Source organism: Rhodobacter capsulatus, from assembly GCF_052363175.1.
GTDB classification, from domain to species: domain Bacteria; phylum Pseudomonadota; class Alphaproteobacteria; order Rhodobacterales; family Rhodobacteraceae; genus Rhodobacter; species Rhodobacter capsulatus_D.
On record NZ_CP198946.1, the window covers coordinates 1,526,700 to 1,638,946 of the forward strand.

At 65.3% G+C, this 112,247-nt stretch carries 100 protein-coding genes, 1 other RNA gene, 3 pseudogenes and 1 CRISPR repeat array (2 of these 105 cut by a window edge); of the genes and pseudogenes, 54 read left to right on the plus strand and 50 right to left on the minus strand.

Annotation, left to right across the window (positions count from 1 at the left end):
* Together tnpC and ACTTAI_RS08550 are read right to left on the minus strand one after the other, a co-directional pair.
* Positions 1-945: the 5' portion of an IS66 family transposase gene (gene tnpC, locus ACTTAI_RS08545; protein WP_444455306.1), read on the minus strand. Its footprint begins 900 nt before the window's first position; only the first 945 of its 1,845 coding nucleotides appear in the window; it begins with the start codon at positions 943-945; its stop codon lies beyond the left edge, outside the window.
* A 115-nt stretch (positions 946-1,060) separates the two neighbouring features.
* A complete protein-coding gene (locus tag ACTTAI_RS08550; protein WP_444455307.1) occupies positions 1,061-1,288 on the minus strand; it encodes a hypothetical protein in 228 nt (75 codons plus the stop codon).
* Positions 1,289-2,230: 942 nt separating this feature from the next.
* Between ACTTAI_RS08550 and ACTTAI_RS08555 the strand changes: the two genes are divergently transcribed.
* Positions 2,231-3,502 carry a Shedu immune nuclease family protein gene (locus tag ACTTAI_RS08555; RefSeq protein WP_444455308.1) on the plus strand — a complete coding sequence of 424 codons (1,272 nt, stop codon included), beginning with the start codon at positions 2,231-2,233 and terminating at the stop codon, positions 3,500-3,502.
* 139 nt (positions 3,503-3,641) lie between these two features.
* Here the strand turns inward: ACTTAI_RS08555 and ACTTAI_RS08560 are convergent, their stop codons facing one another.
* The 5 genes and pseudogenes from ACTTAI_RS08560 to ACTTAI_RS08580 form a co-directional block, all read right to left on the minus strand.
* Positions 3,642-5,582, minus strand: a complete 1,941-nt coding sequence (locus ACTTAI_RS08560) for a DUF3732 domain-containing protein (protein ID WP_444455309.1) — start codon at positions 5,580-5,582, stop codon at positions 3,642-3,644.
* Entirely contained in the window at positions 5,579-6,109 is a 531-nt protein-coding gene (locus tag ACTTAI_RS08565; protein ID WP_444455310.1) for a three component ABC system middle component, read from the minus strand. Before ACTTAI_RS08565 ends, ACTTAI_RS08560 begins: the two co-directional genes overlap by 4 nt.
* Before the next feature lie 2 nt (positions 6,110-6,111).
* Positions 6,112-7,323 carry an ABC-three component system protein gene (locus ACTTAI_RS08570; RefSeq protein WP_444455311.1) on the minus strand — a complete coding sequence of 404 codons (1,212 nt, stop codon included), beginning with the start codon at positions 7,321-7,323 and terminating at the stop codon, positions 6,112-6,114.
* 126 nt (positions 7,324-7,449) lie between these two features.
* Positions 7,450-7,665 (minus strand): annotated as a pseudogene (locus tag ACTTAI_RS08575) (pirin family protein); the annotation flags it as partial.
* 275 nt (positions 7,666-7,940) lie between these two features.
* A complete protein-coding gene (locus ACTTAI_RS08580) occupies positions 7,941-11,021 on the minus strand; it encodes a beta strand repeat-containing protein (protein WP_444455312.1) in 3,081 nt (1,026 codons plus the stop codon).
* Between the two features lie 431 nt (positions 11,022-11,452).
* Between ACTTAI_RS08580 and ACTTAI_RS08585 the strand changes: the two genes are divergently transcribed.
* The 5 genes from ACTTAI_RS08585 (at position 11,453) to ACTTAI_RS08605 (ending at position 19,809) form a co-directional block, all read left to right on the plus strand.
* Positions 11,453-12,703, plus strand: a complete 1,251-nt coding sequence (locus ACTTAI_RS08585; protein WP_444455313.1) for an MgtC/SapB family protein — start codon at positions 11,453-11,455, stop codon at positions 12,701-12,703.
* A 165-nt stretch (positions 12,704-12,868) separates the two neighbouring features.
* Complete coding sequence (locus ACTTAI_RS08590; protein WP_444455314.1) at positions 12,869-14,083, plus strand: DUF4236 domain-containing protein; 1,215 nt, start codon at positions 12,869-12,871, stop codon at positions 14,081-14,083.
* A gap of 404 nt (positions 14,084-14,487) precedes the next feature.
* Positions 14,488-15,048 carry an ImuA family protein gene (locus ACTTAI_RS08595; protein ID WP_444455315.1) on the plus strand — a complete coding sequence of 187 codons (561 nt, stop codon included), beginning with the start codon at positions 14,488-14,490 and terminating at the stop codon, positions 15,046-15,048.
* A complete protein-coding gene (locus tag ACTTAI_RS08600) occupies positions 14,990-16,462 on the plus strand; it encodes a Y-family DNA polymerase (protein WP_444455316.1) in 1,473 nt (490 codons plus the stop codon). The genes ACTTAI_RS08595 and ACTTAI_RS08600 overlap by 59 nt, the downstream gene beginning before the upstream one ends.
* The gene (locus tag ACTTAI_RS08605; protein ID WP_444455317.1) at positions 16,459-19,809 is read left to right on the plus strand and encodes an error-prone DNA polymerase; all 3,351 of its coding nucleotides are present in this window, start codon (positions 16,459-16,461) and stop codon (positions 19,807-19,809) included. The genes ACTTAI_RS08600 and ACTTAI_RS08605 overlap by 4 nt, the downstream gene beginning before the upstream one ends.
* A gap of 432 nt (positions 19,810-20,241) precedes the next feature.
* Here ACTTAI_RS08605 and ACTTAI_RS08610 read toward each other — a convergent pair whose 3' ends face one another.
* The 6 genes from ACTTAI_RS08610 to ACTTAI_RS08635 all read right to left on the minus strand — a co-directional run bounded on the left by ACTTAI_RS08610 (position 20,242) and on the right by ACTTAI_RS08635 (position 22,918).
* On the minus strand, positions 20,242-20,520 hold the full coding sequence (locus tag ACTTAI_RS08610; RefSeq protein ID WP_444455318.1) for an SH3 domain-containing protein: 279 nt from the start codon (positions 20,518-20,520) through the stop codon (positions 20,242-20,244).
* Positions 20,521-20,582: 62 nt separating this feature from the next.
* Positions 20,583-20,930, minus strand: coding sequence for a thiol-disulfide oxidoreductase DCC family protein (locus ACTTAI_RS08615; protein ID WP_444455319.1), 348 nt, complete (start codon positions 20,928-20,930; stop codon positions 20,583-20,585).
* A gap of 213 nt (positions 20,931-21,143) precedes the next feature.
* The gene (locus tag ACTTAI_RS08620; RefSeq protein WP_444455320.1) at positions 21,144-21,818 is read right to left on the minus strand and encodes a hypothetical protein; all 675 of its coding nucleotides are present in this window, start codon (positions 21,816-21,818) and stop codon (positions 21,144-21,146) included.
* A gap of 6 nt (positions 21,819-21,824) precedes the next feature.
* Positions 21,825-21,897: hammerhead ribozyme type II (locus ACTTAI_RS08625), an RNA gene on the minus strand.
* Positions 21,897-22,178: an HU family DNA-binding protein gene (locus tag ACTTAI_RS08630; RefSeq protein ID WP_444455321.1), complete on the minus strand. Its 282-nt coding sequence runs from the start codon at positions 22,176-22,178 to the stop codon at positions 21,897-21,899. The genes ACTTAI_RS08625 and ACTTAI_RS08630 overlap by 1 nt, the downstream gene beginning before the upstream one ends.
* A gap of 89 nt (positions 22,179-22,267) precedes the next feature.
* Positions 22,268-22,918 (minus strand): DUF3164 family protein, encoded by a 651-nt coding sequence (locus ACTTAI_RS08635; protein WP_444455322.1) that lies wholly within the window; start codon positions 22,916-22,918, stop codon positions 22,268-22,270.
* Between ACTTAI_RS08635 and ACTTAI_RS08640 the strand changes: the two genes are divergently transcribed.
* Positions 22,905-23,351: a hypothetical protein gene (locus ACTTAI_RS08640; protein WP_444455323.1), complete on the plus strand. Its 447-nt coding sequence runs from the start codon at positions 22,905-22,907 to the stop codon at positions 23,349-23,351. The two genes, ACTTAI_RS08635 and ACTTAI_RS08640, sit on opposite strands and share 14 nt — an antisense overlap.
* Positions 23,348-23,656 carry a hypothetical protein gene (locus ACTTAI_RS08645; RefSeq protein ID WP_444455324.1) on the plus strand — a complete coding sequence of 103 codons (309 nt, stop codon included), beginning with the start codon at positions 23,348-23,350 and terminating at the stop codon, positions 23,654-23,656. Before ACTTAI_RS08640 ends, ACTTAI_RS08645 begins: the two co-directional genes overlap by 4 nt.
* A 439-nt stretch (positions 23,657-24,095) precedes the next feature.
* Here the strand turns inward: ACTTAI_RS08645 and ACTTAI_RS08650 are convergent.
* The 3 genes and pseudogenes from ACTTAI_RS08650 to ACTTAI_RS08660 all read right to left on the minus strand — a co-directional run.
* Positions 24,096-24,420 (minus strand): annotated as a pseudogene (locus tag ACTTAI_RS08650) (transposase); the annotation flags it as partial.
* A complete protein-coding gene (locus ACTTAI_RS08655) occupies positions 24,341-25,003 on the minus strand; it encodes a hypothetical protein (protein ID WP_444455830.1) in 663 nt (220 codons plus the stop codon). The pseudogene ACTTAI_RS08650 and the gene ACTTAI_RS08655, both read right to left, overlap by 80 nt.
* Positions 25,004-25,297: 294 nt before the next feature.
* Positions 25,298-26,281, minus strand: coding sequence for a helix-turn-helix transcriptional regulator (locus tag ACTTAI_RS08660; RefSeq protein WP_444455325.1), 984 nt, complete (start codon positions 26,279-26,281; stop codon positions 25,298-25,300).
* A 100-nt stretch (positions 26,282-26,381) separates the two neighbouring features.
* Between ACTTAI_RS08660 and ACTTAI_RS08665 the strand changes: the two genes are divergently transcribed.
* From ACTTAI_RS08665 to cas2e, 9 genes are all read left to right on the plus strand, one after another.
* The gene (locus tag ACTTAI_RS08665) at positions 26,382-27,011 is read left to right on the plus strand and encodes a WYL domain-containing protein (RefSeq protein WP_444455326.1); all 630 of its coding nucleotides are present in this window, start codon (positions 26,382-26,384) and stop codon (positions 27,009-27,011) included.
* 45 nt (positions 27,012-27,056) lie between these two features.
* Complete coding sequence (gene cas3 / locus ACTTAI_RS08670) at positions 27,057-29,561, plus strand: CRISPR-associated helicase Cas3' (protein WP_444455327.1); 2,505 nt, start codon at positions 27,057-27,059, stop codon at positions 29,559-29,561.
* Between the two features lie 79 nt (positions 29,562-29,640).
* The gene (gene casA, locus ACTTAI_RS08675) at positions 29,641-31,110 is read left to right on the plus strand and encodes a type I-E CRISPR-associated protein Cse1/CasA (protein ID WP_444455329.1); all 1,470 of its coding nucleotides are present in this window, start codon (positions 29,641-29,643) and stop codon (positions 31,108-31,110) included.
* Positions 31,107-31,577: a type I-E CRISPR-associated protein Cse2/CasB gene (gene casB / locus ACTTAI_RS08680; protein WP_444455330.1), complete on the plus strand. Its 471-nt coding sequence runs from the start codon at positions 31,107-31,109 to the stop codon at positions 31,575-31,577. Before casA ends, casB begins: the two co-directional genes overlap by 4 nt.
* A 47-nt stretch (positions 31,578-31,624) precedes the next feature.
* Positions 31,625-32,710 (plus strand): type I-E CRISPR-associated protein Cas7/Cse4/CasC, encoded by a 1,086-nt coding sequence (gene cas7e / locus ACTTAI_RS08685; protein ID WP_444455332.1) that lies wholly within the window; start codon positions 31,625-31,627, stop codon positions 32,708-32,710.
* Positions 32,710-33,393, plus strand: coding sequence for a type I-E CRISPR-associated protein Cas5/CasD (gene cas5e / locus ACTTAI_RS08690; RefSeq protein ID WP_444455333.1), 684 nt, complete (start codon positions 32,710-32,712; stop codon positions 33,391-33,393). The genes cas7e and cas5e overlap by 1 nt, the downstream gene beginning before the upstream one ends.
* Complete coding sequence (cas6e, locus tag ACTTAI_RS08695; RefSeq protein ID WP_444455334.1) at positions 33,390-34,061, plus strand: type I-E CRISPR-associated protein Cas6/Cse3/CasE; 672 nt, start codon at positions 33,390-33,392, stop codon at positions 34,059-34,061. Before cas5e ends, cas6e begins: the two co-directional genes overlap by 4 nt.
* On the plus strand, positions 34,058-35,053 hold the full coding sequence (gene cas1e, locus ACTTAI_RS08700; protein ID WP_444455335.1) for a type I-E CRISPR-associated endonuclease Cas1e: 996 nt from the start codon (positions 34,058-34,060) through the stop codon (positions 35,051-35,053). The genes cas6e and cas1e overlap by 4 nt, the downstream gene beginning before the upstream one ends.
* Entirely contained in the window at positions 35,050-35,331 is a 282-nt protein-coding gene (gene cas2e / locus ACTTAI_RS08705; RefSeq protein ID WP_444455337.1) for a type I-E CRISPR-associated endoribonuclease Cas2e, read from the plus strand. The genes cas1e and cas2e overlap by 4 nt, the downstream gene beginning before the upstream one ends.
* 88 nt (positions 35,332-35,419) lie before the next feature.
* Positions 35,420-36,790: direct repeats of the CRISPR family, unit length 29 nt; unit sequence CTGTTCCCCGCCCACGCGGGGATGAACCG.
* Positions 36,791-36,880: 90 nt separating this feature from the next.
* Here cas2e and ACTTAI_RS08710 read toward each other — a convergent pair.
* Positions 36,881-37,021, minus strand: a complete 141-nt coding sequence (locus tag ACTTAI_RS08710; protein WP_444455339.1) for a hypothetical protein — start codon at positions 37,019-37,021, stop codon at positions 36,881-36,883.
* Between ACTTAI_RS08710 and ACTTAI_RS08715 the strand changes: the two genes are divergently transcribed.
* Complete coding sequence (locus ACTTAI_RS08715) at positions 37,020-37,202, plus strand: hypothetical protein (RefSeq protein ID WP_444455340.1); 183 nt, start codon at positions 37,020-37,022, stop codon at positions 37,200-37,202. The two genes, ACTTAI_RS08710 and ACTTAI_RS08715, sit on opposite strands and share 2 nt — an antisense overlap.
* On the opposite strand, the pseudogene ACTTAI_RS08720 reads toward ACTTAI_RS08715, so the two are convergent.
* Positions 37,125-38,099, minus strand: a pseudogene (locus ACTTAI_RS08720) (IS256 family transposase); the annotation flags it as partial. The gene ACTTAI_RS08715 and the pseudogene ACTTAI_RS08720 sit on opposite strands and share 78 nt — an antisense overlap.
* Positions 38,093-38,218: a hypothetical protein gene (locus ACTTAI_RS08725; RefSeq protein WP_444455342.1), complete on the minus strand. Its 126-nt coding sequence runs from the start codon at positions 38,216-38,218 to the stop codon at positions 38,093-38,095. The pseudogene ACTTAI_RS08720 and the gene ACTTAI_RS08725, both read right to left, overlap by 7 nt.
* Before the next feature lie 400 nt (positions 38,219-38,618).
* On the opposite strand from ACTTAI_RS08725, the gene hutW reads away from it, so the two are divergent.
* The 4 genes from hutW to ACTTAI_RS08745 all read left to right on the plus strand — a co-directional run bounded on the left by hutW (position 38,619) and on the right by ACTTAI_RS08745 (position 45,054).
* Positions 38,619-40,013, plus strand: coding sequence for a heme anaerobic degradation radical SAM methyltransferase ChuW/HutW (hutW, locus tag ACTTAI_RS08730; RefSeq protein ID WP_444455343.1), 1,395 nt, complete (start codon positions 38,619-38,621; stop codon positions 40,011-40,013).
* Positions 40,014-40,024: 11 nt separating this feature from the next.
* A complete protein-coding gene (gene hutX, locus ACTTAI_RS08735) occupies positions 40,025-40,522 on the plus strand; it encodes a heme utilization cystosolic carrier protein HutX (protein ID WP_444455344.1) in 498 nt (165 codons plus the stop codon).
* A complete protein-coding gene (locus tag ACTTAI_RS08740; protein WP_444455345.1) occupies positions 40,519-41,430 on the plus strand; it encodes an NAD-dependent epimerase/dehydratase family protein in 912 nt (303 codons plus the stop codon). Before hutX ends, ACTTAI_RS08740 begins: the two co-directional genes overlap by 4 nt.
* A gap of 156 nt (positions 41,431-41,586) precedes the next feature.
* Positions 41,587-45,054 carry an EAL domain-containing protein gene (locus ACTTAI_RS08745; RefSeq protein ID WP_444455346.1) on the plus strand — a complete coding sequence of 1,156 codons (3,468 nt, stop codon included), beginning with the start codon at positions 41,587-41,589 and terminating at the stop codon, positions 45,052-45,054.
* 96 nt (positions 45,055-45,150) lie between these two features.
* On the opposite strand, the gene ACTTAI_RS08750 is transcribed toward ACTTAI_RS08745, so the two are convergent.
* Positions 45,151-45,699: a flavodoxin gene (locus tag ACTTAI_RS08750; RefSeq protein WP_444455347.1), complete on the minus strand. Its 549-nt coding sequence runs from the start codon at positions 45,697-45,699 to the stop codon at positions 45,151-45,153.
* A 306-nt stretch (positions 45,700-46,005) separates the two neighbouring features.
* Here ACTTAI_RS08750 and ACTTAI_RS08755 point away from each other — a divergent pair, with 306 nt between their 5' ends.
* The 5 genes from ACTTAI_RS08755 (at position 46,006) to ACTTAI_RS08775 (ending at position 49,730) form a co-directional block, all read left to right on the plus strand.
* Positions 46,006-46,491 carry a hypothetical protein gene (locus tag ACTTAI_RS08755; RefSeq protein ID WP_444455348.1) on the plus strand — a complete coding sequence of 162 codons (486 nt, stop codon included), beginning with the start codon at positions 46,006-46,008 and terminating at the stop codon, positions 46,489-46,491.
* 1 nt (position 46,492) lies between these two features.
* The gene (locus ACTTAI_RS08760) at positions 46,493-46,849 is read left to right on the plus strand and encodes a hypothetical protein (RefSeq protein WP_444455349.1); all 357 of its coding nucleotides are present in this window, start codon (positions 46,493-46,495) and stop codon (positions 46,847-46,849) included.
* Complete coding sequence (locus tag ACTTAI_RS08765; RefSeq protein ID WP_444455350.1) at positions 46,846-47,100, plus strand: hypothetical protein; 255 nt, start codon at positions 46,846-46,848, stop codon at positions 47,098-47,100. The genes ACTTAI_RS08760 and ACTTAI_RS08765 overlap by 4 nt, the downstream gene beginning before the upstream one ends.
* A gap of 21 nt (positions 47,101-47,121) precedes the next feature.
* On the plus strand, positions 47,122-49,248 hold the full coding sequence (locus ACTTAI_RS08770; RefSeq protein ID WP_444455351.1) for a heavy metal translocating P-type ATPase: 2,127 nt from the start codon (positions 47,122-47,124) through the stop codon (positions 49,246-49,248).
* A gap of 95 nt (positions 49,249-49,343) precedes the next feature.
* A complete protein-coding gene (locus tag ACTTAI_RS08775; protein WP_444455352.1) occupies positions 49,344-49,730 on the plus strand; it encodes an HMA2 domain-containing protein in 387 nt (128 codons plus the stop codon).
* 869 nt (positions 49,731-50,599) lie between these two features.
* On the opposite strand, the gene ACTTAI_RS08780 is transcribed toward ACTTAI_RS08775, so the two are convergent.
* The 10 genes from ACTTAI_RS08780 to chvE all read right to left on the minus strand — a co-directional run bounded on the left by ACTTAI_RS08780 (position 50,600) and on the right by chvE (position 61,967).
* Positions 50,600-51,451, minus strand: coding sequence for an SMP-30/gluconolactonase/LRE family protein (locus ACTTAI_RS08780; RefSeq protein ID WP_444455353.1), 852 nt, complete (start codon positions 51,449-51,451; stop codon positions 50,600-50,602).
* Positions 51,448-52,059: a 2-dehydro-3-deoxy-6-phosphogalactonate aldolase gene (locus tag ACTTAI_RS08785; RefSeq protein WP_444455354.1), complete on the minus strand. Its 612-nt coding sequence runs from the start codon at positions 52,057-52,059 to the stop codon at positions 51,448-51,450. Before ACTTAI_RS08785 ends, ACTTAI_RS08780 begins: the two co-directional genes overlap by 4 nt.
* Complete coding sequence (locus ACTTAI_RS08790) at positions 52,056-52,958, minus strand: 2-dehydro-3-deoxygalactonokinase (RefSeq protein ID WP_444455716.1); 903 nt, start codon at positions 52,956-52,958, stop codon at positions 52,056-52,058. Before ACTTAI_RS08790 ends, ACTTAI_RS08785 begins: the two co-directional genes overlap by 4 nt.
* A complete protein-coding gene (locus ACTTAI_RS08795) occupies positions 52,958-54,469 on the minus strand; it encodes an aldehyde dehydrogenase (NADP(+)) (protein ID WP_444455355.1) in 1,512 nt (503 codons plus the stop codon). The genes ACTTAI_RS08790 and ACTTAI_RS08795 overlap by 1 nt, the downstream gene beginning before the upstream one ends.
* A 9-nt stretch (positions 54,470-54,478) precedes the next feature.
* Entirely contained in the window at positions 54,479-55,390 is a 912-nt protein-coding gene (locus ACTTAI_RS08800) for a Gfo/Idh/MocA family protein (RefSeq protein WP_444455356.1), read from the minus strand.
* Positions 55,391-55,401: 11 nt separating this feature from the next.
* On the minus strand, positions 55,402-57,144 hold the full coding sequence (gene araD / locus ACTTAI_RS08805) for an L-arabinonate dehydratase (protein WP_444455357.1): 1,743 nt from the start codon (positions 57,142-57,144) through the stop codon (positions 55,402-55,404).
* A 9-nt stretch (positions 57,145-57,153) separates the two neighbouring features.
* Complete coding sequence (araD1, locus tag ACTTAI_RS08810) at positions 57,154-58,143, minus strand: AraD1 family protein (RefSeq protein ID WP_444455358.1); 990 nt, start codon at positions 58,141-58,143, stop codon at positions 57,154-57,156.
* Between the two features lies 1 nt (position 58,144).
* Positions 58,145-59,338, minus strand: a complete 1,194-nt coding sequence (gene mmsB, locus ACTTAI_RS08815; RefSeq protein WP_444455359.1) for a multiple monosaccharide ABC transporter permease — start codon at positions 59,336-59,338, stop codon at positions 58,145-58,147.
* Between the two features lie 9 nt (positions 59,339-59,347).
* Positions 59,348-60,868, minus strand: coding sequence for a multiple monosaccharide ABC transporter ATP-binding protein (gene mmsA, locus ACTTAI_RS08820; RefSeq protein ID WP_444455360.1), 1,521 nt, complete (start codon positions 60,866-60,868; stop codon positions 59,348-59,350).
* 64 nt (positions 60,869-60,932) lie between these two features.
* A complete protein-coding gene (gene chvE, locus ACTTAI_RS08825; RefSeq protein WP_444455717.1) occupies positions 60,933-61,967 on the minus strand; it encodes a multiple monosaccharide ABC transporter substrate-binding protein in 1,035 nt (344 codons plus the stop codon).
* Positions 61,968-62,141: 174 nt separating this feature from the next.
* On the opposite strand from chvE, the gene ACTTAI_RS08830 reads away from it, so the two are divergent.
* Positions 62,142-63,092, plus strand: coding sequence for a LysR family transcriptional regulator (locus tag ACTTAI_RS08830; protein WP_444455361.1), 951 nt, complete (start codon positions 62,142-62,144; stop codon positions 63,090-63,092).
* A 60-nt stretch (positions 63,093-63,152) separates the two neighbouring features.
* Here ACTTAI_RS08830 and ACTTAI_RS08835 read toward each other — a convergent pair whose 3' ends face one another.
* Positions 63,153-63,506: a cupin domain-containing protein gene (locus tag ACTTAI_RS08835; RefSeq protein ID WP_444455362.1), complete on the minus strand. Its 354-nt coding sequence runs from the start codon at positions 63,504-63,506 to the stop codon at positions 63,153-63,155.
* 190 nt (positions 63,507-63,696) lie between these two features.
* Here ACTTAI_RS08835 and ACTTAI_RS08840 point away from each other — a divergent pair, with 190 nt between their 5' ends.
* From ACTTAI_RS08840 to ACTTAI_RS08850, 3 genes are all read left to right on the plus strand, one after another.
* On the plus strand, positions 63,697-64,269 hold the full coding sequence (locus tag ACTTAI_RS08840; RefSeq protein ID WP_444455363.1) for a GNAT family N-acetyltransferase: 573 nt from the start codon (positions 63,697-63,699) through the stop codon (positions 64,267-64,269).
* 689 nt (positions 64,270-64,958) lie between these two features.
* Positions 64,959-68,633 carry a vitamin B12-dependent ribonucleotide reductase gene (locus ACTTAI_RS08845; RefSeq protein ID WP_444455364.1) on the plus strand — a complete coding sequence of 1,225 codons (3,675 nt, stop codon included), beginning with the start codon at positions 64,959-64,961 and terminating at the stop codon, positions 68,631-68,633.
* Positions 68,634-68,708: 75 nt separating this feature from the next.
* Positions 68,709-68,954 (plus strand): hypothetical protein, encoded by a 246-nt coding sequence (locus tag ACTTAI_RS08850; RefSeq protein ID WP_444455365.1) that lies wholly within the window; start codon positions 68,709-68,711, stop codon positions 68,952-68,954.
* 159 nt (positions 68,955-69,113) lie between these two features.
* Here the strand turns inward: ACTTAI_RS08850 and ACTTAI_RS08855 are convergent, their stop codons facing one another.
* The 8 genes from ACTTAI_RS08855 to ACTTAI_RS08890 form a co-directional block, all read right to left on the minus strand.
* On the minus strand, positions 69,114-69,716 hold the full coding sequence (locus ACTTAI_RS08855; protein WP_444455366.1) for a GntR family transcriptional regulator: 603 nt from the start codon (positions 69,714-69,716) through the stop codon (positions 69,114-69,116).
* A gap of 41 nt (positions 69,717-69,757) precedes the next feature.
* Positions 69,758-70,486 (minus strand): methyltransferase domain-containing protein, encoded by a 729-nt coding sequence (locus ACTTAI_RS08860; protein WP_444455367.1) that lies wholly within the window; start codon positions 70,484-70,486, stop codon positions 69,758-69,760.
* Positions 70,483-71,079 (minus strand): pimeloyl-ACP methyl esterase BioG family protein, encoded by a 597-nt coding sequence (locus ACTTAI_RS08865; RefSeq protein WP_444455368.1) that lies wholly within the window; start codon positions 71,077-71,079, stop codon positions 70,483-70,485. The genes ACTTAI_RS08860 and ACTTAI_RS08865 overlap by 4 nt, the downstream gene beginning before the upstream one ends.
* The gene (bioA, locus tag ACTTAI_RS08870) at positions 71,079-72,347 is read right to left on the minus strand and encodes an adenosylmethionine--8-amino-7-oxononanoate transaminase (protein ID WP_444455369.1); all 1,269 of its coding nucleotides are present in this window, start codon (positions 72,345-72,347) and stop codon (positions 71,079-71,081) included. Before bioA ends, ACTTAI_RS08865 begins: the two co-directional genes overlap by 1 nt.
* A complete protein-coding gene (gene bioD / locus ACTTAI_RS08875) occupies positions 72,347-72,964 on the minus strand; it encodes a dethiobiotin synthase (RefSeq protein ID WP_444455370.1) in 618 nt (205 codons plus the stop codon). The genes bioA and bioD overlap by 1 nt, the downstream gene beginning before the upstream one ends.
* Positions 72,961-74,094 (minus strand): aminotransferase class I/II-fold pyridoxal phosphate-dependent enzyme, encoded by a 1,134-nt coding sequence (locus tag ACTTAI_RS08880; RefSeq protein WP_444455371.1) that lies wholly within the window; start codon positions 74,092-74,094, stop codon positions 72,961-72,963. The genes bioD and ACTTAI_RS08880 overlap by 4 nt, the downstream gene beginning before the upstream one ends.
* Positions 74,091-75,038 (minus strand): biotin synthase BioB, encoded by a 948-nt coding sequence (gene bioB / locus ACTTAI_RS08885; protein WP_444455372.1) that lies wholly within the window; start codon positions 75,036-75,038, stop codon positions 74,091-74,093. Before bioB ends, ACTTAI_RS08880 begins: the two co-directional genes overlap by 4 nt.
* 526 nt (positions 75,039-75,564) lie before the next feature.
* Complete coding sequence (locus ACTTAI_RS08890) at positions 75,565-76,038, minus strand: Lrp/AsnC family transcriptional regulator (protein WP_444455373.1); 474 nt, start codon at positions 76,036-76,038, stop codon at positions 75,565-75,567.
* Between the two features lie 518 nt (positions 76,039-76,556).
* Here ACTTAI_RS08890 and ACTTAI_RS08895 point away from each other — a divergent pair.
* From ACTTAI_RS08895 to ACTTAI_RS08905, 3 genes are read left to right on the plus strand one after another with little or no spacing between them, the layout of a single operon-like run.
* Entirely contained in the window at positions 76,557-76,811 is a 255-nt protein-coding gene (locus tag ACTTAI_RS08895; RefSeq protein WP_444455374.1) for a hypothetical protein, read from the plus strand.
* Positions 76,808-76,999: a hypothetical protein gene (locus ACTTAI_RS08900; protein ID WP_444455375.1), complete on the plus strand. Its 192-nt coding sequence runs from the start codon at positions 76,808-76,810 to the stop codon at positions 76,997-76,999. Before ACTTAI_RS08895 ends, ACTTAI_RS08900 begins: the two co-directional genes overlap by 4 nt.
* 59 nt (positions 77,000-77,058) lie before the next feature.
* Positions 77,059-77,301: a hypothetical protein gene (locus tag ACTTAI_RS08905; protein WP_444455376.1), complete on the plus strand. Its 243-nt coding sequence runs from the start codon at positions 77,059-77,061 to the stop codon at positions 77,299-77,301.
* A 221-nt stretch (positions 77,302-77,522) separates the two neighbouring features.
* Here the strand turns inward: ACTTAI_RS08905 and ACTTAI_RS08910 are convergent, their stop codons facing one another.
* Positions 77,523-77,933, minus strand: coding sequence for a hypothetical protein (locus ACTTAI_RS08910; protein WP_444455377.1), 411 nt, complete (start codon positions 77,931-77,933; stop codon positions 77,523-77,525).
* A gap of 382 nt (positions 77,934-78,315) precedes the next feature.
* Here ACTTAI_RS08910 and ACTTAI_RS08915 point away from each other — a divergent pair, with 382 nt between their 5' ends.
* Entirely contained in the window at positions 78,316-79,134 is an 819-nt protein-coding gene (locus ACTTAI_RS08915) for a hypothetical protein (protein ID WP_444455378.1), read from the plus strand.
* 63 nt (positions 79,135-79,197) lie between these two features.
* On the plus strand, positions 79,198-79,614 hold the full coding sequence (locus tag ACTTAI_RS08920; RefSeq protein ID WP_444455379.1) for a helix-turn-helix domain-containing protein: 417 nt from the start codon (positions 79,198-79,200) through the stop codon (positions 79,612-79,614).
* Here ACTTAI_RS08920 and ACTTAI_RS08925 read toward each other — a convergent pair.
* From ACTTAI_RS08925 to msuE, 3 genes are all read right to left on the minus strand, one after another.
* Complete coding sequence (locus ACTTAI_RS08925) at positions 79,575-80,471, minus strand: ABC transporter permease (protein WP_444455380.1); 897 nt, start codon at positions 80,469-80,471, stop codon at positions 79,575-79,577. The genes ACTTAI_RS08920 and ACTTAI_RS08925 overlap by 40 nt on opposite strands.
* Positions 80,472-81,842, minus strand: coding sequence for an LLM class flavin-dependent oxidoreductase (locus tag ACTTAI_RS08930; RefSeq protein WP_444455381.1), 1,371 nt, complete (start codon positions 81,840-81,842; stop codon positions 80,472-80,474).
* A gap of 79 nt (positions 81,843-81,921) precedes the next feature.
* A complete protein-coding gene (msuE, locus tag ACTTAI_RS08935; RefSeq protein WP_444455382.1) occupies positions 81,922-82,488 on the minus strand; it encodes an FMN reductase in 567 nt (188 codons plus the stop codon).
* A 243-nt stretch (positions 82,489-82,731) separates the two neighbouring features.
* On the opposite strand from msuE, the gene ACTTAI_RS08940 reads away from it, so the two are divergent.
* Positions 82,732-83,010 (plus strand): SH3 domain-containing protein, encoded by a 279-nt coding sequence (locus ACTTAI_RS08940; protein WP_444455383.1) that lies wholly within the window; start codon positions 82,732-82,734, stop codon positions 83,008-83,010.
* A 28-nt stretch (positions 83,011-83,038) separates the two neighbouring features.
* Here the strand turns inward: ACTTAI_RS08940 and ACTTAI_RS08945 are convergent, their stop codons facing one another.
* Positions 83,039-83,722, minus strand: a complete 684-nt coding sequence (locus tag ACTTAI_RS08945; RefSeq protein ID WP_444455384.1) for a winged helix-turn-helix domain-containing protein — start codon at positions 83,720-83,722, stop codon at positions 83,039-83,041.
* Positions 83,716-85,083: a sensor histidine kinase gene (locus ACTTAI_RS08950; protein ID WP_444455385.1), complete on the minus strand. Its 1,368-nt coding sequence runs from the start codon at positions 85,081-85,083 to the stop codon at positions 83,716-83,718. Before ACTTAI_RS08950 ends, ACTTAI_RS08945 begins: the two co-directional genes overlap by 7 nt.
* A 156-nt stretch (positions 85,084-85,239) precedes the next feature.
* On the opposite strand from ACTTAI_RS08950, the gene ACTTAI_RS08955 reads away from it, so the two are divergent.
* Complete coding sequence (locus ACTTAI_RS08955) at positions 85,240-87,141, plus strand: potassium transporter Kup (RefSeq protein WP_444455386.1); 1,902 nt, start codon at positions 85,240-85,242, stop codon at positions 87,139-87,141.
* Between the two features lie 45 nt (positions 87,142-87,186).
* Here ACTTAI_RS08955 and ACTTAI_RS08960 read toward each other — a convergent pair whose 3' ends face one another.
* Complete coding sequence (locus tag ACTTAI_RS08960; RefSeq protein ID WP_444455387.1) at positions 87,187-87,861, minus strand: NYN domain-containing protein; 675 nt, start codon at positions 87,859-87,861, stop codon at positions 87,187-87,189.
* 222 nt (positions 87,862-88,083) lie between these two features.
* Between ACTTAI_RS08960 and ACTTAI_RS08965 the strand changes: the two genes are divergently transcribed.
* The 7 genes from ACTTAI_RS08965 (at position 88,084) to ACTTAI_RS08995 (ending at position 95,570) form a co-directional block, all read left to right on the plus strand.
* Positions 88,084-89,034 carry a pirin family protein gene (locus ACTTAI_RS08965; protein ID WP_444455388.1) on the plus strand — a complete coding sequence of 317 codons (951 nt, stop codon included), beginning with the start codon at positions 88,084-88,086 and terminating at the stop codon, positions 89,032-89,034.
* A gap of 418 nt (positions 89,035-89,452) precedes the next feature.
* On the plus strand, positions 89,453-89,710 hold the full coding sequence (locus tag ACTTAI_RS08970) for a hypothetical protein (RefSeq protein ID WP_444455389.1): 258 nt from the start codon (positions 89,453-89,455) through the stop codon (positions 89,708-89,710).
* A 35-nt stretch (positions 89,711-89,745) separates the two neighbouring features.
* Positions 89,746-91,332 carry an FHA domain-containing protein gene (locus ACTTAI_RS08975; RefSeq protein WP_444455390.1) on the plus strand — a complete coding sequence of 529 codons (1,587 nt, stop codon included), beginning with the start codon at positions 89,746-89,748 and terminating at the stop codon, positions 91,330-91,332.
* A gap of 29 nt (positions 91,333-91,361) precedes the next feature.
* Positions 91,362-91,967, plus strand: a complete 606-nt coding sequence (locus ACTTAI_RS08980; protein ID WP_444455391.1) for an FHA domain-containing protein — start codon at positions 91,362-91,364, stop codon at positions 91,965-91,967.
* Positions 91,968-91,992: 25 nt separating this feature from the next.
* The gene (locus tag ACTTAI_RS08985; RefSeq protein WP_444455719.1) at positions 91,993-93,288 is read left to right on the plus strand and encodes a protein phosphatase 2C domain-containing protein; all 1,296 of its coding nucleotides are present in this window, start codon (positions 91,993-91,995) and stop codon (positions 93,286-93,288) included.
* Between the two features lie 15 nt (positions 93,289-93,303).
* On the plus strand, positions 93,304-94,347 hold the full coding sequence (locus ACTTAI_RS08990) for a serine/threonine protein kinase (RefSeq protein ID WP_444455392.1): 1,044 nt from the start codon (positions 93,304-93,306) through the stop codon (positions 94,345-94,347).
* On the plus strand, positions 94,344-95,570 hold the full coding sequence (locus ACTTAI_RS08995; RefSeq protein WP_444455393.1) for a trypsin-like peptidase domain-containing protein: 1,227 nt from the start codon (positions 94,344-94,346) through the stop codon (positions 95,568-95,570). The genes ACTTAI_RS08990 and ACTTAI_RS08995 overlap by 4 nt, the downstream gene beginning before the upstream one ends.
* A gap of 25 nt (positions 95,571-95,595) precedes the next feature.
* Here ACTTAI_RS08995 and ACTTAI_RS09000 read toward each other — a convergent pair whose 3' ends face one another.
* Positions 95,596-97,911 carry a protein kinase domain-containing protein gene (locus ACTTAI_RS09000; protein WP_444455394.1) on the minus strand — a complete coding sequence of 772 codons (2,316 nt, stop codon included), beginning with the start codon at positions 97,909-97,911 and terminating at the stop codon, positions 95,596-95,598.
* A gap of 318 nt (positions 97,912-98,229) precedes the next feature.
* On the opposite strand from ACTTAI_RS09000, the gene ACTTAI_RS09005 reads away from it, so the two are divergent.
* From ACTTAI_RS09005 to ACTTAI_RS09035, 7 genes are all read left to right on the plus strand, one after another.
* Positions 98,230-100,989 (plus strand): molybdopterin-dependent oxidoreductase, encoded by a 2,760-nt coding sequence (locus ACTTAI_RS09005; protein WP_444455395.1) that lies wholly within the window; start codon positions 98,230-98,232, stop codon positions 100,987-100,989.
* Entirely contained in the window at positions 100,986-101,687 is a 702-nt protein-coding gene (locus ACTTAI_RS09010) for a 4Fe-4S dicluster domain-containing protein (protein WP_444455396.1), read from the plus strand. Before ACTTAI_RS09005 ends, ACTTAI_RS09010 begins: the two co-directional genes overlap by 4 nt.
* Positions 101,687-102,553, plus strand: coding sequence for a dimethyl sulfoxide reductase anchor subunit family protein (locus tag ACTTAI_RS09015; RefSeq protein WP_444455397.1), 867 nt, complete (start codon positions 101,687-101,689; stop codon positions 102,551-102,553). Before ACTTAI_RS09010 ends, ACTTAI_RS09015 begins: the two co-directional genes overlap by 1 nt.
* 225 nt (positions 102,554-102,778) lie before the next feature.
* Positions 102,779-103,246, plus strand: coding sequence for a rhodanese-like domain-containing protein (locus ACTTAI_RS09020; RefSeq protein WP_444455398.1), 468 nt, complete (start codon positions 102,779-102,781; stop codon positions 103,244-103,246).
* 58 nt (positions 103,247-103,304) lie between these two features.
* Complete coding sequence (locus ACTTAI_RS09025; protein ID WP_444455399.1) at positions 103,305-104,102, plus strand: serine O-acetyltransferase; 798 nt, start codon at positions 103,305-103,307, stop codon at positions 104,100-104,102.
* Positions 104,103-104,106: 4 nt separating this feature from the next.
* Complete coding sequence (locus ACTTAI_RS09030) at positions 104,107-104,265, plus strand: hypothetical protein (RefSeq protein ID WP_444455400.1); 159 nt, start codon at positions 104,107-104,109, stop codon at positions 104,263-104,265.
* Positions 104,266-104,628: 363 nt separating this feature from the next.
* Positions 104,629-105,990 (plus strand): family 2A encapsulin nanocompartment cargo protein cysteine desulfurase, encoded by a 1,362-nt coding sequence (locus ACTTAI_RS09035; RefSeq protein ID WP_444455401.1) that lies wholly within the window; start codon positions 104,629-104,631, stop codon positions 105,988-105,990.
* 61 nt (positions 105,991-106,051) lie between these two features.
* Here ACTTAI_RS09035 and ACTTAI_RS09040 read toward each other — a convergent pair whose 3' ends face one another.
* The 3 genes from ACTTAI_RS09040 to ACTTAI_RS09050 all read right to left on the minus strand — a co-directional run bounded on the left by ACTTAI_RS09040 (position 106,052) and on the right by ACTTAI_RS09050 (position 109,191).
* Positions 106,052-107,305 (minus strand): ABC transporter permease subunit, encoded by a 1,254-nt coding sequence (locus ACTTAI_RS09040; RefSeq protein WP_444455402.1) that lies wholly within the window; start codon positions 107,303-107,305, stop codon positions 106,052-106,054.
* The gene (locus ACTTAI_RS09045) at positions 107,302-108,117 is read right to left on the minus strand and encodes an ATP-binding cassette domain-containing protein (protein WP_444455403.1); all 816 of its coding nucleotides are present in this window, start codon (positions 108,115-108,117) and stop codon (positions 107,302-107,304) included. Before ACTTAI_RS09045 ends, ACTTAI_RS09040 begins: the two co-directional genes overlap by 4 nt.
* Before the next feature lie 75 nt (positions 108,118-108,192).
* A complete protein-coding gene (locus ACTTAI_RS09050; protein ID WP_444455404.1) occupies positions 108,193-109,191 on the minus strand; it encodes a taurine ABC transporter substrate-binding protein in 999 nt (332 codons plus the stop codon).
* A 326-nt stretch (positions 109,192-109,517) separates the two neighbouring features.
* Here ACTTAI_RS09050 and ACTTAI_RS09055 point away from each other — a divergent pair, with 326 nt between their 5' ends.
* Positions 109,518-110,897 (plus strand): aminotransferase family protein, encoded by a 1,380-nt coding sequence (locus ACTTAI_RS09055; protein WP_444455405.1) that lies wholly within the window; start codon positions 109,518-109,520, stop codon positions 110,895-110,897.
* Positions 110,898-110,948: 51 nt separating this feature from the next.
* Positions 110,949-112,247, plus strand: the 5' portion of a protein-coding gene (gene tauR, locus ACTTAI_RS09060; RefSeq protein WP_444455406.1) for a MocR-like taurine utilization transcriptional activator TauR. Its footprint extends 156 nt past the window's final position; only the first 1,299 of its 1,455 coding nucleotides appear in the window; its start codon is at positions 110,949-110,951; its stop codon lies off the right edge, out of view.

Below are 112,247 nucleotides of genomic sequence, written 5' to 3' on the forward strand. Positions count from 1 at the left end.
CGCGATGTGGGTCGCGTTGCGGCTAAGCGTCTGGCGCGCCACGTTGAACCCGGCGTTGTCCAGTCGACGCCGCTGGCGGTAATGCGTCGAGTGTTCGTAAAATTTCTGGCAGACCGCCTCCACCACGGTCCTCGGCGTGATCGTGCGCCTCCGGCCGATGAAGCCCTCGGCATGTGCGGACACGGGCTTGTGCTCCTTGCAGGCGGCGCTGCGGTTGCAGGCGCAGCGGAAGTAGATGTGCTTTTCCCACACGTAATGCTCCGGGATGACCCTGAGCAGGGTGGAGATCCAGTGGCCGATCTCCTTCAGCTCGCCCCCGCAGGGGCAGTGCGTCTGCTCCGGATAATGCTTGATCTCGATGGTCTTGATGTCCTTGGGCATTTTCCGCTTCTGCTTGCCCTTGCGCGCTTTCGGCGTCTCTTCCTCCTCGTCGATGTCGTCGTCGGGCAGATCGAGGGTGCCGTCCTCGATGTCCTGGTAATTGTTGTCCGATCCACCGACGAAGATCTTGTGGCGCAGGAGCTTCGCCTGCTCCTTCTCTTGGCGCAGGCTCCGCTTGAGGGTGGCGATCTGACGCCGGGCGATGCTCTCGCGGGACACCACGTCTTCGAATTCCAGATGTACGTCGATCAGGCACTCCTCGATGCCATGCTTGATCTCGGCGCAGTCGCCGGGCAGCGCGGCCAGCAAATCGGTGATTTCCGTGATGATCTCCCCCATCGGGCTGAGCTCGCCCTCGACCGTTTCCTCGGTCTGGACGGTCTCTTGCGCGATCAAGGGGGCGGTGTCCTCGGGCGGCAGGATCTCGCCATTCAGGGGTTTGTCATTCTGGTCTTTGTCAGCCATTTCCGGTGTCCTCATTCTTCGGGGCAGAGCCGCCCGGGTCGGGCGGTCCGTGGGAGGCGGACACGATCGACAGGCATGACGAGGCCAGCCCTCGGACATGCGAAAAAACGCGCCCGAAGCGATGCTTCTCTTGCTGTCGTAGGGTCCGGTTCGAGGGGAGCTGAAGCCGGGCGTTTCCTTGCGGCGAGCCGCAGGAAATGCTATGAACCAGTTGTCAATTCTGGTGGGCTTCGGCCTTCCACATCACGTCCACGTCGGGATGCGCCAACATCCCGGCGTTTTCGTTTTCAGGGGTCAGGTGCAGGTCATTGCGATCTCCAGGATGGGGGCGAGGATCCGGCAGAGTCATAGCGCGAGATCGCTCAAAACGGAAGAAATCGTTGATAAACAGGCACTTGATGCCTTTTCCGTCTTTTTCTTCGTTTTTCGCTTCGCCGTTCATTTTCGCCACCTCAGGTCTTGTGTCCGACTGATCCCGCTCTACGACCGGCAGCCCCCGAAAGCGGGCTGCGCGGCGTCTGAACCGGGTCGGAGGGGGTGCTGAAACCTTGCGAATTCCGGGTCCCTTTCGGGACGGTCCTCACAAAGTTTTGGCGCTCGGGCGGCAAGAGAGCCTCTCGATGACCGTTTCAAGCCGCGCGCCGTCCGATTTTACGGGCGTGATTCGGGGCGAAAAGTTGGTCAGGAGAGCAACGATGCGAGACACGAAACCCCACGTCCGATCCGGAAGGATCAGCGTATGAGCCGGGAGGCGGCCGGGGTGATATGCGTGTTCTGGGTCATCATGGTGATGAGATAAGGCACAAATTCCGGGGCGATCAAGCCCGTTTTCGTCGGCCAAACCGATGTGGGCTCGCCGCAACGGTCGGATTTTCTTGTCAATTCCCGCGGCTCCGGGGGCTTGACAAGGCGGGCCCGGCTTTTCATTTCATTCAAATCCGGGATGAAGTCGCCGAGCTGCAGATGTGCCGCCGTCGAGGGTCCTAAGCCTCTCCGAAATAGCCGACCTCACAATTTCGTTACCGAGATTGTGGCGACTATTTTTCCGGGCGCGCCTTTTCCGTTCAGTGTCGGATCAAAGCCGGTCTTGGTGCGTATCGTGGGCGGACCTCCCTGCGCTTCACTCCGTTTGAGATATCGTCCCGGGATGGCGGAGGGTGGCTCGGTGATCACTTGCCTCATGGTGGCTCTGGCCCGGACCCGCGCGGTCTTCGCGCGCAGGACATCTACATTCCCGACCGGCACATCGACACGATCCGCGTGAAGACACAGGGCCTCCGGTGAACTGGCGACGGCAATGCGGCATGGCTTCGGATGCAGGCTTCCTTTACACCCGCCTATACTTCAGTGAATTTATCTGGCGCTGCTGGCATGGGGGCAAAACTTGTTTGATTTCGAGATTTCCGCATCGGATGTCGTCTTGACCTACCGCGCTGACCAGCGAGACAATGGATGGGTTTGGCGTGAACTGCGGGACCATGGGAGAGTCACCCTTAGTAAGGTCTTCAACTTCGAGCGTCGAGACTTGGCCTCCGAGCCCGACCAGGGAGACCAAGAAAATGACTTCGAAGATTTCGAGTATCGGTTTCGCTTTGCAGCGCGCCGTGGTGGGTACTTCCACATCAAGGGCAGGATATTAGACATTGATAACCCCGTACTCATCATTGACGATGGACTGCGATTGGAGCGCAAGGTTTTCGTCGCCGAGCGTAATATCTCAATTTTCAGGAAGATCGCTGATCTCGTCGCGCCGGATCAGCCCATCATTGTTGGCGGCAGTCGGGAAGGCGCTATTCCGATTCCGGACTTCCAAACGCTTTTGAGCAAATTCCCCAATACCGGGGAACTCAACCGGTACGCCGCAGCCAGGGTAGCGAGTGTGATCGGAGACTACATTACCCCCTTGAGGGATGCGCGAGCGCATTACGAAGCTTATTTGAACCGCCGGCGTTCGACGACGACCGCAACGCTGGCCCAGCCCGAGCTGCTCCAAACCGAGATCGAAAAGTACGTCTTCATCCGTGACACCATCACGGGGTGGTTGCGGGATGGCACTGCGCGATCCGAACGCGACTGGCAGGCGATGATCGTCAACTTCTTGCTGCTGATCTTTCCTAAATATGTTGCCGTGCTGTTCAACGTAAAGATCGTCGACGCATATTCGGTTTCGGGGGCGACGAAGGATCGCTACATCGACCTCGCGTTGATCGATGCTGCTGGAAACATCGACGTCATCGAGGTTAAGAAGCCCTTCGACGACGCATTGATGGGCCGGACGAAGTATCGGGACAACTACATCCCCACCAAGGAACTCTCGGGCAGCATCATGCAAGCGGAGAAATACTTGTTCCATCTTTCGAAATGGGGCGTGGTTGGCGAGAAGGTGCTTTCAGACAGATATGCCTCGAAGCTGCCGTCGGGAATGGGAATCCGCATCACGAATCCGAAGGCGATGATCATCCTCGGCCGGGACCGCCGGCCGGACGGGGCCGAGGCCTTGGATGCCAGCCAGCAGCTCGATCTGGAAATCATCAAGCGCAAGTACGCCAACGTGATCGATATATTGACCTATGACGACCTGCTGCGCAGGTTGAATAACATTATCGCGTCGCTGCACCAGCGAGCAGATGCGCAAGCTGTGGAAGCGCGGACATAGGGCGCGGCGCGTGAGACTGCCGTATCGCCCTGAAATTGGTCGCGTCCAGACCCGACGACCAAACCTATGATGGACCTCCGCGCGCTGGTGGAGAAGAGTGGAGAACCGCTCGACAATGAGGCCCTCACGGCCGTCGAGGCTAGGTCGACCGCAGCCAGCTTACAGGCACCAGCTTGATGCCGTCCCGCCAGCGCTGGACCATGGCTTCTCTGAACCAGTCCTCGAGCAATTCGACATGGTCCATTACGATGATCTGCATGTTTGGATAGTGCTCTGTGCAATAGTCGTAGAGTAGCTTGTATAACTGAGCGACTGCAGCTTGGTCCTCGTCACTGTTGCCGTCAATTTCCCCGACGTCCCGTTCAGGCGGGTAATGCGCCTGAGACGGCTGATCGAGTATCAGGAATGCGGGGACCGGCCGATTTCGAGCACGAAACAGCCCATGGAGTGCGAGGTGCGCAGCGACATGATAGCCGACCCAGTTTTCACCGCTACCTATCTGCGGAAGAGCCAAGGGACCATCGATCGTGTCCGCGACAACCGTGAGATTCTTCCGATCAAGTCGCAGCGCATTGTCGCCATGCTCAAGGTTTAACATGCGCGCGTACCGTGTGAGATCGCGACCCACTAGGCTTAAGGCGGTGGTAAGCCGTTCTTCTAGCGCCTCCTGATCTAGGAGCTGTTCGAGTTCGGATACCTCGGCTCTTGCCCGTGCAATCGCCAGTCGAATGCCGTCGTCGGAAGTGACAGTCCGAGCATTCTCAAGATAGTAGCCGATACGACCTGCGACACGAGCCTGTTCGGTGAACTGATCCTGTTCGACCCTGAGCCGTTCATTTTCTGCTATTCTCGCGAGAATATCGGCTTGGACGGTTCTCAGTTGTACGTCGAGGGCGTTTCGACGCGCTTCAAGCTCCGCCTGTCGGGCTTGGAGGAGTGGGTTGTCTCGGCGCACTGACCGTAGCTGGCCTTCAAGCGATGTGAGCGATCTACGAACTTCGCTGACCGATGGGATGGGGGTTGCCAAGTGGCTGTCGCAAAGCGGGCAGGTTTCCGCGTCGCCGCTGTCGTCAGTAAGCAAGCCGATCGAGGCAAGGCGAGCTTCCTGCTCCCGAGCCTCAACCTGAAATTCCGACGCCTCTCGTTCAAGCCGTTGGACATCGGCGATCTCTTCGCGCACCTCTTGCATTTCACCGCGCAAGCGCCGACGGCGATTTTCCAGGTCTGTTAGGTCCGATGCCGGGTCGTCATTGCGCGCGTAGGCAAGCTCGCGGGGAGCCGCAGCGGTAGTCAAAAGTTCGCGCAGGTCGGCTGGCGTGTCGGCGAAGGCATCGAAGGGCAACAAGCCAACCCGCTTTGCTTCCTGAAGAAGCGATTGGGCGGTGGTGGATTCTTCATTTGCCAACGCGCGAGCTTCAGAATAGTCGCGTTCAAGCTTACGCAGGCGCGCCCGAGCCTCGTCATAACGCATGCGCTGCAGGTAATGATCCTCGCCCATTGCGCCCACGAAGTATGGCAGCGTGTCCTTGATGTGTGAGGGTATGAACTGTTCACCCTGACGATGGAAAAGCAGGCGGCGGCTTGCTATTTCATCCTGCGCTTGAAGGCAAAAGAAGATCGCTTGGCTGGCCGATGCCTCCAGCGGCGCCCGGGTCGATCCAGCTTCTGGAATGTGCTTGTTCTCAGCGATGCCCAATACCATCGAGAGCCGGGTGCGCAGACCATCGGCGGTAACATTCTTGGTGAAGGGCTGAGGGGTGCTAGGAAATCCTGCCACTCCGCGCTCGAAATAGATCTCGTCGCTGGCCCTGCCGGCTGGACCCGGATTGCGCCGGGCTATCAGAATACCTTCTCCGCCGCGGTCCAGCAGGATGGCGAACCAGGACACGCTGCGCCGGATCTCGCCCTCTGGAATAGTGCATTCGCCGCGGCCCCAGCAGTAGTCGACGATGTCGAGCAAGGCCGACTTGCCCGTTTTCGAGGCTCCGGTGACGATGTTCAGTCGGCCAAGAGCGAACTCAATGTCTCGCCGCTCTCCGTCGTGGGAATAGATTGCGACCGCGCGCAGCTGCAGGATCATGGCGCAACTCCCATAGTCTGGAGGATTTGGACTGTCGTCTGGTGGATTTGGGGCCGCGCGCCTTGGCTGGCGAACCATCGGCCAAGTAGACTGGCTGCGCGGCGAATCTCGTCGACAGCTGGCGTAGTCACCTCGACTTTCGCAGAAAGTCTTATGGGCTTCTCACCCGTCCGTAGCCCCTGATCATCTACCGTCAGGGCTCGATGTTGCGTGAGGAAGAGCAGGGCTTCACGGCTGATCGGTCTAAGACGCAGGGTACGCTCCGGCAGTTCGGCTAGGAGCGCCTCATTGTTTGCCGACCAGGTTGCCATGGTTGTGTTCGCCCGACCAGGTAACGCGGCAAGAGTTGGCGGGTGCAACACCAAGGGGAGGACCACAAAGCCCAAAGGAAGCGGAAACGCCGCCGAGCGGATCTGTTCATAATCCTTGGTGGCGCGAGCAATCAGTTCACCGCAGAAAGCGGGGTTAAAAAGCGCCGCCTCCTCAGGAGGGCGATCGCGCCACGATAAATTCCAGCGCGAAGCCACTGCTAGACCTCCTCGTCGCAACAAACCGTCTCGTAATCTGGATGCCATCCGACACGCAGGTCGTTAGCCAGAATATGGTAGGAACCTACTGTGAGGAAACGGTGGCTGACTGTCCGAAACGGGAAGCGGGCGTCTGCCTCTACCCAACTGTAAAGTTCTTGGCCGGCTTGGCGGCGCGCTGCATCGGTGATTTCTTCATCGCCGATCTTGTCGCGCATTTGCTGAAACCGGGGCTGCCATTCCTCGATGAGGGTTTGCTCATATCTCGCGATCTCGCCGTCGAACAATAAGTGCTCACGGACCCACTTCGACCGCTGCGTGAACGCCCGATAGTAGTCTCTCTTGGCATATTCGACGCGATTTCCACCGACGCCAACCATCTTCAATTGTCGGACGAAGGGGCGCCCTTCGTAGTCAGCGATCTCGTCAGTTGGAGGATCGACATGTTCTTGGTCGGCAAACAAGGCATCGCGCTTAAGGCCGTCACGGATGTCGTCAAGCTTTGCCTCGATTTCCAGCACCGCAATGGATTCTGCGGGGCTGGAAATTAGCGCCTTGCATACACGCGGCCACCACCAGCCCTCCAATCGCTCGCGGGCTATTGCGGCTTGGCCTCTGGGCGCGAGCAGGCGTAGGTCATTTTCGATTACTTCGCTCAGGTCAGTGACTAGCGGTTGTTTGTCCAAGATTTCGATCGAACTCAGGAGCGAAATCCGCATGGTGGGGCCGAGTGCTAGGAAAGCTGCATAGGCCGCATTCAGTTCTTGATTGCCTCCCACTTCCGCGACCGCCTGAAGCAGTGCGGCCGCGGCTTTGGGGTCTCGCACTTCTCCGGCGGGATAGGCTCCCGCAGGGCGCAGCTTTCCGGCTGCACTGTCATCGGGTGCAGAGCCTGTAGTCACCAGGGCAAGACGGGTACGCGCGGGCAGAGTCGGATCTCTGGCAGCGGCTTCGCACCAGACGCGCAGTGTTTTCCAGAGGTCGACACATTTGTCGCTGAGGCTGGCCACCCGATTGATGTGATGCTTGGCCTGAAGAAGCTCCAACGCCGTTCCATTGGTTTCGAACGAGACGTCATCCAATCGTTCGATACCTACCTCGACACTAGCTTCGGTGTTCACGTACTTCAGGCACAGAGCGAGCGCTAAACGGGCCTGATAGAGATAGCCCGCAGCGGATGGGGCTGCACTGAAGTTCATGGGTGAGGTGGCCAAGCGAATACCTCCTAAAGTGCGAACTTAACCATTCTCGGATATGTATGACAATCATCGAATCTTGTGGTGGTACGGGGCGGCATACCAGAAAGCTATCGTTCAGGCGCGGTACGGCGGAATTACCGCCGGATTGGCCGCGATGCCATCGACCGGGCCGGTCTTGCCCCAGAAACTGCCGATGATCACCTTGACGATGGTGCCGTCGTCATCGCCCTCGATCAGGATATCACTAGCGCCAACGTCCTGATAGCGCGGCGCGGTCATCTTCAGCGCGGCGGGCAGGTTGGCCCAAAGCTGAAAGCAGTGCATCTACCCCTGCGTATTGTCTAAGGGCATTCTCTGTGCGCAGGCGTGCAAAAGGGCCTCCCTGATTTCTGCAAGGCCCATCCGCCCCACCGTCGGAAACCTCCCACAAGACGACCCTGCGAGGGGTTATGTTTTACGTTAGGGCCCAAGGTATCCCAGATGCCGGGAGGTCTTGCCGCGAGAAGCCCTTGAAGCGATCAGATCGTGATCCTCGAAGGCAGGGACGGCTGCTCAGATACATCACGGAGCAAGCCCGGAATCATCAATTTACACTCCCCCCAAACTTGAAAATTTGGGGGAGTTTTTTCCTTTTAGATCGGAGACAGGAAAAGCTCCATGGATCCATAATAAATTTCCATCGCATCTCTATTATATCCAAACTGCCCGGAAATCGTCAGAGGATCTTCGCTGTTTGCTTCAATGAAGTGTCCGGAAACTGACCTGTTCAAAGGATCAGTTATATATATCCCGTTCCCGTTCTGAGCCAGTGCGGATGTAGTCCAGGGGTTGCTGTTAAAATGGAGAGATGACCCATCCGAAGTGATGACGTCTCCCGGAAGAGCCTTGAAGTAGCGGGTCGTCGAAACCGGTGTGTATGACGAATAAGTAAGATTAGCTTTCAAGATCCACTCATACCCGGACGGTGGGTTTCCGACATTGATGGTCATGGATCTATCCGATGTATAATAATTTTTGTACATATTTGAAGTCGCCCCGTCTCCCTTTACAGCTGGGATCAGCACACGGATATTTCCGAGATCCAACCGTCTCGTAATATTGAATGCCAGACTATCGGCATATTTCTTGCTGACGACCTGATTGTCCGCAGTCGGGTTCGTCGCGATCGGAACGGTCGGGAAGGCGGCAAAATCCTTCACACCCGAAATCGCCTGGTTGCCGGTCAAGGACACCTTGGTGTCCGCATAGGCCTTGTTGGCCACCGCGGTCGAGGTGGTGCCCATCGCCGGGATATAGGTTGCCGGGGGCAGGTTCACCGTTCCGGTTCCCGTCAGCGTGCCGGTGAAGGTTTTCGTCCCGGCCACCGTTTGGGCACCGGTGGTGTTCACTGTCGGCAGCGTGATCGCAGCAGAACCGTCAAAGGCCACGCCATTGATATTCGCCGCCGCCGCCAGTTTCGTCGCGGTTGCCGCATTGCCGGTGATCGAACCCACGATCGGCGAGGAGAAGGTTTTCGTCCCGGCCACCGTTTGGGCACCGGTGGTGTTCACTGTCGGCAGCGTAATCGCAGCGGAACCGTCAAAGGCCACCCCATTGATGGCGCTCGGCGCCATCAGCTTCGTTGCCGTCGCCGCATTTCCGGTGATCGAGCCCACGATCGGCGAGGAGAAGGTTTTCACCCCGGCCACCGTTTGGGCACCGGTGGTGTTCACCGTCGGCAGCGTGATCGCAGCGGAACCATCGAAGGCCACCCCATTGATGGCGCTCGGCGCCGCCAGCTTCGTTGCCGTCGCCGCGTTGCCGGTGATCGAGCCTACGATCGGCGAGGAGAAGGTTTTCACCCCGGCCACCGTTTGGGCACCGGTGGTGTTCACCGTCGGCAGCGTGATCGCAGCGGAACCGTCAAAGGCCACGCCATTGATATTCGCCGCCGCCGCCAGTTTCGTCGCGGTTGCCGCATTGCCGGTGATCGAACCCACGATCGGCGCCGAGAAGGTCTTCACCCCCGAAAGCGTCTGATCGCCCGAGGTGCGCACCACCGAGCCGTCCACCGCAAAGGTGGTGCCGGCGAGCGACAGCCCGGAGCCTGCGGTATAGGTGGTGCCTTCTGCGCTCGCGACCTGCGCATCGACATAGGCTTTCGAGGCCACCTGGCCCGCCACGGTCGGTGCCGTGATCGGGATGACCGGGATATCGCTGAAGGTTTTGACCCCGGCCACCGCTTGGGCGCCGGAGGTGTTCACCGTCGGCAGGGTGATGTTGGCACCGCCATCGAAGGCCACGCCGTTGATGGTTCTCGCCGCCGCCAGCTTCGTTGCCGTCGCCGCATTGCCGGTGATCGAGCCCGCGATCGGCGCGGAGAAGGTCTTTACGCCCGCCAGTGTCTGATCGCCCGAGGTGCGCACCACGGTGCCGTTCACCGCGAAGGTGGTGCCCGCAAGAGACAGGCCGTCTCCGGCGGCATAGGTGGTGCCCACCGCGCCCGCGACCTGGGCATCGACATAAGCCTTCGAAGCCACCTGGCCCGCAAGCGTCGGGGCCGCGGTCGGAACCGTCGGCAAGGACGAGAAGTTTTTCACACCCGCCAGCGTCTGATTGCCCGAGGTGCGCACGACGGTCGGATCCACCGCCACCGTGATCCCGCCGCCGAGCGTGCCCGAAGCGGTAATCCCCGATCCCGCGGTGATCGTTCGATTTGCGAGATTGGTCACACGGGTGTCGAGGGACGAAACATCGCCTTGCAGCGTGGTCACATCGCTCCGCAACGAGACGACATTGCCCTGCAGGGTCGTCACCGAGGCGGTGAGCGCGGTCACATCGCCCTCGAGCACGGTCACCCGTCCAGAGAGCCCGTCAGTCAGTCTGTCGACATAGGCCTTGTTGACGGCATCATTCGCATCGTCGGGCGCGCTCGTCACATTGACTTCGCCGCCGAAGGTGACGGCGCCCGTAAAGCCCTTGGCTCCGGTAATCGGGGTGCCGCCGATGATCTGGTTCGTGCCCATGGTGACATAGCTGCCGCCCGCGGCCGAGATCGCGTTGTCGACGTAGAGCTTGTTCGCCGCCCCCATGTCCCCGGTGGGCGTTCGCACCGCGACGGAACCGGTGAAGCTCTTGTCGCCACTCACGCTCTGGTTCGTCGTCAGCGTGACGAGATCGTCGATCGCATCGTCGACATAGGCCTTGTTGGTGACATCGCGCGTCGAGGCTGGCACCTTCGTCACCTGCACGTCGTCGGAAAACAGCACCGGCCCATCGAAGGTTTTCGCACTGGTGATGGTCTGAGGCATGCCCGACTTCGTGACATAGTCGGACAGGTCGGGCTCCGGCGGCACATAGGCGCCGAACATGTCATCGACATATTGTACGTTCACGCCAGCGCCGGGATCGCTGCCGTCCGGGGTGAGAATGCCGGAGATGCCGAACCCGGCCATGTTCAGGCCCTGGGTGGCGATGTGATCGCCAAGGTTGTCGCCGCCTCCAGTCGTCGTGTCGGCCAGATAGCCGACCGTGCTCTGGATCACGCCTGAACTCTCCTCTGTCACCTCACCGGCTCGATCAATCCGGAACTGCGCAGAGGCCGGAGAAAGGCCGAACAGAAGGGCGATGACGGAGACCGAAAGCAGATGGCGCGCGACGCCGGTCAGCCCCGACCTGGCCTGATCCCCTTTGGGGACGATGCGAGAGAGTTGTGTCGTCATATTGCGCGCCATGATTACGCCTCGTCTACTGGGGACCATTTCGTCCATTGTAATCACGCGAACGAAAGCAACCAAACAAGATGAGACGGAAATTCACATGAAACGGCGAAATAAGTCGAATTTGCAGCCAATCTCGGAAAAACAATTTCGCAAAACTGTTGATTTCGGCATCTTCAAGCGGCGCAATGCTGCGCGTTGAATATCATTTCGGAAAAGATGCCATATTTTATTTCCAGACAGCCAGATATCACGCATTGAAAATCCGGATTTTCAGATTTTCACCATGCCGACAAAGTCTGTTGCGTTTTGTCGTGTCAACCGCCGGACAGGCCGTGACGGCGATCTACGAGCCGCGCGAATATATCCGCTGTCTATGGCGTTCCAGATCAAGGCGCCAGGCGGCAGACTGTGCTGTCATGGAGCTAATTGCTCCGGAGGCCCGCATGGACACGCTGCCGATCCTCGTTCCGCCCGTTCTGAACCTGGTGAGCGCGATCGCCGTGGGCGTGCTCATCGGCGCCGAGCGCGAGCGGCGCAAGGGCGAGGGGCCGGCGCGCTCGCCCGTGGGGCTGCGCACCTTTGCCATCGCCTCGACCGCCGGGGCGGTGGCCTTCAGTCTGGGCGGGGTGGCTCTTTTGGCCGTCATCGCGGCCTCGGTCGCGGGGCTGCTGGCGGTGTCTTACGGCAAGCGGCCGCATCAGGACCCGGGGCTGACCACGGAAATCGTGCTGCTGCTGACGGTGCTGCTGGGCGGGCTCTGCATCCCCGCGCCGCAGATGGCGGCGGCGATCGCCGTCACGGTGACGGTTTTGCTGCATCTCAAGGCCTGGCTGCACACGCTGGTCACCACGCTGATTTCCAAGGACGAACTTGACGATGCGCTGATCTTTGCCGCGGCGACGCTCGTCATCCTGCCGCTGGTGCCGGATCGGCCGATGGGGCCTTGGCTGGCGCTGAACCCGCATTCCTTGGGCATCGTGATCTTGCTGGTCATGGCGATCGGCGCGGCGGGCTATCTGGCGGTGCGATTGTTCGGGGCGCGGTTCGGGCTGCCGCTGTCGGGGGCGCTCTCGGGGTTCGTCTCCAGCACGGCGACGATCGGCGCGATGGGGGCGCGGGCGCTGCAATCGCCCGAGATGCGGGCCGCCTGCGTCGCGGGGGCGGTGCTGTCGACCGTGGCGACGGTTCTGCAGATGGGGCTGGTGCTGGCCGCGGTCAGCCTGCCGACGCTGCGCCAGATGATCCTGCCGCTGGTCTTGGCCGGGGTCACCGCCGTGGCTTACGGTGTGGTGCTGACGCTGGTGGCGATGCGCCATCCCGCGGCCGAGACGCCCGGTCCCGGCAGCGCCTTCAGCCTGAAGACGGCGCTGATCTTCGGCAGCGTGCTGGCGCTGGTGCTGATCCTCGCGGCCGGGTTGCAGGCACATTTCGGCGGTTCCGGCGTGCTTCTGGCGGCGACGGCGGCGGGGCTGGTCGATACCCATGCCTCGGCGATCTCGGTGGCGACGCTGGTCGCTGCAGGCAAGGTCGCGCCCGAGGCGGCGGCGGTGCCGATCCTCGCGGGGCTGAGCGCGAACACTGTGACGAAGATCCTCGTGGCGACGATCAGCGGCGGGCGCGGCTTTGCCCTGCGCGTCGTGCCGGGGCTGGTTCTGGTCATCCTGGCGGCTTGGGCGGGCAGTTTGCTCATGTGATCGGGTGGATCCGAAGCCGGGCACCTTCCCCCTTATGCCATTGCAGGATGGCATGTGAGCCGGGTCTTCACACCTTTTCGGCCCGCTCTCCCGGGGCGCGATTTTGCCATACGCGCACAATGCGAAACGGGGTTAGTCTTCCGGAAGAATCGTCAGGGTTGCATCATGTCACTTCGTTTCAGGCAGACTTTCACACTTTTTCCCGGCGTCCGCATCAATGTCGGCAAGCGCGGCATCAGCACGAGCATCGGGGTCCCGGGCGCAACCGTCAACGTCGGGCGACAGGGCGTCCGGGCAACGGTCGGGCTGCCCGGAACCGGATTGGGGTTCAGCACCACCGTCATTCCGTTCTCCTCATCGCCCGGAGCGGTGGAACTTGCGCCTCCCGCGCTTCCCCAGAACGCCCCGGCCACGGCGCCCGCCGAAAGCCCGGCCGCGGGCAACATCCCGGCCTCGGCGAAAATCTACATGCCGGTCTCGGGGATGAACGAGATCGCCAGCGCCTCGGTCGAGGTTCTGACCAGCACCTCACTGCTGCCGTTGCGGGACATGATTGCGCAGGCGCGCGAGCAGCGGACGCAGGTCACCGCGGATCTGAAGGAGGCGAAGGACGCCGAGGCGGCGCAGCAAAACGAGCTGCATCGCCGCCGCCGAAGCCTGTTCCGCTGGTTTTACAAACGGCGCATCGCCGAGCTTGAGGTCGAATTGCCCGTGACCCAAGCCGAGGTCGCAAGGCTGATCGCCTGGGAGGGCAGCACGAAGATCGACGTGACCTTCGAGTCCGGGGATGCCGCGCAGCGCGCCTATGCGGAGATGGTCCGGCTGTTCGAGGCGCTGCGACAGAGCGCGAAGAAATGGGATGTGACCTCACACAGGGCGGCGAACCGGGTGGCGGAGCGCACAACGGCGAGCCGCGTCATCGACCGTCATCCGGTCCGGTTGGAGTTCAGCGCGACGGATCTGATCCGTTTCCCCGGGCGCGCGATGCGCTTCGAGAACGTCAACGGCGACGACATCCTGATCTATCCCGGCGTCGCGGTCATCCCGCGCGTGGATGGCGCTTTCGCGCTGATCGACATTCGAGAACTCTCGATTTCGGCGGCAAATTCGCCCTTTCAGGAGGAAGACGGCGTTCCGAAGGATGCCGAGGTCATCGGCCACACCTGGGCCAAGGCGAACAAGGACGGCTCGCCCGATCGGCGGTTCAAGGACAACCATCAGATCCCGATCTGCCGCTACGGACGTCTGACGTTCCAGTCCGGGTCCGGCGTGACGGAGGAATACATGTTCTCGAACGCAGCGGCGGCAGAGGCCTTCGCGGGCGCGGTTTCGCGATATCAGGCGGCGCTCGCAGAGAGCGACGGGGCCTCGGAGCCGTGAGCCGGGGAGAAAGAGGTGCCATGAGCGCGAGCAAAAACAGGAGGAAAACGGGCCTACACAGGGATGCGTAACCGCTGGGAATCGCGGAATTGACGATGCGCTCTGCGAGATCTACGGATTCGGCCTTCAGCGGACGGTCGGCCCTCCCGGCGCGTGCCGCCGAAGCGACCGTTCGAGCGCACCGCAGCGAGAGCCACGCGCAGCCCAAAGGGGCCACGTGCGCGGAGCTGAGCGTAAGGCTTGGCGTAGGCTGGAGGGCGGTTTGCCGCCCGTGATATGCGGCATGGCGCTGGCAGAAACAGACGCGAGAGGCTTTTGGGGCCGTTGGTCGCGCCGCGACGACCTTTGCGGGGCCATCGTGTGCCCGCCGTTGGAAAGCCCGGCCGTTCGCGTTATCCTGCCGCATGTCCCGCGCTGATCTTCCCTTCTTCCCGCTGCGCCCGGGCCGCGTCCACGAGGTCTGCGGCCCCTCGGCCCCGGTCTTTGCCGCCTGCGCCGTCGCCAGCCTGCAAGGCCCGGTGCTGTGGCTGCGCGAGGCCTGGCTGACCGAAACGCTCAACCCCCTGGGGCTTTTGCCCTTTCTTGATCCCGCCCGGGTGCTGCTGGCGCGCCCGGCCAACCAGATCGACGGTCTGGCGCTGGCCGAGGAGGCGCTGAAGGACGGCAGCCTTGCGCTTGTCGTGCTGGAGATCACCCGCCCGCTTAATCTGCGCGAGGGGCGGCGACTGCAGCTGGCGGCGGGGGCGGGGGCCACGACGGGGCTGTGCCTGATCCCCGAAGGCATGGGCTCGAATGCCGCCGAAACGCGCTGGCGGGCGACGCCGATCTTTGATGCCGCGGACACGGACTCGACTCCGATGCGGTGGGAAATTATAAAGAACAAAATGGGAACATTGGGCGCATGGAATGTTTGCTGGAACGCGCAGGCGCATCGTCTCGATCTGGTTTCCCCGACTGGCGACTGACCGGGCCCTGCGCGCCTGCCCGGTCGATGGCCCCTTCGTCCTGTCGCAACGGCTGGGCAGCGCCGAGACGATTTTTTGCCTGAACGCCGAGGCCGAGGCCGCCGGTCTTTCCCGCGGCATGCGGATGGCCGATGCCCGCAGCTTCTGCCCCGGGCTGATCAGCCGCCCCGCCCGCCCCGATCTCGACACCCGTTTTCTGGCCGGGCTGCGGCGTTGGGCGGAGCGCTATTGCCCCTGGGTCGGGCTGGAGGGGCAGGACGGTCTGGTGCTCGATGTCACCGGCGCGGCACATCTGTGGGGCGGCGAGGGGCCGATGTGCGCCGACATCCGGGCGCGGCTCGAACGGGCGGGGATCACCGCGCAGCTTGGCCGCGGGGCCAGCCGCGGTGCCGCCTGGGCGCTGGCGCATTTCGGCGACCCGGTCGCCGAGGCCCCCGAACCGGATCTGCTCGCCCTGCCCGTCGCGGCGCTGCGGCTCGATCCCGACACGGTCTCCGGGCTGCAACGGCTGGGGCTGCGCCGCATCGGCGATCTGACCGCCAGCCCCCGGGCGCCGCTGGCCCGTCGCTTCGGCCCCGATCTGCTCACCCGGCTCGATCAGGCCCTTGGCCACAGCCCCGAGCCCGTCACCCCCGCGGCCGAGCCGCCGCAGTTCGCCACCCGGATGACCCTGCCCGAGCCGATCGGGCTGGAAAGCGACGTGATGGCGGGGCTGACCCGGCTTCTGACGCCGCTTTGCGACAAGCTCGCCGCGCATCAGGCCGGGGCCCGGCAATTGCTGCTGACCCTGCGCCGGGTCGATCAGGCCAGCCAGCAGGTCGAATTGCGTCTGGCCGCACCGATGCGCGACCCGGCCCGGATCCTGCCGCTGTTCGCCCGCGGTCTGGCCGGGGTCGATGCGGGGTTCGGCATCGACCAGCTGCGGCTCGAAGCCACCCGGGTCGAACCGCTCGCCCCCGCGCAGCTGGGCACCGCCCATGCCGCCAGCCCCGACCGGCTGGCCGATCTGCTCACCCGGCTCGGCACCCGGATCGGGCTTGAGAACATTCACCGCTTTCTGCCCGCCGAAAGCCACATCCCCGAACGCGGCTTCCTGATTGCCCCCGCCGCCTTCAGCACCGCGCAAGACGGGTTTCACGCCCCCCGCCCGCGCCCCCTGCGGCTCTTTCCGCCCGAGCCGATCACCGCGACCGGCCCCACCCCGCCCGCAAGGTTTCGCTGGCGGGCCATGCCCCTCACCACCGCCCGCGCCACCGGGCCGGAACGGATCACCCCCGAATGGTGGCTCGAAGATGAGAACTGGCGCCACGGCTTGCGCGACTACTGGCGGGTGGAGACCGCCGAGGGCCGTCGGCTCTGGCTGTTCTTCACGCCGCAAAACCCCGGCTGGTTCGTGCAGGGGGAATTCGCATGAGCGTTTTTCCTGGTCCAAATACGCAAAATTCCGCCGCCTATGCCGAACTCTGCGTAACCTCGAATTTCACCTTCCTCACCGGCGCCTCGCACCCCGAGGAGCTGGTGGCCCGCGCGGCGGAACTGGGGCTGGCTGCCATCGCGATCACCGACCGCAATTCGCTGGCAGGCGTGGTGCGGGCTTTCTCGGCGCTGAAGACTCTGCGGCAGGAAACCGAGGCGCTGCGCATCCGCTCGGCCACCCGAACCGATCCGTCCTCGCGCCAGACCCTCGACCCGGCCCAGCCGCTGCCCCGGCCCGAAACCCCGGATCTGCCGCGGCTGATCATCGGCACGCGGCTGGCCCTGCGCGATTGCGCGACGGAATTTCTGGCCCTGCCCACCGACCGTCCGGCCTATGAGCGGCTCTCGCAGCTTCTGACCCTTGGCAAGCGCCGGGCGGGCAAGGGCGACTGCGCCCTGACCCTCGACGATCTGGCCGCGGGCGGGGCCGGGCTGATCCTGATCGCGCTGCCGCCACCCGACTTGACCCACGCGCTGGCGCCCCTGCAACGGCTGCAGCGGCAGTTTCCCGGCCATGTTTTTCTCGGCGCCGCGCCGCGCTATGACGGCACCGATCAGGCCTGGTTTCGCGGCTGCGCCGATCTCGCCCTGCGGGCCTCGACACCGATGGTGGCCGTGGGCGACGTGCTGATGCACCGCGCCGCCCGCCGCCCCTTGGCCGATGTGCTGACCTGCCTGCGCGAGGGCACCACCATCGACGCCATCGGCACCCGGGCGCTCCCCAATGCCGAGCGCCGCCTGAAAAGCCCGGCCGAGATGGCGCGGCTTTTCCGCCACCACCCCGCCGCGATCCGCCGCACGCTGGAGATTGCCGCGCGTTGCGCCTTTGATCTTGCGGAACTGAGCTATGATTACCCCGGCGAAGACGACACGGAACCGCCGCAGGCCCGGCTGGAGCGCCTGGCCCGCGACGGGCTGGCGCGGCGCTATCCGCAAGGCGCGTCCGAGCGGGTGCATCAGCTGATGGCCAAGGAACTCGGTCTGGTCGCGGAGCTGGGCTATGCGCCCTATTTCCTGACCGTGCAGGACATCGTGCAATTCGCCCGCTCACGCGGCATCCTGTGTCAGGGCCGCGGCTCGGCGGCCAATTCCATCCTGTGTTATCTGCTTGGGATCACCGATGTTTCCCCCGACATGATCGGGATGGTGTTTGAACGCTTCATCTCGCGCCACCGGGGCGAGCCGCCCGATATCGACGTCGATTTCGAACATGAAAGGCGCGAAGAGGTGATTCAGTGGATCTATGAGAAATACGGCCGCGACCGCGCCGGGCTTTGCGCCACGGTGATCCATTTCCGCACCCGCGCCGCGATCCGCGAGGTGGGCAAGGTGATGGGGCTTTCGGCCGATGTGACAGCGGCGCTCTCGGGGCAGATCTGGGGCCTGTCGAACCGCGGCGCCGATCCCGCCCGCCTGCGCGAGATCGGCCTGAACCCCGAGGACCGGCGGCTCTCGCTGACGATCCGGCTGATTTCCGAAATCATCGGCTTTCCCCGCCATCTTTCGCAACATGTCGGCGGTTTCGTGATCACCCGCGGGCGGCTGGATGCGCTTTGCCCGATCGAAAACGCCGCGATGGAGGGGCGCACCTGCATCGAATGGGACAAGGACGACATTGACGCCTTGGGCATCCTCAAGGTCGATGTGCTCAGTCTTGGCATGCTGACCTGCCTGCGCAAAAGCTTCGATCTGCTGGAACGCCACAAGGGGTTGCGGCTGGATCTGGCCACCGTGCCACAGGAAGACTCGGCCACTTATGCGATGCTGACGCGGGCCGATGCGGTGGGGGTGTTTCAGGTCGAAAGCCGGGCGCAGATGAATTTCCTGCCGCGGATGAAGCCCGCCACCTTTTACGATCTGGTGATCGAGGTGGCGATCGTCCGCCCCGGCCCGATTCAGGGCGGCATGGTCAAGCCCTATATCCGCCGCCGTCAGGGGCTGGAGGCGCCCGAACCCTTTGGCCCCGCCTTGGCCGCAGTGACGGCGAAAACGCTCGGCGTGCCGCTCTTTCAGGAGCAGGCGATGCAGATTGCCGTCGTCGGCGCGGGATACAGCGCCGAAGAGGCCGATCAGCTGCGCCGTTCACTGGCCTCGTTCCGGCGCATGGGCACGATCGGCGCGCATCGCGACCGCTTCGTGCAGGGGATGACGGACCGCGGCTATCCGCGCGCCGTGGCCGAGGCCTGTTTCGCCCAGATCGAGGGCTTTGCCGATTACGGCTTTCCCGAAAGCCATGCCGCGGCCTTTGCGATGCTGACCTATGTCTCGTCCTGGCTGAAATGCCACCACCCCGAGATCTTCGCCTGCGCGCTGTTGAATTCGCAGCCGATGGGCTTTTACGCCCCGGCGCAGATCGTGCGCGATGTGCGCGAGCATGGGGTGGAGGTGCGGCCGATCTGCGTGAACCGCTCCGACTGGGACAACCGGCTGGAGCGGCGGGCCGACGGGCGGCTGGCGCTGCGGCTGGGGTTTCGGCAGATCAAGGGCTTTCGCGCCGAGGATGCGGGCTGGGTCGTCGCCGCGCGCGGCAATGGCTACCCGGATGTCGAAAGCCTGTGGCTGCGCGCGGGGCTCTTGCCCGCCGTTCTGGAACGTCTGGCCGAGGCGGATGCTTTCGCGGGCCTTGGCCTGACGCGGCGCGATGCGCTTTGGGCCGTGCGGGCGATCCGGGCCCCCAAGCCCTTGCCGCTCTTCGCCAATCCGCTGGATGGCGAGGGCGGCATCGAGCCCGCCGTGACCCTGCCGCCGATGCATCTGGGCGAGGAGGTGGTCGAGGATTACATCGCCCTGCGCCTGACCCTGCGCGCCCATCCGATGGAGCTCATGCGCCCCGGCCTGCCCGGTCTGACCTGCCACGACCGGCTGGTGACGGCGCCGCTACAGCGCACCTCCGTTTGCGGCCTGGTGATCACCCGCCAGCGCCCCGGCACTGCCTCTGGCGTCATCTTCCTGACCCTCGAAGACGAAACCGGCGTGGCGAATATCGTAGTCTGGCCAAAGATTTACGAACGTTTCCGCCGCGCCGTCATGGGCGGGCGGCTGCTGCGCGTCACCGGGCGGCTCGAACGCGAGGGGATCGTGGTGCATCTGATCGCCGAGCGGATCGAGGATCTGTCGCCGCGGCTTTCCGAGCTGGGCCACCCGCTCGATGGCGCCATCGGCCAGACCCGCCCCGAGGCCGACGATGCCCCCCGCACGCCTTCCCGGCCCGCCCGCCAGCCGCCCCGCGCGCAGCATCCACGCGAACAGGCCAAGCGGCTCTTTCCCAGCCGGGATTTCCATTGAGCCAACCGCGTCGGCCCAAACGATAGATGCAGGGGGCCGGCACAGAGAGGTAGCCACCGCGTCGCAGGGCCGGAACCACCCATGCAAGGCATCACCAGAAAGGCCGAGCTCCCGCCCCGCGTCATTGGCAATCGGCCGGTTCCGGGAGCATCGGTCGCGCCAGTCACTACGGCCTCGGCGCGACGTCCGCAAACTGCGCGTTGTGTCGTTCCCCATGGAACCCGCGAAGGGCGGCTTCCGTTGATTGCTGCGCTTGCAATGCTGCAACCTCACCGTCGGCAAACCGCCCGTTTTGACGGGGCGAGGTTTCGCGCAGCGCCCGCACAAGGGGTCGCAATGACCTGCGCACCTCTCGCTATGAAATGCATCAGCGGCGGCTTCGGATGACTGCGCCAAGACGGGCTATCTGCGGTTCAAGGCCGGGTGCGCCTGTCAGCGATGCGCCAGATACTCGGCTGCGACATAGCCCGAGACGTTGGGCCGGTCGGTGAGGAAGACCCGGCACCAGACCTTGCCCGCCCGTGTCAGACAGGCGCCGCGGGTCAGGCGGGTGTCATCGGGCAGGCCGATGAGGATCTTGTGATCGAGGCCCGGGCCGTCGCGCAGCTTCAGAAGATCGTTCGGCCCGGCCCCCTTGACCACGGCGCCGTTGCCAGCGGCGCAGCCGGCGGCGATCAGCAGGGCGAAAAGGGCGGCAAAAGGAAGGCGCATGATCTGTCCTGAGCTATTTTCCCAAGCCATAGGACATCCTTGCGCGCGCCGAAAGCCGGGTGTCATCGGAAAAGCTTTTGCAGCCGAGGGCGCAGTCGTAGAAAGCGGCGATAGGCGGCCTCGAACGCCGGGGCGAGGGGCGGCCACCCGGCCATGAGGCCAAGCGGGCGCAGGATCGGAATGGCCCGCCACATCGCGCCAAAGGCTGCCGCCCCCGAGAGCAGCTGGCCGTTCTCCTCCGCATGAAATCGGGCGAGCAGTTCGGCGCGGTCGATCGGGCAGGGGGCGTCAGGGCTGTTCAGATCGACGAAGCGGATCGCCCTGCGCCGGTCGAGCCGCCGCATCAGCGCGATCTCGCGCGCGCAGAGCGGACAGCCGCTGTCGAACCAGACCGTCAGAGAGGGTGCCATGCGGGCCTCGCTTTGCCAGAGGGGACCGGCTGAGAGATGGGCCGGGTCTTGCGGGGGTCAAGCCGACCAAGGGAGGCGCAGATGCCTGACCGTCTGACCCCGGAGGAGATGGTGCGCCGGTCCGCAACCGCCCTGGGAAAGATCGACCTCTACGGCGCGCGCGGCATTACCATGGTGAGCTTCGAAGAGATCGAAGCCATGGCCTGCCTCCTATCAGATCAAGGCCTTTCTCCGGCCTATCCGGGGGCTCCGGCCCCGAAATTCACCTTCACCACAACTCGCAACAGTCAGGAGCCGGATCATGGCTAAGGAACTCACCATCTCGATCGACGAGGGAACCTTGGCCATGTCGGACCCGCTTTCGACGGCCACGAAGGCATCGGCCCAATCCGCCTCGGTCGGCTCGCCCCGCGGCGCGGCCACCTCGTCGACGGCGTCCTCGATGGTCGGCGCAACCTCTTTGACGGCGCAGCGGCAAGCCTGTGAGGGCGAGAAATCGGCAGCTTTCGACGCCACGATGGCTTCGAGCAGCTTGTCGGCATCGGCCGGGGTCAGCGCCTCGAATTCCGTGTCGAAATCGCCCGCGGCGACCGGAATCTCCTCGACCAGGCCGGTCGTGCAGCGAACATCCGCGGCCGATGCGGCATCCTCGTTCGCTTCGACGGCATCGTTTTCGCCATCATCTTCAGCAGCGGGAAAATTGACGAGCAGGACATCAAGGCTCCCGAACCCCTCCTCAACCCTGGGAAGCAACTCCCCAAGAAGATCGGCGTTCAGCCGGTCCGCAACGATCGACGCCAGTTCGGGACTGTAGAAAACAGCCACCCGCTTCGGCTGCATCACGAGGAGCTCGACGCTCCCGTCTTCCATGTCATTCAGCGTATACATGCCATCCTCCGGCTGCTCATCAAGCCCCGGCCACCACGCCGGAACGACGCTCCCCGGTTGCCCGGGAAGCGTTTCGCGTCAGGATTTCTTCGGTTTCGCGGGCTTGAAAGCGAGATGCGCGCTGGCCGGGATCTCGACCGTCTCGCCGGTGGCCGGGTTGCGGCCCGTGCGCGCCTTTTTCTGACGCTGCTCGAAAGAGCCGAAGCCCATCAGGGTCACCTTCGACCCGGCTTCGGTTTGGGCGGTGATTTCGGCCAGAATGGCGTCGATCAGTTCCTTGACGTTGGTCTTGGCAAAGCCGGTCTTGGCCGCGACCTGGTCAATCAGGTCGGATTTCGAGAAAGTAGGTGTCTTGCCCATATGGGCCTCCTGTTCATTTCGGTTGGTCTTCTGGGTGGGTCCGCGAGTGGCGGGGTAGGCCCGGCCGGAGTGGACGGCCGGTAAAAGCGTCAGGCCTTGGCGAGGTCGATCGTCACCGAAGTCCAAGGCGCATCAGGCGCTTCGCGCCTTTGGATGCGGTAGTAGGTCTTCGAGCCGACGGTCCGTATCGCGTCACGGATCGCATCCATGGCGCGGTTCCAGCGCTCGTCCTTGCTCTCGAGTCTCAACAGCGTGAAGAGCCCCGAACGGCTAACTTGGCCTTCCTTGTCGGTATTGAAGGTCTTGGTGATCAGCGCGCGGATCTCGGCACGGCTCTCAGCGGCCCATTCGTTCAGACATTCGTCAAGGAGCGCCTTGCCGATCTGCAGCTCGGGCCCAAAATCGAGCAGGTCGTTGACGCGCACCTCGATCTTCATCAATCCATCGAAGCTCTGATAGGTGCGGTTGCCCTTCGGCCCGCCCTTGGTCAGGCTGTAATCTTGCTCAAGGATCGCGTCGAACGCCCCGAGATCTTCGTAGGTGTGTTCCTTGAACCGGGTCACCTGAGCCGACAACGCCAGCGCGAAACCCATGATCTTGCGCACGGTCTCGTCCTCAAGGACATGCTGCGCCTTGATCAGTTCGACCGGCATGAGCGCGCCTTTCGCGTCGGTCATGTAGGCCTTGCCGTTGACGTCGATGATGCCCGTGAGCACCGCAGCGGGGGTGAAGTCAGACATTCTGTGGTTCCTCGTTGGTGGTGGTTTCGTGGTTACGTTTCGTGAGGCGTCGAGCGGCTTTGGTGATCGCAGCCGCTGCATCGTCGAGATCGATGTCGTCGATGCCGCGCTCGTCTTTCAGGATCTGAGCAACGAGGATGAGGGTTGCCGAGACGCTGGGCGTGCCAGCGGGACCGGCAAGGCTGCGGCAAGCGGTCAGGCATCGGGTTCGATCGGCCTTGGCGGATCGGCCGCGGGCCGGGCCGATGTGCATGGGCAGGCGTCCGGTGCTCTGACCATCGATGCGACGGCCAGCGGACACGCCGAGGCCAGCAATGCTGGTGATGATGGCGGGTTCGCCTTTGTGGCTGCGGGCGAGTGGCGCGACTACCAAGCAGCCGGGGCGTGGCGTGATTACCAGGCCGCGGGGATTTGGCGAGCGAGGGCAGCGTGAAATATACTTATGGCATCTATTCGAATGACAGCTTCAAGCTGCTCGTGCCGGTCCTTCGCAATGGCGATGCCATGCCTTTGACGGGCGCTGCGATCGAGGCGGTGGCGAGCTGTGGATCTGTGGGCGTCGCCGCGACGATCATCATGCAAGATGCTGCGGCGGGCCTGATCGGCGTTGTGTTTCCCGCCGGTGCGCTGGCCGTGGGCGTCTGGCAGCTGCATGTGAGGGTCAGGATCGGCGGCGAGACGCAGACGGTCCTGACGGCTGCGATCACCGTGGCCAAGGCTGCGGAGGTGGCGCCGTGACGACGCAGCTAGCTGGGATGGTGCGGCGTCGGCCGCAACAGTCGCGGCATCTGCTTGATGTCGAGACACCAGCTAAGATTGCCGGGCGCCTTAAGGATCTGGGATACAGCTTAGAGACTGCCCGCAACGCCGCAGAGATTGCCTGTGCCGTCGGGCAGTCGCTCCGAAACGGAGTGCGACATCGGCCGCAACAGTCGCAGCATCTTCTCGATGTCGAGCCCCCCGCGCAGATCGCGGAGCGCCTGCAAGATCTGGGATACAGTTTGCAGACTGCCCGCAACGCCGCTGAGATTGCCTGTGCCGTTGCTCGGTCTCTCAGAAGCGGACGGCTGGCGAGCACAGACTGGGGCGAGTGACGATACCGTCATGATCGATCGTCACGCAAAAAATTTCCTGCCAAAGCTAGTTTGCTTTTCTGCCAAAGGCAGTCGCGCGTTACACGGCGATAGGGGATCTGCACTTCGAGGGTTTTCTGTCTGCGGCACAGCGTCGAGTAGTCCGGAACGGGCCACTCCAGCCCGGCCAAGCGCAGGAGGCTCGTGACCATCCCGTTCGCCAATGGGCTCGAACCGATGGCGCCTCACTGGCTCACTCTGCCTGAGCGGCAGCTTGAACAGAACCTTGATCGACAGGCAGAACTGGGTCGCGGCATTCGAAAAGACTGGCGGGCGTCCTTGGCGTCCCTCATGCGGCGCGTGCCAGGCCATCTCCTTGTCCAGCCAGATCAACAGCGACCCGCGCTCCCTGAGCGCATCCCTCGCCATCGGGCTCGAACCGGATGGCGCCGCGATGGCTCGATAGCTGGACCAATTCGTTGTGCGGTAGCGGGCGGGTTTGGGAGTGCTCATGCTGCTCGTCTAACCGCATGGATTCCAAATGTGAATCCTTTGCCAGCTGAGTTCTGCAACAACGCCCCAAGGACCGGACATGGACGACGAACAGAGCGACTTGTTTACAGATATTCACCTCGTCGATCGCTGGCGGGCTGTTGCCGGTGTTGGTGATCAGCCCGCGCGATCCGCGACCGAAAAAACTGATGGCGAGGACATCGCCGCGCGTCTGTTCGATGATATTCGTGCCGTGACGTTCTTGCCGGGGGGCACGGCCGATCCGGAGTGCGCGTCGGAGGCTCCTGTCCGCGCTGGCGCTCCGGATCAGCTGTCGCCATGCGATCCATCCGCAACCGCTGCAGAGGACAATGCCGGCAGGGACGCTTCCGTTTCCGTGCCGGATCTGACGCTGTTCAGGATTCAGGATGCGACGGGCCGCAGCCCCCCGCGTTCTGACCTTCAGGATGCTCCGGATCGGTTGCGCATCCTGTGGTCCGACCCATTCGACCTGCATCACGGCAAGGGCACCACCGAAGAATCCAAGACCTCACTCCGCGCGCGGCCCCCCTCAGGCCCGCCGATCAACCCGATCCCCGTTTCCCGAACGCCGTCGGGCGTGCGAGGGCTATTGCGTTTCAGCAAATGCGAATTCGGTCTGGCGGAAGGGGCAGGCCGAGGCCGGTCGGACATGATCCCCCGACGTCGAACAGCGGGAAACGAGGCGGAATTCCCTTGCTCGGGCCCTTGGTTCGGGACGCCTTTGGGCCTTCGCGCGACAGGACCGCAGAGGGTATTGCGGTGGTCAACCGCCTCACGGCATCGAGCCGAAATCGCCGCGCCTGTGGCCCTCGACCAGCGCGCGCAGGCCTTCGGGTTCCAGCACCTCGACCGCATCGCCCCATTGATAGAGATGCCAGGCCATCTCCAGCCAGCCTGCCGCCTCGAAGCGCACGATCAGGCTGCCGTCCTCCAGCCGCTCCAGCCGCTGCGAGGGGTGGAAGCGGAACCCTGCCGCGCGCTCGGCGGCGTGGGGGACAAAGCGCCAGACCACCGGGCCGAACTGCGCCGGGTCCTGCCAGACGCCAAAGGATTGCGCGGCAAAGCGTTCCATCGAAAACGCCGGGTCCATCGCGAAACTCTCGTCGAGCGCCTCCGCGGAAAGGATCTGATCGAGCCGGAAGGTGCGGATCAGATCGCCCTTGGCCTGATCGCGGGCCACGAGATAAGTGCGATGGCCAAGCAGCACCCCATGCGGTTCCAGCACCCGTTCGGGCGCGTGGGGGGATTTGTAGCGCACCCGCAGCCGGAACGGGCCGCGCAAAGCCTCGGTCACCGCGTCGAGGATTTCGGGCCGGATCGAGACGCGCGGGCCGGGGCGGGTCACCTCGGCCAAGGCCGAAAGCACCGCCTCGGCGTCGGCTTCGGCGCGGGCGGCATCGCTCCGCGACAGCCGCGACAAAAGCCCCTCGCGCAGGTCCGAAAGCGCCTGGGCATGGCGCAGCCGCCCCTCTGTCCCGGCCTCGCGCGCGGCATAATCCAGCGCCTCGATCGCGGTTTCGGGGCGCAATTGCAGCCGCTCGAGCGTGCCCGGGTCGATCCGCCAGCGCCGCTTGCGATCCGCGCCATCCTCGGCGGTGACATTGGCGAAGGTAGTCTCGAGCGCCTGCGTCATCCGTTGCGCGGTGCGGTGAGAAATCGCAAATTCCTCAACGATCTCATCGAGGCTGACCCCCGTGCGCCGCGACGCCGCCATCTGCGCGAGCCGGATCAGATCCTGGGCCTTGGCAAAGGACATCGCTACCCCGACAGCAATTGACACCCTGTGACGTTAGGAATGATCCTGCGATCTGTCGAGGCGATTCCCTCGGGGGTCGGTGTCAAAAGGAGCCTTGGTCATGGGGGATCTCGACAAGCATGCCGCGTCGCAGGGGCTGACCCGCCGCGCACTTGCGGGCCGCCTTTTGGGCGCGGCCGCCGCGAGCGGGCTTGGCGTCGGGGCTTGTGCCGGGACGCCCATCCCCGCGCCCGCGCTTGATCCTGATCTGCGCGATGCGGCGCTGCGCGGCCTTGCGCTGGCGGGGCATCGCGGCGATCCGGTGACGGCCGCTGCGGCCCGGGCGGCGCTGTCGCGGCTGGCCGAGACCGACCCCGAGGCGGGGATTCTGGGCCGCCTCTATCAGCTGCTCGACGTGCGTCCCGCCGCTTATTGGGCGGGCGAGGCTTCGGCCCGAGCCGATGCGCAGGATCTGGCGGTGCTGCACGGGGCGATCGGCGCCTGTCAGCCTGTCAGCTTCGAGTATACCGACCTTTCGGGCACCACGACTGCGCGGCGGGTGCTGCCGCTGGTGCTGGTGCATCCGGCGCAGGGGGTGAAGCTGCTGGCCTGGTGCGAGACCCGGGAAGGCTTTCGGCAGTTCTTCGTGCGCGCGATGGCGGGGCTGAGCCTGCAATCGGGGGATTTCCGCGCCGACCGCATGGCCTTGCTGCAAGGCTTGCTGGAGAAGGAAGAAGGTGGTGATCTGTGACGGGCGGGGCCGAACAGGGTTCGGCCTGCTCGCAAGCGAGGTGCTATGCGTGTTCTTGACTGGCCCGGCAAAAGCCCGGTGAGCGATGGCTTGCCCGCCCATCCGGCGGTCTATCACATGCTGGATGTCGCGGCGGTGGTCGAGCAGCTGATCGTGCCGCATGGATTTGCCCCGCCGCTGCGCGAGGCGCTTGTTCTGCTTGTCGCGCTGCACGATCTGGGCAAGCTCAGCGACAGCTTTCGGGCCATGCTGGATGGGGCGCTCGCGCAGGGCCCGCGTCACTGGGAGTTGACCGAGGTTCTTCTGCACCAAAACGATGCGTGTCTTGCAGGCCGGATCGGGGGCGACCCGGATCTGCGGCTGCAACTTTACGCCGCCGTTGCCGGGCATCACGGCAAGCCGCCGAGCCTCGCCTTGGGGACGTTGCCGAAACCTCCGCGGATACGGGATTATCTGTCGGCGCTGCGTCATGTCGGCTCGGGTGCCGACCCTGCCGCCGAGGTGATCGCTGCCTTTTGCGACCTTTGGCCCCGCGCGTCGCTCGAGGGGCTCGATCTGGCCGAGGCGGTGCGGCTGTCGTGGTGGCTGCCCGGGCTTTGCGCTTGCGCCGACTGGATCGGTTCGAACACCCGCTGGTTTTCGGCACAGGCGCCGGGACCGGGTCTGGCCGAGTATCTGACGCAGGCGCGGCGGGTTGCGGCGATTGCGGTGGCTGAGGCAGGGCTGGGCGGGAGCACGCCGCAAACCGGTCCGCTTTTCGACTTTGCGCTGCGCCCGATGCAGGCCGCCTGCGCCGATCTGTCCCTTCCCGACGGCCCGATGCTGGCGGTGATCGAGGATGAAACCGGGGTGGGCAAGACCGAGGCTGCGATGATTTTGGCACATCGGATGGCCTTCGCGGGCAAGGGGCGGGGGCTTTACTTCGCCCTGCCGACCATGGCCACCGCAGATGCGATGTTTGTCCGCGCCGGGCGGATCGTGGGGAACATCTTCGCCGCCCCCACGCTGACGCTCGCGCATGGGCGGGCGGGGCTTTCGGCCGAGTTCCGCGATCTGGTTTTGGGCGGCGCGCGGGGCGAGGATGAGCCCTCCTGTACCGACTGGCTGGCCGAAAGCCGTCGTCGGGCGTTGTTGGCCGATGTCGGCGTGGGCACGATTGATCAGGCGCTGATGGCGGTGCTGCCGGTCAAGCATCAGGCCCTGCGCCATTTTGGCCTTTCGTCGAAAATCCTGATCGTCGACGAGGTCCACGAGATGGGCGAGGCCTATATCGCCAAGGAACTGGAGCGGCTGTTGCAGATGCATCGTGCGTCTGGCGGTTCTGCCATCCTGCTCACGGCGACCTTGCCGCTTTCGCTGCGCGAAAAGCTGTTGGCCATTTATGGCGGCAGGAACGACAGCCCGGCCTATCCGGCGTTGACGGTGGCGGGGGGCGCGGCGCGCAGCGACTTTGCCCCCGATCCGCGCCCGGTCAAGGGGCCGGTCACGGTTGCCCGGATCGAAACGGTCGAGGCTGCGGTGGAGCAGCTGGTCGCGTTGGCGGGGCAGGGTGCGGCCTGCGTGTTCGTGCGCAACTCGGTCGACGAGGCGATTGCGGCTTGGGCCGATCTGCGAGCAAGGGGTATTCCGGCGCGGCTGTTGCACGCCCGTTTCGCGCGTTGTGACCGCAAGCGGATCGAGGCCGAGGTTCTGGCGACGGTTGGCAAGGCGGGGCAGGGGCGGGCGAGCTTCGTGCTGGTGGGCACGCAGGTGCTGGAATCCTCGCTCGATCTCGATTTCGACGTGATGATCTCGGACCTTGCCCCCATCGCCGCGCTGATCCAGCGCGCAGGCAGGCTTTGGCGGCACATGAGCGAACGCCCGGCCGCCAACCGCCCGGTGGCCACGCCGATGCTTCATGTTCTTTCCCCCGACTCTGCCGTTGTCACCGATGACCGCTGGCTGCGGGGCACGTTGGGGCGGGGGGCCTGGGTCTATGATCTGGCCGATCAATGGCGCACGGCAAAGGTGCTGTTTGCCGCGGGCCGGATCGAGGCGCCGCATGGCCTGCGCGCCCTGATCGAGGCGGTGCATGGCGAGGGGGCCGAAGCGGTGCCCGAGGTGCTGATCCGCGCCGAAACCGAGGCTCTGGGCAAGGCTGCCGCGGCCCGGACGCAGGCGCTTCACAACCTTGTCGATCTGGCGCGCGGCTACCGCGACGGCGGCGGCGCGAGCCCCGACACCAGCTATCCGACCCGGTTGGGCGGTCCAACCCGCACCCTTGTTCTGGCGCGGCAGACGGCTGCGGGGCTGGTCCCTTGGGCCGAGGGCGCCGATCTGTCCCCAGCCGAGGCCTGGGCGCTCTCCGAGGTTTCGGCCCGCGCGGCGCGGCTGGATACGCTGCCCTTGCCCGATCAGACCTTGCCGCAGATCGTCGCTGTCACCCGCGACTGGCCCGAGTGGAAACGCACCGAGGTCCGGCTCTGCCCGGTGAGTGACGACGGCACGATCTGCGCGGGCTTGCGGTATGACCGTGACTGCGGGCTTGTCTTTGAGGGCGTCACTTCCTGACATCCCATGAAATCAACCCTCTTTACGGGTGTTGTTGCGGGTGCTTCACTGCCCGCAGTTGTTTTGGGCGGAGGTGTGAATGACGCTCAACTTGATTGAAGACCCATGGATTGCGGTGCGGTGTCGGGATGGGTCGCGGCGCACCATCACGCCCTGGCAGATGGCCTTGCCCGAGATCGTCGCGCCCGATTGGCACCGCCCCGATTTCGACATCGCCTGCCTTGAGCTGCTGATCGGGCTGGTCTTTCTGGCCGATCCGCCCGCCGATGTGACTGACTGGAAGCGCCGTCGGTCCGCTGATCCCGCGCGGCTGCGCGCGCGGCTGGCCGCTTTTGCCCCGGCGTTCAACCTGCTGGGCGAGGGGCCGCGGTTCTTGCAGGATTTCGAGCCGATCAAGGGCGAGGAAAGCCCGCCCGACATGCTTTTCATCGACAGCGCCGGGGCGAATACCGCGCGCAACAATGCCGATCTCATGGTGCATCGGGGCCGCTACCCGGCGCTCGATCTGCCCGAGGCGGCGATGGCGCTTTATACGTTTCAGGCCTTTGCGCCCTCGGGGGGGGCGGGCAACCGGACCTCGATGCGCGGCGGCGGGCCCTTGGTGACGCTTCTCGACCCGCGCGAGGGGCAGGGCAGCCTGTGGGATCTGATCTGGGCGAATGTGCCCTGCTGCCAGCCCGGCCGGGTCGAGGATCTGCCGTGGATGCGCCCCACCCGGGTCTCGGACACCGGCCGACAGAGCCTGCCGCCCGAGGGGGCGCTGTTCGCCCCCGAGGCGTTCTTTGGCCAGCCGCGCCGCTTGCGGCTGGTGGGCGAAGGCGACCGGGTGACCGGCGTGATCCAGCGACCCTACGGCACGAATTACGCGCTTTGGAAGCATCCGCTCAGCCCCTATTACCGGATGAAACCGGGCACGGAGTGGCTGCCCAAACATCCCCGCGCGGGGCGGTTCGGCTATCGCAACTGGCTTGGCATCGTGGCGGAAAATAAAAGTGACGACCTGTCGGAGCTGGCCCTGTGTCTGCGCGACTGGAACGGGCGGCAGGGGGGCGGGTCGGTGATTGTCGCGGGCTGGGCGATGGACAACATGAAGCCGCGCGATTTCACGCTCTCGGTGCAGCCGGTGCTGGATCTGACCGACGACGGTTTCCTCCGTCTGGCCGGGCTGATCGAGGCCGCGGAAGCGACGGGCGTCGCTTTGCGCGGGGCACTCGACCCCGTTCTGGCCGGTGGCGAGGCGCGCGAGGCGGAACGCGAGACCTTCTTTGCGGAAACCGAGACCCGGTTTCAGGCTCATCTTGACACGATCCGGGCCGGTGGCGATCCGGCGGCGGCTTGGCTGACTGATCTGCGCACTCAGGCGATGGGGCAATTCGAAAAGCTGGCCTTCGCGAGCATTGAGACGCGCGAGACCGATCGGATGCAGCAGATCTTCGAGGCGTGGAAGTTTCTTGGGCTCGCCTTTGCGGGCTACGGCAAGCAGGGCAAGGCGATTTTCGACGCGCTGAACCTGCCTTTGCCCGAGAAGAAGAAAGGAAAAGCGGCATGAAGGACGAACCGAAAGGGCCGGGCGCCTTGGCGCTGGGCTGGTGGAAACGCAACATCGAACCGCGCGACATGCCCGCGGCCAAGGCGCTGTCGTCGCGGTTGCGCCGCGCGGCGCCGCTTGCGGTGCTGTGCGAACCGGCGGTGCAGGATCTGGCGCGGGGGCTGAGCCTTGGCCCTGCGCAGGCGGATCGTCTGGTGCAGCTGGCCGTTCTGCTGGCCGAGGTCCGCGACCATACGCCCGAGCGGTTGGCGCGGCGGCTGGGCGGGGCGGAGCCGGTGCTGTCCTCCCTGCGGTTCCAGCGATTGATCCGGGCCGAGGGCGAGGACCTGACCGACCTGTTGCGCCGTGCCCTGTCGATGGCGGATCGGCGCTGCAACGTCGCGGCGCTGGCCGCCGATATCCTGCACTGGGAGGCCGCCCGGCCGCGCTGGTGTTTCGACTATTTCGGCGCCGAGGCGCCTGTTTAAAGCCTTGGCGCGGAGGCGCCGGTTCAAATTTCCGAGGAGAAAACCCAATGACCACCTTCGTGCAATTTCACCTGCTGACGAGCTACGGCCCCTCGAACCCGAACCGCGACGATCAGGGGCGCCCGAAGCAGGCGATGGTGGGGGGCGTGCCGCGGCTGCGGCTCTCGTCGCAATCGCTCAAGCGGGCTTTGCGCGAGAGCAGCTTTTTCGCGCAGGATCTGGCCGATCACATGGGCAAGCGGACGAAGCTTCTGCATGATCTGCTGGTGCGGCATCTGACGGCCAAGGGCACCTCGGACAAGGCCGCGCAGGAGGCCGCCGACAAGGTGGCCGTGATCTTCGGCAAGCTTGAGGACAAGAAGGAGGGCGGCAAGAAGGGCACCACCCTTGCCTTCATCTCGCCCGAGGAGCGCAGGCTGGCCGAGGAGCTGGCCGAAAAGATCGTCGCGGGCGAGGCGCTGCCCGCCGACAAGGAGTTGAAGAAAACTGTGCTGCGCCGGGCCGATGGCGCCATCGACATCGCGATGTTCGGCCGGATGCTGGCCGATGATCCCGATTTCAACCGCGAGGCGGCGGTGCAGGTCGGCCATGCGATCACCACTCATGCCGCGCAGGCCGAGGAAGACTGGTATTCCGCGGTCGACGATCTGAACAAGGCCGAGGACACCGGCGCGGGGCATCTTGGCGAGACGGCCTTCGGCTCGGGCATCTATTACCTCTATGTCTGCATCGATTGCGATCTGCTGATCGAGAACCTTGGCGGCGACCGCGCCTTGGCCGAAAAGGGGATCGAGGCGCTGACCCGGGCGCTGGCGCAGACGACGCCGCGCGGCAAGCAAAACAGTTTCGCCCATCACCCGATGGCGTTTCACATCCGCGCCGAACGCGGCCACCGCACGCCGCGCGATCTGTCGGGGGCCTTCTTCACTCCCGTCGATCGGCAGTTGAAGGAGCTGCGCGCGAACGATCTGCAATCGGCCTCGGTCAAGGCTCTTGAGGCCACGGCAGCAAGGATCGACGCCTGCTATTTCGACGGTCAGCCCGAGGAGTTTCGCATCCTCGACACGCTGGCAGGGGAGGGCACCTTGTCCGAGATCGTGCGCTTTGCGGCCGAAGCGGTGCGGGGGGCGTGATGCAACCCTTCCTGATCTTTGGCCTTTCGGCGAGCCTCGCCGCGATGGGCGAACTCGCCGGGCATGAGCGGCGCGGTTCGCTCCTCTGGCCCGGGCGCTCGGCCATCCTCGGGCTGCTTGCCGCGGCCCTGGGGATTCGCCGCGACGGCGATTTTTCTGCGTTGGATGCCCTCGAAGTCTCGGTGGCGATCTTTGATGCGGGCGCGCCCTTGCGCGATTATCACACGATCGAAAGCGTGCCCTCGGCGGCGGCCAAGCGCCCCAACTCTCGCCCCGAGGCCCTGCGCGCAGCGAACGGGCGGACCAACACCACGATCACCCTGCGCGACTACCGCGCGGGCGTTTTTTATGGGGTCGCCGTTGCGGGTGCCGGGCTTGATGCTCTGCAAACGGCGCTGACCACCCCGCGCTTCACCCTTTATCTTGGCCGCAAGTCCTGCCCGCTCTCGGCGCCGCCTGGCGCCAAGATTGTCGATGCCGAAACGCCAGAAGCCGCGCTGACGCATCTGACCCCGCCGCCGTGGCTTGCGGCGCGCGGTGCGGTGATCGCCCGAACGCTGATCGGGAACGCCGATCAGGGCGAGATCGTCCACGACCGCCCCATCGACCGCGGCCTGTGGCACTTCGCCCCCCGCACCATCGCCCGCTTCCCGGTCGAGATCGCACTTGGAGGCGGGATATGAGCCTTTATCTCTCGCGTATCCGGCTGGCGCGCTCGCCCTCGGCGCAGGCGCTGGCACCGCTTTTGCTGCCCACCGAGGCCGGGCACCGCCGCTCGGCCGCCCACAATCTGCTCTGGTCGATCTTTTCCGACGGCCCCGACCGACGACGCGATTTTCTGTGGCGCGAGGAGGGCGAGGGTCTGTTCCTGACCCTTTCGGCCCGCCCGCCTGTGCAGACGGATCTGTTTGACCCGCATCAGGTGAAAGACTTTGCCCCCGCGCTCGCCCCCGGGGATCGGCTGTCGATCCAGCTGCGCGCCAATGCCACGCGGATGAAGCGCGGCGGCGCGCGGGTCGATGTGGTGATGGATGCAATGCACGGCCTGCCGGGCGCGGCCCGGGCCGATGAACGCATGGACATTGCGCAAAGCGAAGGTGCGGCCTGGCTCGCCCGGCAGGGCGAAAAGGCCGGGTTCCGGTTGATCCATGCCACGGCCGAGGATTACTCGGTCGAGGTGCTGGCGGGTCATCGCGGCCCGCGCAAGGGACAGCCGCAATTCGGCATCCTCGATCTGAGCGGTCAGATCGAAGTGACCGATCCCGCGGCCTTTCTGGCGCAACTGGGCCAGGGCTTCGGCCGCGCCAAGGCCTTTGGCTGCGGGCTGATGCTGATCCGGCGCGCGGGATGAGCGGCGCGGGCGAACAGCCGGAAGTGCAGGGCGGTTTCGCGCCGCCCGACCCCGGTTCTGCCCTGCCTGGTCTCGCGCCGCCGAAGCCGATCCCGCTCAAGGACCGCGCCTCGCTGGTCTTCGTCGAACATGCGAAGCTCGACGTGCTCGATGGCGCTTTTGTCGCCGTGAATGCCGATGGCACCCGCACCCAGATCCCGGTGGGCGGACTCGCGGGGATCATGCTGGAACCCGGGGCGCGGATCAGCCATGCGGCGGTGGCGCTGGCTGCCCGGGTCGGCACCTTGATCACCTGGGTGGGCGAGGGCGGCGTGCGGCTTTACTCGGCCGGGCAGCCCGGCGGCGCACGCGCGGACCGGCTGCTCTGGCAGGCCCGCATCGCGCTTGATGATGCGGCGCGGCTGCGCGTGGTGCGCAAGATGTTTGCGATGCGTTTTGGCGAAGATGCCCCCACCCGCCGCTCGATCGATCAGCTGCGCGGCATCGAGGGGGTTCGGGTGCGCGAAACCTATGCGCTCTTGGCCCGCCAGCACGGCGTCGACTGGAAACGTCGCAAATACGACCCCGCCGACTGGGAGGCGGGCGACACCGCGAACCGCTGCCTGTCCGCCGCCACGGCTTGCCTGCATGGTCTTTCCGAGGCCGCGGTTTTGGCCGCAGGCTACGCCCCGGCGATCGGTTTTCTGCATTCGGGCAAGCCGCTCTCCTTCGTCTACGACGTCGCGGATCTCTTCAAACTCGAAACCGTCGTGCCCGAGGCCTTCCGCATTGCCGGGCAGGCCGCCAAGGGCAAACTTGACATGGCCCCCGATCGCGCCGTGCGGCTGGCCTGCCGCGATGCCTTTCGCCGCACAGGGCTTCTGGGGCGGATCATCCCCGCCATCGAGGAGGTTCTGACCGCAGGCGAGATGCCCCGCCCCGAGCCGCCCCCCGAAGCGATGCCCGTGGCCTTCGAGGAGGGCACTTCGGGCGACGTGGGGCATCGCGGATGATCGTCGTGGTGATCTCGAACGCGCCGCCGCGGTTGCGCGGACGGCTGGCGGCCTGGCTGGTCGAGGTCCGCGCGGGCGTCTATGTGGGCGACTATTCCGCAAAGACCCGCGAGATGATCTGGGATCAGGTCCTGACGGGACTTGAGGCGGGCGACGCGGTGATGGTCTGGAAAGCGCCCACCGAGCAGGGCTATGACTTCCGGACCGCAGGCCGGAACCGCAGGATGCCGGTGGATTTTGACGGTCTGAAACTGGTGAGTTTCAGACCCGACCGCTGAGACCGATCCGCGGCAGACACCTGCAAAAGAAATCGGTGCGCTCTTTGACATGGTGAAAAAATTTGTAGATCAAGGATCTGCGGAAAGACTGTTCCCCGCCCACGCGGGGATGAACCATTGTCGATCGAGCCGCTGATCTGGGCTGTTGCCTGTTCCCCGCCCACGCGGGGATGAACCGAGTTTCGCCATGAAGCCAGTGGCGAATTCGCTCTGTTCCCCGCCCACGCGGGGCTGAACCGTCGGCGTTTCAGGATCTGATCCGCCACTTGCACTGTTCCCCGCCCACGCGGGGATGAACCGGAATGGTTGAGGGGGGGATTGCCATTATTTCACTGTTCCCCGCCCACGCGGGGATGAACCGTCGCGCAACCGCATCAGGCGGGCGGGAAAACGCTGTTCCCCGCCCACGCGGGGATGAACCGCGCTGGACGTGGATACGCTCGAGGAAATGGCGCTGTTCCCCGCCCACGCGGGGATGAACCGAGGAGGCCCGTCGCCTCGAACTGGCGCGCATTCTGTTCCCCGCCCACGCGGGGATGAACCGGCGCTGCTTGGGTTCGCGCCCGGGGAGTTCGGCTGTTCCCCGCCCACGCGGGGATGAACCGCGGCGTGGCGATCACAACGTCGGGCGTCAGCTCTGTTCCCCGCCCACGCGGGGATGAACCGTCGATCACGGGATAGCGGCCCCATTTCGCGACCTGTTCCCCGCCCACGCGGGGATGAACCGAGGATGCCCCCGAAGATGACGGCGACGGCGCTCTGTTCCCCGCCCACGCGGGGATGAACCGATCGGCCGCGCCACCCTGTCCACGCTGCAGCGCTGTTCCCCGCCCACGCGGGGATGAACCGGCGGGCGTTGCCAATGTGGCGGGCGCGAAGGGCTGTTCCCCGCCCACGCGGGGATGAACCGGAATGGTTGAGGGGGGGATTGCCATTATTTCACTGTTCCCCGCCCACGCGGGGATGAACCGATATCGCGCGGGGCCGCGGCGCCCTGCATCAACTGTTCCCCGCCCACGCGGGGATGAACCGCATTTGGTGGGCGCGGATGACCAAAGTTTACGCTGTTCCCCGCCCACGCGGGGATGAACCGGACGAGCGGTGATGCGCACATCTGACCGCGGCCTGTTCCCCGCCCACGCGGGGATGAACCGCGGACATTCGAAGAACGGGCCGGGACGGCAATCTGTTCCCCGCCCACGCGGGGATGAACCGTACATCAGTCGCACATTTATGGGCCTGACCCACTGTTCCCCGCCCACGCGGGGATGAACCGAGCAACGGCGTCAAGCGATATGACGGCATCAACTGTTCCCCGCCCACGCGGGGATGAACCGGCGCTTGAGGTCTCGGCGATCGAATATGCGCACTGTTCCCCGCCCACGCGGGGATGAACCGATCTGTTCGAGGGTTGATCACATGGATATCAGCTGTTCCCCGCCCACGCGGGGATGAACCGTTGGAGGCCGAGCGATGCAAAGCCGCCGACTGCTGTTCCCGGTCGTGTCCGTCAAGCTGGTGTAATTTCCCGGATGGCCTAAGGTCATGATCAGGCGGCTTTCGTTGTGATGCTGAGAATTGGGTCGATCTCCTCCTTGTCGATCTGCGCGAAGGCCTCGACCATCATGTAACGGCTTGATGTCTGCCAGTCGTCGTTGGCTTCGAAGAGCACAGCGCCGATCAAGCGCATGATGGAGGCCTCGTTCGGGAGTTGGAAGGATTTCCCGACCGACGCCGACGACATCGGCGCGCCGTTTCACTTCCTTGTTCAGCCGCTCGATGGGGTTCGTGCTGTGCAGCTTGGTGCGATGCTGGCGCGGAAAGGTCATGTAGGCCAGCACGTCGTGCTCGCTCCTCGCCATGGTTTCTAGAACCAGTGGCGCAACCATGGCTCGATCCATCAGATCGGCGAGCTTTGGCCATCGCGCGCGCAGCTGCTCGGCCACCTTGCGCCAGGTCTCGCCTGCATGGGCACGGTCGGGTTGGTCAAAGGCCTGCCGGATCGCGGCGGCCACGACGGTGTGCTGGCCCTTCGAGACATGCGTCAGGGCGTTGCGCATCCAATGCACCCGGCAGCGTTGCCAGGTCGCCTCGAAGACCCGCGCGATGGCGGCCTTGAGGCCGGAATGCGTCGAGGCGGGGCACGAAACTGTCCGGGGGACCGCTTCGCCGCCGAGGGCTGATGACCAGCCTGACGCCGCTGAGGCCGCGGGCCTTCAGGGAGCGCAGGAATTCGGTCCGAGACAGGTCTCGGCTTCCGAGGGGCCGATGCCCAAGCCGATGATTTCCCTGCGTCCTTCGGTGTTGGCAGCGACGGCGATTATCGCCGCGACCGGCACGATCCGCCCGCCCTGACGCACCTTGAGGTAGGTGGCGTCGAGCCAGACGTAGGGCCATTCGCCGGTGAGCGGCCGGTTCAGGAACTCGCCGACGCGCTCATCGATATCTTTGCACAGCTTCGAGACCGTGCTCTTCGAGATGCCCGAAAGCCCCATCGCCTGCACCAGCTCGTCGACGCGGCGGGTGGAAACGCCGCCGATCCACGCCTCTTGGATCACGGCCACCAGCGCTTGCTCCGAGGTTTTGCGGGCTTCGAGAAAGCCCGGGAAATAGCTGCCCTGGCGCAGCTTCGGCACCCGCAGGTTCAGCGTGCCCAAACGGGTATCGAGAGCGCGCTCTCGATACCCGTTGCGCCAGGTCGTTCGCTCGCCGCTGCGTTCGTGCCGACCGGCGCCGATCAGGCCCTCGACATCCTTCTTCGCTACGATCGATCCACTGGATCGATCGCTTTACGCTCGAAGTCCATGATCAGCTGCAGCACAGCCTCAGCGAGGCTGCGCAGGAAATCACCCTGATCGTGCTTGGCCATCAGCTCGGACAGGTCCATGCCTCGCCATGGTCACTCGGACCAGTGGCGTTCCCATGGCTCGATCTTGGTCATCGGGGTCTCCGTAAGCTCCGTGGTTGAAGTCGCCAAACTCCACCTCGATCTTACACCTCGATGGCCACCCGGGATCACACCGCTGGCGGCGATGAAATTACACCCGCACCGTGGACACTACCGTACAAGGGCCGCAAGCCCACGGTGCAGTTCATCCGCGTCGCCTGACAACAATGGGGAAAGGGGACACGACGCCTCACGCCCGCGTTCTGCAACAACGTCGGCGACAATGCGCCGTGCAATCTTGACAATAAAGCTCTGATACCTATGTCTGTCCCGGTCCCGCATCTCAGGGACTGTGCCCAGCATCGCGCCAGGTCGTCATTCTTGATAGGAAGGACCGATCATGCGTGCTGTCCAGATGTCGCAAGAGACGGCGGTTGCCGAGCCCTCTGCCGTGGCGCGGTTCTTTGCGACGGTTGGCCCCGATCCGCTCGCCTGTGCTTTTCCACGCAAGGGGGGGGCCCATCCGGGCGGGGCGATGCTTCCCGTTCCGGCCGAGCAGGTGGAGAGCGAGTGGCAAGGCCTTCTGGGACGCCCGCGCAACCGCCGTGCGGTGGCCTATGTCCATATCCCGTTTTGCGAAAACCACTGTCTTTTCTGTGGTTTCTATCAAAACCCCTGGCGCGCTGAGGCGGGCGGGCCCTATGTCGATGCGCTGATCGCGCAGATGGCTGCCTTTGCCCGCACCCCGGCGCAGGACGGCCCACCGCTGCAGGCGGTCTATCTGGGCGGCGGCACGCCCACCGCGCTTTCGGCCGCCGATATCGCCCGCCTCGTGCGGGCCATCCGACGCCATCTGCCGCTCGCCCCGGATTGCGAGATCACCCTTGAAGGCCGCATCCATTCCTTTGGCGCCGACAAGGCCCGGGCTGCCTTCGACGCCGGGGTGACGCGGATTTCCCTTGGTGTGCAAAGCTTTGCCGATGCGATCCGCAAGCCGCTCGGGCGCAAGGCCGGGCGTCGCGAGATCCTTGCCGCGCTGAACGATCTGGTCGCGCTTGACAGCGGGGCGGTGATCGTCGATCTGATCTACGGCCTGCCCGGCCAGACCCCCGAGGATGTCGCGGCCGATGTCCGTCTGTGCGGCGAGATCGGTCTTGACGGGCTTGACCTTTATGCCCTGAACCTGATCCCCGGAACGCCGTTGCTCACCGCGATCGACAAGGGCAAGAAACAGGTGGCCGCCCCGGACCGGCTGGGTCATTTCTTTGCGGCCGGCGAGACGGCGGCCGAGGAAATGGGCTGGAACCCGATTTCCACCTCGCATTGGCAAGGCAGCCTGCGCGAGCGCTCGGTCTACAACCTTGCCGTCAAGGCCGGGGCCGATTGCCTGGCTTTCGGGGCCGGGGCCGGGGGCTTTCTGGGCGGGCTGAGCTTCAGGTTGACCCCGGATCTTGAGCGCTATGCCCGTCAGGCGGGGGCGGGTGCCGGTCTCGTGGCGGGGATGATGCGGCAAGCGCCCTCGGCCTCGATTGCCCAGGCGATCAAGGCGGGGATGGAGCGCGGCCTTCTCGATCTGGCCCGCGCCGAGGCCGCCTTTGCCGGGCTCGTTCCCCGGCCGAGCCTGGGTCTGGCCCAGCATCTCGCCCCGCTTCTGGCGCAATGGCGCACGGCAGGGCTTTGGACACCCTATCACCGCTTTCATCGCCTGACCCAGGCCGGGCGATTCTGGCAGGTGCCGATGACCACCCGGCTTTTGGGCTGGATGGCCGAACACCCCGATCTTTCCCACAGCTGACGGAGACACAGATGAGCCCGACGATTGCGCAAGCCCTTGCCGCCACGCCCCATGCCGCGCTGGAAGACATCGCGAAGGCCGCGGGGACAACCCCGCTTGAAGTGCTTTATGCCCTGCCCGAGGGCGAGGTGACAGCCTTTCCGGGCCGCCTCATGGTCGAGGTGCTCGATGAGATGGCGAGCTGGGGCGAAATCACGCTCGTCGTCAACACCGGGCCGGTGATCCTTGAGGCCAAGGCGCCGCTGCAGGGCGGGTCGGTGGGGCAGGGGATGTACAACTTCAAGGGCAAGCCGATCGGTGGCCATCTGAAGATCGAAGCCTGCACCCGGGTTGCCTTTGTCCGGCGCAAGCTTTTTGGCACCGAAACCCGTTCGGTGCAGTTTTACGACACCGAAGGCGGCTGCATGTTCAAGGTCTATCTGGGCCGTGACGCACAGCGGCAGATGCTGCCCGGCCAGATCGCGGCCTTTGATGCGCTTGAGGCGCGGCTGCTCGAGACCGCCGCATGAGCGCGCCCTTCGCCGGACGTCACCTGCTGCTGTTCGGGGCGGGCTATTGCGCGCGGGCCGTGGCCGCGCAGGCGTTGGCGCGCGGGGCGCAGGTCTCCGCCACCGCACGCACGGCCGAGGCGGGGGCGGCCCTTTCGGCGCGCGGAATCCGGCCCTGGGTGCTGGCAGACGGGCATCTGCTGCCGCGTCTGGCGCTTGCGGGGGTGACCGATCTGCTGGTCTCGGCGCCGCCCGGATCGGGCGGATGCCCCGCCTTCACCGCCCTGTCCGAGGCGCTGGCCGCAGGCACGGCGCTGGGGGCGCTGCGCTGGGTCGGTTATTATTCCTCAACCGCGGTTTATGGTGATTGCGGTGGCGACTGGATCGACGAAGACCGCCCGGTGGCGCCTGCAAGCCTCGATGCTCAGGGGCGGGTGCTGGCGGAACGCCATTGGCGCGGGCTGACGCGCCGACAGGGGATTGCGGTCGACATCCTGCGCATCGCCGGGATTTACGGGCCGGAAGGCCGGAATCTGCTCGCGCAGCTGCGCAGCGGTCGGGCTCAGGCGATCGTCAAGCCGGGGCAGGTTTTCAACCGCATCCACCGCGCGGATGTCGCGGCCGCCACCCTTGCCGCGATGGCGCATCCCGCGCCCGAGCGGGTGATCAATCTGGCCGATGGCGCCCCCTGTGCCGCGGCCGAGCTGATGGCGGGCGTGGCGGCGATGATCGGCTGTCCCGCACCGCCCGAAGTGCCCTTCGAGACTGCGGCCCTGCCACCCGGGCTGGCCGGGTTCTGGGCCGAGAACCGGCGGTTGCGCAACGATGCGCTGCGCGCCTTGCCCGGTTTCGAGCTGCGCTTTGCGGACTGGCGCGCCGGATATGCCGATATCCTTGCCGCCGAGCCCCGTCCCGGGGAGCAACCCTGACGTCAGAGGGGCGTCGGTGCAGCCCTTGCGTTGCGCGAATTTGAGAGAATGCCCTGCGTGAAATCGTCTCGATTCTGTTTTTTCGCACAGTTGGATACGTCGCCTTAACCCCTGCCGGGCTTTCTGAGTCGTATCCACTCGAAGGGTCCGTTCACGATGTCCCTGACTATATCGCCGACTATCGCCATGCTGGCCGCCTGTCCCGGCGCGGCCTTCGTTGTCTCGAGCTCCGGACGGATTCTGGCCGCCAATGCCGAAGCCGAGCGGGTCTTCGGCTCTGCCCGGCCTGCCATCGCCGGAACCGGGCTGTCCGGCCTGCGCCTTGCCGAGGTGATTCCCTGCACGCTTGGTCACCGGATCATGGCGGCGCTGCGCCGCGGCGGGGTCCGGGCCGCGACCCGGTTCCGTCTTGCGCTCAGCCGGGCCGAAGGCAGCCCGCACAGCGTCGATGCGCTGGTCTGGCCCGCGCCCGCCGAAACCGCGCCCGAAACCGCAGCTGCCTGCGATCCGCTCTGGATCGTGTTGGTGCTCGACGTTGGCGAGAAGGCGCAGGCGGGCGGCAAGGGGGATATCCTCTGCACCGGATTCGCCGCGCTGCGCGCCACCGAGGAAGCCCGCCGCAAGGCCCGGGAAAGCGCCGAGATTTTGCGTATTTCGACCGAAAACAGCGATCTGGCGCCCTGGGTTTATCATCCTGCACAAGGCGCCGGCGAGCTGAGCCCGCATCTGGCGGCGATGCTTGGCCATCCGGCCACACCGGCGCTGGATCTGGCCGGGCTGGTCGCACTGCTGCATCCCGAGGACAGTTTCAAGATCCGGCGGGCTTTCGTTGCGCTGACCAGCGGGCGCAGCGACCGGCTCAGCCAGGACATCCGTCTGCGCCGTGCCGATGGCAGCTGGGCCTGGATCACCGCGCGCGGCTATCGGATGCCGCGGACGACGCCCTGCCAGCCGGTGACGCTATGCGGCAGCCTGACCGATATCAGCGCCCGCAAGGCCGACGAGGCGCTTGTGGCCCGAACCCTTGCCGAGGCGCTGCATGCGCGCAGCCGGGCCCAACAGCGCGAGGAAATGCTGCGCACCTCCGGATTGTGTGCCGGGATCGGGCATTTCTGCGCCAGCCCGTTGCAGGGCGAGGCCTGGACGCCGGACGAGACCTATCGGCTGTTCGGCTTCGAACCGGGAGAGTTCCCCGCAACCGATGCGGGCTGGCGCAGCCTGATACACCCCGAGGATCTGTCGGCGGCGACCGCCGCGATGGAGGATCTGAAGGCCGGTCGTTCGACGCTTTACGACCACGAACACCGCCGCCAGCACAAGGACGGCAGCTATCACTGGTATCGCGCCGTTGCCCGCCGGGTCGAACGCAGCGATCTGGGCCTGCCGACGCTGATCGCCGGGGCGCTGATCTGCATCGATCAGGCCAAGGAAATCCAGACCCGGCTGGCCGATGCGGCCAATGCGGCCCGCCTTGCGCGCGAGCGGCTTGACACCCTCGCCGACAATGCGCCGGGGGCGCTGTTCGAATGTCGCATGACGGTCTCGGGTCAGATAAGGTTGCCCTATTTCAGCGCCCGTCTGCCCGATCTGGCCGGGGTTTCCGGCTCCGAAATCCTGTGCGATGCCCGGGCCGTCTTCCGCCATGTGCCGCGCCCGCAGATCACCCGGCTGATCCGGCGTGCGACGGCGGCGCTGCGCAGCGGTGCCGCGATCGAGATGCGGCTGTCGGTCTGTCATCCTGTCCGCGGCATCCGCTGGATCAGCGTTGCGGCGGCGCCCTTCCACCGTGCCGATGCTTCGGTGTGCTGGTTCGGCCAGATCCTGGACGTCACCGAGAATGTCGAAACCGAGACCCGCGCCGCTCTGGCCGCCGAGGCCGCGTTGAAGGCGCACGAGCGTCTGGCGTCGATCGCCGCGGTCGCCCCTGTCGGTCTTTACGAGGTGCAGCGGTTCCGCGATGGCCGGTCGATCGTTCCCTATACCAGTCCGCAGTTCCGCGACCTGCTGGGGCTTGATGAGGGCGGCGTGATCCTGATGGGCGAGGGGGCAGGTCTTGACCGCCACGTCGATCTTGAGGATCTGCTGTCATTCCTGACCTGTGACGACGCCTGGCAGAACCATATCGACCTGTGGAACCAGCGGTTCTGCGTGCAGCATCCGCGGCGTGGCACGATCTGGCTGTCGAATTCCGCCACCGCCAAGCCGCTGCCCGACGGGTCGGTGGTGTGGACCGGCGCGCTGCATGATGTCACCGCCGATGTCCAGCGCGAGGCGGAACTGCGCGAGGCGCACCGGCTGGCCGAAGATCGGCGCCGGGAAAACGAATGGCAGGCGCTGCATGACGGGCTGACCGGGCTGCCGAACCGGCGTTATTACGATCAGGTGCTGGCGAAGCGGATCGAACAGGCGAAAGCCGGGGGCAAGTCGGGCGGCACGCTGATCCGCCTCGATCTGGACCATTTCAAGCATGTGAATGACACGCTTGGCCATGATGCGGGCGATCTGGTGCTTTGCCGCGTTGCCGATGTGCTGCGTGCCAGCCTGCGGCCGGGTGATTTCGCGGCGCGGATCGGCGGTGACGAATTCTCGGTCATTCTCGCCCGCGGCCTTGGCCGCGAGGATGCCGGGGCGCTGATTCAACGGATACAGGACCGGCTTGTCGAACCGCTGATGTTCGCCGGGCGGCAATGCCGGTTTGGCGCCTCTTTCGGCATCGCCGAAGCCGAGGATCTGGCCAGCACTGGCCCCGAGATCCAGTTCTTTGCCGATGCCGCGCTCTATCGGGCCAAGGAAACCGGTCGCAACCGGATGGAATTCTTCACTCCAGAGTTGCATCAGAACCTGCGTCGCGACCGCGAACTGGCGGCCGAAATTCAGGAAGGGCTCGACCGCAACGAATTCGTGCCGTTCTTTCAGGCGCAGGTCTCGGCCAAGGATCACCGTCTGACCGGGGTCGAGACGCTGTTGCGCTGGCATCACCCCGAACGCGGGCTGCTGACGCCGCATGCCTTCATGCATGTGGCCGAACAGCTGCGTCTGGTGCCCGAAATCGACCGGGTGATGATGGAACGCTCGCGCGAGGCGCTGGCGCTGTGGCGCGAACGCGGGTTGATCATGCCGAAGATCAGCTTCAACGTCTCGGCCGGGCGGATGCATGATCCCGATGTGGTGAAGGCGGCGCAGACGATTGCGCGCGGCGAGACGCGGGTGACCTTCGAGCTGCTTGAATCGATCCTGGTCGAGGATGAAAGCGATCTCTTCCGTTTTCATCTCGACGCGGTCCGCGAGGCGGGTATCGAGATCGAGATCGACGATTTCGGCTCCGGGCACGCCTCGATCATCGGGCTGATGGAGATCGCCCCCTCGGCGCTGAAGATCGACCGCCGCATCGTCGCACCGCTGGGGCGCGACTCGCAGGCGCGCAATCTGGTGCGTGCGATCATCGAGATCGCCGAGACGCTGGGCACCGCCACCGTGGCCGAGGGTGTCGAGACCGAGGCGCAGGCCGAGATCCTGCGCGATCTGGGCTGCGACGTGCTGCAGGGCTATCTGTTTTCGGTGCCGCTTTCGGCGTCCGATTTCGCCACGCTGTGGCATCGCGAGCGCAAGCGGTTGCCCGCCTGAGGCAAGCTTGGACGGGCGCGTTCCGCTGTGCTCGAAACCTGCGGGAAAGCTCAGAACAGCCCGCGCGGCGATGGAGATGCGATGCGGGGCAGGGGATCAGGCGGGCAAGGCAAGCCCGAAATCGGCCGCGATGAGCGCAAGCCAGCCCTTGAGCCGCTCGGGGGTCAGGGCCGCTTGATTGTCCTGATCCAGCGCAAGGCCAAGGAAGTGGTCGTCCACCACGGTCAGCGACTCCTCGAAGTCGTAGCCCTTGACCGGCCAGCGCCCGACCAGTTTCGCGCCCCGATCCGAGAAGAATTCATACAAGAAGAACAAGGCATTGGCGAATTCGAGCGGGTAGGTGACCTGATCGCCCAATCCGAACAGCGCGATCGTCTTGCCGCTGAAATCCTGATCCGCGATCTTCGGCAGGAATTCCTCCCAGCTTTCGGAGGCGGCATTCGCGCTCAGCCCGGGCAATTGCCCGTCGCCGAGCGTCGGCATGCCCAGAATCAGATAGTCGTAAGACAGGAACGCCGCGACGTCGGTCCGGTTGACGTTCAGCGGCTTCGCCATCACCTCATCGTCGAACATGTCCTTGATCTGCTTGGCAATCTTGCGCGTGGTTCCGGTATCCGAACCAAAGAAGAGTCCGATCTTCGCCATGATGTCCCCATGTTTCTGGCGGGCAGCGCCTCTGCCCTGTGGGGTCTTCGCAAGCTTTGTGCCAACGTCCGGGGGCTGGAAATGCTACAAGACATAGTGAAATTGTCGGATATCGAACAATTGTGTAGCTAAATAGTCAACATTGTTGGTCGCGGCTGTCAGGGCAACGTGTGACAGGTCGGGTGACCGGTCCCTGCGGCATTTTATTACCATATAAAAATTATCAACAATTCACCTTGACCAATGTCCTGTCATCATTGTCAACTTTGGGTCGAGATGGCGCAAGCGAGACGGGACAGCGCGACGATGAGCAAGCACGACGACGAGAGGAACGACGACCGCCCGGGAACCGGGCCGGGGTTTGGGGCGGGCGCCGCCCCGCCGGTGGGGTGGTATTATTTCGGGCCGGAACCGCCCTGGGGTGCGGGCTGCGCACCGGGTTGGGGGACTCCGGCCGGGGCGCAGCGGGGGGCGGGGCCGGGCGCTGCGCAGCCCGGCCCGCAACCGCAGCAGCCCGACAACCGCGATCTGATGCAGGCCTTCGACCGGCTGGCGCGCGGCGATGTCTCGGCCGAGACGCTGGGGATGCTGTTCAATCTGCGCGACCGCGATTTCTGGAAAGGCGCCGTTGCGGGCTCGGCCGTTGCGCTGGCGCTGGCCAATCTGCCCGCGCTCAAGGCGATGCTGGCGGGCTTGGCCGCGCAGGGCTTTAGCCAGAATTTCGGGATGAGCAGCCCGGCCTCGTCTTCGGCGTCCAAATCCGCCGCCCCCCCCACTGCAGAGGAGAACTGAGATGTCTTCGCAACCGAAAGCCGCCCCGCTGCTTCCCTCGACCACGCAGGTCGTGCGGGCGGGGGTGAACGGGGCCGCGATCACCGGCGCCTGGACCGCGATCAACGAAGGGATCCGGGTGCGCAACGGCCAGACCACGACGGACGAGGCGATGCGGGCCACGGCCAACAGCGCTGCGATCGGTGCGGGTGCGGGTGCGGTGGCCACGCTCGCTGCGCATCTGGCGCGCAATGCGCCGGTGCTGGGGCTGGTCGCGCTGGCGGCGGGGGTGCTTTACTTCGCCAAGTCCAGCCGCAAGCCCGCCTCGGCCGAAGCCGCGCCCGAAACGGCCTCCGAGGATGCGGAGGCCGCGCAATGACCGACACCAATGCGCAAACCCCCGCGGCTCCCGAGGACACCAGCCAGCCCGGGTTGCTGTCGAATCCGCGCTTTCTGACCGGGGCGGTGCTGGGCGGGCTTGTCACCTATGTGCTGACCAACGAGGCGGCGCAACGCAAGCTGATGGGCGGTTTGGCCCAGCTCTGGCTGGGGCTGCAAGGCGGACTCGAGGAGGCGAAGGAACGCTTCCGTGACGCCGAATCCGAGGTGCGATCGCAGCAGCAGAAGTAACGCCGAAGGGCAGGTGGCCGGATGCGTCTTGATCTTTCCCTGACCGGCGGCCCGGCCGCCTTGTCCCCGCCCGTGCGGATCGCCCATGAGGCGCCCGGGCGACTGCGGCTGAAACTGCCGTGGCTTGCCCGGGCCGATCTGGACACCGAAGCCCTTGCCCGGACGCTGCGGCAGATCCGCGGCGTTCAGGCGGTGCGGCTCAACCCGGCGGCGGCCAGCGTGGTCTTCAGCCATGACGGCACGGCGGCGACGCGGGCGCGGGTGCTGGACCGGATCGGCCGCCTTGACCCCGATCAGTTGCGCTTTCATCCGCCCGGCACCGCGCCGGAGGCCCCTTCGGCCGCGCCGATCCTCAGCCGTCTTGCGCTTCTGGCCACGCTGCCGGTGCTGCCGCAGCCGATCGGCCGGGCGCTGGTGCTTTGGGCGATTGCGCCGCGCGTTCTGGGCGGGCTCGATGCGCTTGTCACCAAGGGCGTCTCGGTCGAGGTGCTGGATGCGCTGGCGGTCTCGCTTGGCGTTGCCCGGGGCAGTTTCGGCACCGCGCTGACCACCGACATGATGATGGAGGCGGGCGAATATCTGGAAGAAACCACGATGCGGCAATCGGGGGCGCTGCTGCAGGGTCTGTTGATGCCCAACCCCGAAACCGCCCGGGTCGAGCGGGCGGGGGCGGTGCTGGATCTGCCCTTCGAGCAGGTGGCGCAGGGCGATATCGTGCTGGTGCAGACCGGCGAGGCGGTGCCGGTCGATGGCCTGGTGATCGCGGGCGCGGCGCAGGTGAACGAGGCGTCGATCACCGGGGAAAGCCTGCCGGTGACGAAAGAGCCGGGCGCGCAGGCGATTGCGGGATCGACGCTGGAAAGCGGGCTGTTGCGCATCCGCGCCGAGCAGGTGGGGGCCGAAACGACGACGGCGCGGATTGCGGCGCTGATCCGCGGCGCGCTGAACGAACGGTCCGAGACCGAGAAACTGGCGGGCGAGCAGGCGAACCGGCAGGTCTGGATGACGCTGGCTCTGGGCGCGGCGACGCTGGCGGTGACGCGCGATCTGCGCAGGCTCTCTTCGGTGTTTCTGGTTGATTATGCCTGTCCGATCAAGCTCTCCGCCCCGGTCGCGGTGCGCGCGACGATGTCGGCGGCCGTGGCGCGAGGCATCCTGATCAAGGGCGGCCCTTCGATCGAGAAACTTTCCGCCGCCGATACGTTCGTGTTCGACAAGACCGGCACGCTGACCGAGGGCACGCTGGATCTGTGCGATGTGCTGCCGCTGGGCGCGCAAAACGAGGCCGAGGTTCTGGCGCTGGCCGCGGCGCTGGAACGCGTGGCGCAGCATCCGATCGCGCGGGCGATCTGTGCGGCGGCACAGGCGCGGGGGCTGGTGGCGGATCTTTCCGGCGATGTGACGGTCGAGGTCGGGCACGGGCTGCGGTCTGGGGTCGGGGGCGCTGAGGTGCTGCTCGGTGCGCGGCATTTCATGGCGCGCGAGGGGGTCGATTTCACCCCGCATGCGGCGCAGATCGAGACCTTGGCCGAGGCCGGAAAGATGACGCTTTACATGGCGATGGCCGGGCGTCCGGCGGCGCTGTTCGGGCTGCGCGACAGTCTGCGCCCCGATGCGCGCGACACCGCCAACCGGCTGCGCCGCGCCGGGGTGAAGCACCTTGTCATGCTGACCGGCGATCGCCGTGCCCGGGCCGAGGCGCTGGGGCGCGAGCTGGGTTTTGACGCGGTCCATGCTGAGCTGCGCCCCGAGGACAAGGCCGCGATCCTGTCGCGCCTGCGGGCCGAGGGGCGGCAGATCGCCTTTGTCGGCGATGGCATCAACGACGCGCCGGCGCTCGCCTCGGCCGGGGTCGGCATCGCGATGGCGCAGGGCGCCGACATCGCCCGGGCGACGGCCGATATCACGCTCTCGGAAGATCGGATCGGCGCAGTGGCCGAGGCCCGCGAGACCTGCGACCGGGCGATGGCGATCATCCGCACCAACACCACGCTGGCCTTGGCGATCAACACCGGGCTTTTTGTTGCCGCGTCTTCAGGACGGCTGCCGCCGGTCGCGGCCTCGCTGATGCACAACGGCTCGACCTTCGCGCTTTTGCTGCATGCGCTGGCGCAGGCGGGCTTTCCCGTGACCCGCCGCGGAGCTTGACGCAAAGAGAGGGCCAGTTTGCATCTTTGCCCGGATAATTCTTGACAGAATTACTTTGTTTCCGCATCCTGCCCGGAACAAGGACGGAGGCTTCCATGGTCTGCTGCGTGCATCACATTCCCGGCCGCGCCCGCTTCAAGATCGAGGCGCTGCGCCGCGATGCCGATCTGGCGCAGAGGCTGCATGAAAAGGTGGGGGCGCTGGAAGGCGTGTTGGCGGTCGAGGTGAACCGCGGCGCGGCCTCGGTGATCGTGCATTACCATGTCGAGCGCGGCGAGGTGGGGGCGATCATGGACCATATCTGCGCCCATTGCCCCAAGGCCGCGCTGAGCGAACGCAGCGCGCAGCCTGCCGCGAACCGCACCACCGCGCCGATCCTGGGCGCCAAACTCTCGCCCGAGTTCAAACAAGCAATGACCGTGGCGATGAGCAAGGCGGTGCTGAACACCTTCATCACCCGCATCGTCGCCGCCGCGATCTGAACCGGAGCCCGGGGGCGTCAGTCTTCGAAACTGCGCCGCAGCTCGCCCGGACGTCTCCAGTCCTGAGCTCCGAAAGCGACATGAAGCGTGTCGAGTGCAAGATCCGGGCGGAACACGATCGTCAGACGATATCCGCGGCTGCCGCGCTGTTGCTTTTTGCGGTGCAACCGAGATGTTGATGCCCTCCAACGGTGAAATCTCCCTTGGTTTTGGCTACGTCTGAGATGTCGACGCGGTGCGGCGGTGACTGCCCTTCTCGCCGCTTCGATGTCACGGCCCGATCACCCGGGCCGTGTTCGTGTTTCAAGCTTCACAGCCTTCGATCGTTTCAACATGGATCTGATGGCCTTGGATTTCGACTTCCGCGCGGCCCTAGGCGAAATCCCGACACGGTCTGCTCAGGTTGTGTTATCGATGAACTCTGGCCGCATCTGGAAGACCCTCTCGAACAATCTGCCCCCTTAAGTCTTGGGCTTTGGGACCGTTCGCTTGCTCATCAAGGGGGTATCGGCTCCGGCTTCAGACCGGCCATTGCGAGCACCATCTCAATCGTGCGGCCTTTCTGTCAGTCGGTTGCTTCATCAAGGCGGCAAGGCCCTGCATCTGGCCAAGAGCGTCAGGCACCGCTTCGCGCTTTGGGGGGGGCACCACCGTGCCTGAAAGCTTCATCGAACCGCCTTGACGCTGTGTGGCCAGCCGATCTGAGACCGGATGCGGCATGGGCTTGATTTGTTGACGCTTCATGCGCCCAAGACGGAACATGATTTGCGGGGGGGGGCAGGGCGCAGGCCCGCCCGGCTTGCCGATCTGGCGCAACTTGAGGCACAGGCGAAGCCCCGTTCGTGCCCGTCACGGCAAGCCGCGGCGGGTTACAGCCGGACGGCGGGCTCGGGGCAGCCGGTGGTGCCGGGATCGAGCGTGAAGACCTGCCCCGACAGCGGTGCCGCGGCAAGGGCGGTCGCGTCGAGCCCCTCGCGCGCCGAAGTGACAAAGAGCCGGTCAAAGCCGGGGCCGCCAAAGGCGGGGCAGGTGGTCTGCGGCACCGGCAGGGCAAGGGCGCGGTCAAAGCGTCCATCGGGCAGATAGCGGGCCACGCGCCCGGCCCCCCATTGCGCATTCCAGAGTGCCCCTTGCGCATCCACCACCGCGCCATCGGGGTTCAGCCCCTCGGGGGCAAGGTCGACGAACACCTGCGCCTCGGCCTCGGGCCAGCCCTCGGTGTCGAGCGGCTGGGTCCAGATCCTGGCTTCGGCGGTATCGGCAAAATAGACCCGCCGCCCGCCGGGGGCAAAACAGATCGCATTCGGAATTGTCATGTTCTCGCGCAATTTCACCAGTCGTCCGGCGTGAAAGCGGTAAAGCGCCCCGGCCCCGGGTTCGGCCTTCCGCCCCATCGTGCCGATCCAGAACCCGCCCATCGGATCCGCCCGCCCGTCGTTCGAGCGGGTCTGGGGTTGGTCTGCCTCAAGCGGGGTCACCGGGGTTGTCCGCCCGCTCGCAAGGTCGAGCTGGACGAGCGCGCTGGCCGTTGCCACGAGCAGGCTTTCCGCGTCGATCCAGCCAGCCGCCGAGGCCGGTTCGCCAAAGTCCCAGTGCCGGTCTTGCGTCATCAGCCGCCCGGCGAGGATGTCGAACCAGAACAGCTCTTGTCGCAGCGGGTGCCACAGCGCCCCCTCGCCCAGAGCGCAGGGGCGGGGGTCAAAGACCTCGGCCCCGCTCATGGCTGCATGACCCGATCATAGGCCGCCACCAGCAGGCGGGCCCGAGGCGCCACCTCGGCGGCCCCATCGCCCGGACGATAAAGCGCCGTGCCGATGCCGAACCCGTCCGCCCCCGCCGCCCGCCATTCGGCCATGTTCTCCGGCCCCGCGCCACCCACGGCGAAAACCTGTGTGCCCGGCGGCAAAACGGCGCGGAGCGCCTGCAACCCCGCCGGACCGATCAGAGCCCCGGGGAAAAGCTTGAGCCCGTCCGCCCCCGCCCGCAAGGCGGCAAAACACTCGGTCGGCGTCATCACGCCGGGAAAGGACACCATCCCCGCCGCCTTGGTCGCGGCAATCACGGTGGGGTTGCAATCGGGCGACACGATCAGTTGCCCGCCCGCCGCCTGCACCGCCTGCACCTGCGCGGGGCTTAGCACCGTGCCCGCGCCGATCAGCGCCTGCGTGCCAAAGCGGCGGCTGATGCGGGCGATGCTGTCAAACGGCTCGGGCGAGTTCAGCGGCACCTCGATCCGGTCGATGCCGGCTTCGATCAGCGCCTCGGCCACGGCTTCGGCCTCGTCTGGGCGCAGACCGCGCAGGATGGCAATGAGGGCGCGCGAGGTCATGGCGTTTCGGTCTCCGTCACATGGGCATGGGCGGCGCGAAGCCCGGCCAGGGTCAGATCGGCGCCATCGGTCAGTTGTGCCACCGTGCCCAAAGCCGCCAGCGCCTGCGCATAATGGCGCGAAAGCGTGGGGGCGCCAATCAGCACCGGGGGCGATTTGCGCCAGAAATCGGCGGTGGCGGCCAGTTCCGCGCCGATCAGAAGCCCCGAGAGCCGCGACCGGGTGGCGGCGGGATCGGCCCCGTGCAAAAGGCCTGCGGCCCGCAGTGCGAAAAGCTCGGTTGTCAGCGCGGCGGGGTGGTCATGGGCCTCGATCACCGCTGCGGTAAACGCCTCGGGCACCCAGCCCGGCCCGACCGAATGGCGCAGCACCGAGGCGTTCGACAAAAGCGCGAAGATCTCGCCCGTCATCGTGGTGCGAAATCTCTCGATGCGGTCCGCGCTGAGCCGCACCCATTTCGCATGCGTTCCGGGCAGACATAACGTGCCTTCAAAGCCCGGGTTTTGCGTCAGAAACCCGGCGATCTGGGTTTCCTCGCCGCGCATCACATCGGGCGGCGCGGCTTGCGACAGCCCGGCGATGATGCGGATATCAAGGCGCGGGTCGCGGGCGGTGACCCGGTGCAGAGCGGTTCCCAAAGGCGGGCAGGGCAGGGCGCGATAGGGGGCCTCGGACCAGCCCTGCCGCGCGCCGACCATGCCGCAGGCGATCACTTTGATCGGCGTGTCGGAGAGCCATGGCCCGATCAGCCGCAACAGCGCAGGCTCGAACGCCTCGGGCGTCAGGCGTCCCATGCCGTCGTCGGAATGGGCGCTCGCCAGCACCCCGCCCGCGCGATCCATCGCCCAGACCCGCAGCGCCGAAGTGCCCCAGTCGACGGCGATCCAGTCGGGCCTGATCACCGCAGATCCTCCGGTAGCAGCCCCTCGGGCAGGTTTTGGTAGCAGACCGGGCGCAGGAAGCGGCGGATCGACAGCGTGCCCACCGAGGTGGCGCCGAAATTCGTCGAGGCCGGATAGGGGCCGCCATGCACCATCGCATCGGCCACCTCGACCCCGGTCGGAAAGCCGTTCACCAGCACCCGGCCCGCCTTGCGTTCGAGCACCGGCAGCAGGCGGCGGGCAAGGGGCAGATCGGCGTCCTCAAGGTGCAGCGTTGCGGTCAGTTGCCCGGCCAGCGTCTGGGCGATCTGAACCATCTCGGCCTCGGTCTCGGCCTCGACGATCAGCCCCATCGGGCCAAACACCTCATGGCTCAGCCCGGGATGGGTCTGCCAGTCCCCGGCGCTGACGCGAAAGAGGGCGGGGGCGGCCTGACGGTCGGCGCACGGAATGCGCAGGGCTTCAGTTACACCGGGGGTCAGGGCCACGCGGTCGCATCCGGCGCGGAAAGCCGCCGCCATCGGCGCGGTCAGCATCGTCTGGGGGGCGATTTCAGAGAGTGCCTTGCGGGCGGCGGCGGTGAACGCCTCGGCCTGATCGGCGCGGATCACCACCAGCCCGGGGTTGGTGCAGAACTGTCCGACCCCCATCGTCAGCGACCCCGCCCAGCCCGAGGCGATCGCAGCCCCCCGCGCGGAAATCGCGGCGGGCAGCAGGAACATCGGGTTGATCGCGCCCAATTCGCCAAAGAACGGGATCGGCTCGGGTCGCGCGGCGCAAAGGTCAAAGAGCGCCCGCCCTGCGGCGAGCGACCCGGTGAACCCCACCGCCCGGATCGCGGGATGGCACACAAGGGAAGCGCCCAGATCGGCGCCCGGACCTTGCAGAAAGGAAAAGGTTCCGCCGGGCAGGCCACAGCGCAGAACGGCTGCATGGATCGCCTCGGCCATGATTTCGCCGGTGCCGGGATGGGCCGGGTGGCCCTTGACCACGACCGGACAGCCCGCCGCCAAGGCCGCCGCCGTGTCGCCGCCTGCGGTCGAAAAGGCGAGCGGAAAGTTCGAGGCGCCAAAGACCGCCACCGGCCCGATCGGGCGCTGGATCAGCCGCAGATCGGGGCGGGGCAGGGGGGCGCGGTCGGGCAGCGCCGGGTCGTGACGAAGGTCAAGGTGGCCGCCCGCCCGAATATGCTCGGCAAAAAGCCGCAACTGCCCGGTGGTGCGGCCCCGCTCGCCCTGCAATCGCGCCACGGGCAGCCCTGTTTCGCGCGTGCCGATCTCGGTGATCGCCTCGGCCCGCGCCTCGATTTCCTCGGCGATGGCCTCAAGGAAGGCGGCGCGGATGGCGACGGGCGTCTGGCCATAGCTCTCGAAGGCTGTTTCGGCGGCGCGGCAGGCGCTCTCCACCAGATCGGCCCCCGCCGCGCCAAAGATCTGCGCCGGGCCGGTGGCGGGGTCGGAGGTGAAACTCGCGGCGGAGCTCAGCCAGTCTCCGGCGATCAGATGGCGGCCATGAGGGGTGTAAGTCATTATGATCTTTCAGAAATGGAAGGGCGCAACGGAGATGTGGCGGCCAAGGGTCAGGGCATCGGCCACATGCACCATCGGCGCCAGATCGACGTCGCTGGTGCCGGTGCGGACCAGATCGGCCATGCGGGCATAAAGCGCCGGATATTCGCCCGAGAGCGCGGGCCGCGTTTCGACCGTTTGGCCGTTGATCGCCAGACGGCTGCCCCCCTCGGTCAGATCAAGGCGGCCTTCGGGGGTGTCGATGGTGATGTCCCAGGTCTGCGGCCCCTCCTGCCGCCAGTCGAAATCGGCGCTGACATTGCCGCTGAACTGCAGTTTCGCCGCAATCGGCGTCGCGCGGTTTTCGGGCGTTTCAAGCCGGGCGTGCAGCAGATGCACCGGCGCGGGCAGGATTTCGGTCAGGATCGAGAGCGCGTTGATGCCCGGATCAAACACCCCCATGCCGCCCGGCTCAAAGACCCAGTCCTGCCCGGGATGCCATTTGCGCACATCCTCGCGCCAGGTGATCCGGGCTTCGGTGACGGTCTTGCCCGCCAGCCAGTCGCGCGCAGGCGCCACCCCCGCCGCCATCCGGCTGTGCCAGGTGGCGTAAAGCGTCAGCCCCTGCGCCTCGGCCAGATCGCGCAGCGCATGGACCTCGGCCAGCGTCGCACCCGGGGGTTTTTCCAGCATCACATGCCGCCCCGCCAGAAGCGCCGCCTGAGCATAGTCAAAGCGCGGCACCGGCGGCAGGCAAAGCGAGATAACGCCAATATCGGGCCGCGCCGCCAGCATGGTCTTGAAATCGCTGAAAGCCTCGACCCCGTCGACCGTGCCCTGCCGCGAGACGGTGGCGGCCAGATCCCAATCGGGCGAGGCCGCGATCGAGGGCACATGCTGGTCGCGGGCGATCTTGCCGATACCCACGAGCGCGAGTTTCATCGCCCCGCCCATCAATGCGAATCCTTGCCCACGGCGGCGCCGCGACAGCCCTTGAGGAAATCGAGATCGGCGCCGGTGTCGGCGCCTTCGACATGGGCCTGATGCAGCCAGGCATAGCCACTTGTCGGCCCGTCCGCAGGTGGGGTCCAGGCCGCCAACCGCGCGGCCAGCTCGGCCTCGGAAATATCCAGATGCAGGCGGCGGTTCGGCACGTCGAGCTCGATCATGTCGCCATCGCGCACCACCGCCAAAGGCCCCCCGGCGGCGGCTTCGGGCGCGGTGTGCAGCACCACCGTGCCGTAAGCCGTGCCCGACATCCGCGCATCGGAAATCCGCACCATATCGGTGATGCCCTTGCGCAGAACCTTGGGCGGCAGGCCCATGTTGCCCACCTCGGCCATGCCCGGATAGCCCTTTGGCCCGCAATTCTTCAGCACCATCACGCAGGTCTCGTCGATATCAAGCGCCTCGTCGTTGATCTTGGCCTTGTAATCCTCGATCCCCTCGAAGACGACCGCGCGACCGCGATGCACCATCAGCGCCGGGGTTGCGGCCGAGGGCTTCAGCACCGCGCCCTTCGGCGCGAGATTGCCGCGCAAAACCGCCACCCCGCCCGAGGTCGCCAAGGCGCGGTCGACCGGCAAGATCACATCCTCGTCGTGGTTTTGCACGCCCTCGACCTGGCTCCACATCGTCTCGCCCGAGACCGTCAGCGCGTCACGGTGCAAGAGCCCCGCCTCGCCCAGACGTTTCAGAACGACGGGCAGGCCACCGGCATAAAAGAACTCTTCCATCAGATACTTGCCCGAGGGCATCAGGTTGACGATGGTCGGCACGTCGCGGCCGCAACGGTCCCAATCTTCAAGCGTCAGATCGACACCGACCCGCCCCGCCAAGGCCAACAGATGGATCACCGCATTGGTCGAGCCGCCAATCGCGGCATTGGTGCGGATCGCGTTTTCAAACGCCGCCTTGGTCATCACATCCGAGGGTTTCAGATCGTCCTTGACCATCTGCACGATCCGCCGCCCGGTCATCTGCGCCATCACGCGGCGGCGGCTGTCCACCGCCGGGATCGCGGCATTGCCCGACAGTGCCATGCCAAGCGCCTCGGCCATGCTGGCCATCGTCGAGGCGGTGCCCATCGTATTGCACGATCCCGCCGAGCGGCTCATCGAGGCTTCGGCCTCCATGAATTCCGCTTGCGTCATCGTGCCCGCCTTCACCGCTTCGGAAAACTTCCACAGATGCGTGCCGGAGCCGACCCGCTCGCCCTTGTAATAGCCGTTCAGCATCGGCCCTCCGGTGACGACGATCGAGGGCAGGTCGGTCGAGGCGGCGGCCATCAACAAGGAGGGCGTGGTCTTGTCGCAGCCCACCAGCAGCACGCAGCCATCCATCGGTTGACCGCGCATCGCCTCTTCGACCGCCATCGCGGCCAGATTGCGCACCATCATCGCGGTGGGGCGGAAACTCGACTCGGCGGCGGAAAACACCGGCACTTCGACCGGAAACCCGCCCGCCTCGTAGATGCCGTGTTTCACCCGTTCGGCCAGAGCATCCAGATGCGCGTTGCAGGGCGTCAGTTCCGACCAGGTGTTCAGAATGCCGATGACCGGGCGACCATCGAACAGATCATGCGGAAACCCCTGATTTTTCATCCAGCCGCGATGATAGATTTGATCGCGGCCGGAGCCGCCGAACCATTCTTGCGAGCGCAGCTTGCGGGGCCATTGGGCGGGTTTGAAGGTCATGGCGGCTCCTTAGAGGCTGGCAACGCAAAGCGGCGCATCGGTGGCGGGGTCAAGCGCAAGCGGGTTGCGCAGGGGCAGGCCGAACGCCTCGGCCTCGATCTCGAAGACATCGCCCGGCTCTGTGCTGATGCCGTCGGCGAAAGACAGCGTGGCGGTGCCGAAGAAATGCACATGCACGTCGCCCGGCTGGCGGAAGATGTCATATTTGAAGTGGTGGTGTTCGAGGTTGGCGAGGCTGTGGCTCATGTTTGCCTCGCCCGACAGGAACGGTTTTTCCCAGATCACCCGGCCTGCGCGGTGAATGCGGCTTTGGCCTTCGACATGGGCGGGCAGGGGGCCGAGGCGCAACTCGGGACCAAAGGCGGCGGGGCGGAGTTTGGAATGCGCGAGCCAGAGATAATTGCCGCGCTCGGTCACATGGTCGGAAAACTCGTTGCCGAGTGCAAAGCCAAGCCGCCGCGGCTGGCCATCGGGCCCGATCAGGTAAATCCCCGCGATTTCAGGCTCTTCGCCCGCATCGCGCGCAAATCCGGGTGAAATCAGCGGCTGGCCCGGCGCCACCGCCGCATGGCCGTTGCCCTTGTAAAACCACTCGGGCTGGGTGCCGACACGGCCCGCCGCAGGCTTGCCCGCCTCAAGCCCCATGCGGAACATCTTCATGCTGTCGCTCATCTGCTCGGGGTCGGCGGCGGCGTGCATCGCATCGCGTGCGGCGGCAGAACCCAGATGCGTCAGCCCGGTGCCGGTCAGATGCAGATGGGCGGGGTCGGGGTGATCGACGGGGGAAAGGACCCGCCCTTCGGCCAGTGCGGCCCGCAGATCGACCGCTTCACCCGGGCCCCGGGCCGCGATTTCGGCCCTCAGGTCATGGCCTGCGGCAAGGGCTGCCCGGGCAAGCTCCAATGTGCTCGTCACCCCGGGCACCAGATGCGCGGCCTCGGTGGTGCGAAAGGCGACCCGGCGCTGACCGGCGGTGTCGAGAAGTTGGGATAGGAACATCTCAGGCCTGCTTGTGCTTGTTGTAAACGTCAAAGAACACGGCGGCGAGCAGGACCAAGCCCTTGATCACCTGCTGATAGTCGATGCCGATGCCCATGATCGACATGCCGTTGTTCATCACCCCCATGATGAAGGCGCCGACGACCGCCCCCACCACTTTGCCCGATCCGCCCGACATCGACGCTCCGCCGATGAAGACCGCCGCGATCACATCGAGTTCGACCGCGAAGCCCGCCTTGGGCGTGGCAGTGTTGAGCCTTGCGGCAAAGATCAGCCCTGCCAGCGCCGCCAGCACTCCCATGTTGACGAAAGCCAGGAAAGTCAGCCGTTCCGTCTTGATGCCCGACAGCTTCGCCGCCTTGCGGTTGCCGCCAAGCGCATAGATGCGCCGCCCGAGCGTGGTGTTTTCCGTGACGAAGGCATAGATCACCGTCAGAACCGCCATGGAAATCAGCACATTGGGCAGTCCGCGGAAGGTGGCAAGCTTCCAGGTCACGAACAGAAGCGCGCAGGCGACGATGGCATTGCGGGCAATGAAGAAGGCCGCCGGTTCATCTTCGATCCCATACTGGCGGTTGCGGGTGCGGGCGCGCAGGCCGATCCAGAGGATCGCCGCCACCGCGATCGCCCCCGCCGCCAAGGCCGTGCCATTCGGCTTGTCGATGCCGAACAGATCGGGGATGAAGCCGGTGGAGAGCAGCTGGAAGCTTTTCGGGAACGGCCCGACCGATTGTCCCGCCAGCACCCAAAGCGAGAGGCCCCGGAAGACCAGCATCCCCGCCAGCGTGACGATGAAGGAGGGGATGTTCCAGAAGGCGACGAAATAGCCTTGCGCCGCGCCGATCAACGCGCCCAGAACAAGACAGGCCAGCATCGCAACGGGCAGCGGCACGCCCCATTCGACGATCATCACGGCGGCGACGGCGCCGACAAACCCCATCACCGAGCCCACCGACAGATCGATGTTGCCCGAGACGATGACGATCAGCATGCCAAGCGCCATGATGATGATATAACTGTTTTGCAAGAACAGGTTGGTGATGTTCACCGGGCGCAACAGCGTGCCGTCGGTGACGATCTGGAAGAACACCATGATGGCGATCAGCGCGAACAACAGCCCGTATTCGCGCAGATGCGCCGTCAGATAGCTGCCGATGCTGCGGCGGGGCGCGGCGGGGGATGTGGTCAGGTCCATGCCCAACTCCTATTGGCTGACGATGAGCGACATGATGCGCTCCTGACTGGCGTCGCTGGCGGCAAGCTCGCCGACGAAGGCGCCCTCGTTCATGACGTAGATGCGGTCGCACATGCCCAGCAACTCGGGCATTTCCGACGAGATCATCAGAACGGCCTTTCCGGCGGCGCTGAGCTCGTTGATGATGCCGTAGATCTCGAATTTCGCGCCGACGTCGATGCCGCGCGTGGGTTCGTCAAGGATCAGCACCTCGGGCTCGGTAAAGAGCCATTTCGACAGCACCACCTTTTGCTGGTTGCCGCCCGAGAGGTTCATCACCTTTTGAAACACCGAGGGCGTGCGGATGTTCATCGCGCGGCGGAACCGCTCGGCCACGGTGGTTTCCTGCGCCTCGGTGATGACGCCCCTTGTGGCCACGGCGGGAAGGTTCGAAAGCGTGATGTTGCGCTGGATGGTTTCATCCAGGATCAGGCCCAGCGATTTGCGGTCTTCGGTGACATAGGCCAGCCCCGCCTCGATCGCCCGGCTGACGGTCGAGACATCGACGGGGCGGCCATGCAGCAGCGCCGTGCCGGTGATGTCGCGGCCATAGCTTTGGCCGAACAGGCTCATCGCCAGTTCGGTTCGCCCCGAGCCCATCAGCCCGGCAATCCCCACCACCTCGCCCGCCCGAACGGTGAGAGAGACATTGCGGATCACCTGACGGCCCGCATGTTCGGGGTGAAACACCGACCAGTCGCGCAGTTCCAGCACCACCTCTCCGGCGCGGCGGGGCCGGTCGGGGTAGCGATGCGCCATGTCGCGGCCCACCATGTCGCGCACGATGCGGTCTTCGCTGATCTCGCCGCCGCGCGCATCGAGCGTGGAGACGGTGGCGCCGTCGCGGATCACCGTCACCGTATCGGCGACGCGCCGCACCTCGTTCAGCTTGTGGCTGATGATGATCGAGGTCACGCCCTGAGATTTCAGTTCCAGAAGCAGATCGAGCAGCGCCTGACTGTCGCTTTCCGACAGCGCCGCCGTCGGCTCGTCAAGGATCAAAAGCCGCACGTCCTTGGACAGCGCCTTGGCGATTTCCACCAGTTGCTGCTTGCCCACGCCCAGACTGTCGACCTGCGTTCCGGGCGGCTCCTTCAGTCCCACCTTGCGCAAAAGCGCCTCGGTCTGCGCGAAGGTCTCGGGCCAGTGGATCACTCCGCCCGTCGCCCGTTCGTTGCCCAAAAACAGGTTTTCGGCAATCGACAGAAGCGGCACCAGCGCCAGTTCCTGATGGATGATGATGATGCCGCGCTTTTCACTGTCGGTGATGTCGCGGAACTGCGCCAAGGCGCCATCGTAGTGAATTTCGCCCTCGTAGCTGCCCGCCGGATAGACGCCCGAAAGCACCTTCATCAGCGTGGATTTTCCGGCCCCGTTTTCGCCCACCAGCGCGTGAATCTCGCCTTCGCGCACGCTGAGGGTGACGCCGTCAAGCGCTTTGACGCCCGGGAATGTCTTGGTGATCGAGCGCATTTCAAGCAGCACGGTCATGCGTGGAACTCCGCAAAAAGCAGTCCGCGCAACCGGGTGGATGCGCGGACCGGTCAAGGGGCGGTTACTGGATCTGGTCGGCCTTGTAATAGCCCGAGCCGATCAGCACGCTTTCCCAGTTGCTCTTGTCCACGGCAGTGGGCTGCAGCAGATAGGAGGGCACGACCTTGACGCCGTTGTTGTAGGTCTTGGTGTCGTTGATCTCGGGCTCGGTGCCCTTCATCATCGCATCGACCATGCCCACGGTGACCTTGGCCAGTTCGCGGGTGTCCTTGAAGATCGTCGAATATTGCTCGTCCGCAAGGATCGACTTGACCGAGGGCACCTCGGCATCCTGCCCGGTCACGATCGGCATCGGCAGATCGCCCGAGCCATAGCCCACGCCCTTGAGCGAGGAGAGGATCCCGATCGACAGCCCGTCATAGGGCGAGAGCACGCCATTCACATGCTTTTCGGTGTAATTGGCCGAGAGGATGTTATCCATCCGCGACTGCGCCACCGCCCCATCCCAGCGCAGCGTGCCCACCTTGTCCATGCCCATCTGCCCCGAGACGACCGCGATCGAGCCGTCATCGATCAGCGGTTGCAGCACGCTCATCGCGCCGTCGTAGAAGAAGAAGGCGTTGTTGTCGTCGGGCGAGCCGCCGAACAGCTCCACATTCCACGGTTTCACATCGGGGAAGCGTTCCTTGAGGCCGTTCACCAAGCTTGTGGCCTGTTCCACGCCGACCTTGAAGTTGTCGAAGGTGGCGTAATAATCGACATTGCCGCTGTCGCGGATCAGCCGGTCATAGGCGATCACCTTGATATCGGCGGCCTTGGCGTTTTCCAGCGCATTCGACAGCGTGGTGCCGTCGATGGCCGCGATCACCAGAACATCGACGCCCTTGGTGATCATGTTCTCGATCTGCGCCAGCTGGTTCGGGATATCGTCCTCGGCATATTGCAGATCGGTGTCATAGCCTGCGGCCTTGAATTGCTCGACCATCGAGGACCCATCGGTGATCCAGCGCGCCGAAGATTTCGTCGGCATCGAAATGCCCACCGTGCCCTCGGCCGCCGCCTGAAAGGCAAACACCGAGACGCACATCGCCAACATCGTGGCGACGGATTTGATTTTCATGTCTTCCTCCCTGATCGGCGGTCCCCCCTCCCAGGTGGCCGCCTTCTCCCGGATTCTGCGTAAGAGAACCCCTGCGCCTCTGATACGGCGCATTGGCATATCCGTAAAATTACATTATCAGCATTCATCTTATCAATTCTGGTATGCAAGATGATCGATCCCGCCCTTGGCCTGAAACCGGTGCAGCTTCGCCTGATCGTCGCGATTGCCCGCCATGGGCAGTTGCAGATGGCCGCGACGGAAACCGCGATGACCCAGCCCGCCGCCTCGCGGATGCTGTCGGAGATCGAGCGCGCTCTCGATGCGCCGCTGTTTTATCGCCATCCCAAGGGGATGGAGCCGACCGAGGTGGGGCAGGTGGTGGTGCGCCGGGCGCAGACGATGCTGCGCGAGATGCGCGCGATGGCGGCCGAGGTCCGGGGCCTGCGCGAGGGGCTTGCGGGCGCGGTGCATGTGGGGGCGGTGACGGGGCCTGCGGTGGGCAGTCTTGTGCCCGCGATCCGGCAGATCCGGCAATTGGCGCCTGCTGCCGATATCACCGTCGATGTCGCGCCCTCGCGCCAGCTTTTGCGCGATCTGACCACGGGGCTTCTGGATTTCGCCATCGGCCGCATCCTGCCCGAGTTCGACAGCCGCGCCTTCGAGATCCGGCCGATGCGCGACGAGACGATCTCGCTTCTGGTCCGGGCCGGGCATCCCTTGTCGCGCGCGGGGGCGGTGACGCTGACCGAACTGGTCGATTGCGAATGGGTGATGCAAGATCGCGGCGCGCCGATCCGCGAGGCGATGCTGGAGGCCTTCGGGGCGGTCGGTCTCGCCGAGCCGCGCCATGTGGTCAACAGCTCGTCCTTGTTGTTCACGATCGCCTATCTGACCCAGAGCGATGCGATTGCGCCGATTTCCGAGGAAGTGGTGCAGCTCTTGACCGAAGCGCCGGTGCGGGCGGGGTTTGCCGCCTTGCGGATGGAGCGGGTGATCCGGGTCTCGCCCTATTATCTGGTGCAGCTGCGCGGGCGCAGGATGCTGCCCCTGGCGGAGCGGCTGCGCGATCTGGTGCTGGCGGGTGGTCGCGCGGCGGTGCGGGAGGGCGGCGACGGTTGAGCGCGCAACTGCCCCCCAGAAACCGCCCGAGCGCCTCAGGGCACTCGGGCAATGCCCGTCTCAGCGCAGCTTGATGCAGAAATGCTTGCGCACCGGCTTTTCGATCGTCCATGTGCCCTGAAAGCCCGGCTCGACCACGAAGGCATCGCCCGGATGCAGCGTCACCGCTTCGCCGCCCTCGGGGGTGATGGTGATCTGCCCCTCGATCAGATGCACGAATTCGTAGAATTTGTAGCTGGCATGCCAGGTGCCCGGCGTCGCTTCCCAAGTGCCGCTGATGACGCTGCCATCGAGCGAGCTGTGCTGCACCCAGGTCTTCATCGTCGGATTGCCTTCGACCTTGGTCCAGCCTTCGAGGTCGGTCAGCATCGGTTCGGGGCCGGGCGCGGGAAAGCGGAAAACCATATCGCTCATGTCAGTCCTTCCAAAGAGACGCTGCGTGGCCCCCGTCGTAGGGGGCGCCCGGCAGGCTGACAATGGCTTGTGCTGGGATGTTCAGGGCCTTTCTCGCCGCGCATCGCGCAAGGTCTTGAACGCCCTGCGGTTTCGGGCAAGTGTCTGGCAAGGCCCACGCGGGGTGGGCGGGCGCGAAAGGGTGGATCGCATGCAGATCCGAGAGGCGACAGCGGCGGATGCGGCGCATCTGGTGCGGTTCATCAACATGGCGGCGGATGATCTGCCGCTGCATTTCTGGCAAAAGACGGTCGGGCCAGAGGGCGACCCCTGGGCGCTGGGCGCGGAACGGGCGGCGCGAGAGAGCGGGAATTTTTCCTATCGCAACGCGTGGCTGGCCGAGGTCGAGGGCGCGGTGGCCGCCTGTCTGCTGGGCTATCCCGCCGAGGAGGAGCCCGGCCCGATTGCCCCCGAAACCCCCGCGATCTTCGTGCCCTTGTTGCAGCTTGAGGCCTTGGCACCGGGGTCGTGGTATCTCAACGTTCTCGCAACCTATGCGCCGTTTCGCGGCAAGGGTCTGGGCCGGGCGCTTCTGGCCCATGCCGAAACGGTGGCGCGGCAGGGGGGGCATGGGGCGGTCAGCCTGATTGCCGCGGACACCCATCACGCGGCGCTGCGCCTTTATGCGGCACAGGGCTATCACGAGGTGGCGCGGCGGGCAGTCGTCAAAGACGATTGGTGCGTCGACGCACAAGAGTGGATCCTGTTTTCGAAACCGTGCTGAATGTCAGCTTCTATTTCGCACGGAACAGGCAGAGCCGCGCCGGATGAGGTGGCTGCAGAAGCGATAGGGTCTCGGTGTCGCGGTGACCACTGTATCTGGTAGGCGCCAAGCGGCAGATCCCCCGCCATCCGCCCCCCTCCGGATACCATCTATAGCGAATCTATCCATTAAGATTTCTTAAGAATTTCTTAAGGTTTTCTATCCTGTTGCCCGAATCCGTGGCGTTTTGTCCACACCCTGCGGAAAGGGTCCGTTTCGGGCGTTTTTCGACCGAAGTTCTCCACAAGATATGGTGGGCTGTGGATTACTCTGGGATTCGTCGCAGCTCCGGCGGGTAATCTGGCTGAAAGCAACGGAAATTCGGGCATGCGCGCAGCGTGGCCCGAAACCGGGGCAATGTGGAAGAATCTGGGCGCATCTCGCCTGTGCCGTCGTCAACCCAAAAACACCCCGGAATTTGGTGAAAATTACATTGACGATGCCGTGTGCACGCGGCAGGTTGTGGGCTGTCAGCGGAAAGCCCACCAGATATAGTGGTGGAGACGGACGCGAGACAGCCAAGCAAAACGGTCTGCACCCCCCAAATGGGTTCGACCTTGCCTCCGGCCTTCGGGCACCGGGGTGGCCGTCTTCGTTTCCGTCCGAGCAGGTGTTGATTGCCAAAAAAACGGCGATGGAGCGAGGGGCAGATGAAGATCGAGCGCAAGTTCACCACGGTGGAAGGCGGCGCCTACGGCGGGATGACGTTCACCACCACCACTTCGGAAATCCGCAATCCCGATGGGAAGGTGGTGTTCCGCAACGACGCCGTTGAGGTCCCCGAGGGCTTCAGCCAGGTCGCGTCGGACGTGATTGCGCAGAAATACTTCCGCAAGGCGGGCGTGCCCGCGGCGCTCAAGCGCGTCAAGGAAAAGGGCGTGCCCGAATTCCTGTGGCGCTCGGTCCCCGATACTGCCGCCCTCGAAAAACTGCCCGAAGATCAGCGTTTTGTTGGCGAAAGCTCGGCCAAGCAGGTGTTCGACCGGATGGCGGGCGCCTGGGCCTATTGGGGCTGGAAGGGCGGCTACTTCACCACCGAAGACGACGCCCGCGCCTATTACGACGAAATGCGCCACATGCTGGCCGCGCAGATGGCTGCGCCGAACTCGCCGCAATGGTTCAACACCGGCCTGCACTGGGCCTATGGCATCGATGGCCCGTCGCAAGGCCACTACTATGTCGACTACGCCACCGGCGAATTGACGAAATCCGCCTCGGCTTACGAACACCCGCAGCCGCATGCCTGCTTCATCCAGTCGGTCCGCGACGATCTGGTGGGCGAGGGCGGGATCATGGACCTGTGGGTCCGCGAAGCGCGCCTGTTCAAATACGGCTCCGGCACCGGCACCAACTTCTCCAGCTTGCGCGCCGAAGGCGAGAAGCTCTCGGGCGGCGGCAAATCTTCGGGCCTGATGGGCTTTTTGAAGATCGGCGACCGCGCCGCGGGCGCGATCAAGTCGGGCGGCACCACGCGCCGCGCCGCCAAGATGGTGATCTGTGACATGGATCACCCCGATATCGAGGAATTCATCAACTGGAAGGTCATCGAAGAGCAGAAGGTCGCCTCGCTGGTGGCGGGCTCGAAGATGCACGAGCGCGAGCTCAACAAGATTTTCGAAGCGATCCGCAGCTATGACGGCTCCGACGAGGGCCGCACCGATCCGGCCGTGAACACCGCGCTCAAGGCCGCGATCCGCTCGGCCAAGAAGGCGATGATCCCCGAGACCTACGTCAACCGCGTGCTGCAATATGCGCGTCAGGGCTTCAGCTCGATCGAATTCCCGACCTACGACACCGATTGGGACAGCGACGCCTATATCTCGGTTTCGGGTCAGAACTCGAACAACTCGGTCCGCGTGACGAACGCCTTCCTGAAAGCGGTGAAGGACGACGCGCCGTGGGAGCTGCTGCGCCGCACCGACGGCAAGGTGGCGAAGACCGTGAAGGCGCGCGAGCTTTGGGATCAGGTCGGCCACGCCGCCTGGGCCTGTGCCGATCCGGGCATCCAGTTCCATGACACCGTGAACGAGTGGCACACCTGCCCCGAAGACGGGCCGATCCGGGGCTCGAACCCCTGCTCGGAATACATGTTCCTCGATGACACCGCCTGCAACCTCGCCTCGCTGAACCTGCTCACCTTCTACAAGGGCGGTCAGTTCGACGCCGAGGCCTATGTCCACGCCTCGCGGCTCTGGACGGTGACGCTGGAAATCTCGGTTCTGATGGCGCAATTCCCGTCGAAGGAAATCGCGCAACGCAGCTACGACTTCCGCACGCTGGGTCTGGGCTACGCCAATATCGGCGGCCTGCTGATGAACATGGGCCTTGGCTATGACAGCGACGAGGGCCGGGCGCTGTGCGGCGCGCTGACCGCGATCATGACCGGGATCGCCTATGCGACCTCGGCCGAGATGGCGGCGGAGCTGGGCGCCTTCCCGGGCTATGCCCGCAACCGCGCGCATATGCTGCGGGTGATCCGCAACCACCGCACCGCCGCGCATGGCAAGGCCAAGGGCTATGAGGGCCTTGAAGTTCTGCCGGTGCCGCTCGATCTCGCCAACTGCCCCGACGACCGTCTGGTGAGCCTTGCCAAGATGGCCTGGGACGAGGCGCTGCGTCTGGGCGAGGAACACGGCTTCCGCAACGCGCAGGTTTCGGTGATCGCGCCGACGGGCACCATCGGTCTGGTCATGGACTGCGACACCACCGGCATCGAGCCCGATTTCGCGCTGGTGAAGTTCAAGAAACTGGCCGGCGGCGGCTATTTCAAGATCATCAACCGCTCGGTTCCCGGCGCGCTGGAAACGCTGGGCTACGGTTCGGCGCAGATCGCCGAAATCATCGCCTATGCGGTGGGTCACGGCAGCCTTGGCAATTGCCCCGGCATCAACCACACCGCGCTGATCGGCCATGGCTTCGGCCCGCGCGAGATCGAAAAGATCGAGGCCGCGCTTCCGAGCGCCTTCGACATCCGCTTCGTCTTCAACCAGTGGACGCTGGGCGAAGAATTCTGCACCAAGACCCTCGGCATCCCGGCCGAGAAGCTGGCCGATCCGACCTTCGACCTGCTGCGTCACCTTGGCTTCACCAAGGCGCAGATCGATGCGGCGAACGACCATGTCTGCGGCACGATGACGCTCGAAGGCGCGCCGTTCCTCAAGCCCGAGCATTACGTGGTCTTCGACTGCGCCAATACCTGCGGCAAGAAGGGCAAGCGCTACCTGTCGGTGGACAGCCACATCCGCATGATGGCGGCGGCGCAATCGTTCATCTCGGGCGCGATCTCGAAGACGATCAACATGGCAAACACCGCCACGATCGAGGATGTGAAGGCGGCCTACGAACTGAGCTGGTCGCTCGGCATCAAGGCGAATGCGCTTTACCGCGACGGCTCGAAGCTCAGCCAACCGCTCGCCTCCGCGCTGGTCGAGGATGACGAGGAGGCCGAGGAAATCCTCGCCACCGGCTCGCAGCAGGAAAAAGCCGCCGTTCTGGCCGAGAAGATCGTCGAAAAGATCGTCGTCAAGGAAATCGTGCGCTCGCATCGCGAGAAACTGCCCGATCGCCGCAAGGGCTACACGCAGAAAGCCGTCGTCGGTGGCCACAAGGTCTATCTGCGCACCGGCGAATATGGCGATGGCTCGCTGGGCGAGATCTTCATCGACATGCACAAGGAAGGGGCGGGCTTCCGCGCGATGATGAACAACTTTGCCATCGCCGTCTCGGTCGGTCTGCAATATGGCGTGCCGTTGGAGGAATTCGTCGACGCCTTCACCTTCACCAAGTTCGAACCCGCGGGCATGGTGCAGGGCAATGACAGCATCAAGAACGCGACCTCGATCCTGGACTATGTCTTCCGCGAACTGGCGGTCAGCTATCTCGACCGCACCGATCTGGCGCATATCAAGCCGCAGGGCACGATGTTCGACGATCTCGGCGGGGGCCAGAACGAGGGCAAGCGCAACGTCGAGCCGGTGAGCGAAAGCGCCGCCTCGAAATCGCTCGAGGTGCTGCGTCAGATCTCCTCGACCGGCTATTTGCGCAAGCGTCTGCCGCAGGAACTGGTCGTGCTGCGCGGCGGCGCCGGTCAGATGGACCCGATGGCGGCGCTGAACACGCTCGTGCCCGAAACCGCCGCGGTGGCGGTGGGGGCGGTGGCCTCGACCTCGATCTCCTCGGGCGTTGTGTCGATGGACGCCCGCGCCAAGGCGAAGATGCAGGGCTACGAGGGCGAGGCCTGCGGCGAATGCGGCAACTACACGCTGGTGCGCAATGGCACCTGCATGAAGTGCAACACCTGCGGCGGCACCAGCGGCTGCAGCTGAGCCAAGAGCTTAACTCCGCCCCGCAAGGGGCGGAGGAAACACGAAAATCCTTCTATTCGAACTGACCGGACCGCCATGCACCTGATCATCGCCACCGAAAGCTTCGCCGACGTGCCCCTGCGCCGCATCCCCGGCGGTTACGAGGCCGTGCTGGCGGGCGAGACCCTCAAGCGCCTGATCGACGCCAGCTTTCAGGGTGCCTCGATCGAGGTTCTGGGCGGGGATCTGGCGCGGCACGGCATGGATGTTACCGACATCCGCATGCGTGGCGCGACGACGACGGTGACGCTGATGAGTTCGGGCGCGAAAGCGCTGCACTGAGATCGGGGGCAGGTGCGCTTGCCCCAGACGTCGAGAAGGCCCAGGCGAAACCTAAACCTCGGGCATAAATCAAGAGCCTGATCGACGAACCTGACCCCCTCCCGCCTGGAGGGGGTCTTTTCCTTTGGGCACGCACGCCGGGTTACGCCGCCCCGGGGGTCAGCTCAGCCGTTGCAGGTGACGTTCAAGGATGGCGGCGGCGCCCTTCGGGTCGCGGCGGCGGATCGCGGCCATGATGCCGTGGTGATCCGTGTCGATCCTTGGCCGCCAGCGCGCGCGGTAATGGACAAGGATGTAGCGCGCGGCGAGGTTTTGCATGTTTTCGACCGATTCCAGAAGCCGCGGCATCTCGCAGGCCTCGTAGATCTTCATGTGGAAGGCGCGGTTCATTTCCTCCCACTCGTAGATGTCGGGCGCCTGATCGCAGGCCTCGCGCAGCCGGTCGGCCTCGCGCACCTGCGCGGGGGTCAGATGGGGGACGGAATGCAGAAGGGTCAGCGGCTCGAGCGCAACCCGCATCAGCTTCAGCTCGCGCTGGGCCAAGGGGTCAAGCGGCGCGACCTGCACGCCCTTGTTGTGCTGCGACACCACCAGCCCGCGCGCGGCAAGCTTCAGCAGCGCCTCGCGCACCGGAACATGGCTCACCCCGAATTCCGCCGCGACGTAATCCTGCCGCAGCCGCTCGCCCGCGCTCAGCTCGCCCCGGATGATGCGGCGCGCGATCTCGTCGGCGATCAGCTGGGGGGTTGGGGAAATGGTCATGGCGGCGGAAACCTGAGGCGACGATCGGCGGCCGGGGCCGCTCAGCACCTGCGCGCAATACAGTAAGACGGCCGATAGGTCAAAGTTGTCGGACCGGCCCGGTTCATCTCTTGCATCAGGCGGCGCAGCTGCGGCACCGACAGATGCCCCGCCCGCAGCCCGTTCACCCCGGTGGATCGCAGATGGTCCATCAGCGCGCGCGCGTCGGGGAAGGCGAGCGGGATGCTCTCGTCCCGGGCGGTGATCACCTGCAGCCCCGCGGGCAGATCGGCGCAAAGCCCGGCCGCATCGCGATAGGAGGGCGCGCCGGGCGGCAGGCCAAGCCCCGCGAGTTCGGGGAAATTCCCCGGCCCGAAGCTGCTGAGCGCCAAGAGCCCGCCGGGGCGCAGCGCGCGGGCGGCCTTTTCCAGCAGCGCCGCAGGATCGGCGAGCCATTGCAGCATCGAGGCCGAGGCGATCAGATCGAGCCCCTCGGGAAAGCGCAGATCTGCCGCATCACCGGGCAGAGCCTGCACCCGGGTCCGCGCGGGCCAGCCGAGCGCGGGCAGGGGGGCCACAAGGTCATTGAGCCAGATCGCCCCCGGGTCGAGCTGCGCAAGCTGCCGCGTCAGAAAGCCGGTGCCGTGGCCGAGTTCCAGCATTCGTGCGCCGGGGGCGACACGCGTCGCGATCTCGCCCGCCAAACGCGCGGCGATCTGTGCCTGCGCGCAGGCGGCGGCCTCGTAGCTCTGCAGATGGCGGGCAAAGCCCGTGGCGATGCGCGGGATCATCCGGTGATCTCCTGCCAGTCGTGCCAGCGGCCAAAGGGGTTGTGGTTGCCGTCGAGCCAGTCGATCCGCGCCCCCGGCCAGGCGGGTTCCAGTGCGGCGGGGGGGAAGATGCGATCTTCGCGCGCGGCAAGGATACGCGCGAAGGCCGGGGCGGGCGCGGCCGGGCGGCTGGCCAGCGCCTGAAGTTCGGCGGCGAGTGCGGCAATATCGGCCTCGGGCGGCACCGGTGACCCGGCGCGGCGGGCAAATTGCGCAAGGCTGCGCGGGCTCAGCCCCGCGATCGTGCCGTCATAAACCGCCGGGCCGATCACCGCGCGCGGATCGGGGGCGCCGCAGATCGCCACCGCCCGATCTGCACGGAGGCGCGGCAGATGACGCGCGGCGACCGCCACGCCCATCGAATAGGCCACGACGGTCAGGCGGCGGTAGGGCGCCCAAAGCGCCTCGGGCAGGGTCTCGTCGCGGTAGTCCGACAGCACCAGAACATCCGCCGCCCCTTGCAGATGCCGGATCGGATCCATCCCGACCGCCCAACCGGCAAAGAACAGGATCAGATCATCGCTGCCCCGCCGCTGCAGCCAATCCACCCGCATCAGAGCCCCCGCGCGATCGTGCACATCGCGGTGGTGACGCGGCTCAGCTCGTCCGGCGCGATGGTCAGCGGCGGCATGGCGTAAAGCATCGGGCCGAAGGGGCGTAGCCAGACGCCGGTCTCGGCGCAAAAGCGGTGGATTGCATCCATCGGCAAGGGCGCGCGCATCTCGATCACGCCGATGCCGCCAAGCGCGCGGACATCCGTCACGCCTGCAAGCCCGCGCGCCGGGGCCAATTCTTGGGTGAATTGCGCCTCGATCCGGCGGGCCTCGGCGGACCAGTCGCGGCTTTGCCACAGATCCAGCGCGGCCGCGGCCACCGCGCAGGCGAGCGGATTGGCCATGAAGGTCGGCCCGTGCATCAAGGCGCCCGTGCGTCCGGCCAGATCGCGGCTTGCGACCGTCGCGGCAAGGCTCATCATCCCGCCGGTCAGCGCCTTGCCCAAACACAGGATATCAGGCACGACCCCGGCCTTGTGCATCGCGAAATCGCTGCCGGTGCGGCTGAAGCCGGTGGCGATTTCGTCGAAGATGAGCGCGATTTCAAAGCGGTCACAGAGCGTGCGCAGCCCCTTCAGATAGGCGGGGTGGTAGAAATACATGCCGCTGGCGCCCTGCACGACGGGCTCGAGGATGAAGGCGGCGATCTGATCGCCGTGCCGCTCGAAAAGCGCTGCGACCTCGGCCAGCCCGTTTCGGCTGTCGTCGCTCGGCCACTCCGCGCCATAGGCAATGGGCGGGCGGGCGACGAAATGTTGCGGCGCGATGGCGGCGCCGAAATGGCTGTGCATCCCGGTTTCCGGGTCGCACAGGCTCATCGCCTTCCAGGTGTCGCCGTGATAGCCGCCGCGCGCCGTGGCAAGACGTGTGCGCCCCCGCCGCCCCTGCGCCAGCTGCGCCTGAATCGCCATCTTCACCGCGACCTCGACCGCGACCGAGCCGCTGTCGGAATAAAAGACCTGATCCAGCCCCTCGGGCAGGGCGGCGACGAGACGCCGGGTCAGCTCGATCGCCGGGCGATGCGTCAGCCCGCCGAACATCACATGCGGCAGGGTCGCGGCCTGATCTTGCAGCGCGCGCACCAGCGGCTCGGGCGCATGGCCGAAGGCGGTGCACCACCACGAGGACATTGCGTCGATCATCTGCCGCCCGTCCGCAAGCGTCAGCCAGATCCCCTTCGCCGCAACGATCTTGTGCTGCGGCGCGGGGGTGAAGCGCGCGGTGTAGGGATGCCAGACATGGGCGGCATCAAAGGCAAGATCCTCCATCAGAGCGCCCTCCGGATCGTGTCAAAGTCGATGGCGCGGAAGGCCTCGGCCAGCGCTGGGCGGGTCAGTTCGCTAAGCGGCGGCAGACGGCCCAAGGAGGGCAGATCGGCCAGGCGGCAGATCGTGTCCTGACTGTCGCGCACCTCGGCGCCCACGAAGGCGACGCCCAGCACTGGCACGCGGCGGCTGCGGAGCGCCTCGATCGTCAGAAGGCTGTGGTTGATCGTGCCAAGGCGCGTGCGCGCCACCACGATCACCGGCGCCTGCCAGTCCGCCATCTGATCGGCGTAAAGCCTGCGCCCGGCGAGCGGCACCAGCGCGCCGCCCGCCCCCTCGATCACCAGCGGGCCGGGCAGATCGGGCAGGGGCATCGGCCCGATCTCGATCCCGTCGCGCGCGGCGGCCAGATGCGGTGAGGCCGGGGTGCGCAGCCGGTAAGCCTCGGGCAGGGTGGGGCAGCCGGTGAGCCGCGCCACCGTCTCGCGGTCGGTTTCTTCGTCGAGCCCCGCCTGAACGGGTTTCCAATAGCACGCCTGCAAGGCCAGCGTCAGGCCGGCGCTGAAGACGGTCTTGCCGACGCCGGTATCGGTGCCGGTGATCACAAGGGCGGATGTCATGGGAAGAACTCGGTCCAGAGGTCTGAAATCGCGTCGAAAAGCGCGTCGATGTCGGCGCTGTGCAGCCCGCCCGTCAGCGAGATGCGCAGCCGCGCCGTGCCCTTGGGAACGGTCGGCGGGCGAATGGCGCGCAGATCGAAACCTGCCGCCTGCAACCGCGCGGCCGCGCTCAGCGCGGCCGTGTCGGCGCCCAGAACCCACGGCAGGATCTGGCTTTCGCCCGGGGCAAGCCCGATCTCGGCCGCGCGGTGCTGTGCCTGCGCGCGCAGCGCCGCCGCATGGGCGCGCAGCTCGGGCCGCGCGGGCAACAGGCGCATGGCCGCCCGCACCGCCGCCGCCATCAAAGGCGAGGGCGCGGTGGCATAGATGAAGGGCCGCGCCCGGTTCACCAGCGTCTCGATCACCACCCGATCGGCACAGATCAGCGCGCCGCTCGCCCCCAGCGCCTTGCCGCAGGTGTGCACGACGATCAGGGCCAGGTCGCCCGTCTCGGGGGCCAGACCGCGCCCGTCGCGGCCATAAAGCCCGGTCGCATGGGCTTCATCGAGGATCAGCACCGCGTCTTCCCGCCGCGCGAGGGCGGCGAAATCCTCGATCGGGGCGAAATCGCCATCCATCGAATAAAGCGTCTCAAGCGCGATCCAGACCCGGCCGCGCCCGCCCGCAGCCCGCCACAGACGGATCTGGCCGGAAGCATCCGCGACGTCATTGTGACGAAAGCGGCGCAGCTCGGCCGCGCTCAGACGCATCCCCTCGTGCGCGCTCGCGTGGATCAGCGCGTCATGCAGCACCAGATCCCCCGCCATCGGCAGCGTCGCAAAGACCGCCTGATTGGCCTGAAACCCGCCGCCCATGTAAAGGCAGGCCTCGGCCCCGAAAAAGGCCGCGGCCTCCGCTTCGAGCGCGGCAAATTCCGGGTCATTGCCGCGCAGAAGCCGCGATCCGCCCGCCCCCACCGCGACCCCGCGTGCCAGCGCCTCGGTCACCGCCTGCGCCAGATCCGCCGAGGCCCGCAGGCCAAGGTAATCGTTCGAGGCGAAATCGAGACCCCGCGCCGGGATCAGCGCCCGCGCCCGGCCGCGCTCGGCGGCGCACAGAAGACGCTCGGCATGGCGGGGATACTGGCTCACGCCGCATCCCCGCAGCGACGCGGCGCCTCGGGCTGCAGGCCGAGCTTGGCGAACAGCCGGGCGTCGGCGCTGTCATCGGGGTTCTCGGCGGTCAAGAGCGTGTCGCCCACGAAGATCGAATTCGCCCCGGCAAAGAAGCACATCGCCTGCAATTCATCCGACATCGCGCTGCGCCCGGCCGAGAGCCGCACATAGGATTTCGGCATCAGGATGCGGGCGGTGGCGATGGTGCGAACCATCTCGATCGGATCGAGCGGCGCGACGTTGGCCAGGGGCGTGTCGGCCATCGGCATCAGCATGTTGATCGGCACCGATTGCGGCGGCTCGGGCAGATCGGCGAGCGTCTGGATCATGCTGATCCGGTCCTCGGTCGCTTCGCCCAGACCGACGATCCCGCCCGAGCAGACATTGATCCCCGCCGCGCGGACGCGATTGAGCGTGTCGAGCCGGTCGGCAAAGCTGTGGGTCGAGATCACCGAGGGGTAGAAGCTTTCCGAGGTGTCGATGTTGTGGTTGTAGTAATCCAGCCCCGCCGTCTTCAGCTGGACGACTTGAGTGTCGTCGAGCATGCCAAGCGTCATGCAGGTTTCGAGCCCGAGTGCCTTCACCCCCTCGACCATCGCCAGAATGGTGGGCATGTCGCGCTCCTTGGGCGAGCGCCAGGCCGCGCCCATGCAATAGCGGGTGGCGCCCGAGTCCTTGGCCTTCTGTGCCTCGGCCAGAACCTTCTGCACCTCCATCAGCTTCGAGGCGGACAGCTTCGAGCCGTTGCGGGCCGATTGCGCGCAATAGGAGCAATCCTCGGCGCAGCCGCCGGTCTTGATCGACAGAAGCTTCGCGCATTGGATGCGGTTGGGGTCGAAAGTCTCGCGGTGAACGGTTTGCGCCCGGAACAGAAGATCCATGAGCGGAAGGGTGTAAATGTCTTGTGCGCGGCGTTGCATGGCTGACCTCCTGGCTGGTGGGGTCAGAGGATCGCAAATCCGGCACGGCCTCAATTTTGAAAGCTATCTATGATCCGGCCAAGGCGGCATCAGAGGAAATCTTGTTTTTTCAAGGGGTTTTCGCGGATGGTCAGGGTCTTTTACCGCAAGATCCCGCGCGCCTCTGACTATAATATATAATCCCGGCGCGCGGCCTTGATCTGCGATGACGCCTTCTTGTCGTGTCGCCCGGAGCGCGCGGCGAAATGCCGGAGCGGCGGGGTTCAGTGCAGGAAGATGGCGGCGATCAGCCCGGCCCAGCCCGTCAGAAGCATGCCCAGCACCAGCCAGTTGCGCAGGGTGGGCGGGCGCCAGAACAGCTGTCTCATGCGTGTTTCTCCATGTGGCGGGGCAGATCGACCGGACTGCGGTCGAGGGGCTTTCCGGAATATCTACCAAGTTTGTCGTGCGTCAGGGTTCCAAAGACCGGCGATTCAGGAGAAGATCCTGCCCTTTTGTGGTGTTTGTGCAGGAGGTTGTTCCTGGCTCACCAGCTTTTGGTGTCGATCGGGTAGGCGGTAGAGAATCTGAGCCGCTCCATGGCGAAATGCGAGGTGATGTTGCGGATCGGCACGGCATCGGTGAGGCGGCGATAGAGCAGGTCATAGGCCGCCATGTCTGGGACCGAGACGCGCAGCAGGTAATCCATCTCGCCCGCCATGCGCCAGACCTCCATGATCTCGGGCAGTTTTGCGACTTCGGTGGCAAAGGTCTCGCGCCAGTCCGGGCTGTGATCGGGGGCCTCGATGGCCGCGAAGACCGTCAGCCCCAGCCCCAGCGCCTGCGGATTGGCGAGCGCGACGCGCTTTTCGATCACGCCCGAGGCCTCGAGCTTCTGGATGCGTTTCCAGCACGGCGTCTGCGACAGCCCCACCCGGTCGGCGATCTGCGCCACCGGCAGCGTTGCGTCGCGCATCAGTTCCGCGACGATCTTGCGGTCGATCAGGTCAAGCTGGCTCATCGATCTCTCCCTTCGGTGGTCTGGCCCCAGAATGACAGTAAAGGGCAAAAAGTCTACCGCCATTATAGAGAATATTTCTTTCGTCCCGACTCGGAGTCGGAACGCCGGGCGCACGCGATGTCGATCCGCAGGGGTGGGCCCGAAAGGCTGCGCCATGAGCCCGCAGAAGATGAGTTGCGCGCGCAAGGCTCTGTGGTGCCGGATCGCGCCTTTGCCGTGCCTTTTGCGGACCGCCGATTCCGCGAGATCTCTGGTTCTTCTCGGTACAGATCGAGTCGCGGACGTCGGTCGACAGGCTGTGCGCCGGACCTTCTGTCGCGATGCGTATGATGCCAGGATTGCATTCCGAAACAGTGGCTTGAGGCGCGTTGTTCGGGCGCTTTAGAAAGCGCTTCTCCGACCTTGGAAGAATAATTCCCCAAAAACACGACCAATTTAGGTGATAATATTTCCTTGAAAACACGACTTCATGAGTGGAGTATTTCTTCATGGGCAAGCCCCCGAGGAAAGGAAACGCCATGACCTACGTCCTGCCGATGTCCGCGATCGCTGTCACCCGTGTGCGCCGTCCCCTGCAGATGCAGTTTGCTGCCCCGATCCTTGCCGCTGAAGCCTATGGGTTCGAGGTGGCGCCGGTGGTCCCGCGCCGGATGCGCGCCGCCGATCTCGAGCGTCACGAGGACATTGGCGTGCCCTCCGGACTGGCCTTCGTCTTGGCGATTCCGCTGGGTCTGATGATCTGGTCCGGGGCGATTTACTGGGTGCTGGCATGAGAGCCGTGCCGCTTTTTGCTGTCACGATGATCGACACCCGGACCGAGGAACCGCACCGGGTCGATGGGGTCGTGCTGCGCAAGATCACCCATGATCCTGAAACGGCGCGTCAGGAATTCCTGCGTCATCGCGATTCGCAGATCTGGCGGATCGTGGTGCGTTCGCTGTCCGGGGCGGTCCCGGCCTGATCACGCCCGGCTGCGGCAGTTCGGATCTGCCGCGCCCTCTCGTCAACAAGGAGGACGTCATGCTGTCACGTCTGCTTCTTGCCCTGACCACGCGTCGCCCGCGGGCCTGGGAACTGGTTGAAACCGGCCTGAATGGCCTTGCCGCCGATCTTGCCCGCGAGGGTTGGCAGGTTCGCTTTGCCGGGCCGCGTTGGGACTTTGTCTGGACGCGGGAATGGCAAACTCCGCATGCGTGCCGCATTCTGGTCCTGCCCGATCCGGGGCAGGGGGGGCCATGCCCGTTGGGCGAACCTGAGCGGTGACACTTGATTTGAGTTGGCGGCGTATTCGCTGGCTCTGTTTTTCAATGGGTTACGGATCGCCAGTGACACTTGGTTTGATGATGGCCGCGGAAACGTCGGCGCAAAACGCCGACTGCAAAATTCATCGTCAGACAATTATTCAATAAAATCAATAAAGGCCGGGTAGCATGTGTGCGCTTGAAACCGCGCCATGTAACCTCAACAGTTTACAGTTTACGCGTCTACTTGTCCCACTTAACGAATGCCTTTAGATCACCTTCAACCCAGCGGGACATGGTCGCATAGCTCCTCTTGAAATAGTCTTTCGGGCGGTTCGGATGGCCAGACTGCCGGTCTACAATCGCCATAAAGTCCAGCATTCCGACCGCTGCAATCTCGTGAAGCTCATACCCCTGTATGCGCCCGTTTTCGGCATCTATCGCGGTGTCAGGGTGCTTCTTCACCGCGTCCATCACACGAATTAAGACATGCAAGATGGCCGATTGGCAGAAGACTGCATAGTCTTCTTTCGAAAATTCACCCCTTGTCGCGTCGTCGCCACGACCGACAAGCCAGTCTATCGACACGCTCATTCCGTCCGCAATACTGATGAGCGCGTCAACGCCAGGGCGCTGGGGGTCCTTGAGGTTCATATAATTCTCAAGGGACCTCTTCGGCAGCCCGCATCGTTCTGCCATCTCATGGATCTTAAGCCCTCGCTCAGCTTGGAGCGCACGGAGCCTCTCCGCCACATCGGTTGATTTCGCTGCGTCTGCCATTGACAGAACCTCATTGGGTGTTGAGTATACCTTATTAGGTTCTATCAAGCACCTGATGAGGGCACTTTGTCAGCTTCTAACACCCAATCACGCGACGATAAAGAGAGATACTTGAAAGTCCGCGTGGCTTTCCTCTCGCGCGGAACATCGTTGCATGCTTGGTGCGGGACGAACGGCATCGCAATGCAGAATGCCCGCGCGGCGCTTCTGGGCCTGTGGCGCGGCCCCAAAGCCGCCGCCATGGTTGCAGAGATTGTTGAAGCTGCAACGGGTGACTTTGAGGACCGCGCTGCGCAGTAACGACCTAGCTGGCATCCCCGGCCTTCCAACTTCTCGAATGGGGATATGGAAGTGGCTGAAACGTAAAGAAATTCCGCTGATTGAAAGCGGTGGATGCTACTATTTTCAGCTGAGTGATCTACCTAATCAGGTGCGTCTATCCTTTCTCGCTCACCGTGCGGAGGCGATGGGCTTGGCGATGGGCGAGCATGACGATGCGGCGCATGTGGCGCTCGCAGCCAAGCCGTTGGGTGTGCAGAACACCGCTTATGCCCGCGCAGAAACCATGATGTTCGTTGCCAAGCATCGCGCGGCGGGCCTGACGGATGGTCAGATTGCCCAGCATCTTCAGACAGAGGCCGCGAAGACCGGGGCGGCGATCCTTGCTCCCTCGTGCGCAACCTTGGACCGCTGGTCAAAGGCGATCGCTGGCATTGCACCGATCAACTGGGCCCCCGCGCTGGCCCCGAAATACCAGGGCCGGACTGTCACTGCGGAGGTTTCGCCCGAGGCTTGGGCTGAGTTCGAGACACTCCTTGGCCTTGCCGGTAAGAACGGCACCGGCTGGCCGCTGAAAGAGGCATGGCAGAAGATCGAGGAACAAAAGGCCGCGCGCGGTTGCGGCAAGCTTCGATTCCTTCCTGGCGAAATCGCCCGCGCCCTATGCGCACCTGCACCGGGTTGCGATCAACGGCTTGCCGCCGGGGACCGCCGGAAGCGTTGCCGCTGCGACCGCCGAAGAGGCCGCGCGTCTCGCGCCCAACTCGGGATCAAGCCGGACCGCCTGTCGAAGTGACGGCGGGCGCATCGCGCCCGCTTCCACCTGCACAACCTGCACCACTGCAAAGGGACAATGCCCGTGACGCCTGACCTTCCCCAGCCCGCCACGGGGCGGAGCATCGTCAAAGCTCTGCCGCGCCCGCCCGCCTATCTCGCGCCCTATGTCGAGGTTTTGGGGGGAGATCTGGCAATCGAATTCCTTCTGGCCTTCGGGGGTGCCGACATGACCTTTCCCAGCGATGCAGAGCGCGCGAAAGAGGGGGCGGCGGCGCGGATGGTTGGCGGCAAGCGACTCGTCGCGCTTGGGGATCGGCTTTGCGCTACGCGGGCCAAGGTGCCGCTGGGCGATCGCTGGCTCGCGGCGGCGCTTCAAGCGAAGGGTTTTTCCATCGCCGAGATTGCCCGCCGGGTGCGCAAGAGTGATGTCACCGTTCGCAGCTGGTTGAACGGCACCGTTCAGCCGAATCCCCACGCGAAAGCCGGGGATGACACATGACAGGCGCGCCCGACACGTCGCATGACTGCCCGAAGGCTGCGGCTGCGGCCCTGGCACAGGTGGCGCTTGCCCTGGCCGAGATGAAGGCCGGGCAAGCAGCTGTTGCGCGTGCCGTCACCGGGCTTGAACTGCGCGTTCATCACCTGAAAGCCGAGGCCCTTGTTCGCGCCGATCATCTCGGCCGCGATCAAGAGCAAGAGCGCGGTGGTACCCGAGAGCCGCAGCCCGACAAAGATCGCGGGCACGGCGGCGGGCAGGATCACCCGACCAAAGAGCGTGAGCCGCCCGGCGCCGAAACTGCGCGCCATTTCAAGCAGTTTGCCATCGACCTGCTTCACTCCGCCGATCGTGGCGAGCAGGATCGGGAACAGGCTCGCCCAGAAGATCACGAAGACCTTCGAGGTTTCGCCAAGCCCCAGCAGCAGGATGAAGACCGGATAAAGCGCCAGCGCCGAGGTTTGGCGGAAGAGCTGCAGGATCGGGTCCAGCGCGCGCTCGACCACCGGCATCTGCCCCATCGCGAGGCCAAGCGGCACCCCCACCGCGACCGAGGCGGCAAAGGCGATCCCCGCCCGCTGCAGGCTGATCGCGATGTCATCGAGCAGCGCGCCCGAGAGGATCCCCTCGGCCAGTGTCGTCACGATCCGGTCGAGCGGCGGAAAGACCGAGGGGTTGAGCCACCCGGCGGTCGAGGCGACTTGCCAGAGGCCAAGGAAGCCCAGCAGCAGCCCGTAGCGGGTGGCAAGCCGCCCCGTGGCCTCAAGCCCCCGGCGCAGGTTTGCGCCGGAAAGCGGGGGCGGCGGGCCATCCGGTCTTGCGACCGGCGTCACCGAGATTTCAAGGCCTTGGAATGCCATCTATTCCGCCGCCTGTGCATTGCGCCGGGCCAGCGCCCAGCGGGTTTCGGGGAAGGGCAGGCCGAGGTTCTCGCGCAGGGTGCGGCCCTCGTATTCGGTGCGGAACAGGCCGCGGCGCTGCAGTTCGGGGATCACCAGATCGACGAAGTCGGTCAAGCCGGTGGGCAGCCACGGCGGCAGGATGTTGAAGCCATCGGCGCCCTCGTTTTCGAGCCATTCTTGCAGCGTATCGGCGATGCGCTCGGGCGTGCCAACGAGCGTCAGATGCCCGCGCGCCGAGGCAACCCATTGGTAAAGCTGGCGGATGGTGAAGCCGTGTTCGTCCGCGATGGCGCGGATCAGGGCTTGACGCGACTTCATCCCCTCGGTCGGCGGCGCGGGCGGCAGCGGCCCGTCCAGATCGTAGCCGCTCAGATCCAGCGTGCCGCCGGTCAGACCGTTGAGCAAGCCGACGCCGTCTTCGGGCAGGATGAGCGCGGTCAGCCGGTCGTATTTCTCCTGCGCTTCTTCCAAGGTCCGCCCGACAAAGGGCGAGACGCCGGGCATGATCAGCACATGATCGGGGTTGCGCCCGAGGCCGCGCGCCCGGGCCTTGATGTCGCGGTAGAATTCCTGCGCCGTTTCAAGGTGTTGATGCGCGGTGAAGATCACCTCGGCATGGCTGGCGGCAAAGCCGCGCCCGTCTTCGGACTGCCCCGCCTGCACGATCACCGGATGGCCCTGCGGGCTGCGCGAGACGTTGAGCGGCCCCTTGACCTGAAAATGCGTGCCCTTGTGGTGGATCTCGTGCAGCTTCGCGGGATCGAAGAACCGGCCGGTGTCCTTGTCGCGGACAAAGGCGTCGTCCTCGAAACTGTCCCAGAGGCCCTTCACCACATCGACATGTTCATGCGCGCGGGCATAGCGGGCGGCGTGCGGCAGCTGCGTGTCACGGTTGAAGTTTTGCGCCGTTGCATCGCCCGTTGTGGTGACGACGTTCCAACCGGTCCGGCCCTCGGTGATCAGATCGAGCGAGGCGAATTTCCGGGCCAGCGTATAGGGTTCCTCGTAGGTGGTCGAGGCGGTGGCGATGAAGCCGAGGTTTTTCGTGTGTTGCGAAAGCGCCGCAAAGAGCGTCACCGGCTCGAAGCCCGCCACCTTGGCATTGCCGCCCTCGATCCCGCCGCCGAAGCTGACCGAGAGGCCATCGGCGAGGAAATAGGCGTCGAACAGCCCGCGCTCGGCCTCTTTGGCAAGCTGGATGTGAAAGCCGAGGTTCGTTGCCCCGTCCGACGGTTGATCGGGCTGGCGCCAGGCAGCGATGTGTTGACCGCCACCGGGCAGGAAGGCGCCAAGGCGCAGTTTGCGTTTCGCGGGGGTGTTCGTGGTCATGGGGGAACTCCTGAGGGTGCAAGAAGAGGGCCCGTCGCTTGCGGCGACGAGTTTGGAGGTAGGGGAAAGGGCAGGGGGATCAGGCGGCGGCGCGGGCGGCCTTGGGCACAAGCCAGGGGTCGAATTGCGCCACCGCGCGATCAAGCCGTTCGATCAGCGCCGCCGAGGCGGGCTGGCCGTTTTCGAAATCCGCCGGGCCTGCGTAGATGCCGGTGGGCAGGCTTGCCGCCTCGAAAAAGGCGAGAAGCGGGCGCAGCTGAAATTCGACCACAAGCGCGTGCTTGTCACCGCCGCCGGTTGCGGCCAGCAGCACCGGTTTGCCGCGCAGGGCCGTGGGCTCGATCAGGTCGATCAAGTGCTTGAAAAGGCCGGTATAGCTGCCCTTGTAGACCGGGCTTGCCAGAACCAGCGCGTCGGCCTGCAAGATTGCCTCGACGACGGCGCGGGCCGGGGCGGGCAGATCATCGAGCGTGCCAGCCTGCCCAAGCGCGGGTTGCAGATCGCCCAGATCATAGCTTTCTGTCTGGCCACCAAAGCGGGTCTGCGCCTTGGCAAGCGCCAGATCGACCAGCGCGCGGGTTTTCGACGGACGGCTGAGCGAGCCGGAAAATCCGACGAGGCGCGGCGAAGAGGGAAGCACGGGCATGGGATCTCCAAAACACGATTTATCTTGTCGTGTAATGTGGCATCCTTTGCGTTTTGGAGCCATTCCAAATTTCCCGGGCGTGACGGTTGCGGGCTTCTTTGCCGGGGCTTTGCCGCGGAATTTCCTTCCCTGACCTTCGTGCGTCACAGTGTCTTTGCGCCTGCTTGCGCGGGGCCATCAATCCGGCCGCTGTCTTTGACCGTCCGGATGTCGTATGGAAAGGAAAACGAGTCAGGACAGGCCATGCGAACTCATTCAGCGGCTCTTTTCGCCCTCCTTATCGTGGCCGGTTGCGCCGCCGGGAATGGCGCGGTGGTGAAGGGGGCCGGGCCGGATGATCTGCTGAAGCTGCGCGATGGCCCGGGCCTCGAGCACAAGATCCTCATCGGCTTGCCGGATGGAACCCGTTTGACGCGCGGGGGCTGCGTGACGACGCACGGCAAGGTCTGGTGCCGGGTTTTCCTGACTGACAAGCCCAGTGTCTCGGGCTATGTGTCGGCGGAATATCTGGCGCATCGCTGAAGCGCAGCCCGTCGCCTGCGGGGCCGTCCTAGGTCAAGAAGCGGTAGCCCACGCCGGGCTCGGTGGCGATGTAGCGCGGATTGGCCGCGTCATCGCCGAGTTTGGCGCGCAGCTGGCGGATGAAGACGCGCAGATATTGACTGTCTTCCGCATGCGCCGGACCCCAGATCGCACGCAGGATCATGCCCTGTGTCACCAGCCGATCGGCTTGCGAGGCAAGCATCCACAGAAGCTCGAACTCCCGCGGCGTCAGGTGCAATTCCTCGCCCGCGCGGGTGACCCGATGCGCGGCACTGTCGATCTGCAAATCGGCCACTTCCAGCACCGCAGGCAGCACCGGCCCCGCGCGATCACGCAAGAGGCTGCGGATGCGGGCCAACAACTCTTTGATGCCGAAGGGCTTCACTACATAATCCTGCGCGCCGCGATCCAGCGCCGCAACCTTTTGCGCCTCGTCTCCCCGCACCGAAAGCACAAGGATTGGCACCCCAGACCAGCCTCGCACCGCTTCGATCACGCTTTGGCCGTCGGCATCGGGCAGGCCAAGGTCAAGCACGATCAGCGCCGGGGTTTCGCGGGCGGCCAGGGCAATCCCCTCGCGGGCGGTGGCGGCTTCCAGCACGGCATGGCCCTCGGCTTCGAGCGCCACGCGCAGAAAGCGCCGGATTGGCGCCTCGTCGTCGATCACCAGAATGCGGGCGGTCTCTAGCATGGCAGCTCCGGCGGGCTGGCGGGCAGGGCGAAGACGAGTGCCGCGCCGGGGCCTTCGGGCGCGGCCTCGGCGTGGATCGTTCCGCCCATCGCGGCGATCATGCCGCGACAGATCGGCAGACCCAGCCCGGTGCCGCCCGGCTGGCGGTCCCCGCCCGTGACCCGGGTGAACATGTCGAAAATGCGCTCGCGCGCTTCGGGCGGGATGCCGGGGCCCTCGTCGCAGATCGTGCAGATGACCCTCTTGCCCTCGGCCCGGCCGCGGATCGTCAGTCGGCTGCCCGCGGGCGCATGTTTCGCGGCATTGTCGAGGAGGTTGATCAGCACCTGTTCCAGAAGCACCGGATCGGCCTCGACGGTGGGCAGGCTTTCGGGCAGGTCAACGACAAAGCCAAAGCCCGCCAGCGCGGCCCGCAGCCGCCGCCGCGCCGCGCCAAGCACCTCGGCGATGTCGGTGGGCACCAGTTTCGGCTTCAGCGCCCCATGCTCGATCCGCGTCATGTCGAGCAGGTTCTGCACGTAGCGATCCAGTCGCTCGCCCTCGGCGCGGATGCTTTCGGCCAGATCGCGGCGGGTGGGGGCGGCCAGTTCTGGCGTGGCGGCAAGGCTGCCCGCCGCGCCGATGATGGTGACCAGCGGCGTGCGCAGATCATGGCTGACCGAGGCCAGCAGCGCCGCCCGCAGCCGTTCGGTTTCGGCGGCAAGGCGGCTTTGCGCCAGATCTTCGGACAGCCGCACCCGCTCCAGCGCCAGCGCGATCTGATCCATCAGCGCCGCCATCAGATCGGGCGTGGGCGCGGGGCCGGGATCAAGATGCAACACCCCCAGCGGCCGTCCGGCCGCGGTGATCGCAAGCCCGTCCCCGCCCGGTGGCAGGACGCGGGCCGGACGGCGCAGGATCATGCTCACATGCGCCTCGATCACCGCGATCACGGCGCTGGCGCCGCTGACCCCGGCCAGATCGCGGCCGAATTCGTAAAGCTGCCGGGTGCGGGCGGCAATCGCCGCCTGTTCGGCGCCGCGCGCGCGCAGTTGTGCGGCGAGATTGCCGGTGACGAGCGAGGCGACGAGAAACAGAAGCAGCGTCAGCACCTCGGCCCGCGCGGTGATGGTGAAGGTGTGGCGCGGTGCGACGAAGAAGAAGTCGTATAGTGCAAAGCCCAGCAGGGCGGCCAGCACCGCCGGTCCCCGCCCGCGTCGGCTGGCGACCACCACCACCGCCGTCATGAAGATCAGCGCGAGGCTCGCCACCGGGAAATGCCGGTCGACAAGGGCGGCGGCCAGCGCGGCCAGACAGGTCACACCCACCGCCTCGGCATAGGCGGCGGGTTTCGCAACGGGAAAGGCGAAGCTCGGACTCATGGCGCCAGCATCGCGGGTCGCGCCGCCGCTGTCGATGCCTTGCCGCCAATCTTTACGCGATCCTTACGCGCAGAGGGTGTTTTCCGAATGGCCCCCTTACGCCGCACCGGGGGAGATTGCCCCATCCGCCGACCTCGGCCCAACCCCCCGGATCCGATGACCGCTCTTGATACCCCCCCGCTTTCCCCCGCCGATCCGCGCCGTGCCGGGCTGATGGCCGCCAGTCTGGCGGTGATCGGCGTCGTCTATGGCGACATCGGCACCTCGCCGCTTTACGCCCTGCGCGAGGCGATGCTGGCCACCGGCGCCGGAGCGGCGGGCGTCGAACGCGCCACGGTGCTGGGGGTGCTGTCGCTGATCACCTGGTCGCTGATGCTTGTGGTGACGCTGAAATATGTGCTCTTGCTTTTGCGCGCCGACAACGAAGGCGAAGGCGGCACGCTGTCGCTTCTGGCGCTGGCGCAACGCGCGCTGGGCCGCCCGCATCGCGGCATCCTGATCCTTGGCATGATCGGCGCGGCGCTCTTTTTCGGCGATGCGGCGATCACCCCGGCAATCTCGGTGCTCTCGGCGATCGAGGGGCTGACGCTGGTGACCGAGCGCTTTCAGCCGATGATCGTGCCCATGGCCTGCGCCATCATCGTCGTGCTTTTCGCCGTGCAAAGTGGAGGCACCGAGCGGGTGGCCCGGTTCTTCGGTCCGGTCACGCTGGTGTGGTTCCTTGTCATGGCGGTGGGCGGGATTGCAGCGCTGGCCAGCGATCTTTCGGTGCTCGCGGCGCTCAATCCGATCCATGCGCTGCGGCTGGTGACGAGCCATGGCGCGATCGGCTTTGCCGTGATGGGGGCGGCCTTTCTGGCCGTCACCGGCGCCGAGGCGCTTTATGCCGACATGGGCCATTTCGGCCGCCGTCCGATCCAGCTGGCCTGGCTTGTCCTCGTCTTTCCTTGTCTGTTGCTGAATTACTTCGGGCAGGGGGCGCTGCTGCTGTCCCACCCCGAGGCGATCGAGAACCCGTTCTACCTGCTTTACCCCGATTGGGCGCTGGTGCCGGTGGTCGCGATGGCCTCGATGGCGACGGTGATCGCCTCGCAGGCGGTGATTTCGGGCGCCTATTCGCTGACGCAACAGGCGGTGCAGCTGAAACTTCTGCCGCGGCTGCGGTTGCGTCAGACGTCGGACGTGGCGCAGGGGCAGATCTACATGCCCGAGGTCACTTTCTGGCTGATGGTCGGCGTGCTGTTCCTTGTGCTTACCTTCCGCTCGTCCTCGGGGCTGGCCTCGGCCTATGGCATCGCGGTGACCGGCACGATGGTGGTGACGGCGAGCCTTGCGATGGTGGTGATGCACCGCCATTGGCGCTGGCCGGTCTGGCTCACCGCGCTGGTGATGGGGCCGCTGCTGGCGCTCGATATCGTCTTTCTGGCCGCCAACCTGACGAAGATTCTGGCGGGGGGGTATCTGCCGCTCGGCATCGGCGCCGGAATGCTGGTGCTGATGGTCACCTGGCAGCGCGGCAGTGCGCTCGTGCGGACGCAGGAGCGCGCCAGCAACCTGCCGATGGAAACGCTCTTGCGCCAGTTGCGCTCGGATTCGATTGCGACCGTGCCCGGCACGGCGGTCTATCTGACCGCCACCCCCGAGGAGGCCCCGGTGGCGCTTTTGCACAGTCTCAAGCATTTCAAGGCTTTGCACGAGAACATCGTGCTTCTGACGATCGTCACCGCCGATGTGCCCCGGGTGCCCGCCGAAGCGCAGGTGACGATGGAAGAGATCGATGATCGGCTGCGTCGGGTGACGATGACGTTCGGCTATGCCGAAGAGCCAGACGTGCCGAAAGCCTTCCTGCAATGCCGCAAACTGGGGTGGAAGCCCGACATCATGGCGACCTCGTTCATCCTGTCGCGCCGTTCGCTCAAGCTGGCCAATCGCCGCCGCATGCCGGGTTGGCAAAGCGTGTTGTTCTTCTACCTGGCCCGCAACGCCGCCTCGGCCTCGGACTGGTTCCGCATCCCGGCTTCGCGGGTTGTCGAGATCGGAACGCAGGTCAATGTGTGACCTTTGGCCCCTCGGAGACGGGTGCGCTCAGGATGCAGGCAGGGCTCAGGCTGCCTTGCCGACCTTGGCCGGGCGCAGCCGGACGCGCGCCTCGGGGCCGCGTGTATCAAGGTCGTAAAGATCGGGCCTTGCCGCCAGATAGGCCCACCATGTCCGTTCGGCAAAAGTGCTGATGCGTGTGCCGTGCCGGACATGCATCAGTGAGCCGAGTGTCGCAATGCGCAGACCCGCCTCCCCCTGTTGCGCCAGCAGCGCCCCGATCTTGTGATCCAGCTCTCCCGCTTGCGCCGTCTTGCCAGCCTTCGGCACGGCGGCCGGTGCGGGCTTTGCGCCGATCTCGACGAACGTGGCACAGGCGGCGCGAAAGCTCTGTGGCGTCTTCGCCTCGCCTGCGCCGGTCACGATGGCACCATATTCCCGCAAGCGCAGCGCCAGATGCGTGAAATCGCCATCGGAACTGGCGATGACGAAATGCGTGATGTCGCTGCGCAAAGCCAGCTCGACCGCATCAAGCGCCAGAAGCAGATCGGAGGCGTTCTTGCCTGTCCCGGCATGCATCAGCCGAAACCCCTGCGCCCCGTGCCAATCGCTTTGGCGCTGCGCATCGACATAGACGCGCAGCACCCTTGGCCGCCCCAGAGCCGCCGCGATCCGCAGAACCCCGGCGGCATGTTTGGCCGACAGGTTGTCGCCATCAATCAACAGTGCAATGTCGGTCATCCTGCTCTCGCATCCAACTCAGGGGAAAGCGTGACACGGAAATTTGCCGAAAATCGGGCGCGGCCGGGGGATCTCGCGCCCGGAAGGGCGGTGGATCGTCGCGCCAAGAGAGGCAATGCCATGGGGATTGGTGCACTTCTGCACAGATCCCGCGCGCCGCGCGGCCAAGACACGCGCCGAATGCGCCCTATATTCCTTTCATCCCCGCAACAGGAGGCACGGATGAGCTGGAACCCGACGCAAGCGCATGACGCCCCCGGCCTTGGGCCCGTTGAAACCCTGATCATCCCGCGCGCCCGCGACATTGGCGGCTTCGAGGTCAAACGCGCGCTGCCCGCGCCCGCGCGGCAGATGGTCGGCCCCTTCATCTTTTTCGATCAGGTCGGCCCGGCCGAATTCCTGACCGGCGGCGGCATTGACATCCGCCCGCATCCGCATATCGGCCTTGCCACCGTCACCTATCTTTACAAGGGCGCGTTTGAGCACCGCGACAGCACCGGCGCGCATCAGATCGTGCATCCGGGCGCGGTGAACTGGATGATCGCGGGGAGTGGCGTGACCCATTCCGAACGTACGAGCCTTGAGATGCGGCAACGCCCCGGATCGCTCTTCGGCATCCAGACCTGGGTCGCGCTGCCCGAAGCCGAGGAGGACCGCGCGGCGAGTTTCGAGCATCACGGCAAGGCGGCGCTGCCCTTCCTTGAGGCCGAGGGTAAACAGGTGCGGCTGATCCTTGGCCACGCCTGGGGCGCGACCGCGCCGGTGAAGACCTTCTCCGAGACCTTCTATGCCGACGTGGTGCTGGCTCCGGGCGTCGTGCTTCCGTTGCCCGACGAGCACGAAGATCGCGGTGTCTATGTGGTCGAGGGCGCGGTGACGGTGGCCGGTGACACGTTCGAGGCCGGTCGGATGATGATCTTTCGCCCGGGGGACCGGATCAGCCTGAGTGCCGGGCCGCAAGGCGCGCGGCTGATGGCCTTGGGCGGCGCGACGATGGGGGGGCCGCGCTATGTGTCGTGGAACTTCGTCGCCTCGTCGCGCGAAAAGATCGAGGCCGCGAAAGAGGCCTGGGTCAAGGGCGATTGGGACCACGGCCGTTTCCGCCTGCCCCCCGGTGACGAGGCCGAATTCATTCCGCTCCCCGAGGCGCTGCAGCCCAAACCTGCCCCCTGAGGCCGCAAGGCTTCGCCGGAAATCCTGTCGCTTTGCGGGATTTCCGGCGTTCGCCTGCCATCGAACCACGCATCGGCTGTTGCGGAAAGCGTCGGTCGATCCTTTTGGCCCGTCCCAAGGCGTGGTGATGATCCTGGTCTGACCGGGATCGACACCGGGCAAATTCTTTTCCTGATCGCGCCTGATACGGTTGGATGATAATTGTGCGGCATGTTGCCTCAGTGGCAACCGGAGACATTCTCAAGTTGTCTTGATGTGCAAAGCTGCACCTGTATCGAATGGTTTCAGATCCCCGGCGAATTATTGGGGGGAAATGTTCGATGCATCTCGCCTCGTCGAGATTGGAACTCGAACTTGCCTTGAATAACTGCGCTTTCGGAATCCCTGATCTTGAAAGCGTACTTTTGTGGGATCTGCGATGCGCGCATTCTTTTTTGATATGGCGGACGTCATAATATATGCAACGGGTTTATGTTGGCTGATCGCCGGGATTTATTCGGGCGTTCAGGTTCTGTCGCAATTCGGCGAGTTCACCCGCGGCCTGATTGCGGGCGTGATCCTCATCGTCTTCGGACTGTTGGCTGCGGCGCTGCATTGTCTGATCTGTTTCGCGATCATGGATATTCGCGCCTTCACCCGCCATGCCGCCAAGCAACTCACCTCGGGTCGCGGCTGATCATGCCGACCTGTGATATCACCGATGGGGTCCAGATGCCGCGCAGACTTTCGCTTGTCGTGACCATGCTCGCCTGTCTTGGCGCGTCTTTCGCGCCAGCCTTCGCGGAGGAGGCCAGGCTGTCCTCGCCGCTTGATTGCGCAGATCTTCTGCCGGGGGGGCTGAACGGTTGCGTGCTTCGACTTTCCGCGGGCGAATCCGCGCCAAGCATCGAGGCGACGAAAGCCGATGGCAGCAATTTCAGCGCGGCCTGGAAGCTTCTTGGCCCGACCGAGGTGGCCAATCTTCCCAAGGTCGATCTCTCGGGGACATTGGTGCTTGTCGATGTCACGCAGGGCAAGAATGGCGGCCATGCGCTGCGGTTGCGTGACGAAAAGGCGGCGATCAAGGCCATCCTTCAGGCGATGCCGCCCGGCGAACTGGTTGCCCTGCACAGTTTTGGTGCAACCCGCACCGAGCTTGTGCCCTTTACCCGCGACCGGCAGGCGCTGCTGACCGGGGTCGACGGGCTGAAGTTGACCGAGACCAACACGCTGCTGCAGCGCAACCTGATCGATGCGATCCGCATCGTCGAAGCGCAACCGACATTGGCGATCGGGCGGGTGCTGGTCATCTCTGACGGGCTCGACGAGGATATCGCCCCGCCCTCCGAAGCGATTCGGTTGGCGCAGCAGACCGGGGTTTCGATCTCTGCGATGGGGAGTTTCTGGCAGAAGGTCGGGGATCCGGACATCGGCCGGGGACGCGGCTATCTGGAGGCGCTGACCGCTGGCTCCGCCGGGGAATTCGGCGCCGTGGAATATCGCAAGACCGTCGATGCGCAGAGCGCGATCTTCGATCTGTCGCAACGGCTCTGGCAGGCGCGGCAATCCAGTCGGCTGGTTGTCCTGAACGAAGGGACAAAGCCCGAGCGCGCCAAGATCGTCGTGAAGGTCGATCGCCCGGTGGCCCCTGGCTACGGCCAGCGCGAGGTGATCGAATACAAGGCGGATTACATTCCGCTTGGTCCGGATGGCAAGCCGCTGCCGCCTCCGCCGAAGCCTGCGCCCGTGGTGACGAAGCCCGTCGCCCCGCCGTTGCTGCCCGTCATCCCGCCGAAGCCCCCGGAAAGCCCGGTCAAGGTCTATCTGGATAAGGGGATGAAGCTTGCACGCGATTACTGGTATGTGCTCGCGGCCGTCGCTGCGCTCGCCGTGCTTGGTGGTCTTGGCGCATTGATCGTGAAGCGCCGCAAGCGCGAGGACGAGGATTTCGACTTCGGGGAAGACGGGCCGCTGTTGGACGTTTCGGCCCCGACGCTTCCGGAACACGGCTCTTTGGTGCCGGTGGAAAAGACCCTTGCGACGCTCGTTGCCAAGAACTCGGGCCGGGTGATGTCGGTCACCTCCGAGCGCGTTTCGATCGGCCGCGGATCGAAGAACGATCTGATCCTTGCGCACAACAGCATCTCGCGCGCGCATGCGATCTTGCAGGTCGAGCCGAGCGGGTTCATGTCGGTGACCGATCTGCAATCGCTCAATGGCACTTTCGTCAACGGAACCCGGGTCGGAGAGACCCAGCAGGTGAAGTTTGGCGACGCGATCAAGCTGGGTGATGTCACCCTGATCCTGCAACACCCCTGAACGCACGCCATCAGCCGGAGGGCACACGCATGAGCACCGAAAAAACCAGTTGGGTCTTCGATCAGGACAACGAGGGGGGCAAGCGCAAAGAGCGCCCCTTCGACGCCTCGGAGTTGGACCGCACGACCAATCTGACCGAGGCCCTGGGCGAGGCGACCGTCGCATCGCATCGCGGTTCCGACGATGAGGCCACGCAGATCACCGGCCGGGCGAGCCTGAGCGAGCGGACGATGATCTACAGTCCGGCGACCCATGAAGCCTCGAAAAAGGCGGATGAATTCGCCGAAGAGGTCGATCCGGTGGTGGGCTGGCTCGTGGTGCTCAACGGCCCGGGCAAGGGACGCTCGTTGACCCTTGGTCATGGGCTCAACCTGATCGGCCGCAGCCCGACGCAACGGGTCGCGCTCGACTTTGGCGACACGCTGATCTCGAACGAGGACCACGCGAAGATCATCTATGAAGACGGCGAATATTACATCGCCCATGGCACCGGCAAGAACGTCACCAAGCTCGACGGCAAGATGATCCCGAACATGGTGCCGCTGAACGACCGCGCGATCATCCAGCTGTCGAAGAACACCACCTGCGTGTTCGTCGCGCTGTGTGGACCCGATTTCGACTGGAGCAAGGTCTGACCGGCAAGCAGTGGATCCGTCCGTGATGAGAAGCATTTTCGGGTCGGCGACGGTCGGTGACCGCGACCATCAGGAAGACGATTTCACCTTCGTGCTGGCCGATGATCTGCGCCCGGATTCAACCGCGCTGATCGTGCTGTGCGACGGCATGGGCGGGCATGTCAGCGGCGAGATCGCGTCCCAGACCGCGGTGCGGGCGTTCAAGCAGCGGTTCGAGAGCGACGCCAGCACCGATCCGAAGCGGCGGCTTCTGGGCTGTCTTGAGGCGGCCAATCGCACCTTGGGCGAGGCGATCCGCACCAATCCACGGCTCGAGGGCATGGGGTGCACGCTCATCGGGGCGATCAAGGCGCCGAACCGGCTGTTCTGGGTCAGTGTCGGGGACAGTCACCTGTATCTTTTCCGCGCCGGAAGCCTGACCAAGCTGAATGCCGATCACTCGCTCTTCTCCGAGCTTCTGGTCAAGGTGCGCAAGGGCGAATTGACCCTTGAAGAGGCCCGCGCCAATCCGCGGCGCAACGCGCTGCTGTCGGCGGTGATGGGCGCCGAAATCCCGCTGGTCGATTACAATGAAATGGCCCTCAAGGAGGGCGATCTGCTGATCCTCGCGTCAGACGGTCTCGATACGCTGTCCTCCGAGCAGCTTGAGCGGATGCTGCGCGGCGCCTATGGCACGACGCCCGAGGATATCACGCGGCTGCTTCTGGATGCGGTCCGCGCCTGCCGCAAGCCGCGTCAGGACAATACCACCGTTGTCGCCTGCTATCATACCACGCGCAGCGTGCCGTTCTGGAAAGAGAGCACGCACTGGGCGGTGACCGGACCGGGATGGTGGCGGCCGCACCGCAGTTCGCCCCGGTTGCTTTTGGGCGCTGCCGCCGGTCTTTTCGGTCTGGGGGCCCTGATCGGCGCGATCTGGATGATGCTGGCCTCCGGCCCCGAGCCCGAGCCGGTGATCGCGCACGAGCTGGCGCCTGTCCAAACGGCACCGGTCGCCCCCTCCGTCCCGGCCCCGGAGACGGTGGCGCCGAAGGACACCCCCCCTCCGCCGGTGGGGTCCAGTTCCATCGGCTCCGTGCAAGCCGAAGTCGGTCCCGCCACGAACGATCCCCCCATCAGTGTGCTGCCCCTGCCCGAAGCGCCAAAGTCGCCGACGCAGCAGCCGGACAAGCGCCGCGCGGCGCCGAACTCTGAAACGCAACCGCCAAAACAGCCGCCGAAGTCCGCTCAGCCCCCCTCCGATGCAAAAGCGCCCGCCGCCGCAGAGCAAGCGGGCAAGGCGCAGAAACCCGCCGAGCAAGAGGACAAGGATGCGCAGTAACGGGGGGCCAGGAAGATGATGAACCGGGCCATCCCGAACGGGGTTCGTTTCGCCGGGTTCGAGATCCTCGAAAATCTCGGCGCGGGCGGGTTCGGCATCACTTACCTCGTGCGCGACATCAAGACCAATGCCCGCTATGCGATGAAGGAGTTCTTCCCGGGCGATCTGGCGACCCGCGACGGCCTGTCGGTCCGGGTGAACGCGGGGCAGGAGACGCGGTTCACCGCCGGGCTCGACGCCTTTTTCAAGGAGGCCGATATCCTGCGCACGCTGCCTGCCGTGCGGGGGCTGATCGCGGTGCGCGGGCTGTTCCGGCGCAATGGCACCGCCTATGTGGTGATGGAATTCGTCGATGGCATGAGCCTGTCGGACCTGATCCTTGGCTATATCAAGAACCAGCGCAATTTCCCCGAAGAGTTGATCCGCGACTTCCTGATCTCGATCGGTCAGGCGCTGCAGGTCATTCACAAGGTCGGGTTGATCCACCGCGACGTGAAGCCCGACAACATCATCGTGCGCCGCCGCGATGGTCAGCCGATCCTGATCGATTTCGGTGCCTCGCGCCATGTCCGCACCGCGAGCGAAATCGTCGCCTACACGCCCTCGTTCGCGGCGCTGGAACAGATCCCGCGCAGTCTGCGCCGGACCGACGGTCATTACAAGGAAGGGCCCTGGACCGACCTTTTTTCGCTCTCGATGGTCGCCTATGCGATGATGAGCGGCCACAAGGCTGCCTCGGCCGAGACACGGATCACCGAAATCGTTGCGGGGCGGCCGGACCCCTATGTGCCGGTCGCGCAGAAATGCGGCGAAAGCTATTCGAAAGACCTCTGCGACCTGATCGATTTCGGCTGTGCGCTTGAACCGCTGAAGCGACCGGCAACGGCGCGCGAATTTCTCAAGCGCTTGGGGGCGGGGACAAACAGTCTTGAGACCGTCGATCCGTTCGCGGCCCCCCCCTCGGCCGGGGCGAGGCTCGCGCGGCGCCGCAATGCGCTTGTTCTGGCAGGGCTCGCCGTCCTTGTCGCCATCACCGTCTGGGCTGGGTTGACCGCATGACACATCCTTTGTTGCCGATCTCGCTTGCGGTCTGTCTCGCCGCCACATCCTTCGGGCCGCTGCAAGCGCAGGATCTCGAGACCCTGTCGCGCGCGGTGAACCCCGGTTTGGGGCGGGTGATCGTGCATCAGGACGGGGGGCTCGCGCTGGGGTCGGGCTTCGTGATCGATGCCCTTGACGACGACAAGTATCTTTTCGTCACGAATGCCCATGTCGTCGAAGGCAAGGCGAGGTCGATCGAGGTCGGCTTCCTGCTTCCGACGGAGCAGAACCGAGAGGCGCTGGTGGTTCTGGAGGGGACGATCCTTGCCATCAGCCCGCATCAGGATCTGGCGCTGTTGCGGCTGTCGCGCAGCGATGGCGGTCAAGCGGAGGGGCCAAAGCCGCTGCCCTTGCGGGCAACGCCCGCGGTGCAGGGCGCGCCCGTCGCCGCCTTCGGCTTCCCCGGCATCGCGGATCGGCAAAGCCCGACGATGGAGCGCGACCTGTTTCGCTCGTCGCTGACCAGCGGTGTCGTCAGCCGCACGATGGAGACGCCGGACTGGGGGATCGATCGCAGCCAGTTTCCGGTGCAGATCATCCAGCATGACGCCTCGATCAATGCGGGGAACTCGGGTGGCCCGCTGGTCGATATGTGCGGCGCCGTCGTCGGGGTTAATACCTCGCTGATGCATGCCGATGCCGGGCGCGAAATCTATCAGGCCGCCAGCAGCGCCGAGGTGTTGCGCTTTTTGCAAAAGGAAGGCTTCGCGGTCGAGCCCGACCTGTCGGACTGTTCGGGCCTGTCGCTTGGCGGGGGGATGCTGGCGCCGGTCGTGGTCGGTGTTCTGGTGGCGAGCGCGTTTCTGCTTGGCGCCTTCGGGGTGTTCGTGTCGCGCAAGGGATGGCCGCGCATGTTGGCCGGCAAGCCGATCATCGCCGTATCGGTCACTGGCCCGGAAGGGCGTTCCCGTCTGCTGCAGTTCGACCGCCGCGCGCTGTCGCGGGGGATCACCGTTGGACGCTCTTCGCGATGCTCGGTGGTGGTGAGCGATCCCAAGGTCAGTGCCCGGCATCTGGAATTGCGGCTCGAGAACGGGGGGCTCTATCTGTGCGACCTGAATTCGAGCAACGGCACCTTGATCGACGGAAACAAGCTCGTGCCGGGTCGCAAGGAGCGTGTGAGTTCGAAATCGGTGGTCGGCTTCGGTCTCTCGCACCTGCGGGTCAACCGGCTGGAGTGATCAGCCCCAGATAGTATAACTCTTTTTATTTAACGGTTGCGCAGGATGTTTTGTCACCAAGGCTGCATGCTTTTTTCAGATACGCATTTTGTATCGTTGATGACTTGGGCAAACCTCCTGCGCCATCACGATAAAAGCTCGCCAAGTTGCGACAGCCATCCGCATCCGCCAAATTACATGCTTTGCGGAATGCCTCGGCGGCCTTTTCTTGATCTTTGTTTTCAGGAAGGAAGTAAAATCCGTCAGAGTTGCAGGCGCCTTTATTGTCCTGATCGCAAGCTCGGCTATTGGGTTGCACTCCGTCTTTGAAGCCCAAACCAAGCACGTTGCATGCGGCAGCTATGTCGGCATCGCAAGCTTTTTCCAGCATTTTCATTCCGAGTGCCGGATCCTTCGAAGAATAAGATTGTGACAATACATTCATTCGGCCGAGTCGATAACACGACTTCATGACGCCCCCCAAGCAGGCGATTTTATATAAAGATGCGGCTTGAGAGAGATCGATCGAGCGACCGCCTTCGCCATAATAATAATCAATGCCAAGGTTGCCGCAGCCGAATGGGCTTCCCTGCTCGCAAGCTCGTTCAAAAAGAATACTCGCGATCATACGGTTCTTGTCGACATTGCCGTGACTTTCGTCGAATGCAACACCAGCAGTGTTGCACGCGGAGCCTGCGCCAACATGGCACCTCCGCACATTATCCATTGTTTTTGCACTGACTAAGTGCGTTCCTTCAAGTTTGTTCACAAGATTTTCGACATATAATGCTGACGCGGAGGGGTTAAATCTTGGCGCCCTCAAGGTGGCGCAGTCCGTGTCTCCACTTAATGCGCATGCCCTTTTAATTAACTCTCGAGCGGTCTTGCGCGCAGGTTTGAAGCCATTCGCCTCATTTGCGTTTGACAGCAAATTCGCTGACAACTCGCAGCCTTTTGTGCTTCCGAGTTCACATGCGGATATATAGTCAGCGAGTGCCAATGCGGGCTGTCGCTTAACAATCCGGCTGCCGCCTATGAAAAGCTTCCCGACAGACAGGCAAGCGTCAGAGTTTTTCATCTCACACGCCTGTTGCAGCATCTCGGAAGCACGAAGCTCCTGTCCGGGGAGGGCCAGCATCAGTTTTCCGGCCTGATAGCAGGCGGCGGCTTCGCCCAAGGCGCAAGGGTTTGGCGGTGGCGCCGTCTGCGTTGCGACGGACAGCGGCAGGCCGGTCTTCGCGCCGGTTCCCTCGGCAAAGGGGGGCAGCAGGCCCGATCGGGGCAGGCCTAGGGCCAGCGCCGCAGCCGTCACCCCGACAAGGCCCGCGATCGCCGCGAGGCGCAGGGCCCGGCCGCCGCGCTTTTCCTTTTGAGGCGAGACGGGCTTGGATCGGGACACCGTTTCGGTGGCGGTTGGCAGCGGAGGCGATGCGGGTTTCTCCGCCCCCTCGGGGGGCTCTGCGGCGCGTGCCGGTGTCTCGATCGCGGCCAACAATTCGTCAAGGCTCTGAAACCGGTTGCGTTGCTGATAGGCCAGCCCCTTGCGCAGCGCGTCTGCAAAAGCCGCACTGACCGTGCCCGATGCCTCTGCCACTTCAAGCTCGCGCAGGCTGTCATCCTCGTCGCGGCTGATCGCAACCGGCGGTCCGGCTTGAAACATCGCCCGGTAAACCGTTGCACAGATGGAGTAAATCTCCGAAGCGACAGTCTGTGGTGCATTCTCCAGATATTGTTCCTTGGGCGAGAAACTGGCCGAGGCCATGGAGGTGATCGAATGGGTCTGGTGCCCAAGAGAGTGCCGCGCCGCCCCGAAGTCGATCAGCACCGGCTGCGCGCCGGAGCGCTGCAGCATGATGTTCGAAGGCTTCACGTCGCGATGCAGAAATCCCGCCGCGTGCACGACCTGCAAGGCTGAAACGAGTTGCGCCAGCAGAACACGCGCTTGTGCCTCGGTGTAGGGATGACGCTTGAGCTGGTCGGAAAGAGGGACCCCGTCGATGAATTGCATCACGAGATAAGCGGTGTTGTTCGCCTCGAAGAAGTCGAGCACGCCGACGATGCCGGGATGATCGAATTTCGCCAGGGTTTTCGCCTCGTCCAGAAATCGCGCCTTGCCCCAGGCAAAAAGATCAGCCTGGGTCTTGGACGAGGGCACAACGGTCTGCACCGCCGTTCGACCCGCAAAATCGCGGGGATAATATTCCTTGATCGCGACCACCCGCTCAAGCTTTTCATCCCAGGCCTTGTAGGTGATCCCAAAGCCGCCCGATCCCAATACGGCGTCGACACGGTAAACATTCGAACCGGTCCGGAGGCGGTACCCCTCCTTCAAATTGAGGAATAAATCATCTTCATCAGACATAATAATTCCCCGAAAAATGGGTTTTTCCTAGAGTAATCGATCTGCGGTCTGGCGCAACGGCATCGCCGCGCTGGCCGGATGACGCGGGAATTTGTCACAGGGCCCGGTGGCCCGGTCGCGGGCTCCTTGGGGCACTCCGCAGGGGCGGTCGAACCGGTGCGATGCGGGCGGCTGCACGGTCAAGAGCCGCAAAACGCCAGAAGGATCGGACTGCTTGACCCTTGCGGAGAATTTCCTTCTGAAAATCGACCTTCTTTGGAATTCAATTTGGCTGTCTAATGTGCAAAAAATCGACAAATAAAGTCGTGATAATGAGCCATGACCGCGCACCCCCCTTCAGACGACGAAATCCGCAAGACCACCTGTTACATGTGCGCCTGCCGCTGTGGCATCGACGTGCATCTGCGCTCGGGCAAGGTCCGTTACATTGAGGGCAACCGCGATCATCCGGTGAACCGGGGTGTGATCTGCGCGAAGGGGGCGGCGGGGATCATGCAGGTGACGGCGCCCGCCCGGTTGCGCGCGCCGCTCAAGCGGGTGGGGCCGCGCGGCTCTGGCGCGTTCGAGGAAATCAGCTGGGACGAGGCCTTGCAGATCGCCACCGGCTGGCTGGCGCCGATCCGCGCGACGGCGCCGGAAAAACTGGCCTTCTTCACCGGGCGCGATCAGTCGCAAAGCTTCACCGGCTGGTGGGCGCAGGCTTTCGGTACGCCGAATTTCGCGGCGCATGGCGGGTTTTGCTCGGTCAATGTCGCGGCGGCCGGGATCATGTCGATTGGCGGGGCGTTTTGGGAATTCGGCGAGCCGGATTGGAAGCGAGCGAAGATCCTGCTGCTCTTCGGTGTCGCCGAGGATCACGACAGCAACCCGATCAAGCGCGGCCTTGGGGCGATGAAGGCGCGGGGGGCGCGGGTGGTGTCGATCAACCCGATCCGCACCGGCTACAATGCCGTAGCCGATGACTGGCTCGGCATCACGCCGGGCACCGATGGGCTGTTGATCCTTGCGCTCGTGCATGAACTGCTGGTCGCGGGGCGGATCGATCTCGACTATCTGGCCCGCTTCACCGATGCGCCCTGCCTGCTGACCCCGGGCGAGGGGCCGGAGAGCGGGCTTTACCTGCGCGACGCCGAGGGGCGGGTGCAGGTGATCGACTGCCGCACCGGAGCGCTTGCCCCTTTCGATGGCGCGGGGGTGGAACCGGATCTGGGCGGCGGGCTCACGGGCCATCGCACCGTCTTCGAGGCGCTGGCCGAGTGTTACCTTGATCCGCGTCACTCGGCGGAAGCGGTGGCGGATCGGGTTGGCGTTCCGGCTGCGCAGATCCGGGCGCTGGCCGTCGAACTGGCGCGCGTGGCCTTCGATGAAGCCATTGAACTTGACACCCCCTGGACCGATTTTCGCGGCCATCGCCATGACCGGATGATCGGCCGTCCGGTCGGTTTTCACGCCATGCGCGGGATTGCGGCGCATTCGAACGGCTTTCAGACCGCCCGCGCCCTGCATCTGTTGCAGATGCTGCTGGGCGCGATCGAGACGCCCGGAGGTCTGCGCTTCAAGCCGCCTTACCCGAAGCCGCTTGCCGCCCATCCGGTGCCGCATTTCACTGCCACGCCGGGGGCGCCTCTCAAAGGGCCGCATTTGGGCTTTCCGCGCGGCCCCGCCGATCTGGCGCTTTTGCCCGATGGCAGCCCGGCCCGGATCGACGAGGCCTTCACCTGGGAAAATCCGTTTTCCGCCCATGGCCTTATGCAAAGGGTGATCGGCAATGCCCATGCCGGGCGGCCCTACAAGATCGACACGCTCTTTCTTTACATGGCGAATATGGCGTGGAATTCTTCGATGAACCCGGAGGCGGTGGCGCGCTGTCTGACCGATCGCGACGAGACCGGCGCCTATGTCATTCCGCACATCATCCTGTCCGACGCTTACGCCAGCGAAACCGTGGCCTATGCCGATCTGGTGCTGCCCGACACCACTTACCTTGAACGTCACGACGCGATCAGCCTTCTGGATCGGCCGATCGGGCGGGGGGATCGGCTGGCGGATTCGATCCGCTGGCCGGTGCTGGCGCCCGACCGCGACGTGCGGCCGTTCCAGTCGGTGCTGATCGATCTGGGCGCGCGGCTCGGCCTGCCGGGCTTCGTCACCGCCGAGGGGGCGCCTGCCTTCAAGGACTATGCCGATTACCTTGTCACGCACCAGCGCCGCCCCGGCATCGGAGTGCTGGCGGGCTGGCGCGGCGACGGCACCGAGCAAGGCCGCGGCGCACCGAACCCGGCGCAACTCGATCGCTACATCGAAAACGGCGGCGTGTTTCAGGCGATGATCCCGCCCGAGGCGCAGTTCTTCAAGCCCTGGAACCGGGCTTGGCAGGATTGGGCGGTGACGATGGGGCTGCAGGACAAGCCGCAGCCCTATCTGTTTTCACTCTGGTGCGAGCCGCTGCGGCGTTTTCAGCTGGCGGCCGAAGGGCACGGGGCACATCAACCGCCCGAAGCGTTGCGCGCGCGGCTGCACGCGGCGATGGACCCGCTGCCCGACTGGGTGGCACCGCAAAACACCGACACCGAGGCCGACTATCCGCTGCATGCGCTGACCCAGCGCCCGCCGGCGATGTATCATTCCTGGGGCTCGATGAATGCCTGGCTGCGGCAGATCCTGGGTCATAACGTGCTGCACATCCCGAAATCGGTCTGGCGCGACAAGGGCTTTCGGGCGGGTGACTGGGCGCGGGTCACCTCGCCGCATGGCGCGATCGAGGTTCCCGTCGCGCCGATGGCGGCGCTGAACCCCCACACCGTCTGGACCTGGAATGCGATCGGCAAGCGCAAGGGCACCTGGGGGCTGTCGCAAGACGCGCCCGAGGCCGAAAAGGGCTTTCTGCTCAACCACCTGATGCACGATCTTATGCCGCCAGATGCCACCGGCGCGCGGGTCTGGAACGCCGATCCGGTGACCGGTCAGGCGGCGTGGTTCGATCTGCGGGTGCGCATCGAACGGATCGAGCGCCGCCGCTTCAGCCTGCCGCGCCTGTCCGAGCTTTCGTTGAAGATCCGGCCCCGGAGGCCCGCATGAGCCGAACTCTGGTCATCGACCTTGATACCTGCACCGGCTGTCACGCCTGCACCATCGCCTGCAAGGGCTGGCAGAATGCGAACGAGGACACGCGCCTGCCCGATGCCGACGCCTATGGCAAGGCCCCCTTCGGCGCCTTTCTCAACCGCGTCCATTCCTACGAGGTGATCGAGGGCAAGGCCCCCGCGCAGCTGATCCACTATCCGCGCACCTGCGTGCAGTGCGAAAATCCGCCCTGCGTTCCGGTTTGCCCGACCGGCGCGAGCCACCAGACCGCCGAGGGGCTGACCCAGATCGACGCCAGCCGCTGCATGGGCTGTGGGCTCTGCGCCTGGGCTTGCCCCTATGGCGCGCGGGAGCTCGACCCGGTGGCGGGGGTGATGCGCAAATGCACGCTCTGCGCCAATCGCATCGACGATCCCGCACGGCCCGCGGAAGACCGCATTCCCGCCTGTGTTCGGGCCTGTCCCACGGGTGCGCGGCATTTCGGCGACCCCTCCGACGCGCAATCGCCGCTGGGCAGATTGGTGGCCGAGCGTGGCGGCTTCGCGCCGATGCCTGAATTCGGCACGAAGCCCACCAGCCGCTACCTGCCGCCGCGGCCCAAGGATCGGCTTGGCGAAGGGGCTGTGCTTGAGCCGCTCGTTGCTGCGGGCGGGGTGCGCGACTGGCTCGACAAACTCTTGGGGAGAGGCTGATGCGCGCGGTGCCCTCTGTCATCCTGTTCACCAGCCTGTCCGGTGCGGGCTTCGGCATCCTTGCGGCGGCGGGTCTTGGGCTGTCGTCTGGACCGGGCGCCTGGCTTGCGGGTTATGCGCTTACGATCGCCGGGCTGATCGCTTCGACCTTCCATCTGGCGCATCCGCTGCGCGCCCGCTTCGCGTTCCGGCACTGGCGTACGAGCTGGCTCTCGCGCGAGGCCTGGGGGGCTGTGGCGGCGCTGGTCGCGCTCGCCCCGCCCGCGGCTTCGGCGCTTTTCGGCGGGCCGGAGCTGCGCCTTTTCGCTGTGCTGGGTGCCGGGCTCTGCCTTGCCACGGTGTTTTCGACGGCGATGATCTATGCCAGCCTGCGTGCCGTGCCGCGTTGGCACCACTGGTCGGTGCCGCTGACCTATCTGGCCTGCGCCGCGACGGGGGGCTGTGTCTTCGCGGCCCCGCCCGGGGTGGCGGCGCTCGCCTGTCTGGTGCTGGCGCTCTGGCTGGGGGCTTCCTTTCCCCTTGCGGATCGTCGCGTCGCGCGCCTCGGGCTGACGCGGGGCTGGGCCACCGGTCTGGGCAAGGGGGCCGAGGTGCGCAGTTTCGAATTGCCGCGCAGCGGGCCGAGTTTCATCACCCGCGAACTGGTCGACCGCGCCGCCGGGGCCGGGTCACCCGGTCTGCGCGGGCTGGCGGTCTCGTTGGCGGGCCTGCTTCCGGCGGCGCTTTTGCTGGCAGGCGCGGACCCGGGCGTGGCTCTGGCCGTGCATCTTGCGGGCATCCTCCTGTCGCGCTGGCTTTTCTTCACCGAGGCGACGCATGTGGCCGCCCTGTATTACCGCGGAGAATTGCCCCCCGCGGGCCGCTGAGTCGCCCTCCGCCGGGCGTATGCGACCGGGGCGGAGAAGAAAGCTGCTGTCCCGTGGGTGCCGTGCTGCCGATTTCCACCAAAGACGGCATCAAAACAGAAAATCATTAATATCTATCTGTTCAATCGTGAATTCTCGTGATCCGGTTCCGTCAGTCCAGAGACGCGGGATCACCGGCCCTGCCGGACCGCCCTTGCGGAGTCAGTCTTGTCAGAGGGAGTTGCCATGAATGCCGTTTCCGTTCCGCTTGCGCCGCCCGATGCGCTGGCAAAGATCCGCACCGAGGCACGTGCGGCCGGTCTGAGCTATGCGGGCGATGTGCCGCCCGATCTGGCCCATGCGTTGGTTGAAGCCGGACAGGCGCGGTTGATCGATGTCCGCTCGCCCGAGGAACTCCGTTTCGTTGGTCATGTGCCGGGGGCCGCGAATGTGCCTTGGGCCACCGGGCTCGACCTGACGCGCAACCCGCGCTTTCTGCGCGCGCTTGAGACGGTCGCGCCCAAGGATGCGGTGATCTTGCTGTTGTGCCGCTCCGGGCAACGTTCGGTCTTTGCTGCGCAGGCGGCGACGGCGGCGGGGTTCGCGCAAGTGTTCAACGTTCTTGAGGGGTTCGAGGGCGAGCTTGACGCGACGGGCCGCAGGGGGCGGCTCTCGGGCTGGCGGCTGCGCGATCTGCCCTGGCGGCAGGATTAGGCGGCCCGCGTGCCGCGACATCAGATTGAAAGACAAGGATTTCAGCCGAGGAGGCAGCATGACGCTTGACACGCAACGAACGGAGCTGGCCGAGGATACCGGGTTTTCCCTGGTTCCGGTGCTGGCGGCACTGACCCGGGCGCGGGCCGACTGGCGCGCGGCGCATCACCGGGCCACCACGCCGGGCGGCCGCGAATTGCCTGCACCCGAGGCGGTGGAGCGGATTGTGGCCGGGCTGCGCGGGGCGCTGTTTCCGATGCGGCTTGGCCCCTCGGATCTGCGGCAGGAAAGTGAACAGCTCTACGTTGGTCATACGCTCGATGTCGTGCTGCGCGATCTGGTCGAGCAGGTGATCCTTGAACTGGGCGGGCGGCTGAGTGATGCCGATCCGACGTTACGAGCGGAAATCCGGGCGCGGGCGCATGGCCTTGTGCGCGACTTCGCGCAATATCTGCCGACGATCCGCACCCAGCTCGACAGCGATGTTCTGGCGGCCTTTGGCGCCGATCCGGCGGCGCGCAGCGTCGACGAGGTGCTGTTGTGCTATCCCGGGCTTGCCGCGATGATCCACCACCGCATCGCCCACCCGCTCTATCGCCTCGGGGCGCCGTTGATCGCCCGGATGATCTCGGAGGCGGCGCATCGGGCGACGGGGATCGACATTCACCCCGGCGCGACGATCGGGGAGGGGTTCTTCATCGATCACGGCACCGGCGTCGTGATCGGGGAAACCGCGATCATCGGCAATGGCGTGCGGCTGTTTCAGGCGGTCACGCTGGGCGCGAAAAAGCTTTCCCACCGATGCGATGGGGCGCGCGCTCAAGGGCCAGCCGCGCCATCCGATCGTCGAGGATGACGTGGTGATCTATGCGGGCGCCACTGTGCTCGGGCGGATCACGCTCGGCAGGGGCGCCGTTATCGGCGGCAATGTCTGGCTGACCGAAAGCGTGCCGCCGGGGGCGCATGTGACGCAGGCGCATCTGACCCAAGGCACCCGGCCAGGCCCCGCAACCGACTGACAAACGACAGATTTTTACCCTGCCAGACCTGCAGCCGAGGTTGCGGGATGGCGTTCCGCACCCAAGCAAGGAGAGACTGAATGACTGAACCCCTTCAATTGGCGCTCGGTGACAATGCCGCCCGCCAGCTGGCCAATGCCACGAAGACGGCGCCGAGCCGGATGCGGGAACGGCGGGCGCGCTCGCGCGCCGCGCGACGGGCGATCACCCCGGCGCGACCGGTCCGGCGGCGGATCTGGCCCCGGGGGGCCGGACTGACGCCGGGCGCAAGCGGCACGGCGCCGCTCGGCGCGGGTCACGCCGACAGCCTCGACAGTCTGGCACGGCAGGCCTTCGGGCTTTTGACCGGCAAATCGGCTGCCCATGCGCCCGATGTCAGGGCGGCTCCTCAAGCGCCTGTCAACCTGGCCTCCCCGGTTCCGGCCACACCCTGCGGGGCAGTTCTACTTCCTGCCCACGGCGGCGCCACTTTCGCTGGACCCTCCGGCCACGCCCGCCACGACGCCTGCCTTCGACGTGCAGGCGGTGCGGCGCGACTTTCCGATCCTGCAGGAGCGGGTGAACGGGCGGCAACTGGTCTGGTTCGACAATGCCGCGACGACGCAAAAGCCCAATTGCGTGATCGACCGGCTGACCGAGTTTTATCGTCACGAGAACTCGAACATCCACCGCGCCGCGCATACGCTGGCGGCGCGAGCCACCGATGCCTATGAACATGCCCGCGACACGGTGCGCGATTTTCTGGGCGCGGCCTCGTCGGAGGAGATCGTCTTCGTGCGCGGCGCGACCGAGGGGATCAACCTTGTCGCCCGCACCTGGGGCGTGGCCAACATCCGCGAGGGCGACGAGATCATCGTCTCGCATCTGGAACACCACGCGAATATCGTTCCTTGGCAACAGCTTGCGGCCGAAAAAGGGGCGCGGTTGCGGGTCATTCCGGTCGATGACACCGGACAGGTGCGGTTCGAGGAATACCTCAAGCTGCTCTGCCCGCGCACGAAGATCGTCGCGGTCACGCAGGTCTCGAACGCGCTGGGCACGGTCGTTCCGGTGCGCGAGATCGTGGCGGCGGCGCATGCGGTGGGGGCGGTGGCGCTTGTGGACGGGGCGCAATCTGTCAGCCACATGCGGGTGAACGTGGCCGAGATCGGCGCGGATTTCTTCGTCTTTTCCGGGCACAAGGTGTTCGGGCCGACGGGGATCGGGGCGGTCTACATCCGCCGCGCGATCGCGGAAACCCTGCCGCCGTGGCAAGGCGGTGGCAACATGATCGCCGATGTCACCTTCGAGCGCACGCTCTATCAGCCGCCGCCCGCGCGGTTCGAGGCGGGCACCGGCAACATCGCCGATGCGGCCGGTCTGGCGGCGGCGCTGGGCTATGTGCAGCGTATCGGGCTTGAGGCGATCGGCGCCTATGAACATGCGCTTTTGCACTACGCCACCGGCGCGCTTGCGCAAGTGAAGGGCGTGCGTCTGATCGGCACGGCGGCGCACAAGGCCTCGGTTCTGTCCTTCGTGCTCGAAGGCTTCGAGCCGCTCGAGGTCGGGCGCGCGCTCGACCGCGAGGGGATCGCGGTCCGGGCGGGCCATCACTGCGCGCAACCGATCCTGCGCCGCTTCGGGCTGGAGGCCACGGTGCGGCCCTCGCTCGCCTTCTACAACACCCGCGACGAGGTCGATCTGTTCGTCGCCGCCGTCGCAAGGCTCGCCAGCCGCCGCCGCTGAGAAAGCCCCCAAAACCAAAGGCCCCGGAGCGCTCCGGGGCCTTTTTCATCTGCCGCGCGCATCAGCCCCCGGTCTTGCCGCGCCAGGGCACGAAGCGCTGCTCGGCCGCGCGCAGGGCCACGTCGATGCCATAGCCGATGAAACCGATGAGCAGGATCCCCATCACCACGATGTCGGTCAGCTGGAATTTCGAGGCGACAAGGATCATCATGCCCGCGCCCTTTTCCGCCGCGACCAGTTCCGCCGCGACCACCGTGCCCCAGCACACCCCCATCGCCACCCGCGCCCCGATGAAAAGATCGGGCAGCGAATTCGGGATGATCACATGGGTCAGCACCTGCAGCTTCGAGGCGCCAAGGCTGTAGGCGGCATGGACTTTCGACAGCCGCACCCCCGCCACGCCCGAGCGCGCCGCAATCACCATGATCCAGAGCGCGGCGAGGAACAGCAAAACGATCTTGCCGGTCTCCCAGATCCCCCACCAGATGATGATCAGCGGAATGAGCGCGAGCGGCGGCACCGGGCGCATGAACTCGACGATCGGATCGAACCAGCCGCGCACCCAGCTGGAAAGCCCCATCGCATAGCCGAGCGGAATGCCGATCAGCGCGCCAAAGAAGAACCCGGCCAGCACCCGGAAGAGCGAAAAGCCCAAATGCTCCCAGAGCGGCTTGTTCTGATAGCCTTCCTGCGCGATCTGCACGAACCGGGCGACGACGCTTTCGGGCGAGGGCAGCCAGATCGGCTCCATCTGCCAGCCCTTGTCGGGCTCGAACGAGAGCGACCCCTTCGGCGTCAGCGTCACCTGCCCATGCGCGACGCGCTGGGGCACCCCCACCGCAAGCGGTTGCCCGTCGATTGCGGTCAGCTTCACCCCCGGCGCGTCGTTCGCGGTCGGGCGCACCAGCGCAAAGCGCCAGGCGGCGACCGAGGCGGCATCGTCCTGCGCCAGCCCGTTGCGCGGCGCGGGCAAAAGTGGCTTTTGCGGCGTCTTGTCGGCGGGGGCGAGCACGTTCACCCGCACCGTTGCCGTATCGCTTGCGCCATCGGGTGCGGTGACGGTGTAGGAAAACGCCGTCTCGCCGATGAAGGGGCCGGGCACATGCACCGGCACAAGCTTCGAGCCGGTGAACGCGCCCCAGATGAGGAAAATCGTCAGCACCGACAGAGCCGAGGCGATGCGGTCGGGCCGCACCGCGCCCGCGTCGCCAAAGGTGACGGTGCGGCGCGCGGTGTCGACGCGGCCGCGGCGGATCAGGCGCAGGGTCAGACCCGCCCCCAGAAAGATCGCCAGATAGGCAAGGGCAAGGATCATTGCGCCGCCTCCGCCTGTTCGGAACGGCCCATGATTTCGTCCTCCATCCCCCAGATCAGCGACAGGATCTCGTCGCGGGTTTCGATGAAATCGCGGCGACGCCGGATCTCGCGCAGATCGGCGCCGACGGCGGCTTCGGCAAAGGGCAGGGCGTATTCGCGCAAGATCCGCCCCGGTCGCGGCGCCATCACGATCAGCCGCTGGCCCAGCAGCAGCGCCTCTTCGACCGAATGGGTGATCAGGATCACCGTCTTGTCGGTCTCTTTCCAGAGCTTCAGGATCAATCCCTGCATCTTTTCCCGCGTCAGCGCATCCAGCGCGCCCAAGGGCTCGTCCATCAAGATCAGCTCCGGGTCATTGGCAAGGCAGCGCGCCAAAGCCACCCGCTGCTGCATCCCGCCCGAAAGCGCATAGACCGGCTTGTCGCCAAAGCCCTGAAGCCCAACGCTTTTCAGCAGAGCATCGGTCAGGCGTGCTCGCTCGGCCCGGCCCACGCCCCGCATCCGCGGCCCGAAATCGATGTTGTGCCGCACGCTCATCCATTCAAACAGCGCGCCTTGCTGAAACACCATGCCCCGCTCCGGCCCGGGGCCGGTGACGGGCACATCGCCGAGCCGCACGCTTCCGCCGGTGGGGGCCAGAAAGCCTGCGACAATGTTCAGAAGCGTGGTCTTGCCACAGCCCGAGGGGCCGAGGATCGAGACAAGTTCGCCCTTGCGGATCGTCAGCGAGACATCGCGCAGGGCTTCGGTGGGCGGGCTTGCGGCTTGCGCAAACCGCATCGACAGGGCGTCGATGAAAAGATCGGACATGGGAACACCGGGGATCAAAACGGGGAAAGGCGCGGGAGAGGACCCCCGCGCCGCAGTCCTGCAGGTCAAGCCGCGTCAGAGTTTCGAGGCCGCTTCGAGATAGCTTGCATCGACCACGCCATCGTAGCTTTCGAGCGCCGAGGGGATGTTCTTCGTGGTCACGAAGAAATCGGCGACCGATTTCAGATAGGCTTGCAACCCGCCGCCGAGCCACTTGTCAGACAGCTTCTCCTCGATCGTCGGCAGGGTGAAGCCCGCCAGCTGCGCCTTGGTGCCCGCCTCGTCCAGACCCGAGTCCTTCGTCAGAGTCGGAATGAAACTGTCGGGATTGGCCAGATAGGCGGCGTTCTCGTCGTTCACGACCTTGAGGAATTTCGTCACCAGATCCGGGTTTTCCGCCGCAAAGGCGCCCGGCGTCGAGATCACGTCGAAGACGCGAATGCCTGCCGCTTCCTTCTCGGCCCCGGTCAGCAGCACGTTGCCATACTCCTTGGCGCGGGCAAGCGAGCCCCCCCAGCCGCAGAAGACGTCGATGTTGCCCTGCGCGATCGCCGCGGCGGCATCGGGCGGCGTCAGATCGACCACCTGCAGCTGGCTGGCATCAAGCCCGAAATGCTCGAGCTGCTTGAGGAAGCCGTAATGCGCCGCGGTGCCCAGCGGCACGCCGACCTTCTTGCCGATCAGCTCCTTGACGTTTTCCTTCGTGATTTCAAGATCCTTGCGCACCACGCAATTGTCGTTTTCCGAATAGCTCACGGCGATGTCGATCGCCTTCAGATCCTGCCCGGCCGAGGTGGCGGTGACGAAAGGCGGCACGCCCTGCGAGATCAGGAATTGCACATCGCCCGAGGCGGCCGCCGCCGACATCGCCACGCCGGTGTCGAAAGCCCGCCAGTTCACCTTGACGCCGAGGGCCTTTTCGAAATCGCCATCGACCTTGGCCTGTTCGAACGGCAGCGGCCATTCAAGGAAATAGGCAATGGTGATCTCGTCCGGAGCGGCGGTGGCGGCAGCGCTGGAGGCGAGAAGCGCGAGCGCAGACAGCGCCGCGGCAAGATGGGGGGCTTTGGTCATGGTCGATCCTTTCGGGGGTGCGGAAAACTACATTAGATCCATCGTTATTTTAGAAATGATCCGATCCAGATGCCGGACGCCATTCCAAAGGCGCGCGCTGGACGGCAGGAAAAATCTCCGGAAAGTGAAGCGCGAAATGGAATTCTTCTCTGGCCCAATAAAACAAGGCATTTGAGACCGACTCATGACGACCTGCAGGGGAAGAAAATACTCGTGGCGGTAGAAATCGCAGGCTCTGGACTTAATGGAGCGCGGAATCTGGACCTAATCGTAGAGACGACGCCCTGCCATGGTCCTGTCACCCCCACTCCCAATCAGAGGCCCAAATGCACGCCGCCCCGATTCCGCAAGACGCCGCCCCGATCATCGCTGCTGACCGCGCCCATGTCTGGCACCATCTGAGCCAGCACAAACCCTATGAAACCACCGACCCGCGCGTTTTCGTCGAAGGCAAGGGGATGCGGCTGTGGGATGCGACGGGGCGCGAGTTTCTGGACGCCACCTCGGGCGGGGTCTGGACGGTGAACCTGGGCTATGGCCGCGCCGACATTGCGCGGGCGGTGCAGGAGCAGCTGCTGCGGCTGCCCTATTACGCGGGCGCGGCGGGCACGGTGCCCGGCGCGCGCTATGCCGAGGCGCTGATCGCCAAGATGCCGGGGCTGAGCCGCGTCTATTATTCGAACTCGGGGTCCGAGGCGAATGAAAAGGTCTACAAGATGGTGCGGCAGATCTCGCACCGGCATCATGGCGGGCGGAAGGGGAAAATCCTGTTCCGCGAGCGCGATTACCACGGCACCACCATTGCCGCGCTGGCCACTTCGGGGCAGGCGCAGCGGGCCGAGCAATATGGGCCGTTCCCCGATGGCTTCGTCATGGTCCCGCATTGCCTGGAATATCGGGCGCAGTGGGACGTGGCGAATTACGGTGAGCGCGCCGCCGATGCGATCGAAGAGGTGATCCTGCGCGAAGGGCCGGACAGCATCGGTTGCCTCGTGCTTGAGCCGATCACCGCAGGCGGGGGCGTGATCGTGCCGCCCGCGGGCTATTGGGAAAAGGTGAGCCATATCTGCCGCAAATACAACATCTTGCTGCATCTTGACGAAGTCGTCTGCGGGCTTGGTCGCACCGGCGCCTGGTTCGGCTATCAGCATTACGGCATCCAGCCCGATTTCGTCACCATGGCGAAGGGGGTGGCGGCGGGCTATGCCGCGATTTCCTGCACCGTGACGACCGAGGCGGTCTTTGACCTCTTCAAGGATACGCCCACCGATCCGCTGTGCCATTTCCGCGACATTTCCACCTTCGGCGGCTGCACGGCGGGGCCCGCGGCGGCGCTCGAAACGCTGCGGATCATCGAGGACGAGGGGCTTCTCGACAACACCACGCGGATGGGCGAGCGGCTGCTTGCGAACCTGCGGGATCTGGCCGAGCGTCATGCGGTGATTGGTGATGTGCGCGGCAAGGGGCTTTTCTGTGGTGCGGAGCTGGTGGCAGACCGGCGCACGAAAGAGCCGCTCGCTGAGGCGAAGGTGCAGGCGGTCGTGGCCGATTGTGTCGCGCAGGGCGTGCTGATCGGCGCCACCAACCGCTCGATCCCGGGGCTGAACACCACGCTCTGTCTTGCGCCCGCGCTGATCGCCTCGGAAGCCGAGATCGACCGTATCACCGATGCGATCGACGCCGCACTGACCCGTCTGGCCGCTTGACAGGTACACTGGACCTATAATTCATAGGTCCAGTGTAACCGCGGGGCACCGATGGCCATTCCGGTCGAAAGCTTCTTTCTGGCGCCGGGCGGGCAGGGATCGCTGCAACACCGCCTGCGCCAGATGGTGACCGAAGGCATCCTGTCTGGCCGGTTCCGGCCGGGCGACCGGATGCCCTCGACACGAGCGCTTGCCGCGCATCTGGGCGTGGCGCGGATCACCGTGACCCTCGCCTATGCCGATCTTGTGGCCTCGGATTACCTGCTGGCGCGCGGGCGGTCGGGCACTTTTGTCTCGTCCGCGGCTCCCGATGCGCGCCGCACGCAGGCCTTGCCCCAAGACGGTCCAAGCGCCGATTGGGCGCGGCTTCTGCATCCCCGCGCCCAGGGGTTGCCGCGCCCCGACCGGCCGCGCGACTGGTCGGTCTATCGCTATCCCTTCATCTACGGGCAGGCGGATCCCGAGCTGTTCGACCATCAGAACTGGCGGGCCTGCGCGCTGCAAGCCCTTGGCCGGAGAGAGTTTCATCGGCTCTCGGCGGATTGCTACGACGAAGACGATCCGATGCTCGTCGAATATATCCTGCGCCATATCCTGCCCCGTCGCGGCATTGCTGCCGTGCCCTCCGAGGTGCTGATCACCATGGGCGCGCAGAACGGGCTCTGGCTGGCGGCGCAGGTGCTGCTGGGGCCGGGCGAGCGCGCGGTGATGGAGAACCCCGGCTATCCGGGCACCCGCGCGGTGCTGGGCACGACCGGGGCCGAGGTGGTTTCGGTCGATGTCGATGATCACGGCCTGCCGCCCGAGCGTTTGCCTGCGCGGCCAAAACTGGTCGTCACCACCGCGAGCCATCATTGCCCGACCAATGCGACCTTGCCGCTTGAACGGCGCCTTGAATTGCTGGCAGCGGCGGAAGCGGGGGATTTCCTGATCCTCGAAGACGACTACGAATTCGAAATGTCCTTCCTGCAGTCGGCCGCGCCGTCGCTGAAATCACTCGATGCGGGCGGCCGCGTTGTCCATGTGGGCTCGTTTTCGAAATCTCTGTTTCCGGGGCTGAGGCTGGGCTATCTGGTTGCCCCCGCGCCCTTCGTTGCCGCGGTGCGGGCCCTGCGCGCCACCGTGTTGCGCCATCCGCCGGGGCAGCTGCAACGCACGCTGGCGCTTTTCCTGTCGCTTGGCCATTACGATGCGCTGGTGGCGCGGATGAAGGCGGCGTTCCGCAACCGTCGCGAGGTGATGACAAAAGCGATTTATGACAATGGTTTGGAGGTTGCGGGGCAGGGTGGTTTCGGCGGCTCGTCATTCTGGATGCGGGCGCCCGGGCGGGTCGACACCGAGGCGTTGGCG

Excerpts from the sequence above, each read along its gene's own strand:
- ACTTAI_RS08550 (WP_444455307.1), bottom strand. The coding sequence starts at position 1,288 with ATGAACGGCGAAGCGAAAAACGAAGAAAAAGACGGAAAAGGCATCAAG.
- ACTTAI_RS08560 (WP_444455309.1), bottom strand. The coding sequence starts at position 5,582 with ATGATCCTGCAGCTGCGCGCGGTCGCAATCTATTCCCACGACGGAGAG.
- ACTTAI_RS08580 (WP_444455312.1), bottom strand. The coding sequence starts at position 11,021 with ATGGCGCGCAATATGACGACACAACTCTCTCGCATCGTCCCCAAAGGG.
- ACTTAI_RS08585 (WP_444455313.1), top strand. The coding sequence starts at position 11,453 with ATGGACACGCTGCCGATCCTCGTTCCGCCCGTTCTGAACCTGGTGAGC.
- ACTTAI_RS08590 (WP_444455314.1), top strand. The coding sequence starts at position 12,869 with ATGTCACTTCGTTTCAGGCAGACTTTCACACTTTTTCCCGGCGTCCGC.
- ACTTAI_RS08595 (WP_444455315.1), top strand. The coding sequence starts at position 14,488 with ATGTCCCGCGCTGATCTTCCCTTCTTCCCGCTGCGCCCGGGCCGCGTC.
- ACTTAI_RS08600 (WP_444455316.1), top strand. The coding sequence starts at position 14,990 with ATGTTTGCTGGAACGCGCAGGCGCATCGTCTCGATCTGGTTTCCCCGA.
- ACTTAI_RS08605 (WP_444455317.1), top strand. The coding sequence starts at position 16,459 with ATGAGCGTTTTTCCTGGTCCAAATACGCAAAATTCCGCCGCCTATGCC.
- ACTTAI_RS08610 (WP_444455318.1), bottom strand. The coding sequence starts at position 20,520 with ATGCGCCTTCCTTTTGCCGCCCTTTTCGCCCTGCTGATCGCCGCCGGC.
- ACTTAI_RS08615 (WP_444455319.1), bottom strand. The coding sequence starts at position 20,930 with ATGGCACCCTCTCTGACGGTCTGGTTCGACAGCGGCTGTCCGCTCTGC.
- ACTTAI_RS08620 (WP_444455320.1), bottom strand. The coding sequence starts at position 21,818 with ATGTATACGCTGAATGACATGGAAGACGGGAGCGTCGAGCTCCTCGTG.
- ACTTAI_RS08630 (WP_444455321.1), bottom strand. The coding sequence starts at position 22,178 with ATGGGCAAGACACCTACTTTCTCGAAATCCGACCTGATTGACCAGGTC.
- ACTTAI_RS08635 (WP_444455322.1), bottom strand. The coding sequence starts at position 22,918 with ATGTCTGACTTCACCCCCGCTGCGGTGCTCACGGGCATCATCGACGTC.
- ACTTAI_RS08660 (WP_444455325.1), bottom strand. The coding sequence starts at position 26,281 with ATGTCCTTTGCCAAGGCCCAGGATCTGATCCGGCTCGCGCAGATGGCG.
- ACTTAI_RS08665 (WP_444455326.1), top strand. The coding sequence starts at position 26,382 with ATGGGGGATCTCGACAAGCATGCCGCGTCGCAGGGGCTGACCCGCCGC.
- cas3 (WP_444455327.1), top strand. The coding sequence starts at position 27,057 with ATGCGTGTTCTTGACTGGCCCGGCAAAAGCCCGGTGAGCGATGGCTTG.
- casA (WP_444455329.1), top strand. The coding sequence starts at position 29,641 with ATGACGCTCAACTTGATTGAAGACCCATGGATTGCGGTGCGGTGTCGG.
- casB (WP_444455330.1), top strand. The coding sequence starts at position 31,107 with ATGAAGGACGAACCGAAAGGGCCGGGCGCCTTGGCGCTGGGCTGGTGG.
- cas7e (WP_444455332.1), top strand. The coding sequence starts at position 31,625 with ATGACCACCTTCGTGCAATTTCACCTGCTGACGAGCTACGGCCCCTCG.
- cas5e (WP_444455333.1), top strand. The coding sequence starts at position 32,710 with ATGCAACCCTTCCTGATCTTTGGCCTTTCGGCGAGCCTCGCCGCGATG.
- cas6e (WP_444455334.1), top strand. The coding sequence starts at position 33,390 with ATGAGCCTTTATCTCTCGCGTATCCGGCTGGCGCGCTCGCCCTCGGCG.
- cas1e (WP_444455335.1), top strand. The coding sequence starts at position 34,058 with ATGAGCGGCGCGGGCGAACAGCCGGAAGTGCAGGGCGGTTTCGCGCCG.
- cas2e (WP_444455337.1), top strand. The coding sequence starts at position 35,050 with ATGATCGTCGTGGTGATCTCGAACGCGCCGCCGCGGTTGCGCGGACGG.
- ACTTAI_RS08715 (WP_444455340.1), top strand. The coding sequence starts at position 37,020 with ATGATGGAGGCCTCGTTCGGGAGTTGGAAGGATTTCCCGACCGACGCC.
- ACTTAI_RS08710 (WP_444455339.1), bottom strand. The coding sequence starts at position 37,021 with ATGCGCTTGATCGGCGCTGTGCTCTTCGAAGCCAACGACGACTGGCAG.
- ACTTAI_RS08725 (WP_444455342.1), bottom strand. The coding sequence starts at position 38,218 with ATGGACCTGTCCGAGCTGATGGCCAAGCACGATCAGGGTGATTTCCTG.
- hutW (WP_444455343.1), top strand. The coding sequence starts at position 38,619 with ATGCGTGCTGTCCAGATGTCGCAAGAGACGGCGGTTGCCGAGCCCTCT.
- hutX (WP_444455344.1), top strand. The coding sequence starts at position 40,025 with ATGAGCCCGACGATTGCGCAAGCCCTTGCCGCCACGCCCCATGCCGCG.
- ACTTAI_RS08740 (WP_444455345.1), top strand. The coding sequence starts at position 40,519 with ATGAGCGCGCCCTTCGCCGGACGTCACCTGCTGCTGTTCGGGGCGGGC.
- ACTTAI_RS08745 (WP_444455346.1), top strand. The coding sequence starts at position 41,587 with ATGTCCCTGACTATATCGCCGACTATCGCCATGCTGGCCGCCTGTCCC.
- ACTTAI_RS08750 (WP_444455347.1), bottom strand. The coding sequence starts at position 45,699 with ATGGCGAAGATCGGACTCTTCTTTGGTTCGGATACCGGAACCACGCGC.
- ACTTAI_RS08755 (WP_444455348.1), top strand. The coding sequence starts at position 46,006 with ATGAGCAAGCACGACGACGAGAGGAACGACGACCGCCCGGGAACCGGG.
- ACTTAI_RS08760 (WP_444455349.1), top strand. The coding sequence starts at position 46,493 with ATGTCTTCGCAACCGAAAGCCGCCCCGCTGCTTCCCTCGACCACGCAG.
- ACTTAI_RS08765 (WP_444455350.1), top strand. The coding sequence starts at position 46,846 with ATGACCGACACCAATGCGCAAACCCCCGCGGCTCCCGAGGACACCAGC.
- ACTTAI_RS08770 (WP_444455351.1), top strand. The coding sequence starts at position 47,122 with ATGCGTCTTGATCTTTCCCTGACCGGCGGCCCGGCCGCCTTGTCCCCG.
- ACTTAI_RS08775 (WP_444455352.1), top strand. The coding sequence starts at position 49,344 with ATGGTCTGCTGCGTGCATCACATTCCCGGCCGCGCCCGCTTCAAGATC.
- ACTTAI_RS08780 (WP_444455353.1), bottom strand. The coding sequence starts at position 51,451 with ATGAGCGGGGCCGAGGTCTTTGACCCCCGCCCCTGCGCTCTGGGCGAG.
- ACTTAI_RS08785 (WP_444455354.1), bottom strand. The coding sequence starts at position 52,059 with ATGACCTCGCGCGCCCTCATTGCCATCCTGCGCGGTCTGCGCCCAGAC.
- ACTTAI_RS08795 (WP_444455355.1), bottom strand. The coding sequence starts at position 54,469 with ATGACTTACACCCCTCATGGCCGCCATCTGATCGCCGGAGACTGGCTG.
- ACTTAI_RS08800 (WP_444455356.1), bottom strand. The coding sequence starts at position 55,390 with ATGAAACTCGCGCTCGTGGGTATCGGCAAGATCGCCCGCGACCAGCAT.
- araD (WP_444455357.1), bottom strand. The coding sequence starts at position 57,144 with ATGACCTTCAAACCCGCCCAATGGCCCCGCAAGCTGCGCTCGCAAGAA.
- araD1 (WP_444455358.1), bottom strand. The coding sequence starts at position 58,143 with ATGTTCCTATCCCAACTTCTCGACACCGCCGGTCAGCGCCGGGTCGCC.
- mmsB (WP_444455359.1), bottom strand. The coding sequence starts at position 59,338 with ATGGACCTGACCACATCCCCCGCCGCGCCCCGCCGCAGCATCGGCAGC.
- mmsA (WP_444455360.1), bottom strand. The coding sequence starts at position 60,868 with ATGACCGTGCTGCTTGAAATGCGCTCGATCACCAAGACATTCCCGGGC.
- chvE (WP_444455717.1), bottom strand. The coding sequence starts at position 61,967 with ATGTTGGCGATGTGCGTCTCGGTGTTTGCCTTTCAGGCGGCGGCCGAG.
- ACTTAI_RS08830 (WP_444455361.1), top strand. The coding sequence starts at position 62,142 with ATGATCGATCCCGCCCTTGGCCTGAAACCGGTGCAGCTTCGCCTGATC.
- ACTTAI_RS08835 (WP_444455362.1), bottom strand. The coding sequence starts at position 63,506 with ATGAGCGATATGGTTTTCCGCTTTCCCGCGCCCGGCCCCGAACCGATG.
- ACTTAI_RS08840 (WP_444455363.1), top strand. The coding sequence starts at position 63,697 with ATGCAGATCCGAGAGGCGACAGCGGCGGATGCGGCGCATCTGGTGCGG.
- ACTTAI_RS08845 (WP_444455364.1), top strand. The coding sequence starts at position 64,959 with ATGAAGATCGAGCGCAAGTTCACCACGGTGGAAGGCGGCGCCTACGGC.
- ACTTAI_RS08850 (WP_444455365.1), top strand. The coding sequence starts at position 68,709 with ATGCACCTGATCATCGCCACCGAAAGCTTCGCCGACGTGCCCCTGCGC.
- ACTTAI_RS08855 (WP_444455366.1), bottom strand. The coding sequence starts at position 69,716 with ATGACCATTTCCCCAACCCCCCAGCTGATCGCCGACGAGATCGCGCGC.
- ACTTAI_RS08860 (WP_444455367.1), bottom strand. The coding sequence starts at position 70,486 with ATGATCCCGCGCATCGCCACGGGCTTTGCCCGCCATCTGCAGAGCTAC.
- ACTTAI_RS08865 (WP_444455368.1), bottom strand. The coding sequence starts at position 71,079 with ATGCGGGTGGATTGGCTGCAGCGGCGGGGCAGCGATGATCTGATCCTG.
- bioA (WP_444455369.1), bottom strand. The coding sequence starts at position 72,347 with ATGGAGGATCTTGCCTTTGATGCCGCCCATGTCTGGCATCCCTACACC.
- bioD (WP_444455370.1), bottom strand. The coding sequence starts at position 72,964 with ATGACATCCGCCCTTGTGATCACCGGCACCGATACCGGCGTCGGCAAG.
- bioB (WP_444455372.1), bottom strand. The coding sequence starts at position 75,038 with ATGCAACGCCGCGCACAAGACATTTACACCCTTCCGCTCATGGATCTT.
- ACTTAI_RS08890 (WP_444455373.1), bottom strand. The coding sequence starts at position 76,038 with ATGAGCCAGCTTGACCTGATCGACCGCAAGATCGTCGCGGAACTGATG.
- ACTTAI_RS08895 (WP_444455374.1), top strand. The coding sequence starts at position 76,557 with ATGACCTACGTCCTGCCGATGTCCGCGATCGCTGTCACCCGTGTGCGC.
- ACTTAI_RS08900 (WP_444455375.1), top strand. The coding sequence starts at position 76,808 with ATGAGAGCCGTGCCGCTTTTTGCTGTCACGATGATCGACACCCGGACC.
- ACTTAI_RS08905 (WP_444455376.1), top strand. The coding sequence starts at position 77,059 with ATGCTGTCACGTCTGCTTCTTGCCCTGACCACGCGTCGCCCGCGGGCC.
- ACTTAI_RS08910 (WP_444455377.1), bottom strand. The coding sequence starts at position 77,933 with ATGAACCTCAAGGACCCCCAGCGCCCTGGCGTTGACGCGCTCATCAGT.
- ACTTAI_RS08925 (WP_444455380.1), bottom strand. The coding sequence starts at position 80,471 with ATGGCATTCCAAGGCCTTGAAATCTCGGTGACGCCGGTCGCAAGACCG.
- ACTTAI_RS08930 (WP_444455381.1), bottom strand. The coding sequence starts at position 81,842 with ATGACCACGAACACCCCCGCGAAACGCAAACTGCGCCTTGGCGCCTTC.
- msuE (WP_444455382.1), bottom strand. The coding sequence starts at position 82,488 with ATGCCCGTGCTTCCCTCTTCGCCGCGCCTCGTCGGATTTTCCGGCTCG.
- ACTTAI_RS08940 (WP_444455383.1), top strand. The coding sequence starts at position 82,732 with ATGCGAACTCATTCAGCGGCTCTTTTCGCCCTCCTTATCGTGGCCGGT.
- ACTTAI_RS08945 (WP_444455384.1), bottom strand. The coding sequence starts at position 83,722 with ATGCTAGAGACCGCCCGCATTCTGGTGATCGACGACGAGGCGCCAATC.
- ACTTAI_RS08950 (WP_444455385.1), bottom strand. The coding sequence starts at position 85,083 with ATGAGTCCGAGCTTCGCCTTTCCCGTTGCGAAACCCGCCGCCTATGCC.
- ACTTAI_RS08955 (WP_444455386.1), top strand. The coding sequence starts at position 85,240 with ATGACCGCTCTTGATACCCCCCCGCTTTCCCCCGCCGATCCGCGCCGT.
- ACTTAI_RS08960 (WP_444455387.1), bottom strand. The coding sequence starts at position 87,861 with ATGACCGACATTGCACTGTTGATTGATGGCGACAACCTGTCGGCCAAA.
- ACTTAI_RS08965 (WP_444455388.1), top strand. The coding sequence starts at position 88,084 with ATGAGCTGGAACCCGACGCAAGCGCATGACGCCCCCGGCCTTGGGCCC.
- ACTTAI_RS08970 (WP_444455389.1), top strand. The coding sequence starts at position 89,453 with ATGCGCGCATTCTTTTTTGATATGGCGGACGTCATAATATATGCAACG.
- ACTTAI_RS08975 (WP_444455390.1), top strand. The coding sequence starts at position 89,746 with ATGCCGCGCAGACTTTCGCTTGTCGTGACCATGCTCGCCTGTCTTGGC.
- ACTTAI_RS08980 (WP_444455391.1), top strand. The coding sequence starts at position 91,362 with ATGAGCACCGAAAAAACCAGTTGGGTCTTCGATCAGGACAACGAGGGG.
- ACTTAI_RS08985 (WP_444455719.1), top strand. The coding sequence starts at position 91,993 with ATGAGAAGCATTTTCGGGTCGGCGACGGTCGGTGACCGCGACCATCAG.
- ACTTAI_RS08990 (WP_444455392.1), top strand. The coding sequence starts at position 93,304 with ATGATGAACCGGGCCATCCCGAACGGGGTTCGTTTCGCCGGGTTCGAG.
- ACTTAI_RS08995 (WP_444455393.1), top strand. The coding sequence starts at position 94,344 with ATGACACATCCTTTGTTGCCGATCTCGCTTGCGGTCTGTCTCGCCGCC.
- ACTTAI_RS09000 (WP_444455394.1), bottom strand. The coding sequence starts at position 97,911 with ATGTCTGATGAAGATGATTTATTCCTCAATTTGAAGGAGGGGTACCGC.
- ACTTAI_RS09005 (WP_444455395.1), top strand. The coding sequence starts at position 98,230 with ATGACCGCGCACCCCCCTTCAGACGACGAAATCCGCAAGACCACCTGT.
- ACTTAI_RS09010 (WP_444455396.1), top strand. The coding sequence starts at position 100,986 with ATGAGCCGAACTCTGGTCATCGACCTTGATACCTGCACCGGCTGTCAC.
- ACTTAI_RS09015 (WP_444455397.1), top strand. The coding sequence starts at position 101,687 with ATGCGCGCGGTGCCCTCTGTCATCCTGTTCACCAGCCTGTCCGGTGCG.
- ACTTAI_RS09020 (WP_444455398.1), top strand. The coding sequence starts at position 102,779 with ATGAATGCCGTTTCCGTTCCGCTTGCGCCGCCCGATGCGCTGGCAAAG.
- ACTTAI_RS09025 (WP_444455399.1), top strand. The coding sequence starts at position 103,305 with ATGACGCTTGACACGCAACGAACGGAGCTGGCCGAGGATACCGGGTTT.
- ACTTAI_RS09035 (WP_444455401.1), top strand. The coding sequence starts at position 104,629 with ATGCGCCCGATGTCAGGGCGGCTCCTCAAGCGCCTGTCAACCTGGCCT.
- ACTTAI_RS09040 (WP_444455402.1), bottom strand. The coding sequence starts at position 107,305 with ATGATCCTTGCCCTTGCCTATCTGGCGATCTTTCTGGGGGCGGGTCTG.
- ACTTAI_RS09045 (WP_444455403.1), bottom strand. The coding sequence starts at position 108,117 with ATGTCCGATCTTTTCATCGACGCCCTGTCGATGCGGTTTGCGCAAGCC.
- ACTTAI_RS09050 (WP_444455404.1), bottom strand. The coding sequence starts at position 109,191 with ATGACCAAAGCCCCCCATCTTGCCGCGGCGCTGTCTGCGCTCGCGCTT.
- ACTTAI_RS09055 (WP_444455405.1), top strand. The coding sequence starts at position 109,518 with ATGCACGCCGCCCCGATTCCGCAAGACGCCGCCCCGATCATCGCTGCT.